The organism is Streptomyces sp. NPDC028305, from assembly GCF_055569495.1.
In genome coordinates, this window is record NZ_JBVHTN010000014.1 from 1 (window position 1) to 113,842 (window position 113,842).

Here is a 113,842-nt window from a genome sequence, read left to right on the forward strand (position 1 = left end):
CCCGCGGAGCGGGTACCACATCGCTGCGCGATGTGCAAGCGGGGCGGTCGCTGCGCTCCCGCTGGCCCTCGCGATGCGAGGGCGGGTCCCCTGCGCTGCGCTTCGGGGACTGGTGGGGCCGGTCGCTGCGCTCCCGGCTGGCCGCGTAGCGCGCGGCCGTGGTTGGCGGGGTGTCAGGTGCGGCTAGTTGGGCCTCCAGTAAGGGAGTTGGGGAGCGCTTCGCGCTCCTGGACGGGTCCGCTGCGCTCCCCTGCCTGACGGTCCTTCCGGCTGCGCCTCCAGAACCTTGGGGCCCGCTGGCCCGGGCCGGGCCGGCTACGGGGGTGGGGGTCGCTCGTTCGTGTGGGTTCTAGTGTACCGCGTGCATCAGGTTGATGCAGCATGTACCGTTGGCGGAAACATGGGACACCCCCCAACCACCCGGGAACCTCCCCGGAATTCCGAGAGGAACGACCGTAGATGACCTACGAATCTACCGGACCTGATCCTGGGCTGAGCAGCGATTTTGTGCGCCGGGTGACGCAGTACCAGACAGCGGGCGCGAACGCCCGGTTGAAGCTGATCGCGCTCCTGGAGGCGCAGGGCGTGCCCGCGGGCGAGGCCGACGACCTGATGGCCGCGCTGGAGGCCGGAGCGCTCGCCGGGGCGCAGCGCGAGGTAGAAGAGCTGGACCGTATGGCGCCGGCCTCTCAGGGCGAGGTGTCCGCAGACGCGTGGGATGACGGCGTGATGGCCGTGAGCATGGTCCTGGTGGACATCGCGGACCGCGTCTGGGGGCGGCGCGGCGGCCGGTCTGCCGGGACGCTGAACTGACCGTACACATCGCAGATGTGAGGCAGCGTGAGCGGGCGGACCTGGTGCGGCTGGAGAGGTTCGTCCGGGAGACCGTGCTGCCGCGTACCAACCCGCACACCACGGCGCGGCGCCGGGTGCTGGAGGCGCTGGGCGAGGCCGGCGGTCTGTGCACGGCCCGGACGCGGAACGCGGACGGGGATGTCGTCGTCTGCACGCTCGATGCCGGGCACTACGACCCGGACAACAAGCCGCCTTTCAAGGACGGAAAGCCGGGCGGCTGGCACAAGGCGGATGCGTCGATCTGGAACGACTTGGGTGCGGCCTGCATTCCGCACGCGGCCCTCTGAAAGACCACAAGAGTTCAGCGCTCGGGGAGGCATAGAAATGTCAGCGATTCAGCTCAAGGAACACCAGGTAGATCAGCGCTCCGCGTTTCGCAGGTGGGTGGGATTCCCTGCAAGGTCATCTGTGCCCCCGCAGGGTGCCCGGGGCACGATCGTGTCAGCGACCGGTTCGGGCAAGACGATCACGGCCGCCGCGTGCGCGCTGGAGTCGTTCGCGGACGGCCGGATCCTCGTCACCGTCCCGACCCTGGACCTGCTCGCGCAGACCGCTCAGGCGTGGCGCCTGGTGGGCCACCGGGCCCCGATGGTCGCGGTGTGCTCGCTGGAGAACGACGCGGTCCTCAAGTCGCTGGGGGTGCGGACCACCACCAACCCGATCCGGCTCTCCCTGTGGGCCGGGCACGGGCCCGTCATCATGTTCGCCACATACGCCTCTCTCGTGGACCGCGAGGACTTCGACGACCCGACGGGCCAGCGGAAGGTTCGCGGTCCGCTGGAGGCCGCCCTGGCGGGCGGAGACCGGCTGTACGGCCAGCGCATGGCGGGCTTCGACCTCGCGATCGTGGATGAGGCGCACGGCACCGCCGGTGGCCTCGGACGGCCATGGGCCGCGATCCACGACAACCAGAGGATCCCCGCCGACTTCCGGCTCTACCTCACCGCGACCCCGCGCATCCTCGCCGCAGCCCGGCCACAGAAGGGAGCGGACGGCCAGGAGGTGGAGATCGCGACCATGGCCGACGACCCGGAGGGCACGTACGGCGCGTGGCTTGCAGAACTCGGTCTGAGCGAGGCGATCGAACGCGAGATCCTCGCCGGGTTCGAGATCGACGTCCTGGAGATCCGCGACCCCTCGCCGGTCCTCGGGGAGTCGGAGGAGGCGCGGCGGGGCCGGCGTCTGGCCCTGTTGCAGACGGCGCTCCTAGAGCACGCAGCCGCATACAACCTCCGTACGGTCATGACCTTCCACCAGAAGGTGGAGGAAGCCGCGGCGTTCGCGGAGAAGCTGCCGGAGACCGCTGCCGAGCTGTACCTCAACAACGCCTCAGACGAGGACCTGGCCGCCGCAGACAAGCTGCCGAAATCCTCCATCGACGCGGAGTTCTACGAACTCGAGGCCGGCCGCCATGTCCCGCCGGACCGGGTGTGGTCGGCGTGGCTGTGTGGCGACCACCTCGTGGCCGAACGCCGGGAAGTGCTCAGGCAGTTCGCCAACGGCATCGACGCGGCCGGGCGCCGGGTGCACCGCGCCTTCCTCGCGTCCGTGCGGGTGCTCGGGGAGGGCGTGGACATCACCGGCGAGCGGGGCGTGGAAGCCGTCTGCTTCGCCGACACTCGCGGTTCGCAGGTGGAGATCGTGCAGAACATCGGCCGCGCGCTCCGGCTCAACAAGGACGGCTCCACCAAGGTCGCCAGGATCATCGTGCCGGTGTTCCTGGAGCCGGGCGAGGACCCGACCGACATGGTCGCCTCCGCCAGCTTCAAGCCGCTCGTGGCCGTGCTCCAGGGACTGCGCAGCCACGATGAGCGCCTGGTCGAGCAGCTCGCTTCCCGCGCGCTCACCAGCGGCAAGCGCAAGGTGCACGTCCGGCGTGACGAGGACGGGCAGATCGTCGGGGCCGGCGGGGAGGGCGACTGCGAGGACCAGGAGCAGGACGACACTCAGGCCGCCGCCGAAGCGGCGCTGCTGCACTTCTCCAGCCCGCGCGACGCGGCGACGATCGCGGCGTTCCTGCGCACCCGGGTCTACCGGCCGGAGTCGCTGGTGTGGCTGGAGGGCTACCAGGCCCTGCTGCGCTGGCGGGCGGAGAACGAGATCACCGGCGTCTACGCCGTGCCCTATGACGTGGAGGTCGAGGTCGGGGTCACGAAGGACTTCCCCCTCGGGCGGTGGGTGCACCAGCAGCGCAAGGCACTGCGGGCGGGTGAGCTGGAGGACCGGCGCAAGGTCCTCTTGGACGCGCCGGAGGCCGGGATGGTCTGGGAGCCGGGCGAGGAAGCGTGGGAGGCCAAGCTCGCCGCGCTCCGGTCGTACCGGCGGGCCACCGGGCACCTCGCGCCGCGTCAGGACGCGGTGTGGGGCGAGGGCGAGGCGATGGTGCCCGTCGGGCAGCACATGGCCAACCTCCGGCGGAAGGGTGCGAAGAACGGCCTGGGCAAGGACCCGGAGCGGGCCGCCGTGCGCGCGGCGCAGCTGACGGAGATCGACCCGGACTGGGACTGCCCGTGGCCGCTGGACTGGCAGCGCCACTACCGGGTGCTCGCCGACCTGGTCGACGCCGACGGCGTCCTGCCCTACATCGCGCCGGGCGTCGTCTTCGACGGCGACGACGTGGGCAAGTGGCGGTGGCGGCAGCAGGAACCGGGCACCTGGGCGCAGCTCCTCCCCGAGCAGCAGGAGCAGCTGACCGCGCTCGGCATCAACGCCCCTGCGGCCCCGTCTCCCGCCCCGACGACGCCCCGTGCGACGAAGGGCCCGAGCAAGGCGCAGCAGGCGTTCCAGCGCGGCCTGGCGGCCCTCGCGCAGTGGGTGGAACGGGAAGGCGCGGAGCGGCCGGTGCCGCGCGGCCACGGTGAACAGATCGCGGTCGACGGCGAGACGGAGCCGGTCGTCGTGAAGCTGGGCGTGTGGGTCTCGAACACCAAGACCCGCCGCGACAAGCTCACCCAGGAGCAGCGGGCAGCGCTCACGGAACTGGGCGTCGAATGGACATAGCAAGTGGCCGAACCTTTAACCGGACCGCACGAGGCGCCGGTCCGTCATGGCAACACCCGGGGTCTCGCGCTGCAGTGTCATAGCGAGTTGCTGCGTGCCTTGTACCGCTTGGCCGTGTGCTCCAAGAGCTTTCGGCAGGCCTCTGCCATGTCCTTGAGCTGCTCGTCATCGATGACAACGTTCAGCACGAACCCACCATTCGTGGTGGGCATCGCCCCGCGGACTTCCGAAGCACGGAGGTTAGGCCAGAAGCGACCATGAGCAAAGCCGGAGGCCACACGCCACAGCGCCTGAGTCGAGGTGGGATCGAGTCCAGCGCTCGCAGCGGCTTCACTGATGATGCCTGTGGCCTCGGGCTTCATCAGCTTGGGAAGACCGAGGCTGTCGGCCAGTTGCTGGACCTCCGCCCGGCGCTCTTGGCCCGTCCTGCCTCTGGGGCCCGCGACGTGGTTGGTGTCGGACTCGTGCTGCGCACGGTTACGAAAGTCTTCGGCCCACAGTGAGAGCACTCGGTGGCGGCGCTGGTCCCGATCCTTGCCGTGCAGGAGCCATACAGCCGTGGCGAAGTTCTCCAGAGCAGCACGCAGCAGAGTCCAAGGGCTGTACGGATCGATCTGACCTGCGACGGCCACGAGTTTCGTCAGGGCTTCAACCTGAATCGGGCCAGCGGAAAACGAGGACTGGATGAACTTGGCGGCGCCCCATGCCTTCAGGGGTTCATCGTCTTTGATCAGGCTGCTGCCCGGCACAGGGTCAGGCAGCAGGAAGAAGTGGTTGTCGCCTCGGTATGCTGCGGCGGCGCTGAAGAGTGGTACGAGGTAGGAGACGTCTTCTCGCCCCGTAGCGGACGCGCTCATGGCTTCACCGTACGCCGCCTGTGAGATGCATCGCCTGCAGTTTTATCCTCCCCACTGATGTGGGGCTGCCAACGCACAGCGCGGCGTCCCCTGCCGACGCTCAACAGCAGGGAGCGCGCCCCGGTCCCCAACAGCGTCCTGCAACGGTGCGCCGGTCAGCGGTCCAGTGCGGGCAGGGTGGGCCAGGCCGGTACCGAGCATGACGCGGTCGACGGGCCCGCGGCTGTTCGGGATCTACAGGTCGAACTCGAGGTGCTCAATACCGGTGAAGCGGACCTCCTCCAGCTGGCCAGCGCGGCGGCTGTTGTCCTGGAAGTACACCTCCTTGAGCGCTTCGGCGGCGATCTGCTGGAGCTGCTGGTCGGTAGCGCCCTGCTCCTGGGCGTCGAAGAGGCGGGCGGCGTACTGCGGCGGCAGCGCCACGGTCAAGTGCCGGAGGCGGTCCTCGTCCGTCGTCCCGATCGGCGCGGTGTAGCCGATCCGAGCGCGGGTGTCGATGACGATGCCGCCGGTGGTCGCCGCCTTCTGACGCGCCTTGGCACGGATCTGCGGCTGCCACCGCTTCTTCACCTCCCGCTCCAGGCGTGCGGCGAGGTCCGGCCGGGGCTTTTTGATCTGGTCCTTCACGTACCGCTCCACGGTGCGCTGGGAGATCCGCAGCATCTGGGCGACCGGCTTGGTGCCCTTGAGCTGCTTGACCAGGTACCGCATCTGCGCGCCCGCAGTCTTGGGCACCGGACGGGTGAACGCCTTGTGCACCGCGGCGTCCAGGCCGTTGCCGAACAGGCTCATCGCGCTCTACCTACTCCCCGGTGTCCTGGGCGGTGACGGTGCCGTCCTTGATGTACCGAGCGAGATTGAGCTCCGGGGCGTTGAACTGCTCGCGGACGCCCTCGCCCCACAGCACGCTCTGGGTTCCCTCCCACTTCACCAGGCCCGGGTTCACACCGAGCTTGAAGCCGCCCGGCAGCGGCTTGCCGTCCCGGTAGGGCAGGAAGTCCAGCGGCGACGGCCCGTCGGAGGCGTAGACGGCGCAGTCCGAGAGGACGGCCACCGGATACTGCCCGGTGAAGGCTGCGTGCTTGACGATCTTGCGGTGCATGTTGATGCGGGTGCGGGAGATGACGGCGGCGCGGATGTCCGGGCGCCAGGTGGGCCGGGCAAGGGCCCGCCACGGCTGCCCGGGCTTCCAGCCCTCCCCGCGCGGGCGCTCACGCAGCTTGCCGATGCCGCCCTTGACCGTCGCCTTGATCGCGGACACCACGACCGCCAGCTGAGGGTCACGCTGCCGGTAGCCGTCCATCGCCGTGAGGAAGTCGGCCGACGGCAGGTCCGCGTGCACGCCGAGGTCGGCCATCGTGGCGAGGTAGGCGTCGCGCAGCCGGTTGTACCAGGCGTCCAGGTAACGGCCGTTGTCGTGGCGGACGTACGCCTCGATCGGGCGCACGTCGTAGCCGAGCTCCACCGCGTAGGCCACGGTCGGCGTGGCGTACCAGGCTGGCCCCTCCGGGCCCTCGCCCTTCGGGGTGAACGGGCTCGGCAGCAGCTCGCCGTCCAGGTCCGTCCACTGCCTTGCGAGCTTCACGCGGGACAGGTCGACGTGGCTCAGGTCGACCAGCCAGGAGCCGGGCAGTTTCGGATCGAAGACGGGGTTCTTGATGTGCGTCGGCGCCCCAAGGCCGACCGTGAGGCCGTTCGCGCCGGCGGCGAAGGCCATGTTCACGTCGATGCCCACCAGGTGAGGGCGAAGGCATTCGGCGTCGGTGAGCGGGCGCGCCCAGTCGTACGCCTCCTCCACCAGGACCTCGGCTGGGGTGCGGTGGTGGAAGCGCGGCAGGTCCTTCAGCAGCGGGTGCCCGTCGGGTGCCTCGCATGGCGCGCAGTCCACCGGGTCCTTGCCCAGCGAGCCGGGGTTGTGCTCGGAGTGTCGCTTGCCCGTCGCATCCGGTTCGGAGGCGCGGGTGGGCGGGTGCAGGGCGGTCATCAGCTCCAGGCCGGTCACGGCGGTGGAGCCGCGCGGTGTCATCACGCGGGCCGCATACGTGCCCAGCAGCCGGGCGAGTTCCGCCGGTGGCAGCTGCCCCGCATTCGCCCAGTGCCGGGTGTCGAGCGCGTCCCACGATGGGATGCACAGCTGCACGCATGCCCGCTCCGCGCCCTGCGCGGGGCGGTAGATCCTCGCCCACGGCCCGAACCCGCGCTTGGTCAGCTGCCAGTCGGCGCGCGTCAGCTGCCTGATGACCTTGTGGCCCTCCGGGATCCGTCCGGCCAGGCGCTCCTGCTGTGTGAGCGTGACGGGCAGGCCGTAGTGCTCGCACGCGGCCTCGGTCAGCACGATCAGCGGGTCGGCGTCCTTGCCCGGCCCGGACAACTTCGGCTGGCCGAGCAGCCCTTCGCGCAGCGTCCACTCCACCAGGGCCGCAATCGACTTCGCCGGTACGTCCAGGACCAGGCCGCCGACGCAGTACGCCAGCACCTGACCATCTGCGTCGACGTCGACGATGGCGAGCGGACCGTTCTCGAAACGCGGATCGGCGCCGCCCGCCGGGGTGCCTGCGGGGGCGGCCTTCTTCGCGGCCGGACCGCGCGGCGTCGGCCTGGTCGTGGCCGCCGGGCGCGGTACAGCGGCAGGGGCGGCGGGGCGGAGTGCGGTGTTCGCAGGCTCCGCAGCGGGGCCTGTGGGTGCGGTGCGGGCTTGGGCCGGTTCGGCTGCCGGTGGCGCAGGAGCGGCCGGAACGGCAGGCGTTCCGGGGACCGCCCTGTCCTCAGGGGGCACCGGAGCGTTGGCGGGGTAGAGCTGGGCGAGCTGCTTGAGCATGCGGGCGTATGCGTCGCGCTCCGGCGGCCGCGGCTCGGTCTTGCCGGCCTCCCAGCCGCTGACCGTCGCCCGCCGCACCTGCAGTGCGGCAGCCACCTCGTCCAGCGTCAGCCCGTGCGCCTGGCGCAGCCGCTTGCGTTCCGCCGGGGGCGGCAGCGGGGAGCGGGACGCGATGAGCGCGTCGACCGCGTCGAACAGCTCGGACATGCAGCACCTCCTGTCCCGCAACCCTAGCGTGAAGCGCACGTTTCGCGTACCAAACACGTACGGATTCCGTAAACGGCGGTTGGTGGCACGGTTGCCCTGGAAGGGCGGCGCCTTCGGGCTTCGGTTGCTGCGAGCTCTTCAGCCGTCTTTAGCCGAGGGTTTGCGGTGGCGTCTTGGCTTTGCCTGAACTGGCCGGAGGGAGCGGCATGGCGTGAGAGATCTGGAGGAGCAGACGGCCGTGCACCAGCCATCGCGGGGGCAGAACGCTCGGGGGCGGGAATGGGTGAGATCGTCAAAGGACTCGAACGAGCGTTGCTGACCCGTCCCGTGCCCACGAGTGACGCCGCTGTACGTTTCCTACTCAAGACGCAGAAGGGCTCCACAAAGAACGTAGCTGTCCTCCTGGGGATCTCCCAGCGCACGGTACAGAGGTGGGTCACCACCCGGCCGGGAATGCGCCGCCGCCCCAGTGCTGTGCATGCGGGGCTGATCGACGAGGCCGTCAGGGCACGATGGCAGCCTCTGGTACGCGCCCGCCAGCGAGCCCGGGCCGAGGCCGACGGCTTTGTCTTCCACACCAGGGCGCGGTTCGGATTCGCCGCTCCGGCAGGATCGTCGGACGATCCGCGAGTACGGCTGATCACCCAGTATCTGTCGGGAGAAGTGGCCCGCGAGCTGTTCGCCGCCCGGGACGCCGGCGGGGGCGAGCAGCAGCAGATGGTGGTCCTCGCCCGTGCTTTGGGGCATGCCTACTTCCGGGACGGAGGCCTGCGTGCCCACGGTCTCGGGATCGCCTTCACCGATGTGGAGTTCGCCGAGTTCTCCATCGGCTGACCGTGCACCAGGGTTCGGGCTCAGCGCGAGGGCGGGGTCTGGTGCCGTGTCAGCATCGCGTCGTAGTGCTGTGCTTCCTTGCGTTCGCGCCAGTCCCACTCGATACGGCCGGTGCGCTGGTCGGCGGGCGGCTGGGGCGGTCGGAGCCTAGCGCCCTCGGCCACGCGCAGCAGGTGGGTGCGGTCGTGGGGGCCTGCCAGCAGATGTGGGTCCTGGCCGGGCTCGAGCCGGGCAAAGCACACGGCGGCCTTCAGGAAGACGCGCGCCCACGGCGGCACCCGGTAGGTGGCGCAGCCGTCGGTGTAGCGGGCGCGGTCGTGCAGGGTCAAGGTGGCTGCGGCGTCGTCGTAGTCGCCGGGGCAGGCGGTGGCGAGCTGATGGAAGGAAGCGCCGGTGAAGAGCGAGGCGGCGACGGCGGCGGCCAGGCGGGGATGGGCGGTCGCGGCGGCCAGGCGCCGGGCGGCTTCCCGGGATGTCCGCCGGGTGAGAGGTGCGGGTGGCGGGCGGTGCCGGAAGACGATCGGCGGCGGTGCGCACGGGGCGGTGCAGGGGATGGGGCTGTCGTAGGAGACCAGGCGCTCCAGTGCGGGCAGAGTGAGCCACCGATCTGTCGGCTGGGCGGGCTCGTCGGCAGGCTGGGGTACGGGAGCGGTCGTGCCGTAGTAGTGGCGTCGGGCGGCCTGGAAGTCGGCGGTGATGGCGTAGTCGGCCCTTTCCAGAGCTTGGTGCAGGGCAGCGGGCAGGTGGGGGCGGTGGCAGACCAGGGTCAGGTGGATACCCGTTAGGGCGCGCAACTGCAGGAGGCTCATCGTGCGGCGGGCGGTGAGGCGGTGGGCGCGCAGGACGGTCAGCCGGTTCACGGGCAGGGCGGTCATCCAGGCGGCAGCGGCTTCCCAGGCGGGCTGACGGCCGGCGGGGAAACGCCCCGGGAGGAGGGGCGGTTTACCCAGGGCGGCGAGAAGGTCGTGGGCGAGGCCGGTTTCACTGGTGGTGCCCGGGCCGGGGTGCAGGGTGATCCGGCCGGACGGCGGATGGTGGGCGGCCAGGGCGGTGTGCGTGTGAACCGCATCGTCGCCCGGGTCGATGACCACGGCGACCGGCGGTGGCGCGGCGGACGGCATCGCGGCGTGGTGGTCAGGCGAGGCGGCTGAAGGCCCAGCGCAGCAGTTCCTGGTCGACGCGGGGGCGGCCGGTGCGGGTCAGGGCGGTGCGGGTGTGGGCGGTCAGCTGGGCCCAGGCGCGGAAGTTGCCGTGTGCGGCGTGCTGGTCGGCGAAGGTGATGTCGTCGGGGTCGGCGTCGGCCCAGACGGGGTGAAACAGGGGGATGGCCTCGAGAACTTCGCTGGGGGTGAGGCGGGTGAAGTGCTGCCAGATGAAGATGCGGGAGGAGAGCATCGGTTCACGGCGCAGCACGGTGTGGCAGCCCTCCCCGCCGACGAAGATGATCGCGAGCTGGGTTGAGGGTTCGTCCCACAGGTAGCGGAAGTATTCGAACGCCTCCCCGTTGAGCCACTGGGCCTCGTCCACGAGGAAGGTGCGGGGGCGTTCGGCCAGGGCGGTCTTCAGCAGGCGGTCGAACTCGCTGGGGTGGCGCGGTGGTTCACCGGCCAGGTCGAGCGCGGTGAACAGTTCATAGCGCACCGCACGGGCGGTGGGACGGGCCCGGAAGGTGATCTTGCGGACGTCCTCGCCGGGTTCGAGTTCGCGCAGGCAGGTGTTGACGGCAAGGGTCTTGCCGAAGCCGGCGCCGCCGTGGATGCACATCATGGCGCGGGCGGCGACGGTGTCGCCGATGTTCTCCCGAGCGGTGAGCAGGGCGCGGGTGGTGACCACTGACGCGTCCGGGAGGTCGACGTACTGGTAGGTGGCCGCGGCGGTCACGAGGCATCTCCGTCTGCGTCGGTGGCGGGGTGTTCAGCCGGCTCGGGCGGGCCGTCCGGGGCGGGGGCAGGATCGCGGCCGGGCGGAGCCGGTGCGGGCTGGTCGGAGGTGGTGAGCGCGGCGAGGGAAGCGGGTGTGCGCCACCCCGCCGGTGGTGCGGCGGGCGGGATGAGGTCCGGCAGCGCCAGCTTCGAGGCGTCGGTGTGCTCGACGGCGGCTAGTTCACGCCCGGCTTGAGCGGAGGTGAGGGCTCCCAGCCGCTGGGCCGGCCCGGCCGTGGTGGCCGGGGCGAAGCGCTGTCGGCGCAGTGCCTCGGCGGCTTTCACCTCGGCGCGCAGACGTCGGGCACGCTCCGCACGGGCTGTGCGCAGGGCCTCGAGTTGTTCGGGGGTGGCCGCGTCCGCGAGGTGCGCGGGCCCGAGATACCCGCCGTTCGCGTCACAGATGTCGATCTCGTGATCGTGGTGCGGCATGTAGCGCACTGTGACGGGACGGCCGGCCTGGCCGGTCATCCATGGGGCGATGTAGGTGCGCCCGCGCCACCGCACGCCATGGCTGGTCAGCTTCCGCGGGCGGCCGTCGTCTTCGAGGGTGAACGTCCACAGGTCGGTGGCGGGGACGTCCGTGACGGGAGTCGGATCGGCCTGCCATGCCTCGAGCGGCGTACGGCCGGACAGCGCCTGCGGCCGGTGCTCGGTGTTCCACCAGTGTGTCCAGGCCAGCACTTCCGCTGTGAAGTCCTGAAACGACATGGCATCGGACGTCTCCGGCTTGCGGCCCGCGCCTTTGCTTCGCCGGCCGGAGCGGGGCTTGGCGGAGGTGAGGGTGTAGCCGGGCAGGGCCGCGAACAGCATCCGGTCGACGGCCCGGTTGAGGTTTTCCACTGTGCCCTTGAGATGGGGGCTGTAGGCGGGCAGGTCCTTCACCGTCACGCCCATCGTGCCGAACGCGGCAGTGACGGTGGTCGACAGGAAGTCCTTGCCCCGGTCCACCCGCACCTGCTCCGGTGTCCCTCCCGCGGGGCCATAGGGCTCTTCACGCAAAACAGCGGCGCGCAGCGCGACCAGCACGGAGGCGCGGGAAGGAACGCCAGGAGTGATCGCGGTGCCGGTGATGACTTTGGTGGCGGTGTCGATGAACCAGGTCACCCACGGGCGCACCAGGTCGCCGTCGGCATCGACCAGCAGCGGTGCCTGGACGTGATCGGTCTCCCACACGTGATTGCGCCAGGAGGCCGCCCGTTTGCCGAAGACGTCGTGCGCGCGTGCCGCGTCCGGTCCCGCGGCAAGACCGGCCCGCTCCCCCGCAGTGAGATCACGACGCACCGCGCGCAAGAACGTCGACAGCGACGGCACCGGGTCCAGCAACGGCACCGCAGCCGGCGGGGCGCCCGCGGGAGAGGCTGCGGATTCAGACGCCGTCGTCGGCTGACCGTCACGGCCGCGCGTCTCGGCCCGGGCCACCAACTGGCGGTGGACCGCGGATGCGTTGCCGCGCCAGTACGCCAGCAGTACCCGGATCTCCCTGGTGATCTCGAACCGGTCAACGCTGCGTTCCCCGGGACGGACCGCGGCCCGGGGTGACCGTGAGGCCTCAGCCAGCCACCGCCACACCGTCCGCTCCGACACGCCCAGGCACTCCCCGGCCAGGCGCACATGCTCCCGCGACAGCCGCCGCTCGGCGCGCAGCGCCAACAGACGACGCACCGCCGGCGCCCGCAACGCCGTCAACGACTTCTCCCTCAGCACACCGGCCGGATCCTGCGGCGGCGCCAGCGGCTGTCCGTCCACCCCATGCCCCTTCGTCTCATCCGCTTCCATGGAGCCCGCATTCGCTCACCTCGTCCAAACGGGTGAAGGCCCCCGTACACGAGCCCTTCGAGCCGCCCGGATCGTCATGAATAGGGCCCAAGACGCGCGCAGGCCTGCTCGATCAGCTCCCGGTCCACACTCCTTGCGGGGTCGCGCTCGCGGGCCGCGTAGACGTGCGACGTGATCTTCGCCCAGGTACGGAAATTGCCGCGTGCCATCTGCTCGTCCACCCGCGCAACGTCGTCCGCATCCGCCTGCGCCCACACCGGATGGAACAGGCTCAGCGTCTGCGGCACCCCAGACGCATCCAGCCGGCCAACCTGATGCCAGGTCAACACCCGCGAGCGCAGCGCCGAAGCGCGGGCAAGAGCCCGTTCACTTCCCGCCCCGCACAGCACCAGCGCCGCCGCACAGCCCGGCGCGTCCCACAACTGCCGCAGATAGTCCAGCAACGGCGGCGTCAGACGCTGGGCGTCATCGAGAAACAGCACACCCGGCTCGGCCAGGGCCCGCATCAGAGCCTGGCTGGCCGGCCCGGCCCGGTGCGGCAGCGCCCCCGCCGGCAGCCCGAGCGCTTCGCACAGCGAGGCCCGCAGCTGCGGCAGACCGGGCGCCACCCCGGCCACCGCCCGCCACACCGGCACCCGGCCAGGCAGAAGATGCAACGCCTGCTCGACGGCGACCGTCTTCCCCAGGCCCGTGTCCCCGTACACACAGCACATCCCCCGGGCCGCGACCGTATGCCCCACCGCCTCCACCACACCGGCCACCTGCCGCGTCGACACCAGCCGGGCCCCCGGCACGTACAACCGCACACCGCCGCCCCGCACCCCCGTATCCGCGGCGCCCTCCGGCACCGGCACGTCGGCGGGCGGCCCGTCGACAACAAGCGGACCACCCGCCCTGTCCACGAGCCCCAAATCCGCCAGTGCCAGGTCATACCGGCTCGGCTCCAGCCCGGCCCGGGCCCCTGCCGGACGGGCCACCTCAAGAACCCGGCCCGCACCCAGATCCCGCTTGATCACACGGTGCAACGTCGGCAACGAGGGCACACACTCCGCGCCCCACCCCTCCAACACGCCCTCTTCCTGGGCCCGGAGCATCCTGCGCCGCAACTCCGCGACATTCCCGCCCGCCTCCGCGAGGACCTCCCACAACGCGTCACTCAGCGAAAACCCGTCCTGCCGCGGCCGCGCCTCGACATGGCCCCGGCGCCCATCGGCCAGCCACCGCCATACCGTCCGCTCCGACACTCCCGCCAGTTCCGCCGCGATCCGCACATGCAACCCCGACAGCGCCCCTCCCCCATCCACCGCAAGAAGCCGCCGCACCACCACACCCCGCGCCAACGGCGCACCCCCGGCCGATCCCACCTCGGCCCCACCCGCCGAACCACCCTGAACCGTCACACGGCCCAGCCCACCCGACCCCACACATCCCTCACATAGGAACAGCGAAAGCCATGACAGCCAGGAACCAACCTGCTAGCCGCACCACAACATCCGCTTGGTCACCCCATGACAGCGACCACAACCCCGTCCTGCACCCGCTACCAGGACATCCACACCGCGATCCCGCTGACGCCCACCCGCTGCCACCCCACCGCCCACTCACACGGATTCACCCCCGCGGCGTCGATCGCGGACCGGATCAGGGCGCGGGCGGCATCGCCGTGCACCGGTGAGGGTTTCGACCACGGTGTGCTGGTCATCGCAGAGGCAGAAGGCCTCCGCACCAATGAACCGATGACCGCCCTGCTCCGCGGCGAACTCCACACGGCCCGGGGGCGGACCCCCATGCACCCCGGGCCGTCCGCGGCACCCTAGAACGAGCGGCTCAGGCGGAGTGACAGGTAGCAGCCGCCGGCGCGGCCGTCCGTGTCGTCGCCCACCGTCACAGATTTGGTCTCATCGACCGTGTCCCAGCCGCCCTGCGGAATGTACCCCCTGCACTGCCCCGAGGCATCGCGCCCGCCATCGCCGTACCACTGCACGTCGAGCCGAATGTCCGAGCGGCCGGACAGGGCGAAGGTGAGGTTGCACCAGCCCGCGCGGTTGTCGGTGTCCACCCGGATGCTGTCGCCGAATGTCTTGTACGTCTTGATCGGGATCGTGTGCGTGCCCTCGTTCTCGCACTGGCTCTCGTCGCTGCCGGGCTCCACCATCCAGGTGTAGGTGACGTTCAGGCCCGCGAGAGTGTTCGACGGGTCGTAGATGCCGAAGGCCAGCTGGCAGCCGCCCGCGCGGTTGTCGGTGTCCAGGCGGATGGTGGAGGTCCAGTCGGGCGCGGTGACCCACCGCTCCGGCGGATTCGTCGGCCCGTCGCACTGGCCGTCTCCGTCGGGGTAGAACCGGACGCCCAGTTCGGGCGCGGCGTTGGCCGAGGACGGCGCCGCGTCGGCCGATGTGGCCGACAGGCCGCTCACCATCAGTAAGCCGACCGCCAGCACGACCGCCCGTCGGGCCGATCTGCTGCCCAGCTTCTGCTTTCTCACGTGTGTCTCCCACGATGTCTTCGGTTGATCCGGAAAAGATGCCGAACCGTGCCACGAGCGTGAATGACCATCAGTGAATTCCCGTTGGTGCGATGGAGCGGAGAGGAACAGAGAGGTACGGAGAGAAAGGGAGGGCAGAATGGGCCCCTCCAAACCGAGGCGCCGCACCGACGGCGCGGCGACGACGCCAAATTATCCAGGGCACATCAGGACAAGCAGTAAGGCCGATACCGGCCAGGTACGGTCAAAATCGGGCAATGCCCGTCCGAAATCAGCGCCACCGGGCCGTACCGGACAACCGTGATCACCGTGCCGGGCCCCTCCGCACGAAGACCTGAGGCCAGCGCCCGATGGGCACGTGATCGCCGCTCACCACGCTTTGGTGCGACGGTTCTCTTCTCACCACACAGCAGCCCCAGCAGGAGGCGGCAGGAGGCGGCAGGATGCCGGCCAACGCCACCGCGCGTGTGCGCATCGCCTGCCCGTCACATGACCTGGAAGCGGCGGAGAGGCTCCGGGTCTCCGGCCTCGGCATCCTGTACCGGCATACCCCGGACGGTACCCCTGGTGACCACCCGCCCCTGATGGCCGGCCGGCCCCACGCCGCGTGGCACTTCGAGCTGACCCGCGGCCCCACACCCCCTCCCCCCACGGACCCGCGTCCGGCACGCGACGACCCCTTGGTGATCCACCTCGACGAACCGGAGCCGGACCTCCTGGCGGAAAGCCTCGAACGACACGGCGGCAAACCAGTACCGGCACACAACCCCTACTGGGACACTCGGGGCGTCGCCGGTGCCGGTGCCAGTGAAGTGGCGGAACTGCACGATCCGCCCGCCCGGGAGCCAGAACTGGAAGCCAGCGGACGTCCTCGCCGCCCTGGAGGTTCACGGGAGTAATGGCGTGCTCGTAGCGGATGCAGCCGGTGACCGGCTCGGAGACAATCCGAGCACGGCGCATCATCACCCCGCGAGCGACCGCGCCGGTGACCAGCCGTACCCACCGCGGCCAGAACGACAGGGGACGGGTCGGGTCCGGCGACGCCGGTGCGCAGGAATTCCCCGTAGTCCTCCTTCTCGTCGCCCACCGCGCAGGAGTCGCGCGTCTCCAGATGGACGGCGCCTTCGCCGGGTGGCGGCCAGCAGCTCAGCGAAGGTCACGGTGCTCAGCGGCACCGCACGCCTCCCACAGGACCGGCACCATACGGGCCGGGATACCGATCACTCGTCCGTGCAGGGGAATCCCCGCCCCGTGCCCCGGGCCCCCGCTCGGTGGTACCGACCGCATTGAGGAGGACGGCGGCCTCCTCTCCCTGGAGGATCACGTGCGCGGTCTCCTCCGCCGCCCACACGGCGGGTGATCCCTCGCCACCCGTGTTCGGGTCCGTCCCGACGAACCGCAACGTCATCGCGGCCTCCCCCGCCGAGTCGACTGCGCACAGTTGCAGACGACCGTCCCGCGCGCCGCTGCCAGCAGTCGAGGTTCTGAATCGGCGGTGAAAAGGGTGTCTCGATTGGCGTTGGATGCGCCTGAGAAAGCTGGTGGCCGGCAAGCCGAACCACGCGCTTGGATGACGCGATGGACGACGACTTCTTCCGGACTCCGGCACATCGTGCGGTTGAACTCGAAGATGCCGAGACCCTTGCCCGCCTGCTCGCGGACGGAGCCGATCCCAACAAGGTCTTCGGACAGGCGACGCTCCTCACCCATGCACTCGATGTGGAGGGGGACGGTGCCCTGCAGAGCCGTCAGCCGCTGACCGTGCACACCACGGCGATCCTGCTTGCTTTCGGGGCCGACCCTGAGCTGCACGACCCGTATGGGGACACTCCCATGGACGTCGCAGAGCGCTACGACCACCAGCCTGCGATCAAGCTGCTCTCAGAGCACATCAATCTGCCTGGCGGCGGCAGCAGATGAGGGCTGCGGCGATACCGGTGAAGGCGAGGAAGTACTCGGCCTTCCGCTCATAGCGGCCGTGCAGGCAGCGGCAGCCGGTGAGCCAGGCCAAAGTGCGCCCGATCACCCAGCGGTGCCGACCGAGTCGGCCACAGGTATCGACGCCGCGGCGGGCGACGCGCGGGACGACCTGGCGACGGCGCAGCCAGTAACGCAAGTGATCAAAGCCGTATCCCCTGCCCGCGTGAAACCTGGCCGGGCAGCGACGCCGGGGACCATCGCGCGCCCGCGCCGGTGGAGTGCCGCGCGGGACGACAGAGGAAGTCCCTCTGGTCCGCGGCCCCTGCGCCGAAGCGGACGGACGTCGCAGGTGTGAGGGCCGGCGTACGCACGCACCGGCTACGTCCTCCCGCGCCGTACCGGCCGCGCCGTCCCCGAGCTGTGCCGTGCGGTGTGGTGCGTCGTCGTCACCGGGCCACCAGCTCCGTGAGGTCGGCGAGCAGCTCGGACGCGGTCACCGGGTCGAGTTCCGCGAAGGCGAGCCTGGACGGCTCCCCGGGCGGGTTCCACGCACTGGGCTGCTCGGACAGCCCTATGAATTCCAGCGACTGCTCGGTGGACACGTCGACGGCGCCGATCGTGAACCCCTCCGACGGACTGACGATGATCCAGCGGTCCTTCGCGACTCGCTTGGACAGCCAGCACTGCACACCCGCGAACATCGGCTCGTCGCGCTCCCAGCCACGCCGTTCCAAGCCGAGCAGTCTGGCGGTCGGCACGGTGACGTTCTCGAACCGCTCCAACCGGTCACCGGCCGCCTCGTCCTCCGTGAGCCGGTGCACGGCGCGGCCGAGCTGCGGGAAAGGCTGCAGGATCTCGTGGCCGGCGAACAGCTCCTCCCACCCCGTCAGCTCCTCGCCGAGGTGGAGCGGGTGCGCCAGCCGCACCGAGGCGTCCCTGGGCAACGAGAACTCCTCGTCCCGTACGTCGGCGAAGGTGCGGTCCTCCGCCACCCGGAACGCCGTCACCGCACCAGCGCCACTGACGGCCGGGGTCCCGTACAAAGCCCTCTCCGAAGCCCCGGTCGGGATGCACAGCCACACCAGCCGCCGCACCAGATGCCACAGCAGGGGATGGGAGACGAACAGCTCGCGGAACTCGCCGGCCGTCCAGCTGCGGCCCGCGACCATCGCGCCCTCCAGCCGGCGCACCTGGTCCGAGGCCACCGTCCGCACATCCTTCTTCAGCGCCATGAACCGCTTGCGTTCCGCCGGCGCCAGCTCGGCGTCGTCGCCGGCACCCGGCTTGGGCAAGTCCTTGCGCCGCTTGCCCTCCCGGTCCAGGACGTACGGCCGCAATTGCTCGTCGAAGCCCACGGTGAAGCGCCGGGGCCCGTAGTCCACGACGGCCGAGCCGCCGGCATCCAGCCCGAAGTCCGGCACCAGCCGGTCGGCGAGCTCCTCGCCGGACAGCCCCAGATCGGCCGCCACCTGCTCCACCTTCTCCTTGGCGCGCGTCTTGAGCGCCTTGAATCTCACCCGCTCGGACACCCCGTGCAAATGCATCAGGGCCACGTCACTGCCAATGGCCGCCAGCACGTCCAGGCCCTCCACGGCCCGCTGGTGCGCTCCCTCACCGGGCCAGTTCCGCAGGACCGGCGCCAGCCGGCGCACCGTCTCATCGTCGCCGAACCACCCCAGGGCATGCAGCGCCCAGCTTCCCCCGGCCGGCATCCCCGACAGCCGCCACTGCTCGAACAAGGACCACGCGAACGCGGCCAGCGACTCGGGATCGCACGCCTCCTTCACCACCTCCACACCCGTATAAACCGCGCCCGGCCGGGAGATCGCCAGCATGGTCAGCACATGGCGCACGGACTCGGCCGGCAGCGCCGAGGCCCGGCCGCGCAGCAGCACCCGCGGCAGCAACCGGGGAGCCGCCCAGGCAGCGGGCTCCGGCATCCTCGACGGCAGCGCGAGCTCCAGACGATCAGCCGACAGCAGGTCACGGACGACCGCGACCGCCCTGGGACCATAACCGGCCGCCGCCTCGAGCACGGCGTCCTTGCCGTGCGTGGCGGCGATGGCCCGCAGCGCGTGCTCCGCGCCGTGGCGGGCAGCACCCGCCGGACCGGCGGCATCGGGCACCAGCAGCACGGCGGCGTCCGCGCCGTGCCGGGCGAACCAGGCGCGGGCCGTGGCCGCCACGGACTTCAGCCGCACGAACCAGTCGGCCATCAGCCGCGCGACCTCCAGCTGCCGATAGGGCAGGAGCAGCCCGCCGGCCACAGCGGGCTGCCGCGCCGCGGCGTGCAGCAGCGCCGGCAGCGCGTCCTCCTCCCATCGGGCGGCCACCGGCTTCAGCTCCCTGACAAGCTCCCACATGTGCTCAGGAGTCCACAGCACCAGCAGCGGCCGGTACGTGTCCGGGCCGTCGGCAAACAGGGCGGCCAGACGATAGTTGTCAAGGCCGGTGAACTGCTCCCGCAGGGTCCGGACGTCGGGATACGGCTCGTGTCGCCGGCGCCGCACCCGCCGCCCGGGCTCCCTGACCGCGGCAGCCCACGCCCCGCGCTCGCCCGGCTGCCACAGCATGCAGGTCTCCTCCCCGGCCACGAGCCCCTTGACCGTTCCCGGCTCCGGCACCGCCCGCCTGCCCGTCCACGGCGGGCTCACCAGCAGCCCGGGCAGCGCATCAGCGGAGGCGTCGGCAGCGGCCGGGCCCAGAAGCTCCCCCACCACCCCGGCAGCCCTGGGCGGGAACCGCGCGAGCCGCGACTCCAGCAGCTCACCGTGCGTGGCGACATGCGCAAGCAGCAACTGGCCCAGCAGAAAGGAATTGCGGCCCGGTGCGGGCGCCGCCCGGCCCGCCAGCAGACGGGCCGCGCGCACCGGATACCGGCGCACCGCCTCCAGCAGCGCCGGACGCACCTGCTTGTCGTCCGCGTGCGCCATCAACAGCTCGAACGCCTCGTCCGTCGGCAGCTCCAACAGGATGCCCGCCTGTTCTTCCGCCGATGCCCCGCAGGAAGGCGTACGGTACCGCCAGATCTCCGCCACCAGCGCAGCAACAGCCGGACCCACGCCCTCGGCGACGGTGGCCGCGGTGGCGAGCCGGCCATCGTAGGCGCACACACCGCCCGCCCGCAGCAGAGCCCGCAACTGCTCCCCGTCGTTCAGCGACTCAAACAGCATGGCCCGCACGACACGGTCCTCCCGGCCGCTCTCCCCCGGATCGGCGCAGCACTCCGCGACCCAGCCGGTCTCGCCCGGAACCAGATACGACACCACAATCCGGCGCCGCGCACCGCCGCGGTGCGCGGCCAGAGCCGCCACCACCTCCCGGTACCGGCCCTCACCAGCCATCGACAGCAGCGCCCGCACCCGGTCGGCGGCACCCCGGCGCAACCACAGCCCCTGCGTCGAGTCGCCCTCGGCCAGGACGGCCAGCCCGGTGGTCCGGCCCCGGTCATCCTCGAGATCGAGCCCGAACAGCTCCACCGCGGCACGGGCCGCGAAGACCAGCCCGTGCCGCAGATACCAGGCATCGGCAACCACGTCGTACAGCAACTTCCTCCGGTCGGTGACCACCGCCACAACCGCCGCACCGACCGGATCCGCCACCCCCTCCAGATAGCGGCGTGCGGCGGCTGCCAGCTGAGGGGCAATGCCCGGGACAGCCCCGCCCAGGACCGTACCGGTCCACTCCTCCCTCGCCACCGCGAGCCGCCTGTCCCAGGAATCGAGAGCCGACTCGTGCGGGGCATGCGAGTACCCGGCGATACCGCCCCAACGCGGCCGGAGCCTCTGCCGCCAAGCAGCGGGCAGCGTGAAAGAGTCCTCGCCGGGTGCCGCCACAGCGACTTCGGCTTTCCCCTCGCCCCCAGCACCCCCCGCGTCCCCGGCGCCCGGCGTGTGACCGGCACCCAGGAGCACGTACCCCTCGTGTTCCTTCTCCCGCACTGCCTCGGCCACATACGCCTCCGCGGCCGCCGCAGAGCCGCAGTCCTCGACCCGCGTACACCCCGGCACACCGGCCTCCCCCTGACGGACAGTCACCACCGCGCCCTCCGACCCGACCTCCCAGAACATGACCGGGCTGTCTTCTCCCCCGCCAGCCAGCTCCCAGCGCCGCACGGCCGCCCCTTCCTCGGACCCACGCCGACCCCAGGCCGGCGCTCCTGTGACGAACCCGCCCCCGACACGGGCAAGACGGGCCTCACAGTAGATCCGGTCACTGACAACCGCCGCCGACAGCCGTGCACCGGGGTCCAGCCAAGGTCAGGCCAAAAGCCACAACGGCTCCCCCGTGAGCCACGAGGTACCGCCCTTCGTACCAGCCCGGCCAGCCCCGAAACCCGCCAGCCCCGAAACCCGCCAGCCCTCCGGCACCACCACCAGCCCCCCCAACGCCACCGCGAGCACGAGCACGGGATCTGGCCCGGTGTATGGCACAGCCCACCGCCTCGAAGCACAAACACCGTTCACCCGCCATACAAACCCCCAACACCTCCCGCACCGCCACCAAGACACCAGGCAACAAAACCCAGTTGCGCAGCCACGTTCCTCCCCACCACCACTCCACACATGACCACACCCAACAACCCACCCACACGGACAGCGGCTAGCGATACCCTTGATCCAAGAACAGGCAAAGCTCCCGTAACTCATCGAGATCGTTCTATCCGAGTCCCTGCACAGGCCGATGACGAGTTCTGCGACCTCCTCGACCCGGACGACGACAGCATCGAACTGCTGGCGCAACACGCCGTTCGGCTGCCGTTTGCGGCGTATCCCATCGGTGAGGAGGAGGGCGGGATCCGATGGTTTCTGCGCCAGGACGTCCTTCTGCGCGACGACGGCGGCATGGCCGTCCTCGCCCGCGGTCGGACGGCCGAAAACCTCGACCGCGTTCACGATCTGATCCCGCGCTGCTGACTCAACCACAATCGCTGACCACGAGGCCCCCGTCCGCCAGGCCTCGCCCGCGGCCTCAACTTTCCGCGGCTCCAGCAGGGCCGACACCAGAGGCCTCTGCACAACCCCATAGCCGACGCAGCACTTCCGCATGACAACGCGCGTCGACATACCGGTCCTGGCATCGCGGCGGATCGCCGCGTACAGATCGACCTCGGACCTCGGCAGCACCCAGGCCCCCTCGTCGCGCCGAGCACGACCATGGTTCCGAGGCATCCAACCGGTGCCGGGAACCTCTGAATTCACTCAAACTCCACGGCACCTGGCCTTGGACTCGCAACGCTCATCCCATGACCGCCTCCGAATACGTACCGCTGGCCACAGTCGCAGCCAGCTTCGTCACGTCCGTGTTCGCCCTGTGGACCGGCCATCGCACCGCCCGCATGTCCTGGCACACGGCCTACACCAGCCCACGTCTGGACGCCGTCACCACCTTCCTGGAGGCCGTGGACGCCTTCGCGAAGGACCCGCAGGGCACCGCCCCGGCCACCGTCCGCATTCCATACCAGAACGTGCGCCTGGTGTTCTTCTCCGAAGACGACCCCGTCACGTGCGCTGAGGCGATCACCAACACCTGTGCCGCGCTGCGCGCCGCCACTCGCACCGACGTCCCCGCCAGCTTCAGGACTTTCGAGCTGCTGGAGGAGCGGGCGGACGGTGACGCCGACGACAGCGACCGCGATCGCGCCCAGCACCGGCAATACCGGGCCGTCCTCGAAGGGGTCAAGGAGATCCAGGCGCTACAGGACGAAGCGCTCAAGGCAGGGGCCCCCGCGCCGCATATCGCCGATCGTGTCGCGGAACTCGCCAAGGCCGCCCCTCCCGGAGTCTTCTCCGATGTGGACACGGTGCGAACAGCAATCGGGAATGCCAAAGCCCGCAACGAGTTCGACACGCGGTACGACCGCGCAGCGGAGGCTTATCGGGTTCTTCTCAAGCAGAGACAGAAGTTCATCGACTCAGTCACGACGCGGCTGCGCAATCCGAGCAACGCCACCACCCACCGACGACCACTCCCACACCGGACTGACCACCAAGGACCACCTCGCAGTGGAGCAGAGACAGAAACCTCTATCGATCCTGATCACTGCGGGGCACCGTGGCGACTCACCGCAGTTCGAGCCCGTTATGGAGGCGATCCAAGTGCCCCGTCTGGGGCCCGGAAGACCACGCAAGCGACCTGACCGAATTCGTGCTGACAAGGCGTACGACTCCCGCCGGAACCGTTCCTATCTGCGCAGACGCGGAATCAAGGCAACCACCCCGGTCCTCGCAGACCGCGTCCGGAACCAGCGGAGGCTTGGCTCCCGAGGTGGACGCCCCCCCGAAGTTCGACAAGACCGACTACTGCGAGCGTCACGTGGTCGAGTGTGGGATCAATCGCCTCAAGAGGCACCGGGCCGTGGCAACGAGATATGACAAGCTCGCCGTCCGCCACGCATTGTCCAAGGTCAAAGTCATCATGGACGTTTGAGCGGTCGGTAAACACGATCTCGCGCCGCGGCCACTTCTCCGGCCGGCCGCCGCGGCGGGTCTCGGCCGCCGGAGTCGGCAGCAGGGGCTCGATCAGGGCCCATTCGGTGTTCGTGGTGTGCGAGGGATAGCGGCGATGACGCATGGCAGTTTGCCCTCCGGGCATTGCCGCGGGCCGGCCACCATCCAGGCGGCCCCGCAACGGGGCAGGAAGAGACGACGAGATCGAGGCGGATGCGGAGCAGGCGGTGGGCTCGCACCTGGCGGGGAAGCCGGGATGTGTTGTACGGCTCGCCACGCACGAGGCGGAGCTGACGGACTTCTACACCAGGCTGGGCTTCACCGTGTCTCCCGACGGCATCGGGATCCCCATGCCCACGGGATTCATCTGCCACGGCCCGATCAAGGGCTTCCGCTTCTCTGTGAAGCCGCTGCGCACCGGCGTCCAGATGAAGGCCATGCCCACCCTGTACGAGCGGCAGCTGGTCCTCCAGGGCGTCCTGCCGCTGCCCCGCTGAGCGGGTGCCCCGGACACAGCAGCGTCGTTGGGCACGGCACCACGTGCATGGACATCCGCCTGCCCAGCCGACCTCGTTGTCAGCGCTCTGTGTCATTATTTCGGGCGCGTCCCAGGTGAGTGGGCCGCGCTCTACTGATTGCCAGGGGGTTGGGGATGGGCACGGGTACGGAGCCGGACGGCTCGTCCAGGTCCGACGAGGAGTGGGAGCGGTTTCTGCGCGAGTCGGTGGCGGGTGTCGCCGACGCGCCCAAGGAGCCGTCGGCGCGGGCCCGCGACGTGGCAAAGCGGCTGCGCGCGGATCCCGGCCGCGGCGTAGAGGGCTGGCGCAGCTACACGCCCGCGCGGCCCAAGCGGCGCACGGGCTGGTACGTGGTCGGGCTGCTGGCCTTGCTGGTGCTGCTCGTGGTGGCGCTCGCGCCGGGGAAGATCGTGGACCTGTTCGCCGGCACTGACTCCCAGCCGCTGGCGGCCGAGACCGCCCGCCCGACCCAGGCACCCCCGGCGGAGGCGGCCCAACAGCCCACCCTGGAGGAGCCGTTCCGCGGCTCGCCGGCGGCGCGCTGGGCGAGCGGAGCGGCGGGGATCACCGTGCCGAAGGCCGGGGCGGTCGGCTGGATGAGCGCGGCCGAGGTCGAGCGGGCCCTCGCCCGCAGCCGAGACTTCCTCGTGGCGTCCGGCCTGGACCGCGGGGTGCTGCGGGGCGAGCGCCCCGAGAAGGCGATTGCACTGATCAACCCGCACCAGAAGGACGTCCAAGACCTTCTGAAAACCGCTTTCCGAACCCCGAGCGAGAAGAACGACCCCCTCCTCCTCTTCAGCCGCTTCCAGCCCTCCCGCACCCAACTGGTCGGCGACGTCGTGAAGACCCGGGGCCGGCTCACCTACCGGGAGGGTGAGCGCGGCGCGCTCCAGGTGACCGCCGACGTCACCTTCGTCTACCCGGTCACCCGCGCGGACGCGGGCGGCGACGACGAGATCGTGCGCACGATCGTCCGGCGCGAGCTGATCCTGAGCTGGGACGACCCTGACAAGGTGATCACCGAGCCGGGCACGTTCTCGATCGTCTCGTACAAGTACGACATGACCAACGGCGGCTGCGGCGCCCCCACGGGCTACTTCACCCCGCCCTTCGGCACGGACCGCCAGGCGGACGAGGCCGGCACGGAGGTCGACCCGTACGACCGCAGCGCGCCGGTCGGGCGGGCCGAGTCCTCTGGGGACGAGTGCGCGAGGGCGACCCGGTCCTAGCGGGCGGCACTCGGTGGCGGCCACCCCAACCCCCAGGGCTATGAACATCCAGCCGCCGATCCGCTCCCAGCGCCGACGCCAGGCCGGTCGGCCAAGCACCGTGCGCAGCCGGGCAGCGACATACACGAGCGCCAGCCAGCAGACGACGCCAATCGTGATCGAGCTGCGCCGAGTCAGCCACGTCCAGTACGCAGCACCTGTCCCGTCTCATTTGATCTTGCCCGTGGCCGAGACTGTGATCAGGGGTGATGCAAAGAGGGCTGAGACGGATCTTCGACGGAGTCTCAGCTGGTGTTGTCTCTCAGCAGCACTTCCACAAGGTTGTCTCACTTGATGTTGTCCGTCAGTCGTCTTCGACCGCTGCGCGTCGACGGAAGGCGGCTTGGCGGCAGCGCCCTGAGCAGTGGCGAGCGTCATGACGTCGGTCGGTGCCAGTTGTCCAGGTGACCCCTCAGACTGGCCCCATGTCTGTTCAACCCCATGGTGAAACGGAGCGGGTCGCAGCGGCCTGGCAGGCCCTGACCGCGTGGCTCACCGAGAACGCCCCAGTCTCCCACGCCTCCCTCCTGCCGCCCGGGACGGAGGAGGAGATAGCCACCGCCGACTCCCGGCTGCACCGTCGCCTCGGCTACGGGCTGCCCGCGGAGCCAGCCGCACTGTGGCGGCTGTGCGGCGGTGTGCGGCACCAGTTCATCGAGGCGGACGAGGAGGGCGAGGTCGATCCGGCGCGTTCCTGCCCGGCGGAGTGATCTTCTCCCCCGCCGAGGCGCTGGGCCTGAGGCTCCCCGCAGACGGCCGGCGCGACGGGTGGGGCGGAGCCCAGGTGGTCCCGTGGCTCACCCGGGACGAGGCAGAACCCTTGCACGGCCACTACGCCGGTGACGACGGCGTCGGACGGTGGAACCTGGTGGACGAACCGGTGTCGAAGCCCGAGTACCCGTCGGTCACGGCCTACCTCGAAGCCGTCCACCGCACCCTGACCGAAGGCCCCGCAGACCTGATGGGCCCCGATGTGCCCGGCGTCGTGTGGGGCTGCCTGATCTGGGACGACCCCGAAAGCCCGGGCCTGGACGACGCTTTCAAGCACTGGACGCCAGTCCACTGAGCACCAGGGCCCTCACCCCCGAAACCTGAAGGGGTGAGGGCCTGGCCATGGTCTACCGGTCAGGCCTTCGCCATCGTGCAGACGAGCTCTGCCGGGCGCCCAATCCGAGTGACAACAGGCTTGCCTATGTGGCGCCTATCGCGCGTCGGCTCGGGCCCCCGCCAAGTACGACTCTCGGAACCCTCCGACTACGGCGCTCAGTCACACCTCCGGGCGACACTCCGGGCGCCGGCTCAGCCCACGAATTCGAACAGACACATCATTTCAGCCATGGTCAGACCTGACTTCCCCGCAGCCCTGCTCGCCGCACAGCAAGAACTCCACGAAACCACCCCCGCACGGTCGACCCTGTACGACCGCCTGACCAGGTCGGTCGAAGCACACGGCGGCTTCAAGGACCCGGACATCTGGCGCCCGCGGGAACCTCCCGCGAGCGAGGGCTGGCCCCAGGAAGACCAGGCATAAGTACAGCGGCAGCTGGAGCTGGAGCTGGAGCTGGCCAGCAGCGTGTCGACGCACGCCTTCTGGACCACGCTGGAGGGACCGGCCCGCGTCACGGCACGGATGATGATCAAGCACGCCCGCGACACACCCGTCGCATAACGGTCACAGACACCGTCGGCCCCGACGATCCGGAGCCGGACAGGCCTGGCCCGCCGGAGTGGGTCGCCCTGCCCGACAGCCAGAGCGCGACCGCCCAATTCAAAGGCACCGGCTTGGCCTTCCTGTCCAACGCCAAGAGCCGCTGTGGGAGCTCACTCCCGACAAACTCCATGCCTTGGCCGACCTCGGACTCGAATGGGCACGCTGAACAGGCGGTGCGGCCCGGCGGACCGACGCGGATCGGTGGAGGCCGGGGTCCAAGGCGCGGTCTCCCCCTCCCACCTGAACATCTGCCATGGACAGACTCGGCCGGCCACGTATCGCGCCAACGGTACTGCCGACCACCGCCCGCTCCTGACGGAGAGGCGCCTCCGGAAGAGGACATCCTCTCCGGCGCCAGTTCGTGTTGAAGTCCTGACAGTACCGTCACCATAAGTTTCTCAGTTGTTCATCTGGCGCCGCCAACGTCCACGCACGTGGAACACTCCCCTTTTCTTCCTCCAGCGCTGAGCGCGGCGACGCGTCGACGCTTCCTCACAGTCACGGGTGCCGCCGCCGGGCTCGCTCTTTCCGGCATGCTGCCCGGGATCAGCCCCGCCACCGCCGCGACCACCTCCGCCACCAAGCAGGACCCGTTCACGCTCGGAGTCGCCTCCGGCGACCCGCTGCCGGACGGTGTCGTGCTGTGGACCCGTCTCGCCCCTGACCCGCTGGCGCCCTTCGGCGGCATGGATCGGCGGACCTACTCGGTCCAGTGGGAGATCGCTGCCGACGAGCGCTTCAGCCGGGTGGTCCAGCGCGGTACGGCGAAGGCCTCACCCGAGTACGGCCACTCCGTCCATGTGGACGTCCGCGGCCTCCAGCCTGCCCGCGACTACTACTACCGCTTCCGCACCGGCGGGTTCGTCAGCCCGGCCGCCCGGACGAAGACGGCTCCGGCGCCGGACCAGCTGCTGCCGAGCATGACTCTCGCCTTCGCCTCCTGCCAGGCCATCTGGGAGGGCTGGTTCACCGCCCACCGCGACCTGGCCGCCCGCCACCACGACGTGGTGCTGTTCCTCGGCGACTACATCTACGAGTTCGGCAACGACCGCGGCGTCCGCCCCGGCGACGACGACCCGCTGCGGACCCGTCAGACCGTCACCCTGGACGAGTACCGCCAGCGTTACGCGTACTACAAGACCGACCCGGACCTGCAGGCGGCGCACCACACCGCCCCGTGGATCGCGGTCTTCGACGACCACGAGGTCGTCGACAACTGGGCCGACCGGTACGCCGGCAGCACGCCCCCCGACGAGTTCCTGGTCCGGCGGGCCAACGCGTTCCGCGCCTACTGGGAGAACCTGCCGCTGCGTGCACCGCAGTTCCCGACCGGCCCCGAGATGCAGCTCTACCGCCGCCTGCGGTACGGGCGGCTGGCTGAGTTCTCCATGCTCGACACCCGCCAGTACCGCAACGACCAGGTGAACGGCGACGGCATCAAGGCGCCCAACGAGGCCACGGCCGACCCCACCCGCTCCATCCTCGGCTTCCCCCAGGAGAGATGGCTGCTCGACGGCCTCACCGCGTCGCAGTCCACCTGGAACGTCCTCGGCCACCAGACCGCCATCACTCTCCTCGACACGGTCTCCGGCCCCGGCGTGGGCGTCCCGATGGACGCCTGGGACGGGTACAGCGCATCGCGCGACCGCCTCCTCGGCGGCATCGACGAGCGCGGCATCCAGAACGTGGTGAGCCTCGCCGGCGACCTGCACCGCACGGTGGTCAGCGACCTCGCGCTCGACTTCACCGACCCGGACTCGAAGGTCGTCGCCACCGAGTTCGTCGGCACCTCCATCTCCTCGGCGCGGGACGGCGAGGACCTGGACGCCGGCGGGCGGGTGCTGCTCGAGGAGAACCCGCACATGAAGTTCGGCAACTTCCAGCGGGGCTACGTGAGTTGCGAGATCACGCCGGACCGCTGGATATCCGAGTTCCGGGTCTGCGACCGGGTCACGGTGCCCGAAGGCACCATGAGCACCCGCACCAAGCTCGCCGTCGAGAGCGGCGTCGCCGCCGTTCAGCAGGCCTGAGAAGAGGAACGACCATGAACAAGACCCTGACCGCCGCCGCGGTCGCGGGCGTGCTGACCGCCGGCGTGACCCTCGCCACTCCCGCGGAGAGCGCCGTCGCCGCCCCGGTCGGCAAGGCCCGCTCGAACGTCGTGATGTGGGCCTCGCCCGCCGCGGTGTCCGCCAGCGAACTGCCGTGCCTGCCCACCTCGATCTCGGTGACCCTGACCAACACCGGCACCGAACCCGTCTTCGCGGACGCCACTCTCAAAGCCGAGGCGCCGCTCGTCCTCTCCGACACGCTCTTCCAGACATACCTGCCGCCCAACAACCCGGCCCAAGCGGTGACCAAGTCGTTCGGCGTTCTCGTTCCGCGCGGGACGAAACCGGGGACGTACGACGTCACCGTGACCAGCGGCAAGCAGAAGGAGGTCGTCCCGGTCACGGTCCAGCCGATGCCCGAGCGCGGGCCCGGGGCCAACCTCGCCTACGGCGAGCAGGCCATCGCCTCCTCCACGCATGGCAACTTCACGCTCTGCGGCGCCGTCGACGGTGACAAGGACCAGAGCCATTGGGACACCCTGACCGGCTGGAACGACGGTACCCGGGACGTCTTCCCCGACTGGTACGGCGTGGAGTGGCCGACGGTCCAGACGGTCGACCGGGCCGAACTCTGGACCAAGACGCCCGCCGCCACGAACGGCATCCGGGACTTCGACATCCAGGTCCGTGACGGCGACACCTGGCGCACCGTCGCGCAGGTCGTGGGCAACGCCGAGGAGCATGTCGTCACCAAGTTCCCCGCCGAACAGACCGACGCGGTACGCGTCTTGATCCACTTCGCCCGCAGCAACTACTCGCGTCTCGTCGAACTCGAGGTCTACGGCCCGCAGTAGAAATCCGAGCACGACGCCGGGGCGTCCCGTCTGTTGGCCCAACGGGCTGGGGCGTCCCGGCGCCCGTACTCGGCGTCTTCCCCAGGAGGCGGAACCAGAGAACTCGGATCCCCTCATCACTCCGGCATCACCCGCTGCAGACCGCGCGAGTCCGGGAAGCGCGTTATCGAGCGACCTGGGGCCTCCCCCGAGAGACCGGGACAGGGGTGCCGCAGGTCGAGTCTGCGTTCAAGACGATCAGGAGCCAGTTCTCCGGGCGCATCGCCCCGCTACTGACGGAGCAGATGCCCGAGTGGCGAGAGGCACTGATGCCTCTCCACGGCGAGGTACCCGTGGAGCAACGTACCGGCATCGGAGCTCATGTGAGGTCGGGTCGAGCAGGGACTCGGCGGATCGGCCGGTTCCTGATCGCGTGCGGTGTCTTCCTCGTACCCTGGTTGTGCCTGATCGCGACGGAACTGCCGACCAGTTCGGCTGCCGCACACTGGCGGGTGACCTGGGTCGTCATCGACGCCCTGGGGGCAGGCGGACTGATCGCCCTGGGCACGCTTCTGGCCCGTGGCAAAAGGACCCCGAACCGTTCGCCACAACCCGACGCAGCCTTATCCGCAACCTCGCTCAGAACGCGGAAATCAGGGTGACCGTCGCCAGCGAGGGCAAACCCAGAGCGCTCAGCTCGGGCGCGGATTTCGCGACGTACCGCATCATGCAAGAGACGCTCACCACTGTCACCAAGCACACCTCCGCAGACAGAGCAGAGATACGGCTCACATACACCGCCGGCCCGGTGATGGTGGCCGTTACGAACAATGGCGCGCCCACGGCTCCCCCTCCCCCACGCCGAAACGGCACTGCCCGGCCCTTATCGCGATGAGTGCGCCCAATACTCCAGCCGTAGAACGTGATCTTGCTGATCGGGCCGCTGCATCCGCACCATCCACAAGCTTCCCTTCCACTGCTACGGCTCCCCGCCGCGCGTCCCTTAACCATGGGTTCGCAATTCGAGAAGCTCCGGGGCAAGGATGGTGATCGTGTGGCGATTGACCTCGATCAGGCCGTCCCGGCGGAGCCGGGAGAGTGCACGGTTGACCGTCACCCTGGTGACACCCAGGAGGTCGGCCAAGACCTTCTGGGTACCTGGCAAGGAGATGCATCCCCTTGCATCTGATGCGGCCTCGTTCAGCAGCCAAACCGCCAGCCTGGCCTCTGCGGGCATTGTCGCAGTGATGGTGATCTTTTCTTGGTGACTTCGCGCTTGGCTGGCGAGAACGCGCAGTACATGCCTACGGACAGAAGGTGCATCGTCAATTACGTTCAGGAAGCGGTCACGCGGCAGCATCCGTACCGAACACGGCGTGAGCGAGGTGAGGGTGGCGGTGTGTCCGTGGCCATCGATCACGGCAACCTTGTCGAGCGCGCAAGGGCCGGCCCACTGGCCGAAGCGGACGACCCGACCCGAACGCGTGGTAGCGGTGGCGGCCACCCGACCACGCAGCAGCAGCACGAGATGCGACGCAGGATCACCTGCATTGCGCAGCGCATGTCCGGCTGGGTAGCCGCGTGCAAGCGAATCATCCCAGAGGGTGCGCAACTGGTTGTCCGACAACCCGGCCAACAGCGGAATCTCGCTCAGTGAGCGCCACTCCGCCGCAGCTGCAGTATCGCCTGATACAGATCCCGGCATCCTCAGAACCTACCCTCGGGCGCATGCTGATCGTCGAACTTGTATTCACCGCCACCTCAGAGCGCCTCGCGGCACGCCCCGCGCATCGTGTACTCCTCCAGCGCCTTCATGAAGAGGGCCTTCTCGTCACCGCAGGTCCGTGGGCAGACGACACAGGTGCGCTACTTGTTTTCGATACGGAACGTGGGGAGCTGGACCGCCTGCTTGAAACCGATCCGTACTACCGCACGCCCGGAGTCGAGGTGCTCGGCGTCCGCGAGTGGGCGCCGGTGGTCGGTCGGGAACGGCTGATTCACGACCACGCTTGAGCGGCGGCTTGTGGCCGGTAACGGCTGGCCTGGGCCCGGGCCTGATGACGGCGTCGCCAGACGGACCAGCCGAGCCGGTGGGCCGCGTCGCGCACGGGCCACACGACGAACGCCGTGAACAGCCGCTGGATCTCGTTGCAGGTGAGCGGGACCACTCCGTCCTGGGCGGGGCCGGCCCGGCTGGTCACTTGTGCAGGCGCCGACTGCCGGCTCCTGTGGCTGATGCCGATTCGGGTGTTCTTCTCACCGTCGTGCCCGAGGTAAGGGACAGTCTCGGGCCGGCCGGATCGTCCGCTGTCCAGGCAATCGCCCCCTCGGGACGTTCTCGGCGGAGCCGTACAGCGGAGCCGAGGGGCGGCCTCCCGTCCCTGCGCGCAGCGGGGCGGGAGGCTGGAGTCGGCCCTTGCGGCGTGAACCCGCTCAACGCAACGCCGCCTTTGCCGCCCGGGACGCCACCCTCGGGCTTCGGCGCTGATGTCGGTCGGACATTCTCGGGTTATGACGGTCGCCCGCCGAACTGCCAGTTGTGCACCTCAATGTCGGCGTACCGGCCCGCGGTCAGGATGGCGCGGGCCGTGTCCGGGTCCGGCGCCCGGACCAGTGCCGCCGTGCCGAGCCAGGTGGCGCCGTCGTCGGACAGCAGCGGCCCGTAGGCGATCAGGTCATCCCGGACGGGCGGTGCGGCGAGGTCAGCGGCCTGCCCCGTGCCGAGGCCGATCACCAGGTACCGGTTGCCGCCGGCCCGGCCGCCAGGGAAGTCCCACATGGTGCGGCCCAGGGTGTTGCGCCACCGTCGCAGGAGTACGTCCCGGTAGACGCCGGCCTGGTAGTTCGGCTCGTCAAAAGCGAAGGCGCGGGCAGCGGCTGGATCGGGCAGGTCGAGCATGTGCACGCTTCCGGTGGGGGTGTCGCCGTCCTCGGCGAGGGTCGGGCCCCGGGCGATCATCTCCTTCGCGTACTGGTCCATATATGACCAATGCTCTTCCAGTAGCTCGTCGCGCAGTGGCAGGGAGCCGGGCCGGTCGCGGTGGTAGCAGAGGAACTCCATGTCTATAGGATCTCTTCAAGGAGATCATCAGAGCGAGCGAGTTTCACTGTGATGACTGTTCCGCAGCACCATCCGGAAGCACGCGTGCCGTGCCGATGCCGAGTAGCTGATGGCTGACGTCTCGTCGATGCCGGTGACGGGGGCGAGGGCTTCTTCAGGCTGGCGGTCGGCTCGGAGCCGTTCGAGGGTGGCGGTGAGGTTGCGGGTGACCCGGGTGGTCCACGGCATGCCTGCCGGGCCGAGCGAGGCGGCGGTCTTCTGGGTGATCAGCAGGCGGGCTGGCTGTGCCCGGCTGACGGCTGCGGCGGGCAGTCGAGCCAGTCCGGGACAGCACGGCGGGTAGGTTCGTCGAACGGGGCGGATCAGGCCGCACCACACCGCCGAACTTTGCTCACCGTGAGTCGCCGCTGGTGCTGTCAGTGTTGGTCGCGGTCCGGAGCGCGGGGGTGGGATCGTCCAGCGCATGGTTGTCCGGCCTTCGAGGTCAGGTTGAAGAGCCACGGGACAGACCTGCCCGGAGCGGCGTACACCGCGATGTCTCATTGCGTGGTCGCCGCTGGTCCCGGTTGATCCCCAGGACCGGGCTTCCTTGCGACTTCGGTGGCGCCGAGATGTGAAGGGGGTGGGTCTGGCTCCCGCGTGCCCCGGCACACGGGGAGACACGGCAGTCGAGTGCGCCTTGTGAGCGGCCAGTAGACTCGACGGCTGTGGCGGACACCCAGTACGAAGACCTGTTGCGGCTGGTACTCACCTCCGGGACGGCCAAAGCCGACCGGACGGGCACTGGCACCCGAAGTGTCTTCGGGCACCAACTGCGCTACGACCTCTCGCAGGGGTTCCCACTGATCACCACCAAAAAGGTGCATCTCAGATCCATCGTGTACGAACTGCTGTGGTTCCTGCGAGGCGACTCGAACGTCGGCTGGCTGCATGAGCACGGCATCACCATCTGGGACGAATGGGCCGACGCGAACGGCGAGCTCGGTCCGGTTTACGGCGCACAGTGGCGTTCTTGGCCCGCCCCGGACGGTAGGCACATCGACCAGGTCAGCAAGGTTCTCGACACTCTGCGCCGGGACCCGGACTCCCGCCGGATGATCGTCTCCGCCTGGAACGTCGCCGAGCTGACCAATATGGCTCTCGCGCCGTGTCACGCCTTCTTCCAGTTCTACGTCGCCGACGGCAAGCTCTCCTGCCAGTTGTACCAGCGCAGTGCGGACCTGTTCCTCGGCGTCCCGTTCAACTTCGCCAGCTATGCCCTGCTCACGCACATGGTGGCGCAGCAGGTCGGCCTCGAACCGGGTGACTTCATCTGGACCGGCGGTGACTGCCACATCTATGACAACCATGTCGAGCAGGTGACCGAGCAGCTCTCGCGCACCCCGTTCGAGTTCCCGCGGCTGCGTCTGCGCCAAGCCGACTCGCTTTTCGAATACGTCTACTCCGACGTGGAAGTGCTCGACTACCAGCACCACCCGGCCATCAAAGCCCCGGTCGCCGTGTGAAGTCGGCCTGATCTGGGCGCAGAACGTGGAATTCGCTGCCTCCGCGATCCGGCCCGCTGTCCGGCAGACGCAACATCGTGGTGACCCGTGCCCCACAAGTGGGCGGCCAACAGCGCCTAGCCGGGTACATCGCCCAGGCCCTGGAACTTGCCGCCGAGCCGTCGGAGCCGGCGGCTGCCCCTGCCAAGGAGCAGCTGGTGAACATGCGGAGCGTGGCGTGGGAGAAGGCGCAGGCCTTGTTCTCATCGTCGGCCGCGAGGACGCCGACGCTGACCATGACGTAAGGCTCGGCGAGAGCGGGTGAGGGGGCGGAGCCGCTCGTGATACAGCTCGACAGCGGGGACGGCGTTCTCGGGGCGAGGTGATCGGCGAAGGCCAGGGGCAGCACGAGGTATCGGTTCCTGAACGACGGTTCAGGCTCAGGCGCGCTGCGCCCAGTGCGCGTCCAAGCGGTCAGCCAGGCGGGCGGCGGTGAAGGCGGCCTCCAGTTCGTCGCGGCCTTCGGTGAAGTGGGCCCGGCGTCGTGGTGAACCGCGACGACGCGGCAGGCGCCGAGGATCCGGGCGGCCTCGGCGGCCTGCGCGCTGTCCAGGGCGATCAGATCGCCCGACCCCCGTCGTCGCGGACGCTCTCGACTACCACGACAAGACCACCACCGGGGTCCGCAACGAGACCGGGTGGACATCGAGCCGATGCGCCCCGGGGAATCACACAAGGTCAACAACAGGCTGGGGTCCTCGGGGAGCCGCCGACAGCTGAAAACAAGCCCACCACTGTCGGACCCCAAGTCGAGGCAGCCGTTGATGGGACGCGCCCTCCGGTTGCACAAAACCGCTCGCAGTTGGCAGCCAACGGCACGATGCTGTCACGATGCCTGCAGAGACCGCTTACCACGACGAACTCGGCGACTACTTCGCGAAGAACGCCGACACCAGCCCCTACAACGCGCACACCGACCGGCCCGCGATGCTCGCACTTGCGGGGGACGTTGCCGGGCCAAAGGTTCTCGACGTCGGCTGCGGGGCCGGGCACTACGCGGCCGAACTCCTGGCGGGTGGTGCCGAGGTAGTCGGAATCGACGGTAGCGCGACTCTGCTGAGTCACGCGCGGGAGCGATTGGGCGACCGGGCCGAACTGCGCATGCACGATGCTGAGAAGCCGTTGGACTTCATCGACGACGCATCGTTCGACGGAGTCATGTGCGCGTTGACGCTCCACCATATCGCCGACCGGCCACGTCTCCTCGGCGAGCTACGACGCGTCCTGCGCCCAGGCGGGTGGCTGCTGGTCTCGACGACCCACCCGACGGCTGACTGGCGGAAATTCGGTGGTTCGTACTACGCCGACGACTGGGTTGACCGCCCTCTCGCCGGAGGCCCATTGGCAATCCACTACCAACGCATGCCGCTGGAAACGTTCCTGAACGAGCTGCTGGCCGCAGGATTCATGCTTGAAAGACTCATCGAGCCTCGCCCGAAGCCTGGCCTGCAAGAACTCGACGAAACGGCCTACAACAAACTCCACCAGGCTCCGTGCTTCCTTGCGGTCAGGCTCCTGCGGCCCTGACCTCACGCAGTCCCTGCCTCCCGGCGAACGCGCACAGTCACGACTCCATCTCCCAAGCGCCAGAACTGGAGACACAGGCATATGGGCACCGCGCTGAACCAGCTGCGCGCTGACGACTCCGATGTCCGCGACGAGGACGTGCCCGCCTCTCACTGTTTGTACGGCACCACATCAACATGCTCGGGTGCCATTCGTTCCAGCTCCCCGAGCCGGCCGGCGGCCTGCGCCCGTTGCGCAACAAGGACGCATCGACGACGGGTGATGCGGCAATGCCGTACGGCATCATCGGCTCGTCGTGGCCGTGGCCAACTTGACCAAGGCATACCTGCTGGTCAGCGGCCCAGAAGGGGTTCCGGGAGCCGCCTCGCCCGCCGGGGCCGTGACGGCTTCGCGGCCCCGCCCGTCCCGTGGGCGGGCGACGGTGGGGTGTGGAGGCAGGCGGTCAGGCGATGTGTCATCAGGGTGACGGCGACGATGAAAGGCACGAGAGGGTCATAGCCGCGTGGCTGTGCGGATCAGCCCCGCGAGGGCGAGGGAGCGGCTGTGCGCGGGCCAGGCGATGTGGGTGACGACGGGGGGCGCGTCGGTCAGGGGGACGGCGGTGTGCTCGGCCCACAGCCAGGCGCGGGCGGAGTCGGGGAAGACGGCCACGGTGCGTCCGAGGGCGATCAGCTGGGCCAGCTGCGTCTGGTCGTGGATCTCGGGGCCCGGGCCGGGTGGGTACGTGCCGTCGCGGGACCAACGGGCGAGCGGAAGATCGGGGATGTCGCCGACGTCGGCCAGGGACAGAGTCTTGTGCGCGGCGAGGGGGTGCCCGGCGGGCAGAATAGCGATCTGGCCCTCGGTCATCAGTTCCTCGCTGTCGAACCCGGCGAGTGAGTTGAACGGCGCGTGCATGAGCGCCACATCGGCGCGGCCATCGCGCAGCATCTCTCCCTGCTCGCACGTGCCGCTCGGCAGCACCTCGATCTCGGCGGCGTCGGGCTCGGCCGCGTAGGCGTCGAGGAGCTTGTGCAGCAGCTCGTGGGACGCGGCGGCCTTCACCGCCAGCACCAGGCGGTTGCGGGCGCCGCCCGGGCTGTCGGCGCCACCGGCGCGGCGGGTGCGGCGAGCGGCGGCGGTGGTCGCGTCGAGGGCTGCGCGGCCCTCGTGCAGCAGCATCTCTCCGGCGCCGGTCAGGGCGACGCCGCGGCGGTTGCGTTCCAGCAGGCGGACGCCGAGGCGCCGCTCGAGCTGCTGGATCGCCCGGGACAACGGTGGCTGGGCCATACCGAGGCGCTCGGCGGCGCGGCCGAAGTGCAGTTCCTCGGCGACGGCGATGAAGTACCTCAGCTCGCGGGTCTCCAAGGTGTCCACGGACACAGCATAGCCCGGTGATACCTGCCGGGTATGACAGGGCACCGTGTCGGTATTGGATGCGCCGCTCGTCGGCAAGCGAACATCGACGGCATGGGCGAAGCGAAGTCCGCGTCGGTGGCCGGCGCGGACGTGGAGTGCCGTTGGCGAACGGCGCACCACGTGGAAGACAGCCCTCTTGCAGTATCCGGCTCAGCAGGAAAGACACAGGCATGAACACACTCTCCGCTCCACTGCCCGGCGGCACCTGGCCCCTGGGCGATCTGACCGTCACCCGCTTCGGCTACGGCGCCATGCAGCTCGCCGGCCCCGGGGTCATGGGCCCGCCCGCCGACCACGACGGTGCGCTCGCCGTCCTGCGCGAGGCCGCCGCCCTCGGGATCACCCATATCGACACCGCCGGCGCGTACGGACCACGCGTCACCAATCATCTGATCCGTGAAGCGCTGCACCCCTATCCCGCGTCGCTGCACATCGTGACCAAGGTCGGCGCGGTCCGCGATCAGCAGGGCGGCTGGTTTCCCGCCCGGCAGCCCGAGGACCTGCGCCGCGCCGTCCGTGAGAACCTTGAGGACCTCGGCCTCGATTCGCTCGACGTGGTCAACCTCCGGCTCGGCGACGCCCAGGGCACCCGGCCCGGCTCGCTCGCCGAGCCCTTCGAGGCCCTGGTCGAACTCCAGCGGCAGGGCCTGATCCGACACCTTGGAGTGAGCAACGCGACGGCGGAACAGGTCGCCGAGGCGCAGACGATCGCGCCGATCGTGTGCGTCCAGAACATGTACAACCTCGCCTACCGCCAGGACGACGAGCTGATCGACGATCTCGCCGAGAAGGGCATCGCCTACGTGCCCTTCTTCCCGCTCGGCGGCTTCACCCCGCTGCAGTCCACGGCGCTTTCCGCCGTGGCCACCCGGCTGGATGCGACCCCGATGTCGGTCGCCCTGGCCTGGCTGCTGCGGCGGTCGCCGAACATCCTGCTCATCCCCGGCACCTCGTCGGTGGCGCATCTGCGCGAGAACGTCGTCGGCGCGGGACTCTCATTCTCCGACGAGGAACTCGCCGAGTTGGACAACATCGGCCACTAGCAGGACGCAGCCCGGCCCCCAGCAAGGCCAAGGGGCGGTGGCGAATGATGTGGTGCGGGTCTCATTGCTGGTGACCGAGGGGCGTGTTCACACATGCTGCTGCGCGGTGGCGCCATCGAAGGCGGCTCCACCGCGCCAGGGTTGAAGTTCTGCGTGAGAGACGGGATCCACTCGCCGGGCTGTGGTCGCGGTCGGTGGTGAGGCTTTTCAGTCGGTCGCGCAGGAACGAGACGACTCCGGCCCGGCGCCAGTGCGCCGACCACCCGGTCGTGTGGTCAGCGTCGGCTGTCGCCGGGCGCGAGCAGGCCCGTGACCTCGGCGATCACCTCCGCCGAGGGATGGAAGCAGCAGACGCCCCCTGCTTCTCCTCGACGGCTGCGACGCGCTGACCCAGTTGGGCGGCGCGGACGGCGGCGACGTAGCCACCGGGCCCGGCACCGAGTACGACCACGTCGAATCGCTCGTCCTGCTCGACCATCGGTCGTTCCTCTTCCATCGGTTCAGCTCCCGCTCTGTTGGCGCGATCAGGCGAGCATGGTGACGACGTCGATGGGGCTGACCAGGGTGTCTCGGATGGGCGAGCGGCTCTCGACGAGGGCGACGAGTTCCTCGAGTTGCTCGCGGGGAGTGTCCGGGGCGTCGATGTGGAGGCGGACGCGCGCCTGTTGCAGGCCCGGGCGGACTGTGGGGTCGATGCCGAGGAATCCGCGGAGGTCGACATCGCCTTCGAGCTCGAGGCGGAAACTCTTCAGCTCCACACCCTTGGCGGCGGCGTTGGCGGCGAGCGTGACGGTGCAGCAGCCGGCGAGTGCCTGCAACAGGTACTCCGCGGGTGAGACGGCCGTGTCGGTGCCCAGCAGCGGGGCGGGTTCGTCGCTCCTCATCACGTAACGCGCGACGCGCTTGTCGTCACGCTCGCCGCCCGCGGTCAGCGGGCCGGTCTGCGCGGTGAGCCGACAGCCGCCCTGCCACGAACCGTTGACCGAGAACGTGGCCTGGCCGAGCTCGCGACGTGGGCCTGGTGGCCGAGGTGCCAGCCGATGGCACTGGAGTTCTCGTGCGGGCGCCAGGTCACCTCGTCCGGGGTGAGGTCTTTCCACAGCTCGTCGGTGCACGCGCGGGCACGGTCGTACTCGCGTAGCAGCGCTTCGAGTTCGCGCATGACTCCACCTGTCGGTGTTGGGGTGAGGGGAAGGGATCGATGCCGAGTCAGGTGCGGGCGGTCTTCTTCGCCAGGCGCCGCGGCGCGATCGCTCCGGCGAGCTGCGCGGGGCCGATGACGGGCTGGGCGAAGCCTGGTGCGCGGGGTCTGCCCGGATGGCTCTGGGAGGGTCAGACGGTGTCGTAGAGGCGCACCTCGGGTGCCGCCTTCAGCAACGGGGACAGGCCGCCGACCACATCGCGGGTGAACAGGTCGCTCGCCAGGTACGCCTTCGCGTCGGCCACCTTCTGAAAGCCATGGAGGGGATTCCGTATATCGCGGGCGTATCGAAAATCGCATACGTCACCACAACGGCCCTCCGTCTCCAATGGGGGCATGAACCACAACGCATCCCTGTCGGCACCGCCCCGCCGCACGCGCAGGATCGTGCTCCTCAGCCTGGCGATCCTCGGCATGGCGAGCGCCACGTTCGTCGTGCGGCGGCCGCTCATGATGTCCGCTCCGATGTGCATGGCCGGGCGGTGGCACGGCTGCTTCGATACGTTCAACGGCGTGGTGCTCATGACATTGATCGCGCTGCCGTTGGCCGCGCTGGTGGTGTGGGCTCTGGCGTGCCGTCGGCGTGCCGTTGGCGTCACATCGGCGTGGCGGATGTCGCTGGCCGAGGTGGGCATGGTCCATGGGACGGTGCCGTTCCTATGGATGACCATGATGCCGGGCGCCGGGGTCGGCACCGCTCCACGCCGGGTGAGCCTGGTACCGCTGCGGGACCTGGTCACGATGGGGCCGGGCGGGATCGTCGGCAACCTGCTGATCTTCGCGGCGCTGGGGTTCTTCGCCCCCATGCGGTTCGCGGCGCTCGCGTCCGTGCCGCGGATCCTGGCGCTCGGGGCGGGCTGCTCGGTCCTGGTCGAAACCGCACAGTACGTCCTGTGGCTGGACCGGGTGTCTTCCGTGGACGACGTACTGGTCAACGCCGCCGGCGCCGTGCTGGCCGCGCTGGCGTCGCGCCGCTGGTGGCGCACTACGGCGGAAGCACCGTCGGACCAGCCTCGCCCCGCGCGGGCACCAGCGGGCTGAGTCGCGTGTCGGGTGTCGGGAGTGCACACGTCTTTGCATACGTCGGCGATATGTTGTGCTGCTTAGGCTTCGGACATGCGCGTACTGATCGTGGAGGACGAGCCCTACCTGGCCGAAGCCGTCCGTGACGGTCTACAGCTGGAGGCGATCGCCGCCGACATCGCCGGCGACGGCGACTCCGCCCTGGAACTGCTCAGCGTCAACTCCTACGACCTCGCGGTCCTCGACCGCGACATCCCCGGCCCCTCCGGCGACGAGATCGCCCGGCGCATCGTCGCCTCCGGCAGCGGCATCCCGATCCTCATGCTCACCGCTGCCGACCGGATCGAGGACAAGGCTTCCGGGTTCGAGCTCGGCGCCGACGACTACCTCACCAAACCGTTCGAGCTGCGGGAGCTCGTCATGCGGCTGAGGGCGCTCGACCGCAGACGCGCATACGCCCGGCCCCCGGTCCGCGAGATCGCGGGCCTGCGGCTGGACCCCTTCCGCCGGGAGGTCTTCCGCGACGGACGCTACGTCGCGCTCACCCGCAAACAGTTCGCCGTGCTCGAAGTCCTCGTCGCCGCCGAAGGCGGTGTCGTCAGCGCCGAAGAGCTACTGGAACGGGCCTGGGACAACAACGCCGACCCCTTCACCAACGCCGTCCGCATCACCGTCTCCGCACTGCGCAAACGACTCGGCGAACCATGGCTCATCGCCACGGTGCCCGGCGTCGGCTACCGAATCGACACCGGCATGGACACCGCCCAACCCGGCAGCACTCATGAATAGACGCCCAGGGCTCAGCACCCGGCTGAAACTCACCATCAGCTACGCCGGATTCCTCCTCCTCGCCGGCGCTCTCATGCTGGCCGTGGTATGGGTATTCGTGCTGCGCTGGCTGCCGGACGACGACCGCAGATCCCTCCAGAGGACGTTCGGCGCCGTGATCATCACCGGGCCCAACCGCTCCGACCTCCTGCGCGGCTTCGCCCCCGCCGCGGCCACAGCACTGGCCTTCCTCCTCGTGTTCGGCCTCCTGGGAGGATGGATCCTCGCCGGCCGGATGCTCGCACCACTCACACGGATCGCGTACGCGGCACGGATGGCCGCGAACGGATCGCTGTCCCACCGGATCCGCATGAAAGGCCCCAAAGACGAATTCCGCGAACTCGCCGACGTGTTCGACACCATGCTGGAACAACTCGAATCCCACGTCACCGAACAGCAGAGGTTCGCCGCGAACGCCTCCCACGAACTGCGCACCCCGCTGGCGATCTCCAAGACACTCCTCGACGCCGCCCGCAACGACCCCACGCGGGACCAGGGCGAACTCATTGAACGCCTCCGCACTGTCAACACGCGGGCGATCGACCTCACCGAGGCCCTCCTGCTGCTCAGCCGCGCCGACCGCAGGGGCTTCACCCGCGAGGCCGTCGACCTCTCCCTCATTGCTGAAGAAGCCGCCGAAACGCTGCTTCCCCTCGCCGAGAAGCGCCAGATCACGCTCGACATCACCGGCGAGACAACGCAGACCGTCGGCTCCACGGCGCTCATACTGCGGATGGTGACGAACCTCGTCCAGAACGCCATCGTCCACAACCTCCCCGCCGGCGGCACCGTAACGGTCCACACCGAACCGCAGCACGACACGAGCGTGCTGCGGGTCGAGAACACCGGCCGTCCGCTCCCACCGGAACTGATACCGACCCTCACCGAACCCTTCCAACGCGGAACAGAACGCATACGCACCGACGAGCATGCCGGCGTCGGCCTCGGGCTGGCCATCGTGCACAGCCTCGTCCGAGCACACGACGGCACCCTCGACCTCACCCCCCGCCCCTCCGGCGGCCTCCTCGTCACGATTCGACTCCCCGGCACGCCGCACGCGTCCTCCCCGAGCGGGGCCCACTAAGGCGTGCACCGAAAGTGGATCGAGGTAGTGGGTGAGCAGTCGCGGCGGAATGAGGCGATCTCGCCCCGGTCCGGCTCACCTGCCCCCACCCGACGGGCCGGGCTCCCGATCTGGTAGAAAGCGCCTGATCACCCAGGGGGTGCGGGTGTTATGGTCCCTCGCATGGCTGAACTGATCGCTCCCACAAGACAGCTGCATTCCTCGTGGCTCACGGCGCGTGACGAGTGGCAGCCTGGTGCTCACCAGGACGGGGCCGGCCTGCGTCTGGTTGGTGACGATGACCTCGACAGCCCGGAAGGGTTCGCCGCATGGGCCGAGCGACTGCGGCAGCAAGCGGACCGGTCGCTGCCTGTCGGGGAAGGACGCGTCCACGCTACCCACTGGTGGATTGTCGACGGCGAGACGTACCTCGGGGCCATCGACCTCCGGCATTATCTGAACGCCTTTCTGTTGGAAGGCGGCGGACACATCGGCTACAGCGTTCGGCCTTCCGCCAGGAGACGCGGACTGGCCTCGTGGGCGCTGGGCGCGGTTCTGCTCAAGGCGCCGGCGCTCGGTCTGGACCGGGTCCTCCTCACCTGTGACGACGGCAACCTCGGCTCGGCGCGCACCATCGAAAGCAACGGCGGCGTCCTCGAAGATGTGCGCAGCACCGAAGCCGGGGTCAAGCGCCGCTACTGGATCACTCTCAACGACGCTGGTCACAGCCATTCATCGATGGCCGCGACGAGGACGGTCGCCTCGTAGCGGGCCGCCAGCTTGTCGTCCCTCCTGGCCACGGCGCGGTGTCTTTTGAGGCGATTGATGTCGGTGTAGACCAGTCACCTCCTCCCCCACAACCTCGCGGCTGCTGGCCGACGTCGCCGCGCCAGCAATGGCTGCACCGCGCGCGGGCGTGGCCACACGAGGGAGGCTTTCAGAGGCGGAGGGCGTAGCAGCGGAGCAGGTCGAGGTCGGCGGTCCGTACGACAGACCAGCCCGCGGTGAGGAACTCGACGTCGGCGGCGGTGATCCCCAGCTTCTTGAGGGGGTCGGTGTCCTCGCGGCGTTCGGCAAGCTCCGTGACGACCCACAGGATTCCACCGGGTGCGAGCACGTGGCGGACGCGATCGAGGAAGGCCGGCTTGTCGTCCACCCACCGGTAGACAAGGCGGCAGGTGACGGCGGCGTACGCGGGCTCCGGCAGTTTGCCGAGGTCGTCGCTTGTGAAGTCCATCAGCCGCCAAGCCGGACCGGATTCGTCCTCCACGTCCTCGACGTCCTCAGCGGCCGCGAGGGCGACGGCCGTGGGAGCGCAGTCCACGCCGGTGGTGCGGTAGCCCAGCTGGTGGTGGAGGTGGCGGGCGAGCGCGCCGTCCCCGCTGCCGATGTCGAGGGCCGGGCGTCCGCGGCCGGGGCCGAGATGCCTGGCCAGGAGCGTGGTCTCGGCACCGGTGACCTTGCGGTACCGGCGGCCGTCGTGCCAGAGCCGCTCCCAGTAGGTGGCGGGCGCGATCGTCATCAGGACTCTACCTTTCGGGCGGTGGCGAACCGGAAACTCGTCAAGCGCCCGTGCGGCGCAAGGCAGTCCACGGGCCGAGTGGTGTGTGACGCACGAGAGAACTGCACGTCTGACCAGTTGCAACGGCGCTGGGTTCCCGACCTGTTCCGGGAGCGCGAGTGATCGCCACCCGTTGACGATCAAGGCTCCCAGCGAGAGGGTCAATCCTCCATCACCTCCACACGTTGAAACGGAAGGGCGGGCTCCGTGGACCTCGGCGAGCTGAAAAAGCAGGCGATTCGGATCCATGACCTCTACGACGAACTGAACCGCCGTGAGCGCGGACGGGCGTGGACGCGAGACGAGTTCATGCTCGGCTTCATGGGAGACGTCGGTGATCTGGCCAAGCTCATCATGGCTCAGGAAGGTGCCCGAGATGTCCCGGGCGGCCGGGCGGCGCTGGAGCATGAACTCGCCGACTGCCTGTGGTCGGTATTGATTCTTGCGCACCGCTACGAGGTGGATCTGGAGGATGCCTTCCGACGCACCATGACCGAACTCGATGAGTCGATCAGTGCCCAACTCACCGACGGCAAGGAACTGCCGTGACGGACGACCGCCGCGAACACGTCAGCGTGATCCCAGCTCTACGGGGCATTACGACGACGACCGGGCACGCGACGAGCCGGGCCGCGGCGGCCACACCCTGACCGTGAATTTCCTGCGGAGTAGGCCCCCATACCAGTAGACCGTCCGCGCCGGCTCCCGGCCGAGCAGTGGCCGGGAACCGGGGCGCCCGCGTTTCGGCTGGTCACGGGCTGAGCGATCAGTCGGTGTGACGTTGAGCCGAGCCGTCAGCTCGCGGTTGGCGGCGCGGGTGGTGCCAGGGTCGCCCTCGCATGCGTCCCGTCCACCCTCAAGGAACAACCTCAGCCGGTGGCAGGGTGCTGTGGGGCGGTCAGCGGGCGGGTCCCCAGGTGATGGTGATGAGGCCGGGGCCGCCGGGTTGGCCGGGGGTGCCGCGGGTGCCTCTGCCGGTTCCGCCCGTTCCGCCCTTGCCGCCGGTGGCGACGTTGGCGGGTGGGTTGCCGCCCGGCCTGCTCCCCTGGCCGCGCTGGTTTTCCGTGACGTCCATCAGGGGGTGGCTGTATCCGCCGTCTCCGCCACCGCCGCCCGCGCCACCGCCGACGGCGTTGCCGGCACCCCCACCCCCACCGCAGTAGCCGCCGCCGGTGGCGCTGCTGACACCGCCCGTGCCACCGACACCGCCCGCACCGCCCGCACCGGGGCCATGACCACCGCCGGCACCAGGCCTATATGCGCCCTGATTCTGCCCGCATTGACCGTTGCCACCGGGGCCTTCTCCTCCGCTGGTTCTGAGACCTAAGTAGCCGCCCTTGGTGCCGTTGGCGCCGTCGCCGCCGGCGCAGATGCTGTGGTTCGCAGAGTAGGCAAATGCGGTACCCCCTCCGCCCGCGCCGGCGGTGCCGCCACCGCCTCCACCGTGGCCGCCCATGACCGTGCCCAGGAAGTTGAAGGACGACGCGTTGCCGTCGGTGCCGTCGTGGCCGCCTTCGGTGCCCTGGCCGCCTTTGCCGCCGGTGTCCGCGCCTCCACCGCCCGCGCCTCCACCGCCCCCACCACCGCCGTGGTGGTCCTGCCAGGCATTGCCGCCATCGCCTCCGTTGCCACCGCTGCCGACCCAGACGCCGGCGTAATCGCCTTCGTGAAGGCCGGTGGGGCAGTTGGTGGTGTTGCCGGGCCCGTCGACGGTGAAGGTGAGTGTGTGCCCGGGGGTAACGGCGCAGGTGCCGGCGTAGTAGGCGCCGAGGCCTCCGTCGCCCCCGGTGCCGCCTGTTCCGCTCGTGCCGTCGCCGGCGCCTCCAGTGCCGCCGCTGCCGCCGGCACCCCATATCCTCGCGGTGATCTGGTTCACGCCGCTGGGGACGGTCCAGGAGTGGGTGCCGGGCTGGTCGAAGACCCGTGCGCCGATGGAGCCGAGTCCGGGCCAGTCGGTTTCGCTGACGGTCTGGCGGGTGCCGACGACGCTGTGGGTGCCGGGGGTGCAGGCGATCCACTGGTTGCCGTGGAAGAGGTAGCCGCTGTCCTGGAAGTCACCGCCGGAACCGAGTTCGGGTACGGCGAAGTCGATGCCGGCGGCGAAGTCACCGGCCAGGCCCCACAGCGTGCTGGTATCGCCGGAGAGCTCGACGTGCTGGGCCAGGGACTCCCGGTTGTAGAGGCAGCACTGGCTGCCGGAGAAGAACCAGATCTTGACGGTGTTGCCGTCCCGGAACGGCAATGCCGCATCGATCTTGCTGGTGAAGGGAACGGGAAGGCCTTTGAAGACGGTGCTGATCGGCTTGGCGGCGGTATCGGCATCTCCGGCCATCCGGGCCCACAGGCACTGGTCGCCCTTGAACAGGTAGATGGTGCTCAGGTCCAGGCAGCAGACGGCGTCCACTCCCTCGCCGAACGACGCGGCCGCCTGGGGAATGTCGAGCAGATATCTGGTGGCGCCGAAACCCTGGTAGGTGACCTTCTGCTTACTCCTGGAACTGTTCCACGCAAAGCGGTAGTACTGGTTGCCGATGAGGAAATATCCGCTGGCCACGGCCGCGTCTCCGTGCGGTGGAGCGGAGAACGCGGCATCAAAAAGCTTCACTGACATGACATACGCTCCCGTCGGTAACAAGATCGCCGGAATCTCCGGCACGCGCCGCCGAACCAACCACCAGCACACCGGCCGTGCCCACACCATCTGACGTCACAACCGCGGCTCGCCCACGCGCTATTCGCCTGGTCATACGTCGCCTCAGACCCGACCCCCCTCCCGCACCACAACAACCGCCCAAACGGAGCGGACTATCAGGCGAGGGAGGTACGTTCCGGGGGGACTTAGGACGCAGTACTGCTACAGGCTCGACCGAGCGATCGTTTCTGCCTTCGCCTGGCGCTCGACCAGGAGCCGATTTGACGCGTCCCAGAGGTGGTGTGCCATGACCGGTCTGTCCCGTGAAGATCTCTTGAATTGCCTCGACCAAAGCACGGATACGTTCGCCTTGTCGGGCAGTAGATTAGATATTCCCGCAGCACAGGAACTGTTCCAGAATCACCTGAAAGGCAGTCTCGGAACCAACCCGGGAGCCGGTTTCCAGGGGAATCCTGAAACCGACGACACCGTGGTTCTCGCCGGAAAATTGCGACTGCCCGGAGCTCGGTGGGATGGTCAACGGGTAAAGGCCAGATTCCCGATGGCCGACGGTGAGGTGGCTGGCGTCGAAGTTGAGATCTCGCTCCCCCGCGATCTCAAGGACATCAATTCCGGGGGGCTCCACCTCGACATCGGCTTTCTTCCCAACCTTGGCTTCACGGAGATGCAGCTGCTCCTGGAGACACGTACGGACGGGCGCGCCCTGGCGCCTTTCGCGGGCGTAGCTGCTGAATTGACTTTCGGTCAGAATATTCATCTGCGCATGGCTTCCGCGGGCAAGGTTGCGGCCAAGGATGGGAACCACGCCAGGCGTGCGCTCCCCAGCCCGGACAGTACGTCACCGGATGCGCTCAGTACAGCTGTGTTTGTGACGCCTTTCGATGTTTCCATGGACGGCCAGGGAGAGGTGACGGTCGGGAATCTCCTGAAGGCATTCAAGATCAGTTCTGGTGGGATACCAGCGGGGGCGCTGGCACCGAAACTGACTGAAGTCTGGGTGGTGTACGACCCGCAGTCAGACGTTCTTACGCTGTGCGGCCAGTCGACGGACGGCAACTGGCGCTTCTCCCTCGGATCTGTGAAGGCCCATGTGCCGGGGGGCGAGGATTTCATCTATATCGTGGAATCCGCCTGCGGGATCGGGATGCCTTGGAGTTTTTCGAAGCTGATAGACATGACGCCCGCTCGGGGAATGACCCTGAATCACCTGGGCGCCGGAGTGTGCACCGGCACTTTCGAAGCAGAGCAGTTGAATGCTTTGAACGAGTCGATCGGTGAGATCGAGAAACAGGTCGCAGCCCGGTTGCCGATATTCCCGGACAAGTACTTCGAAGGGGACGGGTCATGGTTCGCCATGGCGGAGTACGAGAAGGAGGATGTGCCGACGACCATGGCCCTGCCGCAGATCCTGGGCGCAGGGGTCGAGCCCGTGTGGTTCGACGTATCCGAACAGCTCGGCCCTCTGTATCTGGGCCGTATCGGGCTGGACTACGACGATCCCAACGTATGGGTCCTGGTGGACGGCTCTGTGGGCGGCAGTCTGAAAGGAGCGGGAGTCCGTCTCGAGCTCGCCGGGGCCAAGGTCGGGATACCGTTGAATGCGCCGGACTTCCCGTTGCCGCTCATCGAGGGCCTTGGCCTCGACGTACAGCTCCCCGATTTCCGGATCGCCGGGGGTTTGATATTCAAGAAGGATTCGCACTTCTACTATCTGGTAGAAGGTGACGTCATCCTGCAGTTCGGAAACCCGCAAGGATCCGACGTCACAGGCTTCCAGCTCATGGGCGCTCTCGGGAAAACCAAGGACCCTGAATACACCACCGGGTTCCTGTTCGGGCGGGTGAACGCGGGGACGGGGCGCGGAATACCGATCGGACCCGTCATCATCGATGGATTCTGTATCGGCTTCGGGTACAACAATCAGCTGCGGACGCCAGGGCCGACGGAGGTGCTTTCCTTCCCCCTGATGGTGAAGAGCACGCATCCGGTGGACAAGAACCCGACCGAGGAGGATGCGGAGCCCAACCCGCCGGACGGCCCGTTGTCTGCGCTGAGAGCACTCTCGGCCACCAATCCTCCGTGGATACGGCCTCAGGGCGGGGCGTTCTGGGGCGTGCTGGGGGTAAGTGCAAGTATTTGCGGGCAAGTCGATGCCCAGGCCGTGGTCGCGGTTGCGATCGACAAGATCGGCTGGTCGGCGGCGCTGATAGGCCTGGCCGCCTTCGAGGTGCCGTCTTCGAGTCAGTCCTTCGCGATGCTGGGGGGCTGGGATCCATTCGTGAGGATCCAACTGGTACTGGACGCGACATATCAGTCGGCGACCGGACTGTTTGCCATCGCTGCCGCCATCGATGCGAAAGCATTCTTCTTCGCGAACGAAGCGCGAATTACCGGAGCTTTGGCACTCAACATCTGGCTCACCGGCGGCCACCGCGGTCAGTTCGTACTGACCGCGGGAGGATACCCCCATGGCATCACCATGCCGTCCTACTATCCGTCGAATCTTGACAGGGTGAAGGTCGGCTGGACGCTCTCAAAAACAGTCTCCATGACCGCGTCGGTCTACTGCACTTTGACTCCTGCCGCGTACATGTTCGGCTGCAAAATGGAGCTGGACGCAAAGGCAGACTTCAAGATCGGGCATGTCATCCTGTTCTGCACGGCTGGGTTCGACGCCCTCATCCAGTGGCATCCGTTCCATGTCAGGGCGCGGATCGGGCTGTCCGTAGGGGTCGAGATCAAGCTTGTATTCACGAAGAGATTCGAATGCGAGCTCACTTTGGATGCGTGGGCTCCGCCGTTCGGCGGAAACGTCATCATCAATCTTCCTTTTAGTATCAGGTGGGCCATCCCCATCGGTCAGGAAGAACGCACGAAGCCCGCATGGGCGAGCTGGGAACACGTCACCGCGATGCTGCCGGCCGCCGAGGACCGGCTGCACGCCACCGCGGGCGATGGCCTGCTGCCCTCCGGCAGCGACACCGAGTCCTCTCCGCAGGACGCCGGATCGCGTCCACCGTGGGCCGTGTCCACGCATGGGTTCAGTTTCACCACCCACTGTGCCGTCCCCGCCACCAGCGCCTGCGTCAACGGCGTCACCCTCTCCGACAGCGCTGTCGCCCCCACGCTGAGCATCCGCCCCATGGGCCCCGAGGCCGGGAAGGGAAACCAGGCCACCCACAGCGTCACCATCGCCCGAGGCGACACACAGATCGACTGGCAGGGCCAGGGATGGAGGGTGGAATGCCTCACCGAGCAAGTCACCAGCGCTCTTTGGGGCACCCCCGTCGACGGCGAGCCCGACCCGAAAGAACCCGCTCTCACCGAGGATACGTACATCACCGGTATCCGCGTCGCCGTCCCTGATTCCACGCTCAAAGGCGGTCTTCCCCCCGTCGGTTCGTCCGTCCTCGAGGAAACCGAGCCGCTTTCACCCGACGGATGCATTCCTCCCGTTGCAGGCCCTCACATTCAGCAGCCCGCCCCCGCCGTGGACCAGCGCGCCATCACCGACATCGCCACCGACCTCGGCAGCAATTCCACAGCCGCCGCTCGCAGCAACCTCTACAACGCTCTCGACTCCCTCGGCTACGGCCCGCACACCAACGACTCTCTCAGCGATTACCAAGATCGCCTCGAAAGCGGACTGTACAACTCCCAGCCCCTCGTTCTTTCCCCGTGACGCTCCCCGCCCGCCCCAGCCACCAGGACCAGGTGACCCGCCATGACGACGAAGGACGACGACTCCTCACGCGAGCTGACTTTCTACGACTCCTATACACCTTTCCTGACCGGCGGCGACTACACCATCAAGATCGACCACTCGGTGTCCGACAGCCTGGGCCATGCGCTCAGCAGCGAGTCTGATTTTCCGTTCGACGGTCAGGAATTCCAGGTGATGGCTCCAAGGTTCGCCTTGCCGCCAGGGTCCGTGCATGCGGTATTTCCACCCCCTGGAGCGACGAGCGACTTTGACACCCAACTGGCGCATGTGAGCCTGACCCGCCCGATCCTCCCGTGGGAGCAGATGCTGGACGAGCATGTGCAGAGCGGCCAAACGGACCGCATCCCATGGCTGGCCTTGTTGCTCTTCGCTCCAGGGGAGCTTCCGGACACCGACCCGTATGCGCAGGGCTCCGTCGGCACCGCCTGCACCGTCCAGGACCTGCTCGATCTGAACGACATTCCCAACGCTCCTGTGCTCGGCCCGGACATCGACAAGAACTCCGTGCTCGATGCGGTGAAGAAGACCACCTGCCGCACCATCGATGTGCCGGCCGATGTGTTCAAGGCCGTCGCACCCCGCATCGACGAGCTGGCATACCTGACGCACGTACGTGACGTCACACCCCAGCAGACACGGCGGACGGGCAACTCGGTCAGGCAGGACTTCAAGGACCTGGGCCGATACGGTGTCGTGCTCGCCAATCGCTTCCCCCGTACCCCAGGCCCCTACGCCGCCCACCTGGTCTCACTGGAAGGCTTCGCGGATTACCTGAAGCCTGATGCTCGGGCCCCCAAGCCGCTTCGGCTGGTCTCCCTCCACTCATGGGCGTTCATTCAACAGCCCGACGCGAAGGGGCACTTCTCCGATGTGGTCAGCCACTTGGCGGCGGACCCGGACCCACGACACCCAGGGGATCCGTTTCGGCAGTCGCTGCGGCTGCCGCCCCCGCACGACACTGTTCAGTCGGAGCAGGCGATCGAGGCGAGCAACCGGCTGACGTGGGGGTACACCCCTGTACGCCATGAGACGGCCACAGGAGAGAGCACCTTCGGCTGGTACCGGGGCCCGTGCTCCGCGGTGCCGGTCCCGCCGGTACCAGGTCTGGAATCCGAGAGCAACGACCATGCCTCGGCTGACGGGCTGCTGATCTATGTGAAGGACTGGGGAGTCTATGACCTGTCCTATGCCGTGGCCTGGAGCATGGGACGGCTGGTGGCGCTGTCCCATGCGGAGAGCCGCATCGCGGTGCAGCGACTCTGGCGGCAGGCCCGTATCACCGCGTTCAAGGCTCTGCGCAGGATCACCACCCCTGCCGAGGTCAGCGGATTCGACCCCGGAACTCTGACCACGACGGCAGCGCTGGCCAGGGACCGTCCGGCCGTCCATCACTTCCATCAGCTCCTGGCCGACGGGCTGCCCGAGCAGCCGACTGGCCTCATGGCAGCCGACGCACCGTCAACGAGCCGGACCGTACGCTCCCCGGCCGGAGGGAGGAGCGCCGGAGCGCGGCGAACGCTGGACTTCCTGGAACGGAGTGAGGTTCGTGCGACGCTGGCCCGGTCCCTGGATGAGCACATCGAGCCGGCCGCGGACGTCGTCGAAGCACTGCGGGCGCTGGAAATGATCCCCTTCGACCACCTGGTCCCCGATGCGCGGATGCTGCCAGCGGAGAGCGTGCGGTTCTTCTTCATCGATCAGGCGTGGGTGACCGCTCTGGTCGACGGAGCGATGAGCACAGGAGTGAGCACCTCTCAGGACCAGGCTCTGGCCGGCATCGTGACCAACGCCGTCGCGGAACGGCTCGCGTCGCGCGAGGGCGGCGGCCCAAGCGCGCACGCAGGCATGGTCATGCGGTCACGGCTCGCCCGGGACTGGCCGAACCTGTCCATTGCCGTACAGGACGAGGATGGGGCGCCGGTGGAGATGATCCGGCGGGAGATGCTGGCCCCGGACGTGATGCTGTGCCTGTTCGGCGATGTTCCCGAGACGGTGACGTTCAGCGAGGCCCACCAGGACCTCACCCTCGGCGTCGAGGATGCGGATGGCTACCGCATCATGCTGCGCAACCTGGGTGAGGGGAAGGACCCGGTCGGCGAGCCGATACACCAGGAGTTCCCGTCCGCTGGACCGGGCCTGGAAACCTCCTACTTCCGACCCATGGTCCCCGGTGCTCGGCAAGCCGAGGTGATGGACATCGCCGCGCTGATACCGGACCTCGGCTCGGCGTTGGGCACCACGGTGAAAGCGGCGGGCTTCGCGGTCCAGCTGTTCGTTTCGTCTGTTCGCCAAGCTTTCACACAACCGCGGTAACACCAGTCTTGAAGACCCGGAGCCAATTGTGACCACTCCACTGATCGTTCCCGTCCAGATCAAGGCGTACCTCGTCAACGAAGGCGAGTACGGGTCGGACCATCGACGCTGGTCCCTGGACAATTCCAGACCTGAGGACTACCTCTCGACGCCCATCGAGCCCTCTCCACTGGTCGAAGCGGATTCACCGGACCCAGGTGTGTATGTGCAGTGGTCACTGCCCGACGCCCTGCGGGCCATGCGGGACCAGTCCGACGGCGAGGCAACCTTCCCACTGGTTCCCAATCGATGGCTGGTCGCCCGTTTCAGCCGCCCCAAGGGCACGCCGGAGGCGAGTCTCACTGCCGCATGGGTCGTGGACAGCGACTTCTTGGATGACGGCGATGTCGGAGAGTCCCCCTACCTCGTCACCACTCCGGACAACCGGCTCGAGGGACGATGGATCGGCCGGGCCCGCGACATCACGGGGGCGGAGCCGCAACAGTGGGCCGAGAGCGGGGATGAACTGTTCCTGAGCGGCGTGGGCCCGGGTCTCCTGGCCTTCGCCGGCTACCAGCCCTACCACGAGAACGTCTTCTCCTACCATGACGATCTCGGCGACCTGACAGACAGCATCGACGAGCTGACACTGGACTACCTCGTCGTGGGCTGGTATTCCCGGGGCGACAAGGACATCCTCGCGAACCCCGGGGACACGCCCCTGGCCGATCTGCTGAAGGACCTCGGCTGGGAACCGGAACCGGGCGGGCAGGAGCCGGACGAGAAGTCGCTCTACACGGGCACGGCCCTGCGCGTGGAATCGCACGGCGACGGCCCCCCTGCCTCGGACCGTCCCGACGACCCGGGGAGCGTCTTCCTCGCGGTGGGAAACAACACCGCCGACGCCCAACAGGCATTGATGAGCGACAGAGACGCCGCGCTGGGGCGGCTGTTCCACGCGTTCTTGACCGACAACTTCGAGCAACTGGACGAGGATCCCGACGGGCTCGACGACGTCGTCCACCGCACCTGGTTCCACACGCGCGCCGCCGGCCACGTGTGGGAGATCACCAACGCCCCCGACGCGTCCGGGCAACCGGACCAGGCGGAACTGGAGATCGAACGCGGCTGGCTCGCCGAGCTCAACGACAAGCAACGCCGTTACGACATCGCGGCACGCTCCGCGGCCGCCCTGCGTCAGCGTCTCTATGACCTGTGGCGGCTGAAGCACACCCCCGAGGCCGCTCAGCAGGCTGCCGACTTCAACCCTGACGAGAAGATCAACCAACTCGGCGACCATGTACAGGCGTTGCTGGAGGAGATGCAGAACATCCTCAGCACCGACGGCGGTCTGCCCACCGGCGATACCACGGACGAACTCAATCGCAGCGTCGAGCAGTACGCGGCGGCCAGGAAGCTACCCGCTTACCGGCGACTCAAGTGTTCGGCGCTGCCCTCCTTCTACACTCCGGCCGACCCCGTCATCCTCTTCGGCGGACTCAATGCCGAGGCACCGCCCAAGGACGGCGGCGCGGCCCTGCGCTGCCGCACCGCCGACCAACTGGTCAGCCAGATCCGCATCGACGGCGTCATGCGGGGCTCATACCTCGCCGCGCCCACCTGGTACCAGGATGCTCTGGGCCGCCTGCCCGAAGAGATACGCGAGACCGTCGAGGGTCTGATCACGGAATGTTCCCTGCTCTCTCTGGCCGCTGCCACCGGAAACGCGCCCGATGACGACGCCCTGACGCAGGACCTGGCCGATCCGGACAGGATCCCGGTCACCTTCATGGGCACACCCGCACCCTTCACCTCACGCTGGCGCCAGCCCTGGGCGCCGGTCTTCGTGGAGTGGCGGATGCACTACTACCCCATCCCCTTCGTCGTTCCCGGCGAGGACCATGACAACTGCTACTGCTGGCAGTTCGACGCCGACACGGGCCGCTACCGTCTGCATACTCGAGGCCGACCGTCACCCGTGCAGCCCCAACAGCTCACCGGGCGGTGCGCTGTGACATCGCTGCCCGTCTTCATCACCCGGGCCCGGGCCGAACAGCACGCCCGCAGGTATCCCGACGCGCCCGGCCAGGCTCTGGAAGCCTTGGCCGAGAGGGGCGAACTGGGCCAGCTCTCCCAGACGCTGGAGGACTTCAACCTCTCACTTCAGCAGCGGACCGCCGCCGCGGACGCCCTCCCCCGGCCTCGGGACATGACCCCCGACGGCAGACACGACCTGAATGATCTCCTCAGGCGACGCTCCGACCTTGGGCTCACCGCGCCCGGCCACGGTCTCCCCCTGCCCGATCCCGACCAACGCGAAGGCTCCGACCCGGACCGGCGCGGGAGTCACGGCCAGGTCGCCCCGTTGCGGTTCAACCCCGTACGAGCAGGCCAGTTCGTCTTCACTGAGTTCGTCATCGTCGATGCCTTCGGCCGCAGTCTGGAATTCAACCCGTCCCATGGCGCATTCTCGCGGTCCATCCATGTGACTCCCGACAACGACATCACCGTCGGCGGGAGCGACCAGACGGACCCCAACCTCTACATCCAACTGCCGCCCCGCATCCTCCAGCCGACCCAGTTACGGTTCGACTTCGTCGACGCCCTCAACCGCGACCTCATCGTCGGTGATCCGCCCGTGATCGGCACGGCCGGCGAACGCGCTCCCAGCCCGGTAGTCGGCTGGCTGCTGGCCAACCACCTCACCGGCTCCCTGCTCGTCTACGACCCGGAAGGCCACGGCGTCGTCGAAGGCCGCCTCGGCCTCGCCCCGGACGGATCCCAGAAGGTGGACTGGGACTCGCTGCCCGACTGCCGCTACCACCCACTGGACACTCAGGACGAGGGCTTCACCGACGCGTGGCCTGAACTCTCCGGTTTCCTCCAGGGGCTCAGGGGCGGGCCGGACCGCCCGGGATGTGATCCGGTCACGGCATTCAAAAGCCTGATGGAGCACATCGACAGGTCCGCGCAGAGCACCAAGCCCTCCGGCGACGACGGCGACATGATGGCACCGCTCGTCGGCAAGCCCATCGCCCTGCTACGCGCCCGCCTCACCCTGGAGACCGACTCCCCCTACCCCTTCACCGACACCAGTTGGAAGAGCGTCGAGCATTTCCCCACCCCTCCTTACCTCGATGTCTCGCACACGTGGCGGTGGAACATCCTCCTTGGCGCCGAGACCCAGTACGCCGACGGGCTGATCGGCTACTACACCCATCCCCCGCTCGACGACAAGTCCGGCAACCCCGTCGACACCACCAAGAGCACCGACTATTCCGTTCTCCGAACCGTCCTCCAGTCCACCGCGCAGGACGCGGAGAGCCCCTACACGCAGCACATCGACGCCCGCGACCTGGCCCTGCCCGTCAACCCAGGCCCCGTCCCCGACGTGCTTCCTCGCGACGGCTCCACCCCGACCGCCGCCTACGTCACTCTGCTCGCCGACCCACGACGGACCTTCCAGGCCACCACTGACATCGTCCCCGCGGTCACCCTGCGCCTGCCCGACGAATTCGTGCGCGATGCCCTGTCCAACCTCCGGCTCGCCTTTCGTATGGGCCCTCTCCTCGCCTCCACCCGCCCCGCACCCGACCCGTCCCCCGAGAGCGGAGCGATCAGCAGCACTCAGGGAGGCGATGACGCTCCGACCACAGCGGTCACCATGCCGTCCATCTCCGCCTGGGCCGGCACCTGGAACTGGTCCCAGCGCGGGCGGCAAGCCGGGCGCCATGACTGGGAGACGTACGCCATCGCTCACACCGATCCCACCGCCCACCTCGACCAGGAAACACCGACCGCACGCACCGGCTACCTCACCCTCACCACGGCGCTCGGGCAGACGAAGCCGCCCGAGGACGACACCCCGTCACCTTCCCCGGAGTCATAGTCATGACGACATGCACCGTCGACAACACCAGCGGACTGCGCTACAGCCTCGCCACCAGCCCCACCCATCTCGCCGTCTCGGAGGAAGCCACCCTCACGCTGACGATCACCAACCCGACCGATCAGCCCATCGCCTGCTCCGGCTTCACCCTCACCTTCCCCCTCGAACTCCCCACCCATGACACCACCGTCCTCACCTCACACCCCGAAACCATCAACGCCGCCGCCGACAGTGGCTGGCACATCACCAGCCCTGAGCACGGCGTTTACGCGGCGGCGCCCCCCGCGGCCACCACTGACCTCGCTCCCGGGAAACGCATCACTCTCACCCTCAACAGAGTCACCGCCTCTGCCGATCCCGGCGCCGCAACCCTCTTCCTCTCCGACGGGCTCCATCCCACCAGCCAGGACCCGACGCCCCTGCGTGTTGTGGTGTGGCCCTCGGGTCCCATCGTCGATGACTTCCACCCCACCTCGCTCAACGTCCAACGCGGTGAGCAGGTGACCCTGAAATGGAACCGCATCAAAGAAAGCGCGATCACATACGCCCTCTACTATTACCCGCACACGGATGGTCAACTCCCCATCGGAAGGGATGGCGGACCGGAGCCAATCCCGGACGAGGATCTCCGCGGCACCTACGACGTAAACTCACAGCGCTACGACGTCGATTACACTACGAAAGACAAAGACGGTATGACCAATCCTACCGTCATCTTCGCTCTCAACGCGATCTATCAAGGCGACGTGAAAAGCTACGTCACCTATGTACAGACAACTCGTGCGGACGGTGAATTCTACAACGTCGGCGTGAGTGGAGCCACCACCGTTCTCAACCGTACCGCCCATCCTCTCAGGGATTCCTCCACGGTTTACCGGGCGAGCACCGACGGATTCCTTGTCGGCTGGGTCAAGGAATCCGACTCCATGAGCGCCCAGGGAACCGCCACCACGGGGCAGGAATACGTCACAAATGAGCTCCAGATCCAGGTCAACGCGCCAGACGCGACCGACTGCAGCTACTTTCACCTCGTATCCGGCGAACGCGAATCACACAACAGCAACGTCACCATTCCGGTGGCCGCCGGAAGTGAAATCATCTTCGACGGGCCGGCGGATGATCGCGTATGCGAGCTCTTATGGCACCCCTTGGGGACCGACATAGGAACCGGACTAGACGGAGAACAGGAAGGGACGTGACTGCCATGACCTCATCGCGAGACGAATCCCCCCTGCTCCAATACCGGGAGCCGACAACAGATCCGGCGCCACCGCAGATCGGCAAGAACGGTTCCATTACCTTCGAGGTAACGAATACAAGCGATGGCCCTGTACCCTGCGAGAAAATCTCTGTCGACCTCCAGCCGCCCGATGTCGACAGCTCCCAGTACTTCACTGAGGACACCGACGATGCGCTGACACACATCACGCAGGCCCCACCCCGCAAGTCAAAGTGGACCGCACACAAGCACGGCAGCGTCATCGACATCGTCCCCAAAGCCGGTTCCTATCTATTCCCCAGAACTGAATACAACGGTGATGGGACGGCAAAGAATTCGCTGACGTTCACGATCGACCACATTACCGTCAGCGAAAGCGGCACGGATGCGGTTGTCAAGATCAGCGAAGCAACCGCTATCAGCAGTGGCAGCGAGTATCTGACACGCGGCAAAGAATTCGCGATCAAGAAATGTGACGCGGGTACGGTCTTCGAAAACTTCAGACCGTATCATCCGGACCAGATTCTCGTCGGTCGGGGCACTTCCGTCCGACTCGTCTGGGACGTCAACGTTCCGCATTACTCGGCCGGAGAGCAGAAGAGTCCCGCCCCCTATTACATCACCACTCTGGGGTACGACCAGCTCGGCGATACTCCCGTCGATGTCGTCGATGTCACAGGGGCTGCCGAATACCCCACCCGGCCGCTTTCCCATTCCACCATTTTCACCCTGACGCTCAGCCTGTACAAGGCAAGCAGCGAACTCGAGCGTTCTTACTCCCTCCGGAGGCTCATTGCAGTTGCTCCCTCCGACGCCAACTTCGCCACACTCAACATCAGCGGCCATGCCAGCCTCCTGCGAACCGCTTCCCCCACCGGCCAAGGCAGGTTTATCGCCACGACCGACGGATTCCTTCACTGTAGAGTCCAAGCGGCTCCGGACGGATCTCCGTCCGGACTCAGTATCAAGCTCGGCTCCGCCGATGAGAGCAGCGCCCGCTCTTACAACATCATTTCAACCAAGCCATCCGGCAGTAACTCATCCAATGATCCGGGCTGCGCCGCCAGCATTCTCCTGCCGGTGGCTCATGGATCCTACACCGATGTATATCGCCCCTCCACCGCTGATAAAGGAACCTACCAAGTGGATTGGCACCCCCTAGGCGCCGGGGTACTCATCCCGGTCACCTGATGATCGGAGTGGCGATTCCGTCAGCTTGCATTCAGGCCTGGCGCCGAAGCGAAGGCGGCCTTCGTCTGATCCTTTGCTCCATCACAGAGGCAGAGGAACGGCGCGAAGGCCGTAGTCGTGAGTCGCGATGAGTTCCGGCCGCCTCGCGAGTCTGTTCTGGTGACCGGCACAGAGCGCGTACGACGCCGCCCTGCATGAGACAGCACGGAGGACACCATGACGACCATGCCGAACGACCCGACCCCCGCGCAGCCCGGCCGCCCGCCCGTGGTCGACCTGGACACCTGGCAGCGGGCCCGTGACGAGCTTCTGGTCCGCGAGAAGGCCCACACCCGCGAGGGCGACGCCCTCGCCGCGGCCCGCCGCCGGCTGCCGATGGTGGAGTTCGACGGGACGGTCGAGGTCGTCGGACCCGACGGCCCGGTCCCGTTCCTGGACCTGTTCCAGGACCGCGACGAACTCGTGGTCTACAAGCACATGTGGTACGACGGCGCGCCGCACCAGGGGCAGTGCGAGGGCTGCACCACCACGGCCTGGCACATCAAGGACGCGGTCTATCTCAGCGCCCGCGGCGTGTCGTTCGCCATTCTGACCACGGGCCGTTGGGACGAGGTGGCCTCCTACGTCGGGTTCATGGGCTACACCCAGCCGTGGTACTCGGTGCGCGACGTGGACGCGCCGGTCGGCGGCAGCATGGGTTACATCACCTGTTTCCTGCGCGACGGCGACCGCGTGTTCCTCACCTACTCCACGACGGGCCGTGGCAACGAGCGGATCAACGGGTCCCTCGGCCTGCTCGACATGACGCCCTACGGCCGCGGCGAGGTATGGGAGGACAACCCCGAGGGCTGGCCCGAGGGGCACAGCCCGTGCTGGTCCTGGCGCTCGGACGCGGACGGGAACGCCACCTGGGGCCCGACCAGCCGCCCCGTGCCGCAGTGGACCCGCCCCGGCGCGACCCCCGTGAACACCCTCGGCCGACACGGCCACCACCACTGACAAGGTGTCCAGGTGCCGGGCGGAGCCTCCCAACGGCTCGCCCAATGGCCGACGAGCGCTCCCGCCGCACCGGACCGGCGATGCCCTGTTGCGCCGGCGGACCCGCGTCGTGGTCACGACCGCCTCGTTGCAGCCCTGGCCGTGGCGATCCCGCAGTCAGCTGGACGGCGCGTCGGAGGAGGCGGCCTCGCGTGCGCCCGCCGGCGCGCTCCAACTGGCGAGCAGACGCAGCGTCTGTGCGGAAGGGGAGCCGGGTTCGGCGGTGTAGAGGCAGATGCTCTGGTCGGGGTCGGCGGGAAGGGCCAGCGTTTCGTAGGAGAGGGTGAGTTGGCCGACCACGGGGTGGTCGAGGCGCTGGGTGCCGTGGGCGCACTGGTCCACGCGGTGGCCGGCCCACCAGGTGCGGAACTCGGGGACCTTGATGGACAGTTCCCCGACCAGTTCGTTCAGCTGCCGGTCGTCGGGGTGGCTTCCGGTAGCCAGGCGGAGGCTGGCGACGAACGTCTCGGCGACTTTGTCCCAGTCCGCGTACAACTCACGGGCGGCGGGGTGGAGCAGGGCGAAGCGGGCGAGGTTGCGGTCACGGTACGGCAGCGCGTCGAAATCGGTGATCAGCGCCTTGGCGAGGTGGTTGGCCGCCAGGACGTCACTGCGGTGGTTGACGACGAGGGCCGGCGAGACGTCGTTCAGGACGTCCAGCATGCGGTGGACCGCCGGCCGCATGCGCGGTCCACCGGCCGGACGCCGCCCGGCCCGGGCCGGGCGTCCCGCGCCGGACGAGCTCGAAGAGGTAGCCGCGCTCGGTGTCGTCCAGGCGCAGGGCACGAGCCACGGCCTCCAGCACCGTCTCCGAGACATGGGGGTGCCGGCCCTGTTCGAGGCGGGCGTAATAGTCCGTACTCACCCCGGCCAGGTGCGCGACCTCTTCACGCCGCAGCCCCGGCACCCGGCGCGCGCCGCCGCTGAAGGCGACCCCCGCATCCTCGGGGCGTAGCCGAGCCCGCCGCGAGCGCAGAAAGTCGCCTAGTTCACCGTTCTGGTCCATGCATCCAGTGTTACCACCGCGGTGGCGCGGCGGGTCCGACGAAGGTGGACCACCCAGACCTAGGTTCAGCAGGGCGCGCACCGCGCGTCCTGGAATCCGCCGGAATGCTGGTGTCCGCCTTCGGCATCGGCATGCGGGCCATGACAGTGGTCGTCTCGGGACTGAGCGTAGCCACCATCGTCGGCGTCCCCGGCGGCACCGCGCTCGCACAGCACACGGGAACGGAAGCGGCACAGCACCTTCGCCGTAGCCGCGGCAGCACTCGCGGTCACCGCCCATGTCACCAAGCAGCTGCCTGAATCACATCAAGGGCGATTTCCTGGACCGTGCGACCGTCCGTCGGGATACGCACCGTTCCAGCAGGTGCCTTCTCACTCAGGTCTCGCGCCATTCGCAGGCTCCGCTCGATGTGAGCGTCAAGCTGGGACCCGATTTCCCGTTGGGTGAGCCGATCTCTCACGGTGGCCTCCTCGGCTGTGAGCAGGACACAGGTGGCCCTGATCGGGCCGCCCCCCATGGCTCGCCTGATCATCGGCTCCTCGAGGATGCTCACCGTGTTCGTGTAGATGAGGCGACGCTGGCCAAGGGCGACGTAGTTCGACCAGATTGCGGCGGTATTCCGCTCCGTTATCGCTGCGCGGTCGGGGTCGTCGACGGGGGCCGGATGGATCTGGTCCATATAGTCGCCCTCGATCAGACAGTGGGCGGTTCCTCGCGCCTGTAGCGCTGCGGAAATCTCCCATCCGACGGTCGTCTTCCCGACGCCCGCACCACCGCCGATGAGCAACAGTTGGTAAGCAGTCATGGTCGGCCAGCTTGGCAGCGCGTGGACGTCTGCGACATGTGTTTTTGGCGCGCCAAGGCCTCTCCAGTGATTGCCGGTCAACTACTGGTGACGGTGGTGCGGGCGGACTCGTCGATGTGGAGGGTGAAGATGTCGGGCCGCGCGTAGTGGCCGGTGGGGTCGAAGTCGAAGCGGGCGCGCGTGAGGTCGTCGAGGTCGAGTTCGGCGGTCAGGATGCCCTCGCCGTCGCGCAGCGGGCCGGCGAGGACCTCACCGAGCGGGGAGACGATGACGGAGCCGCCGCCGATCAGGACGGTGTCGGGGGCGTCGCCCTGGACGGGGTCGAGGTCGGCGGGCACGGCGTCGCGGCGCAGGTACTGGTTGGCGCTGAGGACGAAGCAGCGGCCTTCCAGGGCGATGTGCCGCATGGTGGCCTGCCAGGCGTCGCGGTCGTCCACGGTCGGCGCGCACCACAGGTCGACGCCTTTGGCGTACATGGCGGTGCGGAACAGCGGCATGTAGTTCTCCCAGCAGATGCCCGCCCCGAGGCGGGCGGTGCCAGTGTCGATGACGGGGAGGGTGGAACCGTCGCCCTGGCCCCACAGATAGCGTTCGGCAGCGGTCGGCATGAGCTTGCGGTGCAGGCCCAGATAGCCGCCGGGACCGAAGAACAGCGCCACGCAGTACAGGGTGCCGCCCTGGCGTTCGACCGCGCCGACGACGGCGTGGCAGCCGAGTTCCCGGGTGAGCGCGGCCAGGGTGTCGACCTCGGCGCCGGGGACGTCGATGGCGGCGGCGTGGTAGCGGCGGAACAGCTCGCGGCCGGCCGGGGTGCGGCTGCCGACGGTGGTGTCGAAGTCCAGGCCTTTGGGGTAGCCGCCCAGGAATGCCTCGGGGAGGACGACCACCTCCGCGCCTCGGTCGGCGACGGCCTCCCGGATGAGTTCTTCGGCGCGGGTCAGCGCGGCCTGCGTGTCGAACAGCGGGGCGGCCGCCTGGACGACGGCAGCGGTCACGGAACGGCGGGGCTCGGGGGCCGCGGCAGCGGCAGGGCTCGGGGAGGTCATGGCACTGAGATTAGGAATCCCCTGAATCATCGAGCAAGCTAATGTCCGTGATGATCGACATTTATGACAGTGAATTCAGGAAGGCGGACCTGAATCTGCTGGTGGTCTTCGCCGCCCTGATGCGCGAGGGCAGCGTCACCCGGGCCGCCGCCGCCCTGCGTCTGAGCCAGGGCGCGGTCAGCGCCGCGCTCGGCCGCCTGCGCAGGCTGTTCGACGACGAGTTGTTCACCCGTACCCGCGCGGGCATCGAGCCCACGCGCCGCGCGGTCGAACTGGCCCGCCGCATCGAACCGGCCCTCGGGCTGATCCAGGCTGCCGTCACCGGCCGGGACCACTTCGACCCGGCCGCCGCCCGGCACGTGTTCACTCTGGGGATGTCCGACGACCTGGAGGCCGCGCTGCTGCCCCGGCTGCTGGCCGCCGCGGCCGGCCTTCCAGGCATCCGGATCGCCGTCCGGCAGGCCAACCGCAACACCGTCGCCGACATGCTCGACCACGGCGAGATCGACCTCGGCATCGCCGCCGCTCCCGCACACGGCCCTGACCACCGCACCCGGGATTTGTTCGCCTCCGGCTACACCTGCCTGTTCAACCCCCGCCTGCTGCCGCTGCCGACCCCGCTGATCCTGGACGACTATCTCACCCACCCCCACCTGCTGATCTCCTACGACGGGCGCCGAGGCATCGTCGACGACCTCCTGGAGGCACGCGGACTGACCCGCCGGATCGTCGCCTCCACCACCCACTTCGCGGGCGCCGCCCTCCAACTCACCACCCTGCCCGCCCTGGCCACCCTCCCCTCCCACGCAGCCACCGTCTACGCCGACACCCTGGGCCTGACGGCCACCGAGCCCCCCTTGCCCATGCCCCAGTACACCGTCAGCGCGATCTGGCACACCACCGTGGCCGACGACCCCGCCCACACCTGGCTCCGCCACCTCGTCGGCGGAGCCGAGAGGTCCATGCCTCGCTCGCAGAAATGAAGCCGTGATCCGGGGTCATATCTCTTTCCCGGCCATCATGTTGATCAGGCCGTGGGCTGTGTTGTCGTCGGAGTCGATCCTGTGGACCTCGGCACCTTCAAAAGTGGCGACCTCGGTACTGCGGGGGAACATGTCCTGTTCGTACTCGGTGAGCGCGGCCTCGATGTCGTCGGGGTGCGCGGCGAGGGCCTTGCCGAGTTCGGCGCCGTCGAGCATGGCCAGGTTGGCGCCTTCGCCGTTCGGGGCCGCGAGGTGGGCGGCGTCGCCGAGCAGGGTCACCCCCGGCACCCGATCCCACCGGTGCTCGATCGGCAGAGCGTAATGGGGGCGCAGGGCCGGCGCGGTGTCGCCGTCGGTGATCAGCACGGTGAGTTCCGGCGCCCAGCCGTCGAACTCCTGCGCGATCCGCGCCGCGGCCGCGGCGGCATCGGTGAAATCGATGGCGGCGAACCAGTCCTGCGGCTTGGACAGCGCCACGTAGGTGTGCAGGGTGTCGCCGCTTTCCCGGTGAGCGAAGATCTCCTTGCCCGGCGCGGGCGCCATCATCGACCCGCCGCCGACCGCTTTCGCGGCGGCCGGGTGCCGGGTGTCGGCCTCGAACAGGTAGGTCTCGACGAACGACGTGCCTGCGTACTCGGGTGTGGCGGAGGAGAGCAGCGGCCGGACTCGTGACCACGCGCCGTCCGCGCCGACCAGCAGGCTCGTGACGACGGTGGTTCCGTCGGCGAACGTCACCTCGTGGCGGCCCTCGCCGAGGGCACGGGCGCTGGTGACCTTGTGCCCCCACCGGACGGCGCCGGCCGGGAGCGAGTCGAGCAGGATCTGTCGCAGCTCGCCGCGCTGCACCTCGGGTCGTCCGCCCGTGCCGTCGTCGGATTTGTCGAGCAGGACGGTCCCGTCCCGGTCGAGGACCCGCATCGCCTGGCGTCCCTCCAGGACGATGGCGTGGAACTCGTCCATCAGGCCGGCTGCCTTGAGTGCGAGTTGCCCGTTGTAGTCGTGGATGTCGAGCATTCCGCCCTGCGTGCGCGCCGACGGGGAGGGGTCGGCCTCGTAGACCGTGACCGGGATTCCGTGGACGTGCAGGACGCGGGCCAGCGTGAGTCCGCCGAGTCCGGCGCCGATGATCGTGACGGGCGTGTGCATGATGACTCCTCAGGATCGGGCCGCCCGGCGAACTCCGGCCGGCCGTCTCCGGAAAGGTGCCGGACCCCGCCGACCGGCCGCCGACATCCGACCGACAGCCCCCGACAGGTGACCGACACCGCAGATCAGTCCCGACACACAAGATCAATCTCAGCGGTCCAGGGGCGGCCCGGTGCCGGGTCGCCGGGGGCGGGAGCACGGCGACCGGGATATCTGGGACAGCGTCCCGCTCACTCCGGACGAGTGAGGGGGCGTCGTGAGGGTTCAGGTGCGTGGGCTGGGCGCCCGCCGGTGGATCGCGCTCGGGGCGATCGCGTTCGGGGCCTGTTCCTGGTGGATGCGGAGCGTGCCCGGGGCGCGGTCGTGGCCTTGGAGTGGCGGGGGGCTCACCGGTAACCGTCCAAGGACGCCTCCTACGTCTCCACCGGCCCGGCGGGCGCGGCCAAGGTCAGCCTTCCGGCTCCTCGCCGTGCCACGACTGCCCGGTCCGGTTCCGCTGCGTCGGTATCTGGCAGATCTCCTGCGCAACGACGAGCGCCTGGCTGCGTTCACCGACGCCGACGGCTGGGCCAAGGGCAAGGCGATGCCGTCGGGCGACGAGCACCCGAGCGGTACCGCAGAAGATCCGAGTCCCGAAGCCTGGACCGGGCAATAAGCCCAGCAGCGTGGCGGCTGACAAGCCGTGCAACAACGGCCCGCGAGCGATCAACCGGCTCAAACGTCACCGCGCCGTGGCCACCCGATACGGCAAGCGCCGCGACGTCTACCTCGGCACCGCCACTGCTGCGGCACTGACGATCTGGCTCCGCTCGTGAGCGTCAGATCAGCGCTTATCTGTCTTCGGGCAGGTGGAAGTAGACGGTCCCCGACCACCAGGGACCGTGCTCGGTCATCTCTGACTCGAACACCACGTGCCGGATCTCAATAGGGCCCAACTCCTCGATGGTTTCGGCCAACCGCCGAAAAAGGGCCGGAACGCTATCGCAGCCTGGGCCAGCGGGGTTGGCCTGCGAGAAATGACGCGCGGTCCAATGCTGCGGAGGATCAACCATGGGCAGATCGTAAAACCTGCCGCCATCTGACCAACAGGCCAACCGCTGAGGCCAGGTGATTCAGGTCCCGAGGCGGCCGAGAGCATGATCGACCGGACACGTCCTCGTCAACCGTGTCCGCGAGTCAGGCGTCGTCTCGCTCGGCATGCCGAAGGTGAGGCAGTTCCTGCCCGACCTCCGCCCCGAGGGCGGGTCGTCGTACAGGTCCCTGCCGGGAGGCAGACTGAGAGCCGATCCTGTTCGTTTCCGGAGCGCCCCTGTCGCTTTGGGTGTGGGACGGGCTGTTCGAACGGCTGGCCCGGGCCGGGTACCGGACCATCCGTTTCGACCGGTACGGCATCGGCTTCCGCGAACATCCTGGAGTTCCTGCACACGCGCAAACAGCCCGCATGACAGCTCCCGGTTCTTGCCGTCGAGGCCTACGGCGCCACCCGCGCGACTCCGCCCGTCTCGAGGGCCGCCCAGAGGGCACCGTCGGGGCCCAGGGCGATGCCGTGTGGCTCGGATGCCGGTGAGGGCAGGTCATACTCGGTGATCTCGCCACCCGCGGTGATGTGGCCGATGCGGTTGGCCCCCCATTCGGTGAACCAGCAGTCTCCCGTGGACACCGCGACAATGGCGTGTGGTTTGGCCGTGCGGTCGGGGAGCGGAAACTCCCTGATCTCACCATCCACCGAGATCCTGCCGATCTGGCCTGCGGCAATCTCGACGAACCACAGAGCCGTGCCATCACTGGCGATGCCCACGGGTGCCGCGTTCGGGGTGGGCAGTGGGTGGATGGCGGTGTCACCCTCGGTGGTGATGCGGCCGATCGCGTTCGCCTGGTTGAGGGTGAACCACAGGGCTCCATCAGGGCCCGTGGTGATCGCCGAGGGAAAGCCGCCCGCGACCGGAAGGGCGAACTCGGAGATCTCTCCCTTATTGGCGATACGGCCGATACGGTCGGCGTTCATCTGCGTGAACCACACCGCGTCGTCCGGGCCCGCGGTGATGCCGAAGGGGCCGCTGTCGGGCGTTGGCAGGCGGAAGGAGTCCACTTCACCATCAGTGGTGATGCGGCCGATGCGGTGGTCCTGAGACCGGGTGAACCACAGTGCCCCGTCCGGCCCGGGGGTGATGATCGCAGGACGGCATGTCGGCGAGTCCAGGGGGTATTCCTTGAGCTCGCCGTCGAGAGTGAGACGCGCGATGCGACCGTTGTGCACGAAGGTGAGCCACAGGGCGCCATCGGGGCCGGTTGTGATGCCGTAAGGCCCGGCCTCCTGATCTGCCACGCGGATCTCCGTGGCGGCTGAGGCATCAGGACGGGGCACGGCAACTCCTTACCAAGTAAGTGTCAGTCAGCATTTCAGGCCTATGGCGCGGTCCCAGGACAGTACTGAGACGACGCTTCCGATATCCCGCCAGTGCAGCTCCGGATCGGTGGAGACAAGCCGGGTCCGCCCATGGCCACGCAGGTCGACGGCGACGGAAGTTTGATCTCTGTGCCGATCACCACCGCACCCTGCCGGTGAGAGGACAGCGGGCGCAACCGCTTTTCCGCGGGGCGTCAGGCGGATGGCAGGGCGACCCCTGGAGACCGAGACCGCCTGTCGCCTGCCACCCGTCCGTGACGGATCCCTCCGCACGGACGGGTGGCACAGCCGACGAGATCAAGTTCCGTGTCGAACCACAGCGAGGTCAGATGAATCGGACCCGTGCCGGTCTTCGAGGGGTGCGGGAGTGGCGCGGTCCCACTTATGTGTCGTCCTCGGGCTGGGACTCGGCGAAGGCACCGGCGGCCGCGGCGAGGGCGGCGGTTCTGGCCGCATGGCCGGGCAGTTGCGGGTCGGGTGGTGTGCGGAGGAGTACCAGCTGGTGGTAGAGCGGCGCGGTGGCGGCGATGAGCAGTCGCCGAGCGTCGGTTCGCGGCGGGAGTTCGCCGCGCCGGACGGCGCGGCTGACGACGATCTCGCAGCGGGCGTACCGGTCCTCCCAGAGCCGCTGTTGGGCGTGGGCGGCTTTCTCCGAGCGGAACGAGGCGGCGATCAGGGCCGCCATGATCGGCGGCTCTGCGGCCATGGCTGTCTGGATCTCCTGGTTCAGCGCTGCCAGGTCGCCTTCCAGCGAGCCGGTGTCCGGTGGCTGCCAGTCGTCGTCGCTCGCCGCGTCGAGAACGTCGGCGAGCAGGCCGCCGATGTCCCCCCAGCGCCGGTACACCGTGGTGCGATGCACCCCGGAGCGGGCGGCGACGGCGTCCATCGTGAGCCCGTCATAACCGTGTTCGCCGAGCTCCGCGCGGACCGCGTCGAGTACCTGCGTACGGATACGGGCGGTGCGGCCCCCGGGACGGCTTCGGGTGGGCGGCGGCCGGGTGCCTTCTGGTTCTGGGTCTGTGGGAGTGATCACTGAAAGTCCGTTTGCTCATGGGGACGGCGTTGTGGCAGCATCTTAATGCATCAGTTGTCGCACTAGTGGAGTGATCAATGCTCTTCCAAAGCGTTTGCCCGGCCGCGCGGCCCTCGATGGCCGCCTCGTTCCCGAATGCTTTGGAGTCTCCGCATGCCTACACAGATCACCGCGCTCGCCGTCAGCAAGTCCTTCAACGGCAGGCTCGTCCTTGACTCGGTGACCTGCTCGCTCGCCGCGGGCGAGCGCACCGGGATCATCGGTGAGAACGGATCCGGCAAGACCACCCTGCTGCGCCTGCTCGCCGGGCAGGAACGGCCCGATCAGGGCGAGGTCGTCGTCCAGGCCACCGGTGGCGTCGGCTATCTCGCCCAGGACGAGCGGATGGAGCCGCGGGCGACCGTCCAGCAGATCATCGACCGGGCTCTGAGTGATCTACGCGGCGTCGAGCAGCGAATGCGCCGTCTGGAGGCCGCGATGGCCGACGGTGACGAGTCGGGCATGGCCGAGTACGGCGAACTGATGACGGTCTTCGAACTGCGCGGCGGCTACGACGCCGACGCCCGCGTGGAACGTGCTCTGCACGGTCTCGGCCTGGGGCTGGTGGGCCGTGACCGCACCGTGGGCAGCCTGTCCGGCGGAGAACGGGTCAGGTTGCGGCTGGCGGCCGTCCTGGCGGCGGCGCCGGAGGTGCTGCTGCTGGACGAGCCGACCAACCATCTCGACGACGGCGCCCTGAACTGGCTGGAAGAACACCTGCGCACCCTGCGGGGCACCACGGTGGCGGTCTCCCACGACCGCGTCTTCCTCGAACGTGTCGCCACCAGCCTGCTGGAGGTGGACGCCGACCGGCGCCGCGTCGTCCGGTACGGCAACGGCTACACCGGCTACGTCGCCGAGAAGGCGGCCGCCCGGCAGCGCTGGGCCCAGGCGCACGACCAGTGGCGGGCCGACATCGACCGGCTCCGCGAGGCCGCCGCGACCACCGCCCGCCAGGTGGCCCCCGGCCGTCCGATGAAGGACGGCAACAAGATGGCCTACGACCGGGCGGGCGGCCGGGTGCAGCAATCGCTGGCCAGCCGGGTGCGCAACGCCGAGGAACGGCTGCGCCGCCTCCTCGCCTCCCCGGTCCCACCCCCGCCGGAGCCGCTGCGCTTCACCCCCGTACTGCGGGCCCGCCGCCTGGAGGGCGCCGTACTCGACGCCACCGACATCGCCGTCACGGGCCGGCTCGACCGCACGAGCCTCGCCGTCACGGCGGGCGAGCGCCTGCTGATCACGGGGCCGAACGGAGCGGGCAAGAGCACCCTCCTCCGGGTCCTGGCCGGCAATGTCGCTCCCGACAGCGGGAGCGTCACCCGCCACGGCAGGATCGGCTACCTCTCCCAAGAGCCGCGCCCCGGGGAACCGGCCGAGACCGTGCTGGCCGCCTTCGCCCGCGGACGGAAAGGAGAGGCCGCCGGACACGGCGAACGGCTGCTGTCCCTCGGCCTGTTCGACCGCGACCAGCTCACGGTGCCGGTCGGCCGGCTGTCCACCGGGCAGTTGCAGCGTCTCGCCCTGGCGCGACTGCTCAGCGAGCCGTCAGACGTCCTGTTGCTCGACGAACCCACCAACCATTTGTCGCCCGCCCTCGTCGAGGACCTGGAGACCGCGCTGACCGGGTACCACGGCACCCTCGTCATCGTCAGCCACGATCGCCGGCTGCTCCGGCGCTGGCAGGGCTCCCACCTGGCCATACAGGCGACTGCGACGTCCGCCGCCGAGTGCTGAGGTCCTCCGGCCCCGCAGACACCCCTTATCTGAGAGGAAGCCACTCGTGATGCCGCCTGTTCCCGCCGACCCGACCCTGGTGCATCCGATGCCCGAGCAGCCGCGGGTGGTGCTGTTGAAGCCACTGATCACCTCGCCGCTGATCGAGGTCGGGGAGTTCTCCTACTACGACGATCCCGATGATCCGACCGCCTTCGAAACCCGCAACGTGCTGTACCACTACGGGCCGGAAAAGCTGGTCATCGGGAAGTACTGCGCGCTGGGCGAGGGGGTGCGGTTCATCATGAACGGCGCCAACCACCGCATGGACGGTCCCTCGACGTTCCCTTTCCCGATCATGGGCGGCTCCTGGACCGAGCACTTCGACCTCATCGCCGGCCTGCCCGGACGGGGTGACACCGTCGTGGGCCACGACGTCTGGCTCGGCTACCGGGCCATGGTGATGCCCGGTGTCCGCATCGGCCACGGAGCGGTCATCGCTTCCGGCTCCGTCGTCGTCGACGACGTCCCCGACTACGGCATCGTCGGCGGCAACCCCGCCCGTCTCATCCGCCGCCGCTACAGCGATGAGGACGTCAACCGCCTCGTGGCCCTGGCCTGGTGGGACTGGCCGCTCCAGCACATCACCGAACACATCCGCACGATCATGTCCGGCGGCATCGACGACCTGGAAAACGCCGCGCCCGGGCACACACAGCGGTGAGGCCGGGCGGCTGCACCGCCATGCCGTGCGGCGACCACTCCCCCGCAGTCCATCCGCACTCCAGCACCGAGGATCGAGCCATCAGCATGCCTGATTCGTCCCACCACAACCCGTTCGCCGACTGGCTTCGGGCCCATGCCGTCCCCCTCACCCACCTCGACCGTGAGGCGCCGCTCGACGATCTCGAGCCACTGCGCGACATCATCGGCGACGCCCGCGTCGTCGCGATCGGCGAGAATTCCCACTTCATCAGCGAGTTCGCGCTCCTGCGCGAGCGCATCCTGCGGTTCCTGGTCGAACGCTGCGGCTTCACCGTCCTGGCCTTCGAACACGGCTTCAGCGAAGGCTTCCCCCTTGACGCATGGGCCCAGGGCGAGGGGGCGGACGACGACCTTTCGGCCCACGTCGCCGGAGCGATTCCCGTGGGAGTCGGTGGGCCGCTGCGCTGGATGCGCGGGCACAACCGCACAGCCTCACCATCGGTGCGTTTCGCCGGCGTCGACATCCCGGCGGCCGGTGGGTCCCTGCTCCCCGCCCTGGCCCCGGTCGCCGACTACCTGCGCCACATCGATCCCGAGACCCTGCCGGCGGTCGAGACGGCGATGCGGATCGCCGAACCGTTCGCCGGTGGCTCCGCGGCCGACGCCGCGCCCGCGTGGGCACGCCTGGCCACCGCCGAACAGGACGCCCTCAGCGCGACCCTGACACGCCTGCTCATCCGGTTCCGCGCCCTCGAGCCTCTGTATGTCTCCCGCGGCGACCAGCAGAGCTACGACATCGCCTTGCGACGCCTCGAAGGCGCCTGCCACGGCGACTACACCTTCCGTGCCATGGCCGGCCTCTTCGCCGGCACAGGGCTGACAGCCGACACCTCGGCCCGGGACGTCTACATGGCCGAGTCGGTCCTATGGCACCTGAAGCGCTTCGAACCCGGTACCCGCGTCGTGCTGGTGGCTCACAACGCCCACATCCAGAAAACGCCTGTCTCCTTCAACGGCCACCTGACGGGGCTCCCGATGGGACATCACCTGCGCCGCGCGCTCGGCGATGAGTACGTCGCCCTCGGCCTGACGAGCACCACGGGACACACCGCGGACATGCGCCGGGACGAGAACGCACGCTTCGGTTTCACCATCGACGCCACCGCGCTGGAGCCGCCCGAGCGGGGAAGCATCGAAGCGGCCTTCGCCGATGCCGGGCTCGGGCTCAGCATCGCCGACCTTCAGCAGGCACGCCACGAGGCCCCCGGCAGCTCCGACCTTGCCCCGGGCCCCGACCGCATCCGGATACAAAGCGCCTACCTGCACACCCCCATCCTCAAGGCGTTCGACGCCATCCTCAACACCCCGACCTCCACCGTGGCCGACAACCTCGACAACATGTGAGACACCATCACGCGGTGTTCCTCGGCTGGTTTGGCATACCGTGAAAACGACACCGCGTCAGGCGATCAGCGCTCTCTCTGCGTCGGCGAGTGTCCGTGGCCGAGCTCGCTATGTTCAGCCCCGCGGTAAACCGGGTTGGCAGCCGGCTAAGGAGCCCACAATAGTCACACACGCGGAATTGGTGTCGGCGTTCGGCCCGCTCTGGCGGACGAGGACGAGTCGCAGGAAGAGATCGCGGACGAGCTGCGACGCTTCGGCTCCGGTCGGTGCCTCGACCGTGATGCCGTGGGCCCGCAGGATCGTAAGCCGTGAACCTTCCCGGTCAGGGCACTAGTGCCACATCAGGCAACGTTCGCCCTGATGAGGAACCAAGCCAACACAGCCACGCCGATGGGTAACGCAACTAGGTAGCCGACGAGGATACCGACGCCCGGATCAGCCAGCGCAGGAAAGGCCCAGTTCACTGCTGCAGCCACGAGCAGTCTCACCGTTGCCAGCGCAAGGAGAGCGGCGACAACAGCAAGCCGACGCGGCGGGCCCGCCCCGCGGTACAACTCAGCCGCAGGCCCGATCGCGATCAGGCCCGTCACGAGGCCGACGAGACTGGTGTCGGGCAGCCACCCGAACGGCCACCCCACCAGAGCGACCAACCCGGAGAAAGCGAGGCCGACCAGTTCCAGCGCGACGGTGGACACTACCGGGTCCCACGAGGGGCGTCGGATCGAGCCGCTCCCACTGTCCTTTTCATCGGCCACGTCGTCAGAGTAGCCATCGACAGGGCGAACGTTGCCTGATGCGGCACTAGTCAGGACTGGTTTGGGTGTGGGCTTACACTCCCCAGGCAGCGCAGCGCCTGCATGGCCTCACGCTCAATGCGTGAAAGTTCGCGGAGGATGGTGCCTGCCTGTACGAGGGACTGCGCATCGCCTGATTCACCGGCCTTTGTGATCAGTGCCGCGACTTCCGTCCACAGAGTGGCTGCCTCGGTGTACAGCCTGTGGCCGGTGCGCAGGTGGCCGCTGTCGAGCTGTTGGGAGCATTCGGCGAGAAAGTCGCGGTAGAGGTTACGGAACAGGGCGCCGCCGGTGCCGGCCTTCTCCATCAAGAGGGCAGCCTGCGGTAGGTCCCGCTGCGGGGCGTCGGTCCGCTGGAGCCAGGTGCGTACCAGCTTGCCGGCCTTTTCGATGCCTCGGTGGCCGAGGTTGGCGATGGGCGGGTTGAGGAAGGCGTCGGCGCAGGCGGTGATGGCGGGAACGATCCGGTCCTGTGGGGAGGGCGGGTTCCCCGGAGCGGTGAGGGTGAAGGACCGGTGTTTGGCGGCCATCGGTCCACGTGCGGCCCTTGCCTCGGCCAGGCTCGCCAGGCTGGTGGATACGGCTCCGCCCTGCTGGCCGGTGTCCACCAGATAGGCGTCGCGGTCGTCGTAGCCGTACATGGCGACGACATGACCGCCGAAGTGCACCTTCGACCCGAAGTAGTCCAAGTGGTAGCTGTCGAGCTGTAGTCCCACCGGGTGGCCGGCGTCGATGGGGGCCACCACGTTCTCCCATGCCCTGCGAGGGGAGGTCGTCTCCTGGACCAGGAGTTCCAGCCCGAGTGTGGTGGCCAGGTTTCTGGTGAGGTCGAAGGGCTTGACCCGTCCCCCGAGGAAGGGGAAGCCCATGTTCTTGCTGTCCCAGTAGATGAAGGACAGACCGGAACCGAGGCCGAAGAGCATGGGTTCGGACAGATCGAGCCCCTGGTGCCGCAACAGCACCCCCAGAGCCGTCGTCTCGCAGTGCTGCGTACCGCGGACATCAATGTCTATCACCGTGGTCATGCCATGCTTCCCTGGATGTAGAGGCCTCTGCCGACCCGACGCGAGAGGCCTCACGTACGGCGCTTCGTCTTGCACGCCATCATGGTGGACTCTCCCACGGTGGGAGAGTCCACCAGCCCCCTGCTCCTCTTCGCCGGGGAGCTGACGGCGACGATGCGGGCGGCGCCGTCGGCGGCGAGCGCGTCGTGCAGGCCCGTGGCGAGTGCGAAGTGGCCGAGACGGTTGGTGGCGAACTGCCACTCCCAGCCCTGTGCGGTGTAAGGACCCCGTGTGATGTACGGACAGCGGGGGGCGCTGGCGAGCGCGCCTGTATACCGTCGTCCGGCCGCCCGGGCAAACCTTGTACGAGCAGGATCATCGTATCGAGTTAATACCAACGGCTTCTCGCGGCCGTCCGGGCGCAGCGGCCGTTACTGTTCCCCGGGATCTGGACGCATTCCCGGATGTTTGCCCCTTCTTTTTCCTCTTTCCCGGTGACGCGCGCACGCCGGCCATGCCCTGATGAAGGAGAGCTCGCCCGATGACTGTTGAGACCGGTCGGGAAGCACAGCCGGTGCCGCCTCGGCAGTCCAGCCTGTCCACGGCGGCCGCCCGCAACCTTGCCACCACGACCAAGTCCGCCCCGCAGATGCAGGGGATCACCTCTCGCTGGCTGCTGCGGACGCTCCCCTGGGTGGAGGCCAGGGGCGGTACCTACCGGGTGAACCGCCGGCTGAGCTACACCGTCGGCGACGGGCGCGTCGAGTTCGTGCAGGACGGTGCCCACGTCCGGGTGATCCCCCGCGAGCTCGGCGAACTGGCCGTGCTGCGCGGATTCGAGGATGTGGAGCTGCTGACCGCGATCGCCGACCGGTGCGTGCAGCGCGACCTCCGGGCCGGCGAGGTGCTGGTCGAGCGCGGAACGCCCGCCGAGCAGCTCCATCTGATCGCACACGGCCGCGTCAGCCAGACTTCCGTCGGCACGTACGGCGATGAGGTCGCCGTCGCCGTGCTTGCCGATGGCGACCGGTTCGGTGAGGAAGCCCTGTTGGACGCGGAGGCCCGGTGGGGCTACACCGCCACCGCTGAGACCGTCGGCATCTTGCTCACCCTGTCCCGCGCCGACTTCGCCGCCGTGGTGTCCGCGGCGCCGGGCCTCCAGGCGCACATTCAGCGGTACGGCTCACTTCTCCGCGAACGGCAGAACCGTCATGGCGAGGCCGAGATCGCGATGTCGGCCGGCCACACCGGTGAGCCCGAACTGCCCAGCACGTTCGTGGACTACGAGCTGAAGCCGCGGGAGTACGAACTCTCCGTCGCGCAGACCGTTCTGCGGGTCCACACGAGGGTCGCCGACCTTTACAACGGGCCGATGAACCAAACCGAGGAGCAGCTCAGGCTCGTCATCGAGGCGTTGCGCGAGCGCCAGGAGCACGAGCTGATCAACAACCGGGAGTTCGGACTGCTCCACAACGCCGACTTCAAGCAGCGCATCCAGACCCACTCCGGCCCGCCCACCCCGGACGACCTCGACGAGCTGCTCTGCCGCCGCCGAGGCTCCAAGTTCTTCCTCGCCCACCCCAGGACGATCGCGGCGATCGGGCGTGAGTTCAACTCCCGCGGGCTCTATCCGAACCACGTCGACCTCGGCGGGCAGCAGGTCCCGGCCTGGCGTGGTGTCCCGATCCTGCCCTGCAACAAGATCCCCATCACCAAGGAGAACACCAGCTCGATCCTCGTCATGCGTACCGGCGAGGACGACCAGGGCGTCGTCGGCCTGCGCCAGACCGGTCTGCCGGAGGAGTACGAACCGGGCCTGTCGGTGCGTTTCATGGGCACCGACGAAAAGGCGATCACCTCCTACCTCGTCACCACCTACTACTCCGCCGCCGTCCTTGTGCCGGACGCGCTCGGCGTGCTGGAGAACGTGCAGATCGCCCGCACGCCCGACGAGACGGCCCAGACCTCCCGGGGCAGCCACCCATCCCGCCAAGGAGCCATCGATGCCCGACCCTGAGCCTTCCCCTCCGCAGTCGAGTCTGCCCGCGGCCGCCAGCGGCGGCCGCCCCCTTGTGCCGTCCCCGCCCATCCCGTCTGCCGTCGATGTCTCCGCCGCCGAGGTGCGGACGCCGGGCGCGGGTCTGGACCGGATCCTGGGTGGTCCCAGTGGCCTGGGCACGGCGGGTCTGCGTCTGGTCCGACGGGAGGAGCCGCCGACGCCGCCAACGCTCCCGGAGCCTCCGGCGGCTGCGGCTGCGGCCGAAGGGAACCCGATTCCGGGCCTGTACTACCACCCGGTGGCGGAGCCCGATCCCGTGCGGGTGGAGGAAGTCGGCCGCAGGATCAAGGCATGGGCGCTGGACGAGGTCGATCTGTACCCCGAGGAGTGGGAGGAGGAGTTCGACGGCTTCTCCGTGGGGCGCTACATGGTCGTCTGCCATCCGGACGCCCCGACCGTCGATCACCTGATGCTCGCCACGCGGCTGATGGTCGCGGAGAACGCGGTGGACGACTGCTACTGCGAGGACCACGGAGGCTCGCCCATCGGCCTGGGCGGACGCCTTCTGCTGGCGCACACCGCTCTCGACCCCCTGCACACCACCAGGGAATACCAGCCCCAATGGACGGAGTCCCTCCACGCGGACGCGCCCCGGCGTGCCTACCGCTCCGCCATGGAGTACTTCCTCCAAGTGGCCAGCCCTTCCCAGGCCGACCGGTTCCGGCACGACATGGCCCGGCTGCACATGGGGTACCTGGCCGAGGCCGCCTGGGCCCAGACGGACCACGTACCCGAGGTGTGGGAGTACCTGGCGATGCGCCAGTTCAACAACTTCCGCCCCTGCCCCACCATCACCGACTCCGTCGGCGGCTACGAACTGCCCGCGGACCTGCACGCCCTGCCCGCCATGCAACGGGTCATCGCGCTCGCCGGCAACGCCACCACCATCGTCAACGACCTCTACTCCTACACCAAGGAACTCGCCTCCCCCGGCCGCCACCTCAACCTCCCCGTGGTGATCGCCGAACGCGAAGGCCTCCCGGACCGCGAGGCCTACCTGAAGGCGATCGAGGTCCACAACGACCTCATGCACGACTTCGAGGCCCAAGCCACCGCTCTCGCCACCGCCTGCCCCGTCCCCAGCGTGCAGCGCTTCCTGCGTGGCGTGGCCGTATGGGTCGACGGCAACCACCACTGGCACCAGACCAACACCTACCGCTACACCCTGCCCGACTTCTGGTAAGAAGAATGGACCTGTCCGTGACCAGCACCGAGCTCACCACCGACGCCACCCCCACCAACGCCTCCTTGTTCATCCCCGCCCCGGTGACGCCCTACCAGGGGGACATCGCCCGCTACTGGGACCACGAGGCCAGGCCCGTGAACCTGCGTCTCGGCGATGTCGACGGCCTTTATCACCACCACTACGGCATCGGCGACGTCGATCACGCCGCGCTCCGCGACGCGGACGACAGCTCATACGAGAAGAAGCTGATCGCCGAGCTCCACCGCCTGGAGTCGGCGCAGGCCGAACTCCTCCTGAACCATCTCGGCCCCATGGGGCGCGACGACACCCTCGTGGACGCCGGCTGTGGCCGTGGCGGCTCGATGGTCATGGCCCACCAGCGCTTCGGGTGCAAGGTCGAGGGCGTCACCCTGTCGGCCAAGCAGGCCGATTTCGCCAACCAGCGTGCCCGCGAACTCGGCATCGAGGACCACGTCCACGCCCGCGTCTGCAACATGCTCGACACGCCCTTCGAGACCGGGCGGGCCGCGGCCTCGTGGAACAACGAGTCGAGCATGTACGTCGACCTGCACGACCTCTTCGCCGAGCACTCCCGGATCCTCGCGGTCGGCGGCCGCTACGTGACCATCACCGGCTGCTGGAACCCGCGTTATGGTCAGCCCTCGAAGTGGGTCTCCCAGATCAACGCGCACTTCGAATGCAACATCCACTCCCGCCGGGAGTACATGCGCGCCATGGCCGACAATCGCCTCGTGCCACAGGCCGTCATCGACCTCACTCCCGCGACGCTGCCCTACTGGGAGCTGCGGGCCACGTCCTCGCTGGTCACGGGCATCGAGGAAGCGTTTATCAACTCCTACAAGGACGGCTCCTTCCAGTACCTCCTGATCGCATCCGACCGCGTCTGACCACCTGACGGCTGAAAGGGCTGGGCCCGTCCCTGACGGACCCAGCCCTTTCAGCGCAACCCGAGGTCGGGCAGCGGTTCGAGTTCGGTCACCGCGTACTCGACCCGAACCTCGTCGGCCAGCTTCAGCGCGCCGAGGAAAGCGGTATACGGCTTGATCCCCCAGGTGGACTGGGGGACCGTCGCCCAGCCGCACACCATTCCATCGCCGTCGCTGCCACCGTGCACGGTCGCCGGGTGTGTCCGGCCCTTGATGGTGAGGTCCCCGGTGATCTCGAAGGACGGAAGCGTTCCCGTGATGCTCGTGGAGCGAAAGGTGATCGTGGGGTGCCGCGCGGTGTGCAACAGGGCCTCCCCCTCCAGCGTCCTTTTGATCTCGGCCCGGTCGGCGTCGGTGAGGGGTTTGAGCCCGCCGATCCCCTCCCGGACAGTCAGGGAACCCGTCTCGACCGTCACGGTCACCGATGACCGCCCGGGATCGTCGGCGACGACCACCGCGCTCCCCGACCAGCGGGTGGCCTCGATGGTGAGGTCGTGCCCCGCCTTCCGGCCGAGCCCGGCGCGGCTGGTCTTGATCAGCAAGCGGCCCGTCGGCGGCCCGAACCCGTATGCCCCATCACTCAATGTCACGGATCTGACTGTACGTGACGAACAGGGACCGACGGGCGCGCGGACGGCCGCGTCAGGGAACGCCGGCGAGCCGAAGCAGCGCCGCCGTGCCCGCTGCCGCGAGCACCACGACGAGGAACGGCGCTTTGCGCCAGGCGAGCGCTCCGCCGACCATGACCCCGATCGGGCGGGCGGGGCCGGCGAAGCCGCCGCTCTCGGTGAGCGCCGCTGTGGCCGTCAGTGCGGTGAGCAGGACCACCGCCGAGACTTCCAGCAGCTTCTCGGCCCGTTTCGGGAAGGTGACCTTGGCCCGCAGGGCCGGTCCCGCGAGGCGGAGCAGGAAGGTCCCGGCTGCCAGGGCCAGCATCGCCGCCAGCAGCGCTACGGCGTGACTCAACGCACGGCTCCTTCCGCGGCCTTGGCGGCGAACAGCGGCAGCGCGGCCAGGGCGACCAGTACCGGGAGCCCGGCCGGCAGAAACGCGCTGACGGCCAGTGCCAGCGCGGCGCCGGCCAGTGCCGTTCGCCGTACTGGCCGTTCCTTCATCGCGGGGAGGATCAGGGCGAGGATCACCGCGGGGAACATGGCGTCCAGGCCGAGGGCCGCGGTGTCCTCCACGACGCTGCCGAGGAGCGCGCCCAGTGCGGCGCCGGCCGGCCAGCAGACCAGGATGCCCAGTCCGCAGGCCCAGTACGCGGCCCGCTTGCGTGGCAGTCCGTCCTGGGCCATGGCGAAGACGACCGTCTCGTCGTTCATCAGATGGGTGCCGAGCAGTCCGCGCCAGCCCCGCCCGAGCACATCGGGGACCGCCAGTCCGAACGGCAGGTGACGGGCGTTGACGAGGAGCCCGGCCAGCAGCGCGGCGATCGGGCTGCCCCCGGCGGCGATGATGCCGACGAACAGGAACTCGGACGACGCGGCCAGGACGAGCGCCCCCATCAGGACCGGGAACCACCATGCGAACCCTGAGGTGACCGCGGTGGCGCCGTAGGAAACGCCGATGACCCCGACGGCCAGGCAGACGAGCGCGATGTCGCGCAGCAGCCTTCCACCCAGTGTTCTCCATAACGAACGCATGGAGTTTATACTGAACATCCCCTGCCGTGTTCGTCAAGGAGAACCACCGACCATTGGAGCGAACCCGCGTGTCCGATGCCGACCCCGCCGACCCCGCGCTCAAGCCGCCGCTCGAAGTGATCGCCGCATCCCTGCGGGCGGCACGCGTCCGGGCAGGGCTGTCCCTCACCGAGGTGGCCCGCCGGGCCGGGCTTGCCAAGTCCACGCTCTCGCAGTTGGAGTCCGGCACCGGAAACCCCAGCCTGGAGACGCTGTGGGCGCTCTGCGTGGCCCTGGAGATCCCCTTCTCCCGGCTGTTGGCCGTTCCCCGGCCGCAGGTCCAGGTGATCCGCGCGGGAGAGGGACCGGGCATAGGCGCCGCCCAGAGCGACTACCGGGCCACCCTCCTCGCCGCCTCCCCGCCCGGGGCCCGGCGGGACGTCTACAGCATCGCCGCCGAGCCCGGCCCGCAGCGCTCCTCCGCCCCGCACCTGCCCGGAGTCGTGGAGCATGTGGTGATCAGCGCGGGCCGGGCCCTGGTGGGCACCGCCGACGAGCCGGTGGAACTCCACCCGGGCGACTACATCTGCTACCCGGCCGATGTCCCGCACGTCTTCCAGGCGCTGGAGCCCGCCACCCGCGCGGTGCTCGTCTCGGAGCATCTCTGACCTTCAGTGCCCCATGCCCAGGCCGCCGTCCACCGGCAGGACGGCCCCGGAGATGTAGGCGGCGTCCTCGGAGGCCAGGAACCGTACCGCCGCCGCCACCTCCGCCGCCTGTGCACTGCGTCCCAGGGGCACCTTGCTCAGCATGGCGGCCCGCTGTTTGTCGTTCAGCGCCTTGGTCATGTCCGTCTCGACGAATCCCGGCGCGACCACATTGCAGGTGACGCCCCGTGAGCCGAGCTCGCGGGCCACGGACCGGGCGAAACCGACCAGGCCGGCCTTCGAGGCCGCGTAGTTGGCCTGCCCGGCCGCGCCGAGCAGACCGACCACCGAGGAGATCAGCACGATCCGCCCCCGCCGCGCCTCGACCATCTCCCCGGCGGCCCGCTTGACCACTCGGAAGACCCCCATCACGTTGGTGTCCAGCACCTCCGCGAAGTCCTGGTCGGCCATCCGCATCAGGAGCCGGTCCCGGGTGATGCCGGCGTTCGCCACCAGTACCTCCACCGGGCCGTGCGCCGCCTCCACCTCCTTGTACGCCCGCTCCACCTGATCGGCGTCGGTGACGTCACATGTGACGGCGAGGCAGCCGAGCCGGGTCGCGGCCTGCGGCGGCTCGCCCGTCCGGTAGGTCAGCGCGACCCTGTCGCCGGCCTCCGCGAAGGCATGGGCGACCGCGAGGCCGATGCCCCGATTCCCTCCGGTCACCAGGACCGAACGGCTCATGATTCCCACGCACCCTTTCCCCACGGTGGACAAGGACCTGGCGTCAGGCCGGTCAGGCGATCTTGTGAACCCAGCCGAACGGGTCCGGCCGCGCGCCGGTCTGGATTCCCGTCAGCTCCGCGTGCAGCCGCGAGGTGACCGGGCCGGGCGTTCCGCCGCCGATCGTCCAGTCGCCGTCCGCGCTCTTGACGAAGCCGACCGGTGTGACCATCGACGAGGTGCCGCAGGAGAACATCTCGGTCAGCGCCCCCGACTCGGCGTCGGCCCGCCACTGCTCCACGCTGATCCTCCCCTCCTCGGTCCGGTAGCCGAGTTCCGCCGCCAGCGCCAGCACCGAGTCCCGGGTGACCCCGGCCAGCAGCGTCCCGGACAGCTCCGGCGTGACCAGCCTCGTGCCGTAGACGAAGAACAGGTTGCTGGTGCCCATCTCGTCCACCCACCGGCGCTCCACCGAGTCCAGCCACACCACCTGGTCGCAGCCCATCTCCTGGGCCTGCGCCTGGGCCACCAGGGTGCCCGCGTAGTTGCCGCCGCACTTGGCCTCGCCCGTGCCCCCGGGAGCCGCCCGTGTGTAGTCCTGTGAGAGCCACACCGTGAGCGGTTTCGCCCCGGCCTTGAAGTAGGCGGCCGCCGGCGAGGCGATCACCATGAACCGGTAGGCGGCGGACGGCCCGTAGAAGCCGATCGTGTGCTGCGTGGCGATCATGAACGGCCGTAAGTACAGGCTGTGCCCGGGCCGTTCCGGGACCCAGTCCCGGTCGGCGGTGACCAGGATCTCCAGGGCCTCGACGAAGGTTTCCTCGGGCAGCTGCGGCATCGCCATCCGCGCGCTGGAGCGGTTGAACCGGGCCGCGTTGGCGTACGGGCGGAAGGTCACCACCGTGCCGTCCGGGCGCCGGTACGCCTTCATGCCCTCGAACACCTCCTGGCCGTAGTGGAAGACCTGGGCCGACGGGTCGAGCACCAGCGGTCCGTAGGGATGCAGCCGGGCGCTGTGCCAGTCCCGCCCCCGGTCCCAGTCGATGCTGATCATGTGGTCGGTGAACACCTCGCCGAAGGCGGGGGCCTCCAGCAGCGCCGCCCGCTCCGCGGCGGGCAGCGGGACGGCCGTCTCGGTGGTGAAGGTGATGGTCATGGGCGCTCCGAGGCAGGGGATTGCGGCGTACAGGTCACAGGGGGGTGTTGGCGTGCTTGCGGGACGGCTGCTCCGCATGCTTGGTCCGCAGCATCCGGAAGGCGCGTACCAGCACCGACCGGGTCTCGGCGGGGTCGATCACGTCGTCGACCAGCCCGCGCTCGGCCGCGTAGTAGGGGTGCATCAGCTCCGACCGGTAGTCCTTGACCATCCGGGCCCGCACGGTCTCCGGGTCGGCCGCCTCCGCGATCTGTTTACGGAAGATAACGTTCGCGGCGCCCTCGGCGCCCATGACCGCGATCTCGTTGGTCGGCCAGGCGTAGGAAAGATCAGTGCCGATCGAGCGGGAGTCCATCACGATGTACGCCCCGCCGTACGCCTTGCGCAGGATCAGCTGTACTCGCGGCACCGTAGCCTCACAGAACGCGTACAGCAGCTTCGCGCCGTGCCGGATCACCCCGCCGTGCTCCTGGTCCACCCCCGGCAGAAAGCCCGGCACATCCACCAGGGACAGCAGCGGAATGTTGAACGCGTCGCACATGCGCACGAAGCGGGCGGCCTTTTCGCTGGCCTTGATGTCCAGCACCCCGGCCAGCGCGATCGGCTGATTGGCGACGATGCCGACCACCTGCCCGCCGAGCCGGGCAAGACCGCACAGGATGTTGGGGGCCCACCGCTCATGGACCTCCAGAAAGTCGCCGTGGTCGACGATCTCCTCGATCACCCGGCGCATGTCGTACGGCAGCCTGCCCTCGGCCGGAACCAGGCCGAGCAGCGCCTCGCCGCGCCGGTCGGCGGCGGCCGTGCACGGTGCGAAGGGCGGGTCCTGCTGGTTGTTGGACGGCAACAGGGAGAGCAGGTAACGGACCTCGCTCAGGCAGGTCGGCTCGTCCTCGTACACGAAGTGGGACACGCCCGACAGCTCCGCGTGCACATCGGCGCCGCCGAGCCGCTCCTGGGTGACGTCCTCACCGGTCACGGCCTTCACCACGTCCGGCCCGGTGATGAACATCTGCGAGGTGCCGCGCACCATGAACACGAAGTCGGTCAGCGCCGGGGAGTACGCCGCGCCGCCCGCGCACGGCCCCAGGATCACCGATATCTGCGGTATCACCCCGGAGGCCCGCACATTGCGCTGGAAGATCCCGCCGTAGCCGGCGAGGGCCGACACGCCTTCCTGGATCCTGGCCCCGGCCCCGTCGTTGAGCGAAACCAGCGGCGCACCGGCCGCGATGGCCATGTCCATGATCTTGTGGATCTTCTCGGCGTGCGCCTCCCCGAGCGCCCCGCCGAAGATCCGGAAGTCATGCGCGTAGACGAACACGGTGCGGCCCTCGACCGTGCCCCAGCCTGTGATCACACCGTCCGTGTGCGGTCTGCGTTCCTCGATCCCGAAGCCGACCGCCCGGTGTCGGCGCAACGGTTCCACCTCGGCGAACGACCCCGGGTCCAGCAGCAGGTCGATACGCTCGCGGGCGGTCAGCTTGCCCTTGGCGTGCTGCGCCCGGGTCGCGCGGTCGCTCGGGCCACGACGGGCCTGCTCCTTGGCGGCGTGCAGCTCGGCCACCCGCGCCCGGGTGTCAGGGGACACGCGCGGCGCCCGGCCGATGAGTTCCCGCTGAACGGTCGTCATCTGCTCTCCCTCTCCTTCCGGGACCGGCCGGCCGGTACGACGGCCCGTACGGCTGGGGCCGCGCGGCAGCGCTGCCGGTGCGCGCCCAGTCCCGCCACCTCCGCCTCCACCACGTCACCGGCCCGCAGATACGGCTGGTCCGGGCGGCCCAGGGCGACCCCGCCGGGCGTCCCGGTCAGCACCACGTCACCCGGGTGCAGCACCATGAACTGGCTCAGGTACCAGACCAGATGGGCCACGTCGAAGACCATGTCGGCGGTGGTCCCGTCCTGCATCAGCCGGCCGTTGACCCGGCAGGTCAGCCGCAGCCGCTGCGGATCACCGGCTTCGTCCGGGGTGACCAGATACGGGCCCAGCGGGCTGAAGGACTCGAACGACTTGCCCTTCACCCACTGGCCGCCGCGCTCCAGCAGCCAGCTCCGCTCGGACACGTCGTCACCGGTGGCGAATCCCGCGACATGGGCCCGCGCGGCGGCGCGGTCCGGCAGATACTGGGCGCGCCGCCCGATCACCACGGCCAGCTCGACCTCCCAGTCGGTCTTCTCTCCGCCGGGGGGCAGCAGCAGATCGTCATATGGGCCGACCAGGGTGGACGGCGCCTTGCTGGAGACGATCGGCTCGTCCGGCAGCGCCAGGCCCGCCTCGGCGGCGTGCATCCGGTAGTTGAGCCCGATCGACAGCAGATGCCCGCCCGGACGGACGGGCGGCCCGACCCGCTCGGCGGCCGGGTCGACCGCCGGCCGCCCGGCGGCCTCCCGCTCCAGCCGTGCCCCCAGCTCCCGCAGCGCGTCCGGGTCCAGGGCCGCGCCCGTCCAGTCGGTCACCCACGCCGACAGATCCCGGACGATCCCGCCGGGGCCCACGGCGCAGGGCCGCTCCCCGCCCGGCGGGCCGATCCGCAGCAGCCGCATGTCAGCCGCCCCCCTGGGGGTCGTCGAGGTACTTCTCGAAGAAGCGGGTTTCGTCGTCGGTCAGCCGTCGGGGTCGGCCCGCCTGGTAGTCGAACGGCGCCATCACCGTCGAGGCGGTGGCGTACACGGTGTCGCCGTCCTTGACCGCGTAGTCGATGGCCACCGTCGCCGACTGAAGGTCGGAGACCCACATCTCGATCTCGACCGGCTCGTGCCGGTGCGCCAACTGCCGCCGGTAGCGGATCCTGTGCTCCACCACCACCGAGCCGTCCCGGAAGAAGGCGTCGCCCTCGGTCGGCGCCATCCGGAAGATGAAGTCGACCCGGGCCTCCTCCAGATAGCGCAGGTAGGAGACGTTGTTGACGATCCCGTAGATGTCCATGTCGGACCAGCGGATCGGGCAGTAGTAGCTGTGCCGCGCCATCCCGTTCAGCTTCCCTCGGCGGTGCGGGCGGCGGCCGGGCCCAGGGCGCCGGTCCGCCACTGGAAGGCGGCCACGTAGTCGTCCGCCGCGATCGGCGCCCGCAGCAGTTCCGGGGACAGGTTGAACCCACCGGTCAGTGTGTCGGCGTACGGCTGGAGTTCCGCGCACAGGGCGTCCGCCTCCCGTGGCAGCCGCTCCACCTGCTCGGCCGTCAGCGCGCCGCGCGCCAGGAACCAGCCGGCGTCCCGCCGCACCTCGGTCAGCCCGTACAGCGCGGCCAGCAAGGCGAGCGCCGCCCTCGCCGTCTCGTCCCGCGCCGCGTCCACCGCGGCGGCGAGGCACTCCAGCGCCGTGCGCACCCCGCGCGCCCGGGCCATCTCGAGGCCGGTGTTGATGGTGCCGTTCCACGCCTCGAAGTACGTCCGGTCCTGGGAGTCGTCCGTCATGGCCGCCCGAGCCGCCCGGAGCAGTTCCTGTTCCCGGTGGCGCAGGACGGCCACCAGGAACGCCGGGTCGCGCAGGCTCCGGCCCCGCGGGTCGGGGGCCGCGCCCGGCTCTTCGACGTCGCCGCTCTGCGCGATGATCTGTCCGGCTGTGGTGGCCAGCAGGACCTGGTTGTCGCCCTCCGCGGTGACCAGGCCCTGGAGCAGCGACCCGTAGTCCGCGATCCGGTTGACGCTGAAGATGCCCTGGGCCCCGCAGCGCTCCCGGCAGGTGGCGATGGTCTCGGTCATCTCCCAGGTGGTCAGCGCCTTGGTGATCGACACCAGATGGTTGAGCTCGGCCGGCGCGGAGTCCCGCGGCGCCCCTGTGAACTCCCGCTTGGCGTGGTTGAGCAGCAGGGTCATCGCGTACGTCTTGGCCAGCGCGGTGAACAGCGCGAGCTGGTGGCTGCGGTACTCGATGACCGGAAGGTCGTTGCGGCCGGGCGCGTTGGTGAGCCGCCGTGCCGCGTACCGCAGGGCGATGTACACACCGGCCCGGCCCGCGCCTGTCGCCGCGCTGGAGACGCACAGCCGCCCGGGCAGGATCCGGCTCATCGCGCGCAGGAACCGCCTGCGCTGGTTGCCGGAGGCCGGGCGGAAGGTGCCGTTCTCGTCGAAGCCGCCCATGTCGCCGTGGAGCAGGTTGCGGCGCGGGACCCGCACATGGTCGAACCAGGTGAGGCCGTTGTCCAGGCCCTGCACCGGTTTCTCCGGGCACGGCGCCGCGTGCACGCCCGCGCACAGCCCGTCGCGGTCGCTGATCCGGACCAGGAACGGGAACACGCCGTGGTCCTTGCCGTCCGCCTTCAGCCGGGCCATCACCACGGCCAGCTTCGGGATGTCCTGGAACCCGCTGTACGACATGTACTTCTGCGCGAGCGCGTCGGGGGTGTTCAGCACGAACGTCTCGCTCGCGGCGTCGTACACGGCCTCGGTGCGCAGCGCGGCCACGTTGTTGCCGTAGCCCAGCTCGGTGGCCATGTACGGGCTGAACGAGTCCAGCCGGTCCAGTTCGTCGAACAGGTCCTTCAGGTCGTCCCGGGCGCCGTGCTCCACGACGGTGCCGAAGGCGAGGTTGTAGTGCACCATCAGCAGCGAGAACGTGGAGACGTCCACCAGTGACGGCCACTCGGCCAGCGCGAACAGCCGCCACGGGTCCGCCAGGATCTCCCGCGGGCGCTCCAGCCCGGCGTGCACGGCCCGCGACCGCTCGTAGGCCAGCTTCCCGGCCTCGTCCATGTTCAGCCCCTCGCGGGGGTCGAACAAGGGGTCCAGCAGCAGCTCATGGAGGTCCTGGTGCGTCTGCTCGTACCTGCCGTCGAAGAGCAGCCGGGACAGGTCGGCGGAGGCCGACGGGGTCATCTGTGGGTCCTTTCCCGCGGTTCGGATCGTGAAGACCGGCAGAAGGGGTGGGCCGCCGCGGTCAGGCGGACGCGAGCAGCAGGGCGGCGTTCTGGCCGCCGAAGCCGAAGGAGTTGCTCAGCGCCACGTCCACGCGGCCGCGGCGCGCCGCGCCGTGCACGACGTCCACCTCCACCCTGGGGTCGACCTCGGTGGTGCTCGCCGTCGGCGGGAGCACACCGTGGTGCACGGTGAGCGCCGCGAACGCGGCCTCGATGGCCCCGGCCGCGCCCAGCGGATGTCCGGTGACCCCCTTGGTGGAGCTGACCTGGACGTCCGTCCCGGCGACGCGGTGGATCACCCCGGCCTCGACGACGTCGTTGAGCGGGGTGGAGGTGCCGTGGGCGTTGACGTACCCGATGTCCCGGCCGGTCAGCCCGGCGTCCTCGAGGGCCGCACGGACCGCCAGCTCGGCGCCCCTGCCCTCGGGGTGAGGGGAGGTGACATGGTGTGCGTCCGCGGAGGCGCCGTACCCGATCACCCGGGCCACCGGCCGCGCTCCCCGGGCGCGTGCGTGCTCCTCGGACTCCAGGACGACGACCCCGGCTCCCTCGCCGAGCACGAACCCGTCACGGGCCGCGTCGAACGGGCGGGACGCGGTCCGCGGGGAATCCAGCCGCCGCGACAGGGCCCGCATCCTGGCGAACGAGGACATGTACAGCGGGGTGATCGGCGCCTCGGCTCCGCCGGCCACGACGATGTCGGCCGCCCCCGACCGGATCAGCTCCCGGCCCAGCCCGATCGCGCTCGCCCCGGCGGCGCACGCCGTGCACGGGGCCATGCAGGGCCCGTTGGCGCCGATGTCGATCGCCACCTGGCCCGCCGCCATGTTGAGCAGCCCCATCGGCAGGGTCATCGGGGACACCTCCGACGGCCCCTCCTCGATCATCACCCGGTGCTGCTCCTCCAGGGTCGCGGTACCGCCGGCACCCGAGCCGAGGATCACGGCCACCCGCGCACTGTCCGCCCACGCGCCGGGGCTGAGTCCGGCCTGTTCCAGGGCCTCGCGCGCGGCGACGATGGCGAACCGGGCGTAGCGGTCCCACTGCCAGGCGCCGCGCAGCCCGAGGCCGTCCGGGTCGAAGCCGGGCACCTTGCAGGCCATGGTCACCGGCAGGCCGTCCAGGTCGGCGTGGTGCGCCGCCGCGGGCCGGCCCTCGACCACGCGGTCCCAGTTCTCCTTGATCCCGATACCGGCGGGCGTGACCAGCCCGATCCCGGTGATCGCGGCGGCGAAACCGGTCATCGGACGGCGGCGCCCTTCTGCTCCACCATGGCGACGATGTCCGCGACGACGGAGATCTCGGACAGCTCCTCGTCGCTGATCACAATGCCCAGGCGCTTCTTCAGGGCGGTGGCCAGCTCGATCTGTGACAGTGAGTCGAGGCCGAGGTCGTCGAAGGTGGCCTCGGGCACCACTTCCTCCGGGTCGAGACCGAAGCGGGTGACGAAGACCTCGACGACGGAGTCGTGGGTGGAGCTCATGGTGTTTCCTCCTGGATCGGGTGAAGGGACGAAGATCTGACGATCAGTTGACGGGCTGGGCCTGGATGTCCGGCCAGTGCAGAGTGGTCGAGCCCCAGGACAGGCCGGCCCCGAAGGCGGAGAGCAGCACCCGCTGGCCCGCCTCCAGGTCACCCCGGGCGGCGTAGTCGTTGAGCAGCAGGGGCACCGACGCCGCCAGGGTGTTGCCCACCCGGTCGATGTTCACCGCGACCCGCTCCCCGGGAAGCTCCAGCTCCTCCGCGACCGCCCGCACGATGCGGATGTTGGCCTGGTGACCGACGAACCAGTCGACGTCCGCCACCGACCAGTCGGCGCGCTTGAGGACCGTCTGCGCCGACTGCGTCATCCGCTCGACGGCCTGCGCGTACAGCGGGCGGCCGTCCATCCGCAGGTACCAGTCCGCCGTCGGCACCGTGCCGTGCCCGAGCCCGTCGTCGGCGGAACGCTGCCGCGAACCGCCGGCCGGGATGGCGAGCAGATCGGCCAGCGCGCCGTCGCTGCCGAGGTCGAACGGGCCCAGCGCTCCGGGCTCGTCCGGCTCGCCGCGGCGCAGCACCACCGCGCCCGCGCCGTCGCCGAAGATCGGTGCCGTGGTCCGGTCCTCCTGGTTCACCAGCGTGGTGAACGCCTCCGACCCGATGAACAGGACGGTGTCGGCGGTGCCGGAGCCGATCAGGCCGGACACGGTGGCGAGCCCGTACAGGAACCCACTGCACGCCGAGGTCAGATCGAAGGCGGCCACGGTGCCGAGGCCCAGCCGGAACGCGACCTCGGGCGCCACCGCCGGGCAGAGCCGCTCGGGCGAGGTGGTCGCCACGACCACCGCGTCCACCCGGGTCACCCCCGCCGACCGCATGGCCCGGGCGCCGGCCGCCACGGCCATGCTCCCCGTCGACAGGCCGTCGGAGACGACCCGGCGTTCCCGGATCCCGGTCCTGGTGCGGATCCAGTCGTCCGTGGTGTCCAGCGTGCGCGAAAGGTCGTCGTTGGTGACTGCCCGGGGCGGGAGGAAGCCTCCGATTCCCGTGAGTACCGCCGTCATTGACTCGCCCTCCTGATGGCCGCGTCCACGCCCTGAAGCCGGCGTTGAGTCAGGTTTTCCGATGGCCGGACGGCCGGGCAATTGGCCCTTGGTACACCCGGCGGGGCGTGTACCAAGGGCCAATTGCCCGCTCTCCCCGCCCGGTGCGAACCTCGCGAAGATGACCTCGACACCTTCTGAACTCGCAGGGCTCCTCCCGGCCGGACAGGTGCTCACCGACCCGGCCCGGCTGGCGTCCTTCGCCCACGACGAGGCCGCCGGCGCGCCCTACGCCCTCCCGGCGGCCGTGGTGCGGCCACGTGACTCCGCCGAGGTCGCGGCGGTCGTGGCGTACTGCGCCGAACGAGGCGTGCCCGTGGTGGCCCGCGGTGCCGGCACCGGCCTGTCCGGCGGCGCCAACGCCGTCGACGGCTGCGTGGTCGTCTCCTTCGCCGCGATGGACCGCATCCTGCGCATCGACCCGGACGAGCGTCTGACCGTGGTGCAGCCCGGCGTCGTGAACGACGACCTGCGGGCCGCGTGTGCCGCCAAGGGCCTCTGGTACCCGCCCGACCCGGCCAGCGCGCCCTGGTCCACCATCGGCGGGAACGTCGCCACCAACGCGGGCGGCCTGTGCTGCGTGAAGTACGGCGTGACCCGCGACTACGTGCTCGGCCTTGAGGTGGTCACCGGCCGGGGCGAGGTGGTCCGGCTGGGCCGGCGGACCGCCAAGAGCTCGGCCGGTTTCGAACTGGCCGGCCTGCTGGTGGGTTCCGAGGGCACCCTGGGCCTGGTCACCGAGGTCACCCTGCGGCTGCGCGGCGAGCGCGCCCAGGAGCAGACCGTCGTCGGCTACTTCGACGATCTGCCGAGCGCCGGTCGGGCCGTCGCCCATGTGGTGGCCTCCGGCGTCGTCCCCAGCGCCCTCGAACTCGTCGATCGCTTTTGCCTGCGCGCCGTCGACGAGTGGAAGAACATGGGTCTCACCGACGGCGGCAACGTGCTGCTGCTGGCCCGCTGCGACGCGCCCGGAGCCGCCGGTGCGCAGGAGGCCGACACGGTGCTGGCCTGCTTCGAAGCCGCCGGCGCCGCCTGGAGCGCCCGCTCCGGCGACCCGGCCGAGGCGGACGCCCTGTTCGCCGCCCGCCGCCTGGTCTACCCCGCGCTGGAACGTCTGGGCATGGTGCTCAGCGAGGACATCTGCGTGCCGCGCACCCTCGTCCCCGAGATGTTCGCCCGTCTGGAGCGCACCGCCGAGCGGCACGGCGTACGCATCGCGAGCATCGCCCACGCCGGGGACGGCAATCTGCACCCGATGCTGGTCGTGCCGCGCGGCGACGAGCGGGAACTGGCCCGGGGCCGGGAGGTCTTCGAGGAGGTGGTCGACGAGGCGATAGCGCTGGGCGGCACGGTCACCGGCGAGCACGGGGTGGGCCTGCTGAAGATGCGCGGCCTGGCCAGGGAGCTCAGCCCGGCCGTGCTGGACCTGCACCGCGGTATCAAGCGCGTGTGGGATCCGGCGGGGATCCTCAACCCGGGAAAGGTCTTCACGGTCTGACGACGGCCGCCGGTCCGCATCGCGGGACGGATCTCCAGGAGGGGAGCGCTCGCGCATCGCCGTTGTGCGTGACCACTTCCCAGGCGAAGGCGACGATGCCGGCCTGGAGTCTGGATTCCACGTCGAGTTTGGCCAGGATCTGTGCCACATGGGCTTTGGCGGTGCGCTCGCTGATCGCGAGCACGCTGGAAATGGTGCGGTTGGAGGCACCCTCCCCCAGCAGGCCGAACACCTCCAGCTCACGCTGGGAAAGCAGCGTAATAGCGGCCAGGACAGCATCCCAGCTCTTACCATGAATTCCCGTCAAGGACATCATGATCCCCTCCACAGCACGCCGATAGCCCTGACCCCGGATAAAGCAAAGGCTGGACGGCTTATGTCAATCTAATCGCGCCCCGGGGAAGAGATGCCCATGGTGTGCGTGTGTCCTTGTGATGTCGAAACAGTAGTGCGCGCCGAAATTTTTGAGATTCTTTCCCCATTCCGACTGGCGAATGGCGAAAGGCCGCTCCCTGCACTCGGGAGCGGCCTTTTCGACGCTGCGGTCACGCCGTCGGGATCGTCAGCCGAAGCGACTCCATCCCGATGTTCGCGCGTACCAGCCTGGCCCGGTGCGAGGTGCCCTCGGCGATGGCGTACTCAGGGACCCGGCGGTGCCACTCCTCGAAGAGGAGCTGCATCTCCAGACGCGCCAGGTGTGTGCCCAGGCAGCGGTGCACGCCGACGCCGAAGCTGGTGTGCGGGTTGTCCGGGCGGTGGAAGTCGATGTCATGGGGGCGCGGCCAGCAGGTCTCGTCCCGGTTGGCCGTGGTCAGATGGGTGTTGACCAGGGTCCCGGCTTGGACGGGGCAGCCCGCGATCTCGACGTCCTCGGTGGTGACCCGGGGCAGGAACGGGGCCGGTGGGTCGAGCCGCAGCAGTTCCTCCACGGCGGCCGGCACGAGAGAGGGGTCGTCCGCCAGCTCCCGGCGCCGCTCGGGATGGGTGGCCAGCCGCTCCATCCCGAGGCTCAGCGCGTCGGTGACGGTCTCCAGACCGGCGAGCACGAGCATGAGGCACACGCCCATGGCTTCCGTGTCGGAGAGGCGGTCGTCGCCGTCGATGGCCAGGATCTCGCTGAGGACATCGTCGCCCGGACGGGTGCGACGGGTCTCTATCAGCTTCGTCAGATAGCCGCCCAGGGCCATGGTCTGTGCCACCCTGGCGACGCGCTCCTCGTCGGTGAGGGTCAGCTCGCCGACGGCGTCGGCGGTGAGTTCGAGGGCTGCGTTCTTCGACTCGATGAAGCGGTCGCGGTCCTCCAGCGGCAGTCCCAGCAGGGTCAGCAGCGCCTGCACCGGGAAGGGAACGGCGATGTCCGCGACGAAGTCGCAGCCGCCACGGGCCTTCACGGCCTCGACGAGATCGATGGCCTGGGCCCGCAGCGACTCCTCCAGGGCCCGGATCCGGCGCGGGCCGAAGAAGGGTTGCAGGATCCGCCGGTAGCGGGTCTGCTCGGGGGGATCGAAGGCCAGGGGGATGAGGGGGTAACCGGTCTCCACGGCGTCGAACGCCTTCTTGGCGGAGAACCGGTTCGGTTCTCTGAGCACCGCCTTGACGGCGGCGAGGCTGGTCACCGCCAGGCCGTCGGCCATGCGCGCCGGCTCCGGGCCGGCCATCAGCATCCGCCAGGCGTCGTCCCGCCGCTCGGCCACCGGGAGGTCACTGACGGCGCGCACGGTGTCGCGGTCAACACTGGTCATGGGCAATGGATCCGTTCTTGGTCGCTCTCGCTGTTCATGGAGGTGGAGGTCGTGCGGGGGTGCCGGTCCGGCGGCTCGCGTCCGGGCCGGGCCGGTGTTCCCACGGCTCACACCCGGACCGGCATCCGGGCCGCGCTCGCAGGCTGAGCAGACCGTTCCACTCGACGTCGCCGTCCAGGCTCAGCGCGGGGAACCGCCGCACCAGCTCGCCGATGGCCACCCTGCCTTCGATGCGGGCCAGCGCCGCGCCGAGGCAGTGGTGGATGCCGGCGCCGAAGGACAGATGGCGGCGGGCGTTCTCCCGGTCCAGCCGGAGCTCCTCCGCGTCGGAACCCCAGAACGTCTCGTCGCGGTTGGCCCCGGCCAGGTTGGCGAGGATGAACGACCCGGGCGGGATCTCGTAACCGCCGACGTGGTAGGTCTCCAGCGTCACCCGCCTGCTGTTGTGCACGGGCGCGTCGTAGCGCAGCAGCTCCTCGACGGCGTTCCCGATGAGGTCCGGCGTGTCGCGCAGGAGCTTCAGTTGGTCCGGGTTGCGCAGCAGCGCGAGAGTTCCACCAGAGAGCAGGTTCACGGTCGTCTCGTGACCCGCGACGTACAACATGGCGACCTGGGCGACCAGCTCGTCGTGGGTGAGCGCGTCCCCGTTGTCCTCGGCGGTGATCAGTGCGGTGAGCAGGTCGTCGGCGGGGTGGTCCCGCTTCCAGGAGACGGCCTCGCCGACCAGGTCGAACAGCTCCGCGTCGGCCGCCTCGACGGCCCTCATCACCACGGGGTCGGTGGTGGGTTCGACGGAGCGCATCAGGGTGTGGGAGAGCATGCGCAGCCGTTCGTTGTCGGTCGGCGGCATGCCGAGCATCCGCGAGACCACGGTGAACGGCAGCGGGAACGCCAGTGCCTCGACCAGGTCGACGCTGCCGGCTTCGGCGATGGCGTCGAGCGCGTCGCCGACGAGCGAGCGGATCTGCGGCTCCATGGCGTTGATGGCCCGCGCGGTGAACGCCTTGGAGACCAGCTTCCGCAGCCGGGTGTGGTCCGAGGGGTCCCGGTCCAGCAGGGCCAGCCCCTTCAGGCGCGGCTCGTCCGTCGTCAACGGTCACGGCCAGCAGCGCCATCGCCCCCCGGCCGGACAGCCGCGCGGTGATGATCCGGCTGCGTTCGACCATCAGCCGCACATTGGCGTCGGTCTGCGCGACGAGCATCCGGATCGGGTCCACGGCGCGGTGGGAGAAGAACACCCCGAAGGAGGACAGCCACGGCACCAGTCCGGTGGTCACCAGCCCCACGGCGACGCCGACCAGGTTCTGCTCGGCGATGCCCATCTGGAGGAACCGCTCCGGGTGCGCCTGGGCGAAGGCGTCGGCCTTGGTGCTGGTGGCCAGATCGCCGTCGAGCACCACGGTCCGCGGGTCCTCGTCGCCGAGCGCGACCAGGGTGGCGTCCGATGTCTGACGCATCGATGTCGTCGGTGTGGTCATTCGGCTACCCCACCCAACTCGGCGAGCGCCGCCGCGAGTTGCTCGTCATTCGGCGCACCGGTGTGCCACTTGATGGTCATCTCCGCGAAGGAGACGCCGTGGCCCTTGCGGGTGGTGGCGAGGATCATCGTGGGCCGGTCGATGGCTTCGGCCTGCCCGGCCTCGGCGAACGCGGCCCGGATCGCGGCGATGTCGTTGCCGTCGATCTCCAGCACCCGCCAGCCGAGACCGGTGAAGGTGGCGCGCAGGTCGACGCCCGCCCACGGGTCGCGCCGGTCGCCGCGGTCGTCGGCGCCGCGCGGCCAGCCGTACTGCTGAAGGCCGTTGTGGTCGAGCACCGCGACCAGGTGGCCGAGCCGGTAGCGGGGTGCCACATGCGCCGCCTCCCAGGTCATGCCCTCCTGGAGCTCCCCGTCTCCGAGCAGCACATACGTACGTGAGTCCGGGGCCGAGGCGGAGCCGCCCAGCCGCGCGCCCAGCGCCATGCCCACGCCGGCGGACAGGCCCTGGCCGAGCGATCCGGTCGACATCTCGACCCCGGGCAGCCTGGTCATGTCAGGGTGCATCTGGAGCCGTGAACCGCCCTTGTCGAAGTCGGCGAGTTCGGCGACGTCGAAGTAGCCCCGCATCGCGAGGACGGCGTAGAGGCCGAGTGCGCAGTGCCCCTTGGAGAGGACGAAACGGTCCCGCTCCGGCGCGGCGGGCCGGGCCGGGTCGATCCGCAGCTCGTCGAAGTAGAGGGTCACCAGCAGGTCGGCGGCGGACAGGGAGCCGCCGACGTGGCCGGCTCCGGCCTGGTGAGCGGTGCGCAGGATGAGCTCTCGGGCCCGGGTGGCCAGGTGGCCGAGTTGTTCGTCGGTCGGGCGCTGCCGGTCGGTCGGCGGCGCCGTACAGGGGGCGACGGTCATGGTTGCTCGCATGGTCCTTTCCGGCGTACGACCGCCGGCCGATCAGAGCTTGATGATGAAGGTCTTGCTCTGGGTGCAGGCGTCCAGCGCCGCCACCCCCTTTTCCCGTCCGTAGCCGGATCCGCGGAAACCACCGAACGGCAGCTCCACGCCGCCGCGGGCGCCGAACGCGTTGATGTACACCTGTCCGGCCTCGATGCCACGGGCGACGGTCAGGGCCCGGGTGATGTCCGACGTCCAGACGGCGCCCATGAGCGCGTACGGCGTGCAGTTGGCCAGCCGCACCGCTTCCTCGGGGCGGTCGAAGCTCATCACCGCCAGCACGGGGCCGAAGACCTCCTCCTGAGCGATCCGGCTGCCCGGGTCCACGCCGTCGACGAGGGTGGGTGCGTAGTACGCGCCGGAGCCGAGCTCCGGGTCGGCCGGGGCCGTGCCGCCGACCAGGACCTCGCCCGAGGTGAGGGTGTCGATGAAGTCGGCGACCCTGGACTGCTGTTTCCTCGACACCAGGGGCCCCAGGTCGGGATCGGTGGCACCAGGGCCGATGCGGACCGCAGAGAAGGCCGCGGTCAGCCGAGCCACCATCTCGGTGTGCGCGTCGCGGTGCACGATCAGCCGGGATCCGGCCGAGCAGGTCTGACCGGCATTCTGGAGGATCCCCTTGGTGACGGCCTCGGCGGCGGCTTCGAGGTCGGCGTCGGGGAAGACCACGTGCGCGGACTTGCCGCCCAGTTCGAGCGTGGTGGGCACGACCCGGTGGGCGGCGGCGTGCGCGACCCGGGCGCCGACGGCCGTCGAGCCGACGAAGCCGATCTGGCGTATGTCCGGATGGGCGGTGAGCGCGGCGCCGGCCTCGGCGCCGATGCCGGGCACGACGTTGACCACCCCGTCGGGGATGCCGGCCGCCACCGCCAGTTCCGCCAGCCGTACGGAGGTGCGCGGGGTCTCGTCCGGCCGGTTTGACTACCGCGCAGTTGCCGGTGGCGATGGCCGGTGCGACCCCGCGGGCGAACAGCTGCATGGGGTAGTTCCAGGCGACGATGTGTCCGGTGACACCGAACGGTTCGCGCGTGGTGTACGCCTGGATATCGGGTCGCACCGGAATGGTGTCGCCGTAGTAGGTGTCGATGGCATGGCCGTAGAACTGGAAGTAGCGGGCGCAGACGGCCGCGTCGGCACGGGCCTGGCCGATCGGCTTGCCGGTGTCCTCGCTCTCCAGCCGGGCCAGGTTCTCGGAGTCCGCGGTGATGGCATCGGCGAGGCGGGTGAGAGCGAGGAGGGGTCCTTCGGCTGTGGTGGTTCTGTGGTCAGGCCGCGTCGGCCTCGGAGTACAGGTCCCGGTCCCGGGTCTCCGGTGTGCGCAGGGTGACGGCCAGGCTGACCGCGACGGTGGCGATCATCAACACCGCCACCGGGATCCAGCTGCCGCTCGCCCAGGTGATCAGGGCCGAGCAGACCAGCGGCCCGGCGCCGCCGACCATGGAGGCCAGCTCGCGCCCCATGGTGACCCCGGCGTAGCGATAGCGGCTGCCGAAGATCTCCGGCAGAAACGCCGCCTGGGCGCTCACCGAGCCCTCGGCCGCGAAGATGAAGCCCAGAATGATCACTATCGTGATCAGCACGGGGCTCCCGGTGTTCAGCATCGCGAAGGCCGGGACCGGAAGGATCATCATCCCCAGGGCCGCGACCGTGTACGCGGGCCTCCGGCCGAGCCGGTCCGACAGCCGGCCGAAGAACACCGCCGCGCCCATTCCGCAGATCGCGCCGATCAGCAGCGCGCGGGTGAACACGGCCTTGTCCACGTCGACGTTCGACACCAGGTAGCTGCCCATGAACACCTGGTAGGTGTACGAGTTGAGGCTGACCCCGGCCACCATCAGAAAAACCCGCAGCACGTTCCGGCGGCTGTTGGTCCACACGTCCTTGATCGGCGAGGGCCGTGGGTCCGCCGCGTCCTCCTTGGCCTTCTCCTTCGCGGTTTCGGTGAAGACATGGGAGTCCTGGAGCTTGCGCCGCAGCAGGTACGCCATGCCTGTGACGACGATGGAGCTGAGGAACACCAGCCGCCAGCCGTAACTCAGCATCGCGTCCTCGGGCAGTTGCTGGACCGCCAGCCAGACCACAGCGCCCAGCGCGGTGCCCCCCGAGGCCCCGACCCACACCAGCGAGGCGGTGTAGCCGCGTCTGCCGGGTGGCGCCGCCTCGGTCAACAGCACGGTGCCACCGGCCATTTCGGCGCCGGCTCCGAAGCCCTGGAGACAGCGCAGCAGAACCAGCAGCAGGGGCGCGAAGAACCCGATGGTCTCGTACGTCGGCAGCAGGCCGATCAGAAAGGTGGCGATGCCCATCAGATACAGCGTGGTGACCAGCACCCACTTGCGGCCGAGCCGGTCCCCGAAGCGGGAGAAGAACAGACCGCCCAGCGGCCGGGCGAGAAAGCCGACGGCATACGCCCCGAAGCTGCCGAGGTAGCCCACGGCCGGGCTCAGGTCGGGGAAGAACACCGAGTTGAAGACCAGCGCGGACGCGGTCCCGTAGATCACGAAGTCGTACTGCTCGAGGGCGGTGCCCACCAGGCCGCCCCAGCGGGCGCGGCGCAGATTGGCGCGGTCTTCGGCGGCGGAGGAGGGTGTGGTTGCGGCGCCTGTGGTGGCGCCCGGTGCCGAGGGGGAGGACATGGCTTCTCCTTGCTTCTTCATTGAAGCGGCGGCTCGTTGAGGTGACCGGTGGCGGTCACCGGTTCGGGGACGGAGCCGCGCAGGACTCCGCGTGGTCGAATCGGGTCGGCAGCTCGACGGACCGGGCCGCGTCGCCGGCCAGGGCTTCCAGCAGCAGATCGGCGCTGACGCGCCCGATCTGGGCGACGTCCCGGCGGATCGTCGCCAGCCGGGGCTGGAGGAAGGCCGCCATCGGCGCGTCGTCACAGGTGACGAGCGAGAGATCCCGGGGAACCTGGTACGGGAGCCCGGCGAGGGCCGAGAGCACGCCGACCAGAATCTGGTTGGAGCCCGCGATCAGCGCCGTCGGTCGGTCCTCGCCGCTCAGCAGCGCGTGGGTGGCCTTGGCCCCGTGTTCCATGGCGAAGTCCCCGCTGTGGGCGTGGGCCGTGACACCCAGCTGTGCCGCGATCCGGTACAGCGCCTGCTCGCGCTCCCGGGAGGGACGGGTGTTGGCCGAGCCGCTGACCAGGCCGATCGAACGGTGGCCGAGCTCGACGAGGTGCCGCACCGCGGCGGTCAGTCCGCTGGCGTGGTCGAAGCGGGCGGCGGAGGCGGCGGGCAGGTCGGGGATGTCGCGGTCGATCAGCACGATGGGGACGCCGGCCTTGGAGAGCAACTCGACGGTTTCCTGGTTCTTCTCGTCGGTGACCGACACCAGCAGCCCGTCCACCCGATGCTGGGCGAGTCGGCGCAGATGCTCGGCCTCCAGCTCGGGGTCGTGCAGTGAGCTCATCATGAACAGCGTGTAACCGCGTTCGCGCAGGCGGGTCTCGGCCGCGTGCGCGATCTCGGCGAGCAGCGGGTTGCGTATGTCGCTGATGACGAAGCCGATGGTCTTCGTCGCGCCGGTGCGGATGCTCTGCGCCGCCAGATCCGGGACGAAGCCCAGCTCGTCGATGGCCTTCAGCACCTTCCGGCGCATCTTCTCGCTGACGTCGGGATGCCCGGAGATGACGCGGGAGACGGAGGACACCGCCACTCCGGCGTACTCGGCGACCTCGCGGATCGCCACGCGGTGCGGCCGGCTGCCACGCATCCCGGAGCTGGGATCGTTCGGCATGTCACGCCCCCAGCTCGAGGCGGTGCCCGGCGATGTAGTCCTCGTCCAGCTCCCAGCCGAGGCCGGGGGCGTCGGAGAGCTGGAGCTTGCCGTCCACCAGCCGCCGCTCCGTGGCTATCAGATGCCACCAGAACGGATCCCGGTCGGGATGAAAACACTCGGCATAGGTGCCGTGTGACTGGCTGGCCAGCAGATGGGCGGCGACCTGCGGCTCCTCGTGGTGTCCCATCTGGACGTCGTACGAGGTGGCGATGGCGGCGGCACGGCGCCACGCCGTCGGCCCCCCGGACCAGGAGGCGTCGAAGTTGCAGACATCGATGGCCCCGGCCTCCATCAGGTCCCGGCAGCCGCTGGCGCTGTACTCGCTCTGGCCCGCGGCGACCGGAATGCGGGTGCGCATACGGACGTCACGCAGCGAACGGCGGTCGTTGTGCCAGCGCACCGGCTCCTCGAACCAGCGGATACCGAGATCCTCGACGCGCCAGGCGAACTCCAGCGCCTCGGCCACGGTGTAGCCCTGATTGGCGTCCACCGTGATGACGAAGTCGTCGCCGGCCGCCTCCCGCGCGGCCGCGACCCGCTTGGCATCGACCTCGGGCGAGGCGCCGCCGACCTTGAACTTCATACCGGCCAGCCCGCGGTCCTTGTAGAAGGCGATCTCGTCCTCGATGGCGCCCAGCGGTTCTCCGTAGTATCCGCCGATCGCCATCAGGGGGATCTCGCGGTGGTAGCCGCCCCACAGCCGGTGCAGCGGCAGCCGCAGCGCCTTGCCGACGGCGTCCCATATGGCGGTGTCGACACCGGCCAGCGCCACCAGGCCGTGACGGCGGTCCCGCAGGATGTCATAGGTGACCGGATAGGCGAGGTCCCAGCAGCGTTCGGTGGCGAAGGCGTCCTCGCCGATCAGGCGCGGGGCGATCTCGCGCGTGGTGATCGCGGCGATCTCGGCGAGGGCGCCGTCCTCGTCGCCCACGTAGGCCTCCCCGACGATGCCCTCCTCAGTGCGGACCCGAGTGATCAGCGTCGCCCGATGGGTCATCCGGTAGAAGCTGCCCTTGAACTCGCGGGCCAGCGGGGCACGCACCGCCACGACGTCAACGCCGGTGATGGTCAGCCCAGAGGCGCCACTGGCCCACGGGGCTTGTTCGCTGACGGTGCTCGGGAGGGTCATCCTGGCTCCTGGAATCGGTTCCGGAATCGGTTCCGGAACCGATTCCAGGAAATATCGGCCCACGCGCAGCCTCGTGTCAAGAGTGAGTCGAGGGGCTCTTGAGGCCGGCCGAGGGGCGGTTCGGACGTGCGCACGACGTCGCCCGCACCATCTGGTGGTGACCCCGCTCGCACGGGGTCAGGCCATCAGGCGTTGAAGCGGTACGAACCCGCGCGGGCCCGGTAGACCCCGTAGCGGGCTCCTCCCGAGGTGTCGTCGCGGACGAAGGCGACACCTCGGGGCACGGTGACGGGCTTGCCCTGGGTGGGGACCCAGATCTCGGCCTCGGTGTTGTGCGGGATGGTCACCGCGAGGTCGATCCTGCCGTCCGGGCGGCGCCGCCATTCCGAGGACACCGTGCCGCGCACGGTGTCGATGGAGGCGCTGACGTGGCCGAGGGTCGCGGGCGCCAGGTCGGTGTCCTGTGTGTCCTTCGGAACCCGGCTGTTGACCTCGGCCGCCGGGATGTACGGGCGGATGCGCAGCGATTCGTAGGCGGTGGCGGTCGGCCTGATGCCGGCCAGGCTCTGGTAGAACCAGGTGGCCACGTTGGAGCGGTAGTGGTGGTTGACCGAGAGCCGGTCGGTCCACTGCTCCCACAGCGAGGTGGCGCCCTTGGCGATCTGGTGGACGTAGCCGGGAGCGCCGGTCTGGGTGACGGCCTTGAGGGCGATGTCGGTGTAGCCGTACTCGCTGAGGATGTTGAACTCGTAGCGCGACCCGTACATGTCGTTCTGGATGTGGTGATCCGCCGCGGCGATGCGGTCGGCGAGCAGCTTCGCGAGGGCCCTCTTGTTCTCGGCGAGTGTCTTGGTGCCGGCCAGGTGGCGGGGGTCGTCGGGGCTCAGGTCCGAGCCTGGGACCAGGTCGAAGGCGATGGCGATGGTGTTCTCGCTGGAGATGCTGCCCTGGGTGAAGTGGCCTTGAGACGTGTCCCAGTAGTTGGCGATGAACGCCTTGCGCAGGGTGCGCGCCAGCTTCGTGTAGTGGGCGGCGCGCTCGGTGCGGCCGAGTCGGCGTCCCACCTCGTCCATGTAGTCGCAGAAGTGGATGTAGAAGGCGAGGCTGATGACGGCGTTGCTGCCGGGCGGCTCGGCACCGGAGTAGGCGCCGAGGGAGGCTTCGAACCTGTAGTCGTTCTCGGCGGTGAACAGCGTCTCGTAGTACTTCAGGAGCGTGTCCTGGTGGTCGTAGAGCTCGGCGAACAAGCTGCTGTTGCCGTAGTACGTGTGCAGTTCCCTCGGGATGACGAAGTACGCCGAGTCCCAGGCCGGCACCGCCTTCCACGCGGCGTTCCAGCCGGGGGTGTGGTCGTAGCCGTAGCCGCCCTTGGCCAGGGGGACGAACATGGGCAGCTGGCCGGTGGAGATCTGGGTGTCGGGGAAGTGGCGCAGATAGTTGGTGAGGAGGGCGTTGACGTCCCAGGTGAGGGACTGGGACTCGGAGCTGGCCATGGCGTCGCCGGTCCAGCCGTTCTTCTCCCGCGACGGGGTGTCGGTGGGCTTCTGCACCAGGTTGTTCTGCTCGGCCCACTCCAGGTTGCGCCGGACCCGGTTGAGCAGGGCGTTGTCCGTGGTGAACGTGCCGGTGCGGGCGAAGCCGGAGCGGGCGACCTCCACCGTCAGCACGTCGGCGTCCCGCCCCAGGTCGGGCGCCCGGCCGAGGACGGCTTCGAGGTTCATGACCTCCAGGTAGCGGAAGCCGAAGTGGCTGAACTGCTGTTCCCAGCCCTGAGTGGACCGCTTGCCGACGGTGTAGTAGTGGGTCTGGAGGTTGGCGTCGTGCTGGAAGTTCTCCTCCTCGACGGAGAACGGCGAGGCCGTCGTGGAGTCGCCGGTGGTGATGCGGTTGCCTCCGCGCAGCCGCAGGGTGAGGCCCTGCTTGTCGGGGCGTACGCCGCTGAGGCCGAGGCGGACGAAGCCGGTCAGGATCTGGCCGTAGTCCAGGATCCAGATGCCCGAGCCGGGGGCGGACTCGGTGATCGACACCGGGCGCAGCGTCCGGTTGACCAGCACCGGCTCCGCCTCGTGGGCCCGTACGGCGGCGGGCTTGAAGCCCTCGGGGACCGTGGTGGCCGGGAGCAGGCCGTGGTACTTCGGCTCGGGGGCCGCGCAGCTGCCCGGCGGGATCAGCGCGGTGGCCGGGCGCCAGTCGCGGCCGGTGCGGTAGCCGGCCGAGCGCCAGTCGCCCAGTTCCTCGGCGCGGCGGGCGTCGTACTTCTCCCCCGAGTAGACCGAGTCGAACGTGGTGGGGCCGTCCGCGCCGAGCCAGTCCTCGTCCGTGACCAGTGTGGTGGCCGAGCCGTCGGTGTAGGTCACGACGAGCTTCGCCCGCATGCGGGGCTGGCCGGCGTAGGGCGCGAGCTGCCAGTACCACTCCTGGGGTGTCGTCACTCCGTACCAGCCGCGCCCGAGCTCGGCGGCGACGGCGTTCTCCCGGCCCGCGTCGAGCAGCCCGGTGACGTCGAAGGTGTCATAGAGCACCGTACGGTCGTAGGTGCTCTGGTCGGTGAGCAGCCGGGGCACGTTGGCGCGGTCCCGGGCCGCCCGCTTGCCGTCGACGGTGATCGGCTCGCCGTTGACGGTGAAGGTGACGTTGCCCGCGGCGCTCAGGTGCAGGCGTGCCCTGGCTATGCGCCGGCCACGGGGCAGCGTGAACGCGCGGCGCAGCAGCGGCGCGGGGTTGGCGATGGGCAGCACGGCGTTCTTGGCCGGAAGGTACGGGTTCTTGGGCGGGAAGGTCAGGCCCGCGAGGGTGCCGATGCCGCTCTCGAACGGGTTGGCGCCCGTGGTCAGGTCCACGGAGAAGTCGGGGGCGCCGGTACCGGTCACCTTGACGCTGCGCACGGTGGCGTCGGTGCCACCGGCGAAACCGAAGCTGCCGTGGCGGCGGATCTGGTCCCCGGTGAGTGTGCGGCTGTCGACCTCGATGTCGTTGACCCTGGTGGTCACGGTGAGGCCGCGGACGGAGACCACCACCGTGTGGTCGCGGGTGGCCCAGGTGTCCTTGGTCAGCCCGGTCGAGGCGGGGAGGGCGACCGTGCCGACGGGGACACCGCGGGTACCCGCGGTGGTGGGGTTGGTCTCGCTCTGGGGGTCGTACCGGTTGACGCCCCAGTCGGGCTCGGAGGTGCCGTCGTCCACCCAGGTGTTGCCCGCGTAGTGGCTGGTCTTCATCGCCAGCCGCATGGTGTCGCCGCTCTGCTGGAGGGTCCAGACGAGCCCCTCGCCCCAGGTCTTGCCGATGGGCTCGGCCCGCAGCAGCAGGGAGAGCCCGCTCGCGGGGTCGGAGCCGCCGCGGAAGACGACGGTCGCGGTGAGGTCCCGCCAGTCGTGGTCCTGCGCCGTACGGCCACCGATCCACCGGGCGCCCGACCAGTCCTTCTCCCCCTTCAGCAGGCCGGTCTCCCATACCGCGGACTCGCTCCAGGCGCCGGGGGCGCCCTTCTCGTCCCAGGTCCGCACCCGCCAGAAGTACGCCTGCTCCGACCGGAGACTCGCGCCCCCGTAGGGCACCTCGGTGCTGTTCGAGCCGGCCACCTTGCCGCTGCTCCAGATATCCGCCTTGCCGGGCGCGGTGCCGACCTGGATCTCGTACGCGGTCTGGCGGGCCACCGGAGGCACCCAGCCGAAGGCCGGGGCGGTCTCCGTGCCCAGCGGTGCGACCTGGGAGTTGACCTGGAGGTTCGCGGGGGCGGAGCGGTGTCCGCCGCCGGTCGACGCCAGGGTGTTCGGCGCGGCCGCGAGCGGGAGGGAGGCCCCGGCTGCGGCCGCCGTCATGACGCCCAGCATGTGTCGACGGCTCAGCGCACTTCTGCTCTCCTCGGCCATGGCTCGGATTCCTTTCGTCAGCGCACTGCACTTGAAACGGCAGGGCTTGAAATGGGCTGAGGCTTGAAACGATTCAATACCTTCCAAGTGGAAAGCTTAGGGACAACCCGAGGGGGAGCACAATGGTCTGGCGTCACGACACGCCCAGCGAATCCCAACCTTGTGGTAGATTTTGACGCTCAGCTGATGCGCACGACCGATCCGGACCGGCTTCGTTGGGGAAAGTGAGCGCACCGTGGGCCAGGCCAAGGCACGTGGGCCGTACGCCAAGACGCCGGCCCGCAGAGCGGAGATCGTACGGGCGGCACGCGACAGCTTCGCCGAGAACGGCTACGCCAAGGCCTCCCTGCGCGACATCGCGGAAAGGGCCGGCATCACCCACGCCGGCCTCCTCCACCACTTCCGCAACAAGGACGAGCTCCTTGCCGAGGTTCTGGCCGAGCGGGACTCCCAAGAGTGGCAGCAGGGCCTCGCGCAGGTCGAGAGCCCGGACCAGCTCGCGCCCTACCTCGGCGAGCTCATCCGCCACCACCAGAAGGCCCCCGAGCTGATGCGCCTGTGGATCGAGCTCGCCGCCGCGGCCTCACGCCCGGACCACCCCGCCCACGCGTACTTCGCCGAGCGCTACGAACGCGGGCGCAGGCAGTTCGCCGAGGGACTCCACGACGAGGCGGCCCGCGGCAAGCTGCGCGGGGACCTCAGCCCCGAGAGCGCCGCGGTCCTCTTCCATGCCGTGCTCAACGGGCTCCAGTTGCAGTGGGTGCTCGACCAGGATCTCGACATCGTCGGACCCATCAGCGACTTCGTGCGCCTGCTTCTCGACCAGGACGACCAGTAGGCGGAGCGCCACCCGGTCCGGCCGGCCGCCGGGCAGGATGCCCGCGCCCACACCCCTCACCTGCGACAAGCCGTACCACCACTTTTCGCGCGCCCGCTCTCCGCGCTCATGCGATCCGCGGCCGGATAACGCTCTGATCACGAAGCCGAACGGCAACTTCCCGCACTCGCGATCCCGGTCTAGCGTCCGATCACGAAAACCAACCACCTGGTAAAAGTTGACGCTCACACGTCGGCGTACCAGCGCAGCGGCGCACTGACGAAGGCATCCGCCTCCCCGCGCGACTGCCGTCGCAGCGCAAGCGCCATCAGGCCCGTCACCACCGACGCTCAGAAAGGCAGTCGACGATGACCGAACTCGCCCCCGGGTTCCTCTGGGGAGCCTCCACCGCACCGCACCAGATCGAGGGCAACAACCTCAACAGCGACTTCTGGGCGAGCGAGGGGCGCGTGCCCGGCATGGAGCGCAGCGGCGACGCGTGCGACAGCTACCACCGGTACCGCGAGGACATGCGACTGCTCGCCGACGCCGGGCTCAACGCCTACCGCTTCGGAATCGAGTGGGCCCGGATCGAGCCGGTCCCCGGCCTGATCTCGCGGGCGGAACTGGCCCACTACCGGCGCATGATCGAGACGGCATTCGAGCTCGGCCTGACCCCGGTCGTGACACTGCACCACTTCACCAGCCCGCTCTGGTTCGCGCAGGAGGGCGGCTGGCTCGGCGACCGCGCCGCCGAGCGGTTCAAGGCGTACGCCGAGGCGGTCTCACCGATTCTCGACGGCGTCGAGTGGGTCGTCACGATGAACGAGCCGAACATGCTGGCCATCATGGTCGGCATGGCCCAGGCCATGCGGAACCAGCAGGCGGCCGGGGAGTGGCAGAGCCCCACCGTCGACAACGAGGGCCCGCGCCCACCGCTGCCGGCCCCCGATGTGAAGATCGGCGAGCGGTTGATCGAGGCACACCACGCCGTACGGGACGTGCTGCGCGAGCGCACCGGCGCCAAGGTCGGCTGGACGGTCGCCAACCGCGCCTTCGTCGCCCGCCCGGGGGCCGACGAGAAGAAGCGGGAGCTGGAGTACGTCTGGGAGGACCTCTACCTGGAGGGAGCGCGCGGCGACGACTTCGTCGGCGTGCAGTCGTACTCCAGCCAGTGGGTCCGCCCGGACGGCATCGAGCCCCACCCGCAGCACCCGGACAACACGCTCGTGGGAACCGCCTACCGGCCCGACGCCCTGGGTATCGCCGTGCGGCACACCGCCGAGGTCACCGGTGGCATGCCGATCCTGATCACCGAGAACGGCATCGCCACCCACGACGACACCCGCCGGATCGACTACACCGCCGACGCGCTCAAGCACCTCCAGGCGGCGATCGCCGACGGCGCGGACGTCCGCGGCTATCTGCACTGGAGCCTCCTCGACAACTACGAGTGGGGCCACTGGGCGCCGACCTTCGGACTGGTCGAGGTGGACCGCGAGACCTTCGAGCGCCGCCCCAAGCCCAGCCTGGCCTGGCTGGGCGAGACCGCCCGCCGCGCGCGCAACTGACCGCACCGCACCGCACCCCGGAAGGACACATCGTGCAGGTATCCGTACCCGACGTCTCGTCCCGGCCCCTGGCCGAACTGGTCTCACTGTCCGGGCGGCACGCCGTCGTGACCGGCGCCGGCCGCGGACTGGGCCGGGCCATCGCCGAGCGCCTGGTCGAAGCAGGAGCGGACGTACTCGTCACGGACATCGAGCAAGGGCTCGCCACCGCTGTCGCCGAGGACCTCGACGCCCGCGGCCAGGGCCGTGCGCTGGCCGCCCACCTGGATGTCACCGACACCGAGAGCATCGTCGCGGCCGCCGACCTCGCGGTCCGGGAGTTCGGCGGGGTCGACATCTGGGTCAACAACGCCGGGATCTTCCCCAGCGTTTCCGCACTGGAGATGTCCGACCGGACCTGGGACGAGGTGTTCGCCGTGAACACGCGCGGTGTCTTCCTCGGATCCCGGGAGGCGGCGCGCCGGATGAGCGGGGCCGGGAGCGGTGGTGTCATCGTCAACGTCGTCTCCACGGCCGGGTTCCGGGGGACGGCCCCCGGGCTCGCCGCCTACGTCGGCTCCAAGCACGCGGCGCGTGGCATCACCCGGCAACTCGCCCTCGAATTCGCACCGTTCGGCATCCGCGTCCTGGGCGTCGCTCCGACATACGTGCCGACCGAGGGGAACATGGCGGCGGCCGCCGCGGCGGCCGGTGCCCGCGCGGACGCCGGGGACATCTTGTCCGTGATGCAGCCGAGCCTGCTCGGCCGGCTCGGCGTGCCCGACGACATCGCCCGCGTGGTGCTGTTCTGCGCGAGCGACCTCTCGGCCTTCATGACGGGGAGCACGCTCCTCGCCGACGCCGGTGAAACGATTTAACCGGCGGCGCCGCACCAGTCCCCCATCCCCCTCGGGCCTCTCCGCCCGCAACGACGCGTAGGAACGCCATGCTCTCGCCCCGCACCAGCCCCACCCGCGACATCGTCAGCCTCGACGGCCTGTGGCGGTTCGCTCTCGGCACCCGCGCCGCCGCCACCCCGTGGACGTCGCGGCTCGCCTCGCCTCTCGAAGCCCCCGTCCCCGCCAGCTACAACGACCTGTTCACGGACGCGGAGATCCGTGACCATGTCGGCGTCGCCTGGTACCAGCGCGATGTGCGCGTGCCGCGCGGCTGGGCGGGGCAGCGGGTGGTCCTCCGCTTCGGCTCCGTCACCCACGCCGCACAGGTCTACGCGGACGACCGACTCGTGGCCGAACACGCTGGCGGCTACACCCCGTTCGAGGCGGACCTGACCGGGATCGTCCGCCCTGGCACCGAGTTCCGGCTCACCGTCGGCGTGGACAACCGGCTGACGAACGAGACGATTCCACCGGGCACCCTCACGACGGGCCCCGACAGCCGCGAACGCCAGTCCTACCTGCACGACTTCTACAACTACGCGGGCATCGCACGCCCGGTCCGCCTGTGCAGCACGCCGCGGACGTTCGTGGAGGACGTCACGGTCGTCACCGGACGGGACGGCACGGCCGGCATCGTCGACTACCGCGTGGAGACCGGCGGCGAGACCGCCGACGCGCCGATCGTCCGGGTGCGCGCGGTCGACGAGACGGGCGAGACCGTGGCCGAGGCGCACGGACCCGAGGGCACCTTCCGCATCGAGGATGTCACCCTCTGGCAGCCCGGCGCCGCCTACCTGTACGACCTCGTGGTGGAGCTGATCGCCGACGGCGGGACCGGTGAGGGGGAACCGGTCGACAGCTACACCCAGCCCTTCGGCGTCCGCACCGTCGAAGTGCGGGGCACCGAGTTCCTCATCAACGGCGAACCGTTCTACTTCACCGGTTTCGGCAAACACGAGGACATCCCCGTCCGGGGCAAGGGCCACGACGACGCCTACCTCGTCCACGACTTTCAGCTCCTTCAGTGGACCGGCGCCAACTCCTTCCGCACCGCGCACTACCCGTACGCGGAGGAAGTGCTCGAATTCGCCGACCGGCACGGCATCGTCGTCATCGACGAGACCGCCGCCGTCGGCCTGAACCTGGGAGTCCAGGGCGGGCTCACCGGCGTTCCGCCCACCCCGACCTTCGCGCCGGAGAACTTCGGCGGGACCACGCGCGACACGCACGCCCAGCACCTGCGCGAGCTGGTCGCACGGGACAAGAACCACCCGAGCGTGGTGATGTGGTGCCTGGCCAATGAACCGGCCTCCAACGAGGACGGCGCCCGCGAATACTTCGAGCCGCTGGTCGAGCTGGCCCGCGAGCTCGACCCGACCCGCCCCCTCACCTACGCCGCGGTCATGTTCGCGACGCCGCGGAACGACCTGATCGGCGACCTGTTCGATGTGCTGAGCATCAACCGCTACTACGGCTGGTACCTCTTCACCGGCGACCTCGCGACCGCCGAACAGGCCCTGGAGCAGGATCTGCGCGGCTGGGCGGCGCGCTTCGGCAAGCCGGTCATGATGTCCGAGTACGGCGCCGACACCCAGCCCGGCCTGCACTCCGTCTGGGACACCCCGTGGAGCGAGGAGTACCAGAGCGACTACCTCGCCATGTACCACCGCGTCTTCGACCGCATCCCCGAGTTCGTCGGCGAACACGTCTGGAACTTCGCCGACTTCCAGACCTCCCCCGGCATCCACCGCGTGGACGGCAACAAGAAGGGCGTGTTCACCCGCGACCGCAGGCCGAAGACGGCCGCGTTCTCCCTCCGCCGCCGCTGGCACGGTCTGAGCGGGCGGAAGCCGGGCCGGGCCACGGGCGGCTGACGCTCCTCCCCCTCCCGCTCCGTTCTCCGTGATCCGCCGCGAAACGCACTTCTGAATCGTTCCAAAAGGAGTCGAACCACATGCCCACTCCCCCTCCCCCACCGCCACTCACCGCGCACAGCACCATCGACGCATGGCTGACCCACCCGAAAGGCGCGCCGCTCATCGAGGCGCTGCTGGAACAGGCGGGGGTACCGCAGGAGATGCTCGCCCCGGTGCGCACGCTGCCGCTCCAGCAACTTGTCGCCGTCAGCCAGGGACAGCTGCCTCAGGCGGTCGTCGACGAACTCGTGCTCCAGGTCAACGACGGCGTCATGCCCGCCGAGGAGAGCGGCCCGAGCCGGTGGACCGAGCGCGTCACGGCCGGACGGTTCGACGGCAAGACCGTCATCGTCACGGGCGCGGCCTCCGGCATCGGCCGGGCGACCGCCTCGCGCATCGCCCGGGAAGGCGGCCGCGTGATCGGTGTGGACGTCTCGGCCGCGCGCCTCCAGGACCTCGTCACCTCCCTCCCCGATGGCGCGATCGCCGCCGTCGTCGGCGACATCACGCGCCAGGACGACATCGACCGTATCGTCGCTGCGGCCGACGGCCGTATCGACGCCCTCGCCAACGTGGCCGGTGTGAACGACGACTTCTCGCCGGTCCATGAGACCTCCGACGAGATCTGGGACCGCGTCATCGGCATCAATCTCACCGGCGGCTTCAAACTGTCCCGCGCGGTCCTGCCGGTCATGATGGCCGCGGGTGCAGGCTCGATCGTCAACGTCGCCTCGGAGGCGGCGCTGCGCGGCAACTCCTCGGGCACCGCGTACACCGTCTCCAAACACGGTGTCATCGGCCTGACCAGGTCTGCCGCCTTCATGTACGGCCCGCACGGCATCCGGGTCAACGCGGTCGCGCCCGGCGGCGTGGCGACCGGCATCCCGATGCCCGCGCAGGTGTCGCAGTCGGGTTCCGCCCGCCTCGCCCCCTTCCAGCAGGCGATCCCGAGCCTGGCCACCGCCGAACAGCTGGCGGCCTCCATCACCTTTCTGCTCAGCGACGACGGCATCAACATCAACGGCGCCGTCCTCCCGTCCGACGGGGGCTGGTCGGTCCAGTAATGCGCAAACGCCGGTGGCAGCCGAGCGTCGAGCGGGCCCGGTTACGTGCCGCTCCGCAGTCACCCCACCAGTTCACCCACGAGCGCGTGTGCCGGCCTCCGCCGGCTGCCGCGTCGCCTGGCAATCGTGAGACGAAGGAGTCCTCATGCCTCAGAACGACCGCGACATCAGCGTGGCAGGACCACCGCCGACCGAGCCGGCCGGGCGTGACGGTGAGGCGTCGGCCGAGACCTCGGCCTCCGAGATCGAGGCCCCGCCGCTGAAGAAGATCGACACGGGCTACATCATCTGGATGATGATCGCCAACTTCGGCTCCTCGCTGGCCCTGATGGTTCCGCTCTCCTACTCGCTGGCGCTGCGGATCTCCGACCTCGCCCCCGGGCGCGAGGAGTTGCTCGGGTACGTCACCGGTTCCGCCCAGTTCGTCTACCTGGTCCTCAGCCCTCTGATCGGTTTCTGGAGCGACCGGACGCGGTCCCGCTTCGGTCGCAGAACCCCGTTCATGATCGTCGGGACGGTCCTGGGTTTCGTCGCGCTCTTCGGTATCGCCGCCGCACCGACGGTGTTCCTGGTGGGCCTGTCGTGGGTCGTCGGCATGGTCGGCTGGTCCACGGCCAGTCAGGCCATCCAGAACGTCCAGGCCGACCGTGTCCCCGAGGAGCAGCGCGGCCGTATCGCGGCATGGACCAGCGTCACGAGCCAGATCGCGCCGGTGATCGGCATCGGCATCGCGTACGCGGTGGCCTCCAGCACCCTCCTCGTCTTTCTGGTCCCGGGCCTCCTCGGAGCCACCATGCTGGTCCTGTTCCCCCTCTTGAAGCCGGAAGGGGACTCCCGTGAACTCGTCCACACCGGCGATGTGACCATCAGGGACCTGGTGGCCAGCTATGGATTCAATCCGCGGAAGTACCCCGACTTCGGCTGGAACTGGCTCGGCCGCTTCGTCTTCTTCATGGGCCTGTACTTCAACACCACCTTCGGCACCTTCTTCTACGCCCAGCGGCTCGACCTGCCCGTCAAGGAGGTCGCCGGCGTCGTGGCGGCGATCGGGACGATCGGGGTGCTGGCAGCGGCCGGGGGCGCCATCGGGGGCGGCTTCCTCTCCGACAAGCTCGGCCGGCGCAAGCTGTTCACCCTGATCGGGTCCGCGATCTTCGTCGCCGGGGCCGTCACCGAGGCGTTCGCCCAGGCGCTGCCCCAACTCGTCATCGGTGCGGTGCTGATGCAGCTCGCCATCGCGGTGTTCAGCGCCGTCGACCAGGCGATCGTGTTCGCCGTCCTCCCGGACCGGGCGCAGGCGGGTCGCTATCTCGCGGTCGTCGCGTTCGCTCAGAAGATTCCCAGCGCCATCGCCCCACTGATCGCCCCGCTGATCATCACCATCGGCGTCTCCGGCGGCGGCGACAAGAACTACACGCAGCTCTATCTGGGCGGCGCGGTCCTCGCGCTGGTCGGCGGCCTGATCATCAAGTTCAAGGTCAAGTCGGTCCGGTAACACGACACGTTCGTCAACTTCCCGAGAGAGCAGAGCATGAACAACGCACCGTATGACCTGCGCATCGACAGCGGCGGTGATCAGTTCGCCGTGTCGGGCCCCGCGCCCCGCCTGTCGTGGAAGCCGCCATCGGGCACGGGGCGCCCGGCGGGATACGAGCTGCAATGCGCCGTCGACGGCGAGGCGCGGCCCGCGGTGGCGGTCGCGCCCGGCAGGCACCGGTTCCTCCCCTGGCCCTGGGCGGCGCTGTGCAGCGGCCGCCAGGTGGCCTGGCGGGTCCGAGCCACCGGCGCCGACAGCGCCGACGGCCTGTCGCCGTGGTCGAAGTGGAGCACCTTCGAGGTCGGCCTCCTCGACAAGGACTGGCGGGCGCGCTGGATATCGCCGGCCGAATCCGGCGACCCCGGCTACGGCAAGCGTCCGGCCCACACCCTGACGACCCGGTTCGAGGCGCGGCCCGGGGTGCGCTCGGCACGGCTGTACGCGACGGCGCTCGGTGTGTACGAGGCGTATGTGAACGGCGAGCGGGCCGGCACCGCCGAGCTCTCCCCCGGCGCCACCTCCTACGACCGCACCCTCTACGCCCAGGCCTCCGACGTCACGGCCGCCGTGCGGGCGGGCGGCAACCGGATCGAGATCGTCCTCTCGGACGGCTGGTACCGGGGCCAGGTCGGCGCGTTCCGCCTGCCGGCCGGCTGGGGAACGATGCTCGGCGCACGCGCCGAACTGCACATCAGATACGAGGACGGCTCACACCAGGTCGTCCTCAGCGATGAGACCTGGACGAGCGCCGGGTCGGCCATCACCCGGGCCGACCTCATGGACGGGCAGACCACCGACTTCCGCGCCGGGCCGCGCGCCGAACGGCCGGTCCTCGTCGATCAGATCGAGGCTCCCGCGATCGACTGGTCGCCCGCACCTCCCGTACGCGTCGTCGGCTCCCGCCCGGCGCGGTCCGTCACACAGCTCGCGGACGGGCTCTGGATCGCCGACTTCGGCCAGAACGCCTCCGGCCGGACGGCCCTGAGCGACCTCGGCCCGGCCGGCACCCGCACCGTCGTCGACTACGGCGAGCACATCGGCGCCGACGGCGACCTGACCACCGCCCACCTGGACTCCGTCCGCCCCGGTGAGGAGCCGGTCCCCTTCGTCCAGCGCGACGAGGCCGTCTCCGCCGGCCGGGGCGAGGTGTTCGAGCCACGCCACACCGTGCACGGCTTCCGGTACGCCCGCCTTCGCCGCGACGGCGCCCCGCTCGACCCCGCGAGCCTCACGATGCGCGTCGTCCACACCGATCTGCGCCGCACCGGCACCTTCGCGTGCAGTGACGACGACCTCAACCGCCTCCATGAGATCGCTGACTGGAGCTTCCGCGGCAACGCCGTCGATGTCCCGACGGACTGCCCGACCCGCGAACGGCTCGCCTGGACCGGCGACTACCAGGTCTTCGCGCCGACCGCCACGCGTTTGTACGACGTCCTCGGCTTCAGCCGCAAATGGCTCCGCTCCGTCCGCGACGACCAGTTGCCCGACGGCCGGATCGCCAACTTCTCGCCCGACGGCCGCCGCATCAAGCACCACCTCGACGACCAGTTCGCCATGATGACCGGCTCGGCGGGCTGGGGCGACGCGATCGTCGCCGTCCCCTGGGAGCTGTACCGGTCCTACGGCGACCAGGAGGTGCTCGCCGAGAACTGGGAGGCGATGGTCCGCTGGGTCGAGTGGGCACTGCGGACCGCCCGCACCGCCCGTCACCGGTCCCGGATCGAGCGCTCGGCCGTGCCGCTGCCGCACGAGCGGTACCTCTGGGACGGCTCCTTCCACTGGGGCGAGTGGACCGAGCCGAAGGCGAAGGCGGCCGACGGCACCCGCGCCGACCCGATCAGGGACGACCCGATCGCCTGGTTCACGGCCGACAAGGGCGAGGTCGGCACGGCGTTCCTGTACCGGTCGACATCGACCCTCGCCCGCGCCGCGAAGGTGCTCGGCCGCGCCGAGGACGCGGCCCGCTATGCCGAGACCGC

94 protein-coding genes and 12 pseudogenes (1 of these 106 cut by a window edge) are annotated in these 113,842 nt (G+C 69.4%); 50 read left to right on the forward strand and 56 right to left on the reverse strand.

The features are described 5' to 3' along the window. Positions 1–459 precede the first annotated feature (459 nt). Genes ACZ4WQ_RS44280 through ACZ4WQ_RS44290 form a run of 3 tightly spaced genes read left to right on the forward strand, consistent with a single transcriptional unit; the run spans position 460 to position 3,855 of the window. Positions 460–813 carry a hypothetical protein gene (locus ACZ4WQ_RS44280; protein WP_398377320.1) on the forward strand — a complete coding sequence of 118 codons (354 nt, stop codon included), beginning with the start codon at positions 460–462 and terminating at the stop codon, positions 811–813. A gap of 17 nt (positions 814–830) precedes the next feature. Further along, the gene (locus ACZ4WQ_RS44285) at positions 831–1,142 is read left to right on the forward strand and encodes a hypothetical protein (protein ID WP_385351130.1); all 312 of its coding nucleotides are present in this window, start codon (positions 831–833) and stop codon (positions 1,140–1,142) included. Positions 1,143–1,179: 37 nt separating this feature from the next. Next, positions 1,180–3,855, forward strand: a complete 2,676-nt coding sequence (locus ACZ4WQ_RS44290) for a DEAD/DEAH box helicase (RefSeq protein ID WP_398377316.1) — start codon at positions 1,180–1,182, stop codon at positions 3,853–3,855. Positions 3,856–3,932: 77 nt separating this feature from the next. Here the strand turns inward: ACZ4WQ_RS44290 and ACZ4WQ_RS44295 are convergent, their stop codons facing one another. The 3 genes from ACZ4WQ_RS44295 to tap form a co-directional block, all read right to left on the reverse strand. Continuing rightward, positions 3,933–4,712 (reverse strand): hypothetical protein, encoded by a 780-nt coding sequence (locus tag ACZ4WQ_RS44295; protein ID WP_398377314.1) that lies wholly within the window; start codon positions 4,710–4,712, stop codon positions 3,933–3,935. 234 nt (positions 4,713–4,946) lie between these two features. Beyond that, positions 4,947–5,504, reverse strand: a complete 558-nt coding sequence (gene tpg, locus ACZ4WQ_RS44300; protein ID WP_385351139.1) for a telomere-protecting terminal protein Tpg — start codon at positions 5,502–5,504, stop codon at positions 4,947–4,949. Between the two features lie 10 nt (positions 5,505–5,514). After that, positions 5,515–7,737: a telomere-associated protein Tap gene (gene tap / locus ACZ4WQ_RS44305; protein ID WP_385351142.1), complete on the reverse strand. Its 2,223-nt coding sequence runs from the start codon at positions 7,735–7,737 to the stop codon at positions 5,515–5,517. Positions 7,738–8,016: 279 nt separating this feature from the next. On the opposite strand from tap, the gene tpg (ACZ4WQ_RS44310) reads away from it, so the two are divergent. Next, positions 8,017–8,571, forward strand: a complete 555-nt coding sequence (gene tpg, locus ACZ4WQ_RS44310; protein ID WP_398377311.1) for a telomere-protecting terminal protein Tpg — start codon at positions 8,017–8,019, stop codon at positions 8,569–8,571. A gap of 20 nt (positions 8,572–8,591) precedes the next feature. On the opposite strand, the gene ACZ4WQ_RS44315 is transcribed toward tpg (ACZ4WQ_RS44310), so the two are convergent. The 4 genes from ACZ4WQ_RS44315 to ACZ4WQ_RS44330 all read right to left on the reverse strand — a co-directional run bounded on the left by ACZ4WQ_RS44315 (position 8,592) and on the right by ACZ4WQ_RS44330 (position 13,672). Beyond that, positions 8,592–9,692: a hypothetical protein gene (locus ACZ4WQ_RS44315; protein WP_398377309.1), complete on the reverse strand. Its 1,101-nt coding sequence runs from the start codon at positions 9,690–9,692 to the stop codon at positions 8,592–8,594. Positions 9,693–9,705: 13 nt separating this feature from the next. Continuing rightward, positions 9,706–10,452, reverse strand: a complete 747-nt coding sequence (locus tag ACZ4WQ_RS44320; protein WP_398377307.1) for an AAA family ATPase — start codon at positions 10,450–10,452, stop codon at positions 9,706–9,708. Further along, positions 10,449–12,158 carry a Mu transposase C-terminal domain-containing protein gene (locus ACZ4WQ_RS44325; protein WP_398377324.1) on the reverse strand — a complete coding sequence of 570 codons (1,710 nt, stop codon included), beginning with the start codon at positions 12,156–12,158 and terminating at the stop codon, positions 10,449–10,451. The genes ACZ4WQ_RS44320 and ACZ4WQ_RS44325 overlap by 4 nt, the downstream gene beginning before the upstream one ends. A gap of 188 nt (positions 12,159–12,346) precedes the next feature. After that, positions 12,347–13,672 carry an AAA family ATPase gene (locus ACZ4WQ_RS44330; protein ID WP_398377305.1) on the reverse strand — a complete coding sequence of 442 codons (1,326 nt, stop codon included), beginning with the start codon at positions 13,670–13,672 and terminating at the stop codon, positions 12,347–12,349. Between the two features lie 108 nt (positions 13,673–13,780). Here ACZ4WQ_RS44330 and ACZ4WQ_RS44335 point away from each other — a divergent pair, with 108 nt between their 5' ends. Continuing rightward, a complete protein-coding gene (locus ACZ4WQ_RS44335; RefSeq protein WP_398377303.1) occupies positions 13,781–14,089 on the forward strand; it encodes a hypothetical protein in 309 nt (102 codons plus the stop codon). Here the strand turns inward: ACZ4WQ_RS44335 and ACZ4WQ_RS44340 are convergent. Both ACZ4WQ_RS44340 and ACZ4WQ_RS44345 read right to left on the reverse strand, forming a co-directional pair. Beyond that, positions 14,086–14,757 (reverse strand): hypothetical protein, encoded by a 672-nt coding sequence (locus ACZ4WQ_RS44340; RefSeq protein ID WP_358842865.1) that lies wholly within the window; start codon positions 14,755–14,757, stop codon positions 14,086–14,088. The two genes, ACZ4WQ_RS44335 and ACZ4WQ_RS44340, sit on opposite strands and share 4 nt — an antisense overlap. A gap of 797 nt (positions 14,758–15,554) precedes the next feature. Next, positions 15,555–15,926 (reverse strand): annotated as a pseudogene (locus tag ACZ4WQ_RS44345) (DUF6879 family protein); the annotation flags it as partial. Between the two features lie 409 nt (positions 15,927–16,335). On the opposite strand from ACZ4WQ_RS44345, the gene ACZ4WQ_RS44350 reads away from it, so the two are divergent. Next, complete coding sequence (locus tag ACZ4WQ_RS44350) at positions 16,336–16,677, forward strand: ankyrin repeat domain-containing protein (RefSeq protein ID WP_398377301.1); 342 nt, start codon at positions 16,336–16,338, stop codon at positions 16,675–16,677. On the opposite strand, the gene ACZ4WQ_RS44355 is transcribed toward ACZ4WQ_RS44350, so the two are convergent. Both ACZ4WQ_RS44355 and ACZ4WQ_RS44360 read right to left on the reverse strand, forming a co-directional pair. Beyond that, the gene (locus ACZ4WQ_RS44355; RefSeq protein WP_361193481.1) at positions 16,649–16,873 is read right to left on the reverse strand and encodes a hypothetical protein; all 225 of its coding nucleotides are present in this window, start codon (positions 16,871–16,873) and stop codon (positions 16,649–16,651) included. The two genes, ACZ4WQ_RS44350 and ACZ4WQ_RS44355, sit on opposite strands and share 29 nt — an antisense overlap. Before the next feature lie 250 nt (positions 16,874–17,123). Then, a complete protein-coding gene (locus tag ACZ4WQ_RS44360) occupies positions 17,124–20,375 on the reverse strand; it encodes a DUF4132 domain-containing protein (protein ID WP_398377299.1) in 3,252 nt (1,083 codons plus the stop codon). 867 nt (positions 20,376–21,242) lie between these two features. Between ACZ4WQ_RS44360 and ACZ4WQ_RS44365 the strand changes: the two genes are divergently transcribed. Together ACZ4WQ_RS44365 and ACZ4WQ_RS44370 are read left to right on the forward strand one after the other, a co-directional pair. After that, complete coding sequence (locus tag ACZ4WQ_RS44365; RefSeq protein WP_398377295.1) at positions 21,243–21,593, forward strand: hypothetical protein; 351 nt, start codon at positions 21,243–21,245, stop codon at positions 21,591–21,593. Positions 21,594–22,649: 1,056 nt separating this feature from the next. Beyond that, positions 22,650–23,106: pseudogene (locus tag ACZ4WQ_RS44370) on the forward strand (transposase); the annotation flags it as partial. Between the two features lie 12 nt (positions 23,107–23,118). Here ACZ4WQ_RS44370 and ACZ4WQ_RS44375 read toward each other — a convergent pair. Continuing rightward, positions 23,119–23,250: pseudogene (locus ACZ4WQ_RS44375) on the reverse strand (IS5-like element IS4811 family transposase); the annotation flags it as partial. A 103-nt stretch (positions 23,251–23,353) separates the two neighbouring features. On the opposite strand from ACZ4WQ_RS44375, the gene ACZ4WQ_RS44380 reads away from it, so the two are divergent. The 7 genes from ACZ4WQ_RS44380 (at position 23,354) to ACZ4WQ_RS44410 (ending at position 29,528) form a co-directional block, all read left to right on the forward strand. Further along, positions 23,354–23,623 (forward strand): hypothetical protein, encoded by a 270-nt coding sequence (locus ACZ4WQ_RS44380; protein WP_398377291.1) that lies wholly within the window; start codon positions 23,354–23,356, stop codon positions 23,621–23,623. 155 nt (positions 23,624–23,778) lie between these two features. Continuing rightward, positions 23,779–24,873, forward strand: coding sequence for a hypothetical protein (locus ACZ4WQ_RS44385; RefSeq protein ID WP_311730837.1), 1,095 nt, complete (start codon positions 23,779–23,781; stop codon positions 24,871–24,873). 464 nt (positions 24,874–25,337) lie between these two features. Beyond that, the gene (locus ACZ4WQ_RS44390; protein WP_398377289.1) at positions 25,338–25,622 is read left to right on the forward strand and encodes a hypothetical protein; all 285 of its coding nucleotides are present in this window, start codon (positions 25,338–25,340) and stop codon (positions 25,620–25,622) included. After that, positions 25,619–25,978 (forward strand): hypothetical protein, encoded by a 360-nt coding sequence (locus tag ACZ4WQ_RS44395; RefSeq protein WP_398377288.1) that lies wholly within the window; start codon positions 25,619–25,621, stop codon positions 25,976–25,978. Before ACZ4WQ_RS44390 ends, ACZ4WQ_RS44395 begins: the two co-directional genes overlap by 4 nt. A gap of 270 nt (positions 25,979–26,248) precedes the next feature. Next, on the forward strand, positions 26,249–26,443 hold the full coding sequence (locus ACZ4WQ_RS44400; protein ID WP_398377286.1) for a hypothetical protein: 195 nt from the start codon (positions 26,249–26,251) through the stop codon (positions 26,441–26,443). Positions 26,444–27,156: 713 nt separating this feature from the next. Next, complete coding sequence (locus tag ACZ4WQ_RS44405; protein WP_398377284.1) at positions 27,157–28,653, forward strand: alkaline phosphatase D family protein; 1,497 nt, start codon at positions 27,157–27,159, stop codon at positions 28,651–28,653. A 14-nt stretch (positions 28,654–28,667) separates the two neighbouring features. After that, positions 28,668–29,528: a galactose-binding domain-containing protein gene (locus ACZ4WQ_RS44410; protein WP_398377282.1), complete on the forward strand. Its 861-nt coding sequence runs from the start codon at positions 28,668–28,670 to the stop codon at positions 29,526–29,528. A 982-nt stretch (positions 29,529–30,510) separates the two neighbouring features. Here the strand turns inward: ACZ4WQ_RS44410 and ACZ4WQ_RS44415 are convergent. After that, on the reverse strand, positions 30,511–31,212 hold the full coding sequence (locus ACZ4WQ_RS44415) for a Crp/Fnr family transcriptional regulator (protein WP_398377280.1): 702 nt from the start codon (positions 31,210–31,212) through the stop codon (positions 30,511–30,513). Positions 31,213–31,235: 23 nt separating this feature from the next. On the opposite strand from ACZ4WQ_RS44415, the gene ACZ4WQ_RS44420 reads away from it, so the two are divergent. Beyond that, positions 31,236–31,520: a YciI family protein gene (locus ACZ4WQ_RS44420; RefSeq protein ID WP_311730843.1), complete on the forward strand. Its 285-nt coding sequence runs from the start codon at positions 31,236–31,238 to the stop codon at positions 31,518–31,520. On the opposite strand, the pseudogene ACZ4WQ_RS44425 reads toward ACZ4WQ_RS44420, so the two are convergent. The 3 genes and pseudogenes from ACZ4WQ_RS44425 to ACZ4WQ_RS44435 form a co-directional block, all read right to left on the reverse strand. Further along, positions 31,505–31,690 (reverse strand): annotated as a pseudogene (locus ACZ4WQ_RS44425) (IS701 family transposase); the annotation flags it as partial. The gene ACZ4WQ_RS44420 and the pseudogene ACZ4WQ_RS44425 overlap by 16 nt on opposite strands. 326 nt (positions 31,691–32,016) lie before the next feature. Further along, positions 32,017–32,568 carry a YciI family protein gene (locus ACZ4WQ_RS44430; RefSeq protein ID WP_311730844.1) on the reverse strand — a complete coding sequence of 184 codons (552 nt, stop codon included), beginning with the start codon at positions 32,566–32,568 and terminating at the stop codon, positions 32,017–32,019. A gap of 27 nt (positions 32,569–32,595) precedes the next feature. After that, positions 32,596–32,946 carry a hypothetical protein gene (locus tag ACZ4WQ_RS44435; protein WP_398377278.1) on the reverse strand — a complete coding sequence of 117 codons (351 nt, stop codon included), beginning with the start codon at positions 32,944–32,946 and terminating at the stop codon, positions 32,596–32,598. Between the two features lie 329 nt (positions 32,947–33,275). On the opposite strand from ACZ4WQ_RS44435, the gene ACZ4WQ_RS44440 reads away from it, so the two are divergent. Together ACZ4WQ_RS44440 and ACZ4WQ_RS44445 are read left to right on the forward strand one after the other, a co-directional pair. Then, positions 33,276–34,073, forward strand: a complete 798-nt coding sequence (locus ACZ4WQ_RS44440; protein WP_385343047.1) for a thymidylate synthase — start codon at positions 33,276–33,278, stop codon at positions 34,071–34,073. A gap of 26 nt (positions 34,074–34,099) precedes the next feature. Then, positions 34,100–34,357, forward strand: a pseudogene (locus ACZ4WQ_RS44445) (hypothetical protein); the annotation flags it as partial. 135 nt (positions 34,358–34,492) lie between these two features. Here ACZ4WQ_RS44445 and ACZ4WQ_RS44450 read toward each other — a convergent pair. Next, a pseudogene (locus ACZ4WQ_RS44450) lies at positions 34,493–34,680 on the reverse strand (MBL fold metallo-hydrolase); the annotation flags it as partial. A gap of 263 nt (positions 34,681–34,943) precedes the next feature. Here ACZ4WQ_RS44450 and ACZ4WQ_RS44455 point away from each other — a divergent pair. Then, entirely contained in the window at positions 34,944–35,639 is a 696-nt protein-coding gene (locus ACZ4WQ_RS44455) for a class I SAM-dependent methyltransferase (protein ID WP_398377276.1), read from the forward strand. Between the two features lie 90 nt (positions 35,640–35,729). Then, positions 35,730–35,953, forward strand: a pseudogene (locus ACZ4WQ_RS44460) (hypothetical protein); the annotation flags it as partial. A 178-nt stretch (positions 35,954–36,131) separates the two neighbouring features. On the opposite strand, the gene ACZ4WQ_RS44465 reads toward ACZ4WQ_RS44460, so the two are convergent. Beyond that, the gene (locus ACZ4WQ_RS44465) at positions 36,132–36,995 is read right to left on the reverse strand and encodes a LysR family transcriptional regulator (protein WP_358848936.1); all 864 of its coding nucleotides are present in this window, start codon (positions 36,993–36,995) and stop codon (positions 36,132–36,134) included. 212 nt (positions 36,996–37,207) lie between these two features. Between ACZ4WQ_RS44465 and ACZ4WQ_RS44470 the strand changes: the two genes are divergently transcribed. Next, on the forward strand, positions 37,208–38,080 hold the full coding sequence (locus ACZ4WQ_RS44470; RefSeq protein ID WP_385343038.1) for an aldo/keto reductase family oxidoreductase: 873 nt from the start codon (positions 37,208–37,210) through the stop codon (positions 38,078–38,080). Between the two features lie 361 nt (positions 38,081–38,441). Here ACZ4WQ_RS44470 and ACZ4WQ_RS44475 read toward each other — a convergent pair. The 3 genes and pseudogenes from ACZ4WQ_RS44475 to ACZ4WQ_RS44485 all read right to left on the reverse strand — a co-directional run. Next, positions 38,442–38,558, reverse strand: a pseudogene (locus ACZ4WQ_RS44475) (FAD-dependent oxidoreductase); the annotation flags it as partial. 46 nt (positions 38,559–38,604) lie between these two features. Beyond that, positions 38,605–38,964, reverse strand: a complete 360-nt coding sequence (locus tag ACZ4WQ_RS44480) for an OsmC family protein (RefSeq protein WP_398377274.1) — start codon at positions 38,962–38,964, stop codon at positions 38,605–38,607. A gap of 44 nt (positions 38,965–39,008) precedes the next feature. Next, on the reverse strand, positions 39,009–39,242 hold the full coding sequence (locus ACZ4WQ_RS44485; protein WP_398377273.1) for a DinB family protein: 234 nt from the start codon (positions 39,240–39,242) through the stop codon (positions 39,009–39,011). Positions 39,243–39,617: 375 nt separating this feature from the next. Here ACZ4WQ_RS44485 and ACZ4WQ_RS44490 point away from each other — a divergent pair, with 375 nt between their 5' ends. The 4 genes from ACZ4WQ_RS44490 to ACZ4WQ_RS44505 all read left to right on the forward strand — a co-directional run bounded on the left by ACZ4WQ_RS44490 (position 39,618) and on the right by ACZ4WQ_RS44505 (position 42,963). Continuing rightward, positions 39,618–40,322 carry a VanZ family protein gene (locus ACZ4WQ_RS44490; RefSeq protein WP_311727997.1) on the forward strand — a complete coding sequence of 235 codons (705 nt, stop codon included), beginning with the start codon at positions 39,618–39,620 and terminating at the stop codon, positions 40,320–40,322. Positions 40,323–40,397: 75 nt separating this feature from the next. Continuing rightward, complete coding sequence (locus tag ACZ4WQ_RS44495) at positions 40,398–41,093, forward strand: response regulator transcription factor (protein WP_398377272.1); 696 nt, start codon at positions 40,398–40,400, stop codon at positions 41,091–41,093. Beyond that, positions 41,086–42,216 carry a sensor histidine kinase gene (locus ACZ4WQ_RS44500; protein ID WP_398377270.1) on the forward strand — a complete coding sequence of 377 codons (1,131 nt, stop codon included), beginning with the start codon at positions 41,086–41,088 and terminating at the stop codon, positions 42,214–42,216. Before ACZ4WQ_RS44495 ends, ACZ4WQ_RS44500 begins: the two co-directional genes overlap by 8 nt. A 162-nt stretch (positions 42,217–42,378) precedes the next feature. Beyond that, positions 42,379–42,963: a GNAT family N-acetyltransferase gene (locus ACZ4WQ_RS44505; protein WP_311728000.1), complete on the forward strand. Its 585-nt coding sequence runs from the start codon at positions 42,379–42,381 to the stop codon at positions 42,961–42,963. 169 nt (positions 42,964–43,132) lie between these two features. On the opposite strand, the gene ACZ4WQ_RS44510 is transcribed toward ACZ4WQ_RS44505, so the two are convergent. Beyond that, entirely contained in the window at positions 43,133–43,717 is a 585-nt protein-coding gene (locus ACZ4WQ_RS44510; protein WP_398377268.1) for a class I SAM-dependent methyltransferase, read from the reverse strand. Between the two features lie 246 nt (positions 43,718–43,963). Here ACZ4WQ_RS44510 and ACZ4WQ_RS44515 point away from each other — a divergent pair, with 246 nt between their 5' ends. Beyond that, positions 43,964–44,305 (forward strand): MazG nucleotide pyrophosphohydrolase domain-containing protein, encoded by a 342-nt coding sequence (locus ACZ4WQ_RS44515; RefSeq protein ID WP_361184585.1) that lies wholly within the window; start codon positions 43,964–43,966, stop codon positions 44,303–44,305. Positions 44,306–44,654: 349 nt separating this feature from the next. Here ACZ4WQ_RS44515 and ACZ4WQ_RS44520 read toward each other — a convergent pair whose 3' ends face one another. Continuing rightward, a complete protein-coding gene (locus ACZ4WQ_RS44520; protein WP_398377267.1) occupies positions 44,655–46,367 on the reverse strand; it encodes a hypothetical protein in 1,713 nt (570 codons plus the stop codon). A gap of 328 nt (positions 46,368–46,695) precedes the next feature. Between ACZ4WQ_RS44520 and ACZ4WQ_RS44525 the strand changes: the two genes are divergently transcribed. The 6 genes from ACZ4WQ_RS44525 (at position 46,696) to ACZ4WQ_RS44550 (ending at position 59,723) form a co-directional block, all read left to right on the forward strand. Then, on the forward strand, positions 46,696–50,091 hold the full coding sequence (locus tag ACZ4WQ_RS44525; RefSeq protein WP_398377265.1) for a DUF6603 domain-containing protein: 3,396 nt from the start codon (positions 46,696–46,698) through the stop codon (positions 50,089–50,091). A 42-nt stretch (positions 50,092–50,133) separates the two neighbouring features. After that, complete coding sequence (locus ACZ4WQ_RS44530) at positions 50,134–52,446, forward strand: hypothetical protein (RefSeq protein ID WP_385343011.1); 2,313 nt, start codon at positions 50,134–50,136, stop codon at positions 52,444–52,446. Between the two features lie 28 nt (positions 52,447–52,474). Then, complete coding sequence (locus ACZ4WQ_RS44535) at positions 52,475–56,314, forward strand: hypothetical protein (RefSeq protein WP_398377262.1); 3,840 nt, start codon at positions 52,475–52,477, stop codon at positions 56,312–56,314. A gap of 2 nt (positions 56,315–56,316) precedes the next feature. Further along, positions 56,317–57,513, forward strand: coding sequence for a hypothetical protein (locus ACZ4WQ_RS44540; protein ID WP_398377260.1), 1,197 nt, complete (start codon positions 56,317–56,319; stop codon positions 57,511–57,513). Further along, the gene (locus tag ACZ4WQ_RS44545) at positions 57,510–58,724 is read left to right on the forward strand and encodes a hypothetical protein (RefSeq protein WP_398377258.1); all 1,215 of its coding nucleotides are present in this window, start codon (positions 57,510–57,512) and stop codon (positions 58,722–58,724) included. The genes ACZ4WQ_RS44540 and ACZ4WQ_RS44545 overlap by 4 nt, the downstream gene beginning before the upstream one ends. 216 nt (positions 58,725–58,940) lie before the next feature. Then, on the forward strand, positions 58,941–59,723 hold the full coding sequence (locus tag ACZ4WQ_RS44550) for a DUF899 domain-containing protein (protein WP_398377256.1): 783 nt from the start codon (positions 58,941–58,943) through the stop codon (positions 59,721–59,723). 156 nt (positions 59,724–59,879) lie between these two features. Here ACZ4WQ_RS44550 and ACZ4WQ_RS44555 read toward each other — a convergent pair whose 3' ends face one another. The 4 genes from ACZ4WQ_RS44555 to ACZ4WQ_RS44570 all read right to left on the reverse strand — a co-directional run bounded on the left by ACZ4WQ_RS44555 (position 59,880) and on the right by ACZ4WQ_RS44570 (position 62,619). Further along, the gene (locus tag ACZ4WQ_RS44555) at positions 59,880–60,425 is read right to left on the reverse strand and encodes an MmyB family transcriptional regulator (RefSeq protein ID WP_398377254.1); all 546 of its coding nucleotides are present in this window, start codon (positions 60,423–60,425) and stop codon (positions 59,880–59,882) included. Beyond that, the gene (locus tag ACZ4WQ_RS44560; protein WP_398377252.1) at positions 60,370–60,768 is read right to left on the reverse strand and encodes a helix-turn-helix domain-containing protein; all 399 of its coding nucleotides are present in this window, start codon (positions 60,766–60,768) and stop codon (positions 60,370–60,372) included. The genes ACZ4WQ_RS44555 and ACZ4WQ_RS44560 overlap by 56 nt, the downstream gene beginning before the upstream one ends. 280 nt (positions 60,769–61,048) lie before the next feature. Next, positions 61,049–61,573 (reverse strand): nucleoside/nucleotide kinase family protein, encoded by a 525-nt coding sequence (locus ACZ4WQ_RS44565; RefSeq protein ID WP_361184609.1) that lies wholly within the window; start codon positions 61,571–61,573, stop codon positions 61,049–61,051. 77 nt (positions 61,574–61,650) lie between these two features. After that, entirely contained in the window at positions 61,651–62,619 is a 969-nt protein-coding gene (locus ACZ4WQ_RS44570; RefSeq protein ID WP_398377251.1) for a nitrilase-related carbon-nitrogen hydrolase, read from the reverse strand. 50 nt (positions 62,620–62,669) lie between these two features. On the opposite strand from ACZ4WQ_RS44570, the gene ACZ4WQ_RS44575 reads away from it, so the two are divergent. Next, entirely contained in the window at positions 62,670–63,602 is a 933-nt protein-coding gene (locus tag ACZ4WQ_RS44575) for a LysR family transcriptional regulator (RefSeq protein ID WP_398377249.1), read from the forward strand. A gap of 15 nt (positions 63,603–63,617) precedes the next feature. Here the strand turns inward: ACZ4WQ_RS44575 and ACZ4WQ_RS44580 are convergent, their stop codons facing one another. Beyond that, positions 63,618–64,748 (reverse strand): FAD-dependent oxidoreductase, encoded by a 1,131-nt coding sequence (locus ACZ4WQ_RS44580; RefSeq protein WP_311728013.1) that lies wholly within the window; start codon positions 64,746–64,748, stop codon positions 63,618–63,620. A gap of 469 nt (positions 64,749–65,217) precedes the next feature. Between ACZ4WQ_RS44580 and ACZ4WQ_RS44585 the strand changes: the two genes are divergently transcribed. Next, a complete protein-coding gene (locus tag ACZ4WQ_RS44585) occupies positions 65,218–65,403 on the forward strand; it encodes a hypothetical protein (RefSeq protein WP_311728014.1) in 186 nt (61 codons plus the stop codon). Between the two features lie 40 nt (positions 65,404–65,443). Continuing rightward, positions 65,444–65,563, forward strand: a pseudogene (locus ACZ4WQ_RS44590) (IS5/IS1182 family transposase); the annotation flags it as partial. Positions 65,564–66,219: 656 nt separating this feature from the next. Here ACZ4WQ_RS44590 and ACZ4WQ_RS44595 read toward each other — a convergent pair. Together ACZ4WQ_RS44595 and ACZ4WQ_RS44600 are read right to left on the reverse strand one after the other, a co-directional pair. Then, the gene (locus ACZ4WQ_RS44595) at positions 66,220–67,113 is read right to left on the reverse strand and encodes a Vgb family protein (protein ID WP_398377247.1); all 894 of its coding nucleotides are present in this window, start codon (positions 67,111–67,113) and stop codon (positions 66,220–66,222) included. Positions 67,114–67,537: 424 nt separating this feature from the next. Beyond that, entirely contained in the window at positions 67,538–68,188 is a 651-nt protein-coding gene (locus ACZ4WQ_RS44600; protein WP_385342990.1) for a TetR/AcrR family transcriptional regulator, read from the reverse strand. 153 nt (positions 68,189–68,341) lie between these two features. Here ACZ4WQ_RS44600 and abc-f point away from each other — a divergent pair, with 153 nt between their 5' ends. The 3 genes from abc-f to ACZ4WQ_RS44615 all read left to right on the forward strand — a co-directional run bounded on the left by abc-f (position 68,342) and on the right by ACZ4WQ_RS44615 (position 72,049). Further along, positions 68,342–69,961, forward strand: a complete 1,620-nt coding sequence (gene abc-f / locus ACZ4WQ_RS44605) for a ribosomal protection-like ABC-F family protein (RefSeq protein ID WP_398377245.1) — start codon at positions 68,342–68,344, stop codon at positions 69,959–69,961. Positions 69,962–70,010: 49 nt separating this feature from the next. Beyond that, a complete protein-coding gene (locus ACZ4WQ_RS44610) occupies positions 70,011–70,664 on the forward strand; it encodes a CatB-related O-acetyltransferase (protein ID WP_385342986.1) in 654 nt (217 codons plus the stop codon). A gap of 86 nt (positions 70,665–70,750) precedes the next feature. After that, a complete protein-coding gene (locus ACZ4WQ_RS44615) occupies positions 70,751–72,049 on the forward strand; it encodes an erythromycin esterase family protein (protein WP_398377243.1) in 1,299 nt (432 codons plus the stop codon). A 341-nt stretch (positions 72,050–72,390) separates the two neighbouring features. Here ACZ4WQ_RS44615 and ACZ4WQ_RS44620 read toward each other — a convergent pair whose 3' ends face one another. The 3 genes and pseudogenes from ACZ4WQ_RS44620 to ACZ4WQ_RS44630 all read right to left on the reverse strand — a co-directional run. Further along, positions 72,391–72,804, reverse strand: a complete 414-nt coding sequence (locus ACZ4WQ_RS44620; protein WP_311728019.1) for a hypothetical protein — start codon at positions 72,802–72,804, stop codon at positions 72,391–72,393. Between the two features lie 50 nt (positions 72,805–72,854). After that, positions 72,855–73,868, reverse strand: coding sequence for a BtrH N-terminal domain-containing protein (locus ACZ4WQ_RS44625; RefSeq protein ID WP_398377241.1), 1,014 nt, complete (start codon positions 73,866–73,868; stop codon positions 72,855–72,857). Positions 73,869–73,978: 110 nt separating this feature from the next. Then, positions 73,979–74,128: pseudogene (locus ACZ4WQ_RS44630) on the reverse strand (SDR family NAD(P)-dependent oxidoreductase); the annotation flags it as partial. A gap of 260 nt (positions 74,129–74,388) precedes the next feature. On the opposite strand from ACZ4WQ_RS44630, the gene ACZ4WQ_RS44635 reads away from it, so the two are divergent. From ACZ4WQ_RS44635 to ACZ4WQ_RS44645, 3 genes are read left to right on the forward strand one after another with little or no spacing between them, the layout of a single operon-like run. Continuing rightward, positions 74,389–75,864 carry a family 2B encapsulin nanocompartment shell protein gene (locus tag ACZ4WQ_RS44635; RefSeq protein WP_398377239.1) on the forward strand — a complete coding sequence of 492 codons (1,476 nt, stop codon included), beginning with the start codon at positions 74,389–74,391 and terminating at the stop codon, positions 75,862–75,864. Further along, positions 75,851–77,089: a family 2 encapsulin nanocompartment cargo protein terpene cyclase gene (locus ACZ4WQ_RS44640; RefSeq protein WP_398377237.1), complete on the forward strand. Its 1,239-nt coding sequence runs from the start codon at positions 75,851–75,853 to the stop codon at positions 77,087–77,089. The genes ACZ4WQ_RS44635 and ACZ4WQ_RS44640 overlap by 14 nt, the downstream gene beginning before the upstream one ends. A gap of 17 nt (positions 77,090–77,106) precedes the next feature. After that, on the forward strand, positions 77,107–78,000 hold the full coding sequence (locus ACZ4WQ_RS44645) for a geranyl diphosphate 2-C-methyltransferase (RefSeq protein ID WP_385342976.1): 894 nt from the start codon (positions 77,107–77,109) through the stop codon (positions 77,998–78,000). Between the two features lie 50 nt (positions 78,001–78,050). On the opposite strand, the gene ACZ4WQ_RS44650 is transcribed toward ACZ4WQ_RS44645, so the two are convergent. Genes ACZ4WQ_RS44650 through ACZ4WQ_RS44660 form a run of 3 tightly spaced genes read right to left on the reverse strand, consistent with a single transcriptional unit; the run spans position 78,051 to position 79,685 of the window. Then, entirely contained in the window at positions 78,051–78,629 is a 579-nt protein-coding gene (locus ACZ4WQ_RS44650; protein WP_358846781.1) for a YceI family protein, read from the reverse strand. A 52-nt stretch (positions 78,630–78,681) separates the two neighbouring features. After that, complete coding sequence (locus ACZ4WQ_RS44655) at positions 78,682–78,975, reverse strand: AzlD domain-containing protein (RefSeq protein WP_311728140.1); 294 nt, start codon at positions 78,973–78,975, stop codon at positions 78,682–78,684. Positions 78,976–79,001: 26 nt separating this feature from the next. Then, positions 79,002–79,685: an AzlC family ABC transporter permease gene (locus ACZ4WQ_RS44660; protein ID WP_311728024.1), complete on the reverse strand. Its 684-nt coding sequence runs from the start codon at positions 79,683–79,685 to the stop codon at positions 79,002–79,004. Positions 79,686–79,753: 68 nt separating this feature from the next. On the opposite strand from ACZ4WQ_RS44660, the gene ACZ4WQ_RS44665 reads away from it, so the two are divergent. After that, positions 79,754–80,332, forward strand: coding sequence for a helix-turn-helix domain-containing protein (locus ACZ4WQ_RS44665; protein ID WP_311728025.1), 579 nt, complete (start codon positions 79,754–79,756; stop codon positions 80,330–80,332). A 3-nt stretch (positions 80,333–80,335) separates the two neighbouring features. Here ACZ4WQ_RS44665 and fabG read toward each other — a convergent pair whose 3' ends face one another. The 9 genes from fabG to ACZ4WQ_RS44710 form a co-directional block, all read right to left on the reverse strand. Beyond that, the gene (gene fabG / locus ACZ4WQ_RS44670) at positions 80,336–81,055 is read right to left on the reverse strand and encodes a 3-oxoacyl-[acyl-carrier-protein] reductase (protein WP_311728026.1); all 720 of its coding nucleotides are present in this window, start codon (positions 81,053–81,055) and stop codon (positions 80,336–80,338) included. A gap of 52 nt (positions 81,056–81,107) precedes the next feature. Then, positions 81,108–82,190, reverse strand: a complete 1,083-nt coding sequence (locus tag ACZ4WQ_RS44675; RefSeq protein WP_311728027.1) for a branched-chain amino acid aminotransferase — start codon at positions 82,188–82,190, stop codon at positions 81,108–81,110. 34 nt (positions 82,191–82,224) lie between these two features. Then, on the reverse strand, positions 82,225–83,823 hold the full coding sequence (locus ACZ4WQ_RS44680; protein ID WP_398377235.1) for an acyl-CoA carboxylase subunit beta: 1,599 nt from the start codon (positions 83,821–83,823) through the stop codon (positions 82,225–82,227). Next, positions 83,820–84,734: a fumarylacetoacetate hydrolase family protein gene (locus ACZ4WQ_RS44685; protein WP_398377233.1), complete on the reverse strand. Its 915-nt coding sequence runs from the start codon at positions 84,732–84,734 to the stop codon at positions 83,820–83,822. The genes ACZ4WQ_RS44680 and ACZ4WQ_RS44685 overlap by 4 nt, the downstream gene beginning before the upstream one ends. Before the next feature lies 1 nt (position 84,735). Further along, positions 84,736–85,158, reverse strand: a complete 423-nt coding sequence (locus ACZ4WQ_RS44690; protein WP_311728030.1) for an acyl-CoA thioesterase — start codon at positions 85,156–85,158, stop codon at positions 84,736–84,738. Positions 85,159–85,163: 5 nt separating this feature from the next. After that, on the reverse strand, positions 85,164–87,005 hold the full coding sequence (locus tag ACZ4WQ_RS44695) for an acyl-CoA dehydrogenase family protein (RefSeq protein WP_398377231.1): 1,842 nt from the start codon (positions 87,003–87,005) through the stop codon (positions 85,164–85,166). 61 nt (positions 87,006–87,066) lie between these two features. Continuing rightward, positions 87,067–88,290, reverse strand: a complete 1,224-nt coding sequence (locus tag ACZ4WQ_RS44700; RefSeq protein ID WP_311728032.1) for a beta-ketoacyl-[acyl-carrier-protein] synthase family protein — start codon at positions 88,288–88,290, stop codon at positions 87,067–87,069. Further along, positions 88,287–88,529, reverse strand: a complete 243-nt coding sequence (locus tag ACZ4WQ_RS44705) for an acyl carrier protein (protein ID WP_311728033.1) — start codon at positions 88,527–88,529, stop codon at positions 88,287–88,289. The genes ACZ4WQ_RS44700 and ACZ4WQ_RS44705 overlap by 4 nt, the downstream gene beginning before the upstream one ends. Positions 88,530–88,572: 43 nt before the next feature. After that, positions 88,573–89,592, reverse strand: coding sequence for a beta-ketoacyl-ACP synthase III (locus ACZ4WQ_RS44710; RefSeq protein WP_311728034.1), 1,020 nt, complete (start codon positions 89,590–89,592; stop codon positions 88,573–88,575). Between the two features lie 160 nt (positions 89,593–89,752). Here ACZ4WQ_RS44710 and ACZ4WQ_RS44715 point away from each other — a divergent pair, with 160 nt between their 5' ends. Further along, a complete protein-coding gene (locus tag ACZ4WQ_RS44715) occupies positions 89,753–91,129 on the forward strand; it encodes an FAD-binding oxidoreductase (protein ID WP_398377227.1) in 1,377 nt (458 codons plus the stop codon). Here the strand turns inward: ACZ4WQ_RS44715 and ACZ4WQ_RS44720 are convergent. The 11 genes and pseudogenes from ACZ4WQ_RS44720 to ACZ4WQ_RS44770 form a co-directional block, all read right to left on the reverse strand. Then, positions 91,119–91,445, reverse strand: a complete 327-nt coding sequence (locus ACZ4WQ_RS44720; RefSeq protein WP_311728036.1) for a response regulator transcription factor — start codon at positions 91,443–91,445, stop codon at positions 91,119–91,121. The two genes, ACZ4WQ_RS44715 and ACZ4WQ_RS44720, sit on opposite strands and share 11 nt — an antisense overlap. Positions 91,446–91,674: 229 nt before the next feature. Next, complete coding sequence (locus ACZ4WQ_RS44725) at positions 91,675–92,871, reverse strand: cytochrome P450 (RefSeq protein WP_398377225.1); 1,197 nt, start codon at positions 92,869–92,871, stop codon at positions 91,675–91,677. Between the two features lie 34 nt (positions 92,872–92,905). Continuing rightward, positions 92,906–93,964, reverse strand: coding sequence for a cytochrome P450 (locus ACZ4WQ_RS44730; RefSeq protein WP_398377223.1), 1,059 nt, complete (start codon positions 93,962–93,964; stop codon positions 92,906–92,908). A 121-nt stretch (positions 93,965–94,085) separates the two neighbouring features. After that, positions 94,086–94,349, reverse strand: a pseudogene (locus ACZ4WQ_RS44735) (hypothetical protein); the annotation flags it as partial. Further along, on the reverse strand, positions 94,346–95,257 hold the full coding sequence (locus ACZ4WQ_RS44740; protein WP_398377222.1) for a transketolase: 912 nt from the start codon (positions 95,255–95,257) through the stop codon (positions 94,346–94,348). The pseudogene ACZ4WQ_RS44735 and the gene ACZ4WQ_RS44740, both read right to left, overlap by 4 nt. A gap of 42 nt (positions 95,258–95,299) precedes the next feature. Then, a complete protein-coding gene (locus ACZ4WQ_RS44745; RefSeq protein ID WP_468022893.1) occupies positions 95,300–96,181 on the reverse strand; it encodes an aldehyde dehydrogenase family protein in 882 nt (293 codons plus the stop codon). A gap of 25 nt (positions 96,182–96,206) precedes the next feature. Further along, positions 96,207–96,518: pseudogene (locus tag ACZ4WQ_RS44750) on the reverse strand (aldehyde dehydrogenase family protein); the annotation flags it as partial. 46 nt (positions 96,519–96,564) lie between these two features. Beyond that, the gene (locus ACZ4WQ_RS44755; RefSeq protein WP_398377221.1) at positions 96,565–97,935 is read right to left on the reverse strand and encodes an MFS transporter; all 1,371 of its coding nucleotides are present in this window, start codon (positions 97,933–97,935) and stop codon (positions 96,565–96,567) included. 55 nt (positions 97,936–97,990) lie between these two features. Continuing rightward, positions 97,991–99,037 carry a LacI family DNA-binding transcriptional regulator gene (locus ACZ4WQ_RS44760; protein WP_398377218.1) on the reverse strand — a complete coding sequence of 349 codons (1,047 nt, stop codon included), beginning with the start codon at positions 99,035–99,037 and terminating at the stop codon, positions 97,991–97,993. 1 nt (position 99,038) lies between these two features. Then, positions 99,039–100,208 carry a mandelate racemase/muconate lactonizing enzyme family protein gene (locus ACZ4WQ_RS44765; protein WP_398377216.1) on the reverse strand — a complete coding sequence of 390 codons (1,170 nt, stop codon included), beginning with the start codon at positions 100,206–100,208 and terminating at the stop codon, positions 99,039–99,041. 185 nt (positions 100,209–100,393) lie between these two features. After that, on the reverse strand, positions 100,394–104,077 hold the full coding sequence (locus ACZ4WQ_RS44770; RefSeq protein WP_468022889.1) for a family 78 glycoside hydrolase catalytic domain: 3,684 nt from the start codon (positions 104,075–104,077) through the stop codon (positions 100,394–100,396). 235 nt (positions 104,078–104,312) lie between these two features. Between ACZ4WQ_RS44770 and ACZ4WQ_RS44775 the strand changes: the two genes are divergently transcribed. From ACZ4WQ_RS44775 to ACZ4WQ_RS44805, 7 genes are all read left to right on the forward strand, one after another. Next, entirely contained in the window at positions 104,313–104,915 is a 603-nt protein-coding gene (locus tag ACZ4WQ_RS44775; protein ID WP_358845613.1) for a TetR/AcrR family transcriptional regulator, read from the forward strand. A gap of 347 nt (positions 104,916–105,262) precedes the next feature. Further along, the gene (locus ACZ4WQ_RS44780) at positions 105,263–106,465 is read left to right on the forward strand and encodes a glycoside hydrolase family 1 protein (RefSeq protein ID WP_385342944.1); all 1,203 of its coding nucleotides are present in this window, start codon (positions 105,263–105,265) and stop codon (positions 106,463–106,465) included. Positions 106,466–106,497: 32 nt separating this feature from the next. Continuing rightward, positions 106,498–107,322, forward strand: coding sequence for an SDR family NAD(P)-dependent oxidoreductase (locus ACZ4WQ_RS44785; RefSeq protein WP_398377211.1), 825 nt, complete (start codon positions 106,498–106,500; stop codon positions 107,320–107,322). Positions 107,323–107,390: 68 nt separating this feature from the next. After that, a complete protein-coding gene (uidA, locus tag ACZ4WQ_RS44790; RefSeq protein ID WP_311728049.1) occupies positions 107,391–109,217 on the forward strand; it encodes a beta-glucuronidase in 1,827 nt (608 codons plus the stop codon). An 80-nt stretch (positions 109,218–109,297) separates the two neighbouring features. Next, positions 109,298–110,323 (forward strand): SDR family NAD(P)-dependent oxidoreductase, encoded by a 1,026-nt coding sequence (locus ACZ4WQ_RS44795; protein ID WP_311728050.1) that lies wholly within the window; start codon positions 109,298–109,300, stop codon positions 110,321–110,323. Between the two features lie 145 nt (positions 110,324–110,468). Next, positions 110,469–111,818 (forward strand): MFS transporter, encoded by a 1,350-nt coding sequence (locus ACZ4WQ_RS44800; protein ID WP_398377209.1) that lies wholly within the window; start codon positions 110,469–110,471, stop codon positions 111,816–111,818. A gap of 36 nt (positions 111,819–111,854) precedes the next feature. Next, positions 111,855–113,842, forward strand: the 5' portion of a protein-coding gene (locus ACZ4WQ_RS44805) for a family 78 glycoside hydrolase catalytic domain (RefSeq protein ID WP_398377208.1). 697 nt of this gene lie beyond the right edge of the window; 1,988 of the gene's 2,685 nt are visible here — the first part of the coding sequence; the start codon lies at positions 111,855–111,857; its stop codon lies off the right edge, out of view.

Excerpts from the sequence above, each read along its gene's own strand:
- ACZ4WQ_RS44280 (WP_398377320.1), top strand. The coding sequence starts at position 460 with ATGACCTACGAATCTACCGGACCTGATCCTGGGCTGAGCAGCGATTTT.
- ACZ4WQ_RS44290 (WP_398377316.1), top strand. The coding sequence starts at position 1,180 with ATGTCAGCGATTCAGCTCAAGGAACACCAGGTAGATCAGCGCTCCGCG.
- ACZ4WQ_RS44295 (WP_398377314.1), bottom strand. The coding sequence starts at position 4,712 with ATGAGCGCGTCCGCTACGGGGCGAGAAGACGTCTCCTACCTCGTACCA.
- tpg (WP_385351139.1), bottom strand. The coding sequence starts at position 5,504 with ATGAGCCTGTTCGGCAACGGCCTGGACGCCGCGGTGCACAAGGCGTTC.
- tap (WP_385351142.1), bottom strand. The coding sequence starts at position 7,737 with ATGTCCGAGCTGTTCGACGCGGTCGACGCGCTCATCGCGTCCCGCTCC.
- tpg (WP_398377311.1), top strand. The coding sequence starts at position 8,017 with ATGGGTGAGATCGTCAAAGGACTCGAACGAGCGTTGCTGACCCGTCCC.
- ACZ4WQ_RS44315 (WP_398377309.1), bottom strand. The coding sequence starts at position 9,692 with ATGCCGTCCGCCGCGCCACCGCCGGTCGCCGTGGTCATCGACCCGGGC.
- ACZ4WQ_RS44335 (WP_398377303.1), top strand. The coding sequence starts at position 13,781 with ATGACAGCGACCACAACCCCGTCCTGCACCCGCTACCAGGACATCCAC.
- ACZ4WQ_RS44350 (WP_398377301.1), top strand. The coding sequence starts at position 16,336 with ATGGACGACGACTTCTTCCGGACTCCGGCACATCGTGCGGTTGAACTC.
- ACZ4WQ_RS44365 (WP_398377295.1), top strand. The coding sequence starts at position 21,243 with ATGACCACACCCAACAACCCACCCACACGGACAGCGGCTAGCGATACC.
- ACZ4WQ_RS44385 (WP_311730837.1), top strand. The coding sequence starts at position 23,779 with ATGGGCACGGGTACGGAGCCGGACGGCTCGTCCAGGTCCGACGAGGAG.
- ACZ4WQ_RS44390 (WP_398377289.1), top strand. The coding sequence starts at position 25,338 with ATGTCTGTTCAACCCCATGGTGAAACGGAGCGGGTCGCAGCGGCCTGG.
- ACZ4WQ_RS44400 (WP_398377286.1), top strand. The coding sequence starts at position 26,249 with ATGGTCAGACCTGACTTCCCCGCAGCCCTGCTCGCCGCACAGCAAGAA.
- ACZ4WQ_RS44405 (WP_398377284.1), top strand. The coding sequence starts at position 27,157 with ATGCTGCCCGGGATCAGCCCCGCCACCGCCGCGACCACCTCCGCCACC.
- ACZ4WQ_RS44410 (WP_398377282.1), top strand. The coding sequence starts at position 28,668 with ATGAACAAGACCCTGACCGCCGCCGCGGTCGCGGGCGTGCTGACCGCC.
- ACZ4WQ_RS44415 (WP_398377280.1), bottom strand. The coding sequence starts at position 31,212 with ATGCCGGGATCTGTATCAGGCGATACTGCAGCTGCGGCGGAGTGGCGC.
- ACZ4WQ_RS44420 (WP_311730843.1), top strand. The coding sequence starts at position 31,236 with ATGCTGATCGTCGAACTTGTATTCACCGCCACCTCAGAGCGCCTCGCG.
- ACZ4WQ_RS44430 (WP_311730844.1), bottom strand. The coding sequence starts at position 32,568 with ATGGAGTTCCTCTGCTACCACCGCGACCGGCCCGGCTCCCTGCCACTG.
- ACZ4WQ_RS44455 (WP_398377276.1), top strand. The coding sequence starts at position 34,944 with ATGCCTGCAGAGACCGCTTACCACGACGAACTCGGCGACTACTTCGCG.
- ACZ4WQ_RS44470 (WP_385343038.1), top strand. The coding sequence starts at position 37,208 with ATGAACACACTCTCCGCTCCACTGCCCGGCGGCACCTGGCCCCTGGGC.
- ACZ4WQ_RS44480 (WP_398377274.1), bottom strand. The coding sequence starts at position 38,964 with ATGAGGAGCGACGAACCCGCCCCGCTGCTGGGCACCGACACGGCCGTC.
- ACZ4WQ_RS44485 (WP_398377273.1), bottom strand. The coding sequence starts at position 39,242 with ATGCGCGAACTCGAAGCGCTGCTACGCGAGTACGACCGTGCCCGCGCG.
- ACZ4WQ_RS44490 (WP_311727997.1), top strand. The coding sequence starts at position 39,618 with ATGAACCACAACGCATCCCTGTCGGCACCGCCCCGCCGCACGCGCAGG.
- ACZ4WQ_RS44495 (WP_398377272.1), top strand. The coding sequence starts at position 40,398 with ATGCGCGTACTGATCGTGGAGGACGAGCCCTACCTGGCCGAAGCCGTC.
- ACZ4WQ_RS44500 (WP_398377270.1), top strand. The coding sequence starts at position 41,086 with ATGAATAGACGCCCAGGGCTCAGCACCCGGCTGAAACTCACCATCAGC.
- ACZ4WQ_RS44505 (WP_311728000.1), top strand. The coding sequence starts at position 42,379 with ATGGCTGAACTGATCGCTCCCACAAGACAGCTGCATTCCTCGTGGCTC.
- ACZ4WQ_RS44510 (WP_398377268.1), bottom strand. The coding sequence starts at position 43,717 with ATGACGATCGCGCCCGCCACCTACTGGGAGCGGCTCTGGCACGACGGC.
- ACZ4WQ_RS44520 (WP_398377267.1), bottom strand. The coding sequence starts at position 46,367 with ATGTCAGTGAAGCTTTTTGATGCCGCGTTCTCCGCTCCACCGCACGGA.
- ACZ4WQ_RS44525 (WP_398377265.1), top strand. The coding sequence starts at position 46,696 with ATGACCGGTCTGTCCCGTGAAGATCTCTTGAATTGCCTCGACCAAAGC.
- ACZ4WQ_RS44530 (WP_385343011.1), top strand. The coding sequence starts at position 50,134 with ATGACGACGAAGGACGACGACTCCTCACGCGAGCTGACTTTCTACGAC.
- ACZ4WQ_RS44540 (WP_398377260.1), top strand. The coding sequence starts at position 56,317 with ATGACGACATGCACCGTCGACAACACCAGCGGACTGCGCTACAGCCTC.
- ACZ4WQ_RS44550 (WP_398377256.1), top strand. The coding sequence starts at position 58,941 with ATGACGACCATGCCGAACGACCCGACCCCCGCGCAGCCCGGCCGCCCG.
- ACZ4WQ_RS44555 (WP_398377254.1), bottom strand. The coding sequence starts at position 60,425 with ATGCTGGACGTCCTGAACGACGTCTCGCCGGCCCTCGTCGTCAACCAC.
- ACZ4WQ_RS44560 (WP_398377252.1), bottom strand. The coding sequence starts at position 60,768 with ATGGACCAGAACGGTGAACTAGGCGACTTTCTGCGCTCGCGGCGGGCT.
- ACZ4WQ_RS44565 (WP_361184609.1), bottom strand. The coding sequence starts at position 61,573 with ATGACTGCTTACCAACTGTTGCTCATCGGCGGTGGTGCGGGCGTCGGG.
- ACZ4WQ_RS44570 (WP_398377251.1), bottom strand. The coding sequence starts at position 62,619 with ATGACCTCCCCGAGCCCTGCCGCTGCCGCGGCCCCCGAGCCCCGCCGT.
- ACZ4WQ_RS44575 (WP_398377249.1), top strand. The coding sequence starts at position 62,670 with ATGATCGACATTTATGACAGTGAATTCAGGAAGGCGGACCTGAATCTG.
- ACZ4WQ_RS44580 (WP_311728013.1), bottom strand. The coding sequence starts at position 64,748 with ATGCACACGCCCGTCACGATCATCGGCGCCGGACTCGGCGGACTCACG.
- abc-f (WP_398377245.1), top strand. The coding sequence starts at position 68,342 with ATGCCTACACAGATCACCGCGCTCGCCGTCAGCAAGTCCTTCAACGGC.
- ACZ4WQ_RS44610 (WP_385342986.1), top strand. The coding sequence starts at position 70,011 with ATGCCGCCTGTTCCCGCCGACCCGACCCTGGTGCATCCGATGCCCGAG.
- ACZ4WQ_RS44615 (WP_398377243.1), top strand. The coding sequence starts at position 70,751 with ATGCCTGATTCGTCCCACCACAACCCGTTCGCCGACTGGCTTCGGGCC.
- ACZ4WQ_RS44625 (WP_398377241.1), bottom strand. The coding sequence starts at position 73,868 with ATGACCACGGTGATAGACATTGATGTCCGCGGTACGCAGCACTGCGAG.
- ACZ4WQ_RS44635 (WP_398377239.1), top strand. The coding sequence starts at position 74,389 with ATGACTGTTGAGACCGGTCGGGAAGCACAGCCGGTGCCGCCTCGGCAG.
- ACZ4WQ_RS44640 (WP_398377237.1), top strand. The coding sequence starts at position 75,851 with ATGCCCGACCCTGAGCCTTCCCCTCCGCAGTCGAGTCTGCCCGCGGCC.
- ACZ4WQ_RS44655 (WP_311728140.1), bottom strand. The coding sequence starts at position 78,975 with ATGCTGGCCCTGGCAGCCGGGACCTTCCTGCTCCGCCTCGCGGGACCG.
- ACZ4WQ_RS44660 (WP_311728024.1), bottom strand. The coding sequence starts at position 79,685 with ATGCGTTCGTTATGGAGAACACTGGGTGGAAGGCTGCTGCGCGACATC.
- fabG (WP_311728026.1), bottom strand. The coding sequence starts at position 81,055 with ATGAGCCGTTCGGTCCTGGTGACCGGAGGGAATCGGGGCATCGGCCTC.
- ACZ4WQ_RS44675 (WP_311728027.1), bottom strand. The coding sequence starts at position 82,190 with ATGACCATCACCTTCACCACCGAGACGGCCGTCCCGCTGCCCGCCGCG.
- ACZ4WQ_RS44680 (WP_398377235.1), bottom strand. The coding sequence starts at position 83,823 with ATGACGACCGTTCAGCGGGAACTCATCGGCCGGGCGCCGCGCGTGTCC.
- ACZ4WQ_RS44685 (WP_398377233.1), bottom strand. The coding sequence starts at position 84,734 with ATGCGGCTGCTGCGGATCGGCCCGCCGGGCGGGGAGCGGCCCTGCGCC.
- ACZ4WQ_RS44690 (WP_311728030.1), bottom strand. The coding sequence starts at position 85,158 with ATGGCGCGGCACAGCTACTACTGCCCGATCCGCTGGTCCGACATGGAC.
- ACZ4WQ_RS44695 (WP_398377231.1), bottom strand. The coding sequence starts at position 87,005 with ATGACCCCGTCGGCCTCCGCCGACCTGTCCCGGCTGCTCTTCGACGGC.
- ACZ4WQ_RS44700 (WP_311728032.1), bottom strand. The coding sequence starts at position 88,290 with ATGACCGGTTTCGCCGCCGCGATCACCGGGATCGGGCTGGTCACGCCC.
- ACZ4WQ_RS44705 (WP_311728033.1), bottom strand. The coding sequence starts at position 88,529 with ATGAGCTCCACCCACGACTCCGTCGTCGAGGTCTTCGTCACCCGCTTC.
- ACZ4WQ_RS44710 (WP_311728034.1), bottom strand. The coding sequence starts at position 89,592 with ATGACGGCGGTACTCACGGGAATCGGAGGCTTCCTCCCGCCCCGGGCA.
- ACZ4WQ_RS44715 (WP_398377227.1), top strand. The coding sequence starts at position 89,753 with ATGACCTCGACACCTTCTGAACTCGCAGGGCTCCTCCCGGCCGGACAG.
- ACZ4WQ_RS44720 (WP_311728036.1), bottom strand. The coding sequence starts at position 91,445 with ATGATGTCCTTGACGGGAATTCATGGTAAGAGCTGGGATGCTGTCCTG.
- ACZ4WQ_RS44725 (WP_398377225.1), bottom strand. The coding sequence starts at position 92,871 with ATGACCAGTGTTGACCGCGACACCGTGCGCGCCGTCAGTGACCTCCCG.
- ACZ4WQ_RS44740 (WP_398377222.1), bottom strand. The coding sequence starts at position 95,257 with ATGACCGTCGCCCCCTGTACGGCGCCGCCGACCGACCGGCAGCGCCCG.
- ACZ4WQ_RS44755 (WP_398377221.1), bottom strand. The coding sequence starts at position 97,935 with ATGTCCTCCCCCTCGGCACCGGGCGCCACCACAGGCGCCGCAACCACA.
- ACZ4WQ_RS44760 (WP_398377218.1), bottom strand. The coding sequence starts at position 99,037 with ATGCCGAACGATCCCAGCTCCGGGATGCGTGGCAGCCGGCCGCACCGC.
- ACZ4WQ_RS44765 (WP_398377216.1), bottom strand. The coding sequence starts at position 100,208 with ATGACCCTCCCGAGCACCGTCAGCGAACAAGCCCCGTGGGCCAGTGGC.
- ACZ4WQ_RS44770 (WP_468022889.1), bottom strand. The coding sequence starts at position 104,077 with ATGGCCGAGGAGAGCAGAAGTGCGCTGAGCCGTCGACACATGCTGGGC.
- ACZ4WQ_RS44780 (WP_385342944.1), top strand. The coding sequence starts at position 105,263 with ATGACCGAACTCGCCCCCGGGTTCCTCTGGGGAGCCTCCACCGCACCG.
- uidA (WP_311728049.1), top strand. The coding sequence starts at position 107,391 with ATGCTCTCGCCCCGCACCAGCCCCACCCGCGACATCGTCAGCCTCGAC.
- ACZ4WQ_RS44795 (WP_311728050.1), top strand. The coding sequence starts at position 109,298 with ATGCCCACTCCCCCTCCCCCACCGCCACTCACCGCGCACAGCACCATC.
- ACZ4WQ_RS44800 (WP_398377209.1), top strand. The coding sequence starts at position 110,469 with ATGCCTCAGAACGACCGCGACATCAGCGTGGCAGGACCACCGCCGACC.